The sequence below is a fragment of the Pseudonocardia ailaonensis genome, from assembly GCF_039531635.1.
GTDB classification, from domain to species: domain Bacteria; phylum Actinomycetota; class Actinomycetes; order Mycobacteriales; family Pseudonocardiaceae; genus Pseudonocardia; species Pseudonocardia ailaonensis.
Genome location: NZ_BAAAQK010000028.1, coordinates 169596 through 282688, shown reverse-complemented (window position 1 = coordinate 282688; position 113093 = coordinate 169596). Strand labels below are relative to the sequence as shown.

At 73.9% G+C, this 113093-nt stretch carries 113 protein-coding genes and 1 pseudogene (1 of these 114 only partly in view); 66 read left to right on the top strand and 48 right to left on the bottom strand.

Features of this window, described 5'->3' with window-relative positions; all coding sequences use genetic code 11:
- On the bottom strand, positions 1–1419 hold the 5' portion of the coding sequence (locus ABD324_RS33750) for an FAD-dependent oxidoreductase (protein WP_344426721.1). 204 nt of this gene lie to the left of the window's left edge; 1419 of the gene's 1623 nt are visible here — the first part of the coding sequence; the start codon lies at positions 1417–1419; its stop codon lies off the left edge, out of view.
- 374 nt (positions 1420–1793) lie between these two features.
- Here ABD324_RS33750 and ABD324_RS33745 point away from each other — a divergent pair, with 374 nt between their 5' ends.
- The gene (locus tag ABD324_RS33745; RefSeq protein WP_344426719.1) at positions 1794–2138 is read left to right on the top strand and encodes a hypothetical protein; all 345 of its coding nucleotides are present in this window, start codon (positions 1794–1796) and stop codon (positions 2136–2138) included.
- Positions 2139–2200: 62 nt separating this feature from the next.
- Here ABD324_RS33745 and ABD324_RS33740 read toward each other — a convergent pair whose 3' ends face one another.
- The 11 genes from ABD324_RS33740 to ABD324_RS33690 all read right to left on the bottom strand — a co-directional run bounded on the left by ABD324_RS33740 (position 2201) and on the right by ABD324_RS33690 (position 11763).
- The gene (locus ABD324_RS33740) at positions 2201–2710 is read right to left on the bottom strand and encodes a hypothetical protein (protein ID WP_344426717.1); all 510 of its coding nucleotides are present in this window, start codon (positions 2708–2710) and stop codon (positions 2201–2203) included.
- 286 nt (positions 2711–2996) lie between these two features.
- Positions 2997–4769: an acetyl/propionyl/methylcrotonyl-CoA carboxylase subunit alpha gene (locus tag ABD324_RS33735; RefSeq protein WP_344426714.1), complete on the bottom strand. Its 1773-nt coding sequence runs from the start codon at positions 4767–4769 to the stop codon at positions 2997–2999.
- Positions 4770–5090: 321 nt separating this feature from the next.
- Entirely contained in the window at positions 5091–5567 is a 477-nt protein-coding gene (locus ABD324_RS33730; protein ID WP_344426711.1) for an SCO6045 C-terminal-like domain-containing protein, read from the bottom strand.
- 24 nt (positions 5568–5591) lie between these two features.
- Positions 5592–6488, bottom strand: a complete 897-nt coding sequence (locus ABD324_RS33725) for an MbnB/TglH/ChrH family RiPP precursor modification enzyme (protein ID WP_344426709.1) — start codon at positions 6486–6488, stop codon at positions 5592–5594.
- Positions 6472–7410 carry a TIGR04222 domain-containing membrane protein gene (locus tag ABD324_RS33720; RefSeq protein ID WP_344426707.1) on the bottom strand — a complete coding sequence of 313 codons (939 nt, stop codon included), beginning with the start codon at positions 7408–7410 and terminating at the stop codon, positions 6472–6474. The genes ABD324_RS33725 and ABD324_RS33720 overlap by 17 nt, the downstream gene beginning before the upstream one ends.
- A gap of 90 nt (positions 7411–7500) precedes the next feature.
- Positions 7501–7941: a SufE family protein gene (locus ABD324_RS33715; protein WP_344426704.1), complete on the bottom strand. Its 441-nt coding sequence runs from the start codon at positions 7939–7941 to the stop codon at positions 7501–7503.
- Positions 7938–8825 (bottom strand): sulfurtransferase, encoded by an 888-nt coding sequence (locus ABD324_RS33710; RefSeq protein ID WP_344426701.1) that lies wholly within the window; start codon positions 8823–8825, stop codon positions 7938–7940. The genes ABD324_RS33715 and ABD324_RS33710 overlap by 4 nt, the downstream gene beginning before the upstream one ends.
- 47 nt (positions 8826–8872) lie before the next feature.
- On the bottom strand, positions 8873–9493 hold the full coding sequence (locus ABD324_RS33705) for a Maf family protein (protein WP_344426698.1): 621 nt from the start codon (positions 9491–9493) through the stop codon (positions 8873–8875).
- A 10-nt stretch (positions 9494–9503) separates the two neighbouring features.
- Positions 9504–10184, bottom strand: a complete 681-nt coding sequence (locus ABD324_RS33700; protein ID WP_344426695.1) for a response regulator — start codon at positions 10182–10184, stop codon at positions 9504–9506.
- A complete protein-coding gene (locus tag ABD324_RS33695; protein ID WP_344426692.1) occupies positions 10157–11260 on the bottom strand; it encodes a sensor histidine kinase in 1104 nt (367 codons plus the stop codon). The genes ABD324_RS33700 and ABD324_RS33695 overlap by 28 nt, the downstream gene beginning before the upstream one ends.
- A complete protein-coding gene (locus ABD324_RS33690; protein WP_344426689.1) occupies positions 11257–11763 on the bottom strand; it encodes a hypothetical protein in 507 nt (168 codons plus the stop codon). The genes ABD324_RS33695 and ABD324_RS33690 overlap by 4 nt, the downstream gene beginning before the upstream one ends.
- 372 nt (positions 11764–12135) lie before the next feature.
- Between ABD324_RS33690 and ABD324_RS33685 the strand changes: the two genes are divergently transcribed.
- The 4 genes from ABD324_RS33685 to ABD324_RS33670 all read left to right on the top strand — a co-directional run bounded on the left by ABD324_RS33685 (position 12136) and on the right by ABD324_RS33670 (position 16656).
- Complete coding sequence (locus ABD324_RS33685) at positions 12136–13770, top strand: sensor histidine kinase (RefSeq protein ID WP_344426686.1); 1635 nt, start codon at positions 12136–12138, stop codon at positions 13768–13770.
- 200 nt (positions 13771–13970) lie between these two features.
- Complete coding sequence (locus tag ABD324_RS33680; protein WP_344426684.1) at positions 13971–14501, top strand: DUF742 domain-containing protein; 531 nt, start codon at positions 13971–13973, stop codon at positions 14499–14501.
- Positions 14502–14779: 278 nt separating this feature from the next.
- Positions 14780–15307 (top strand): globin domain-containing protein, encoded by a 528-nt coding sequence (locus ABD324_RS33675; protein WP_344426681.1) that lies wholly within the window; start codon positions 14780–14782, stop codon positions 15305–15307.
- Between the two features lie 272 nt (positions 15308–15579).
- Positions 15580–16656, top strand: a complete 1077-nt coding sequence (locus ABD324_RS33670) for a nitric oxide synthase oxygenase (protein ID WP_344426678.1) — start codon at positions 15580–15582, stop codon at positions 16654–16656.
- A gap of 27 nt (positions 16657–16683) precedes the next feature.
- On the opposite strand, the gene ABD324_RS33665 is transcribed toward ABD324_RS33670, so the two are convergent.
- On the bottom strand, positions 16684–17622 hold the full coding sequence (locus ABD324_RS33665) for a LysR family transcriptional regulator (protein WP_344426676.1): 939 nt from the start codon (positions 17620–17622) through the stop codon (positions 16684–16686).
- Positions 17623–17739: 117 nt separating this feature from the next.
- Here ABD324_RS33665 and ABD324_RS33660 point away from each other — a divergent pair, with 117 nt between their 5' ends.
- The 10 genes from ABD324_RS33660 (at position 17740) to ABD324_RS33615 (ending at position 28855) form a co-directional block, all read left to right on the top strand.
- Positions 17740–18615: an FAD binding domain-containing protein gene (locus ABD324_RS33660; RefSeq protein ID WP_344426673.1), complete on the top strand. Its 876-nt coding sequence runs from the start codon at positions 17740–17742 to the stop codon at positions 18613–18615.
- A complete protein-coding gene (locus tag ABD324_RS33655; RefSeq protein ID WP_344426670.1) occupies positions 18615–19088 on the top strand; it encodes a (2Fe-2S)-binding protein in 474 nt (157 codons plus the stop codon). The genes ABD324_RS33660 and ABD324_RS33655 overlap by 1 nt, the downstream gene beginning before the upstream one ends.
- The gene (locus tag ABD324_RS33650; RefSeq protein WP_344426668.1) at positions 19085–21484 is read left to right on the top strand and encodes an aerobic carbon-monoxide dehydrogenase large subunit; all 2400 of its coding nucleotides are present in this window, start codon (positions 19085–19087) and stop codon (positions 21482–21484) included. Before ABD324_RS33655 ends, ABD324_RS33650 begins: the two co-directional genes overlap by 4 nt.
- Positions 21481–22524, top strand: a complete 1044-nt coding sequence (locus tag ABD324_RS33645) for an XdhC family protein (RefSeq protein WP_344426665.1) — start codon at positions 21481–21483, stop codon at positions 22522–22524. Before ABD324_RS33650 ends, ABD324_RS33645 begins: the two co-directional genes overlap by 4 nt.
- Complete coding sequence (locus ABD324_RS33640; protein ID WP_344426662.1) at positions 22521–23399, top strand: AAA family ATPase; 879 nt, start codon at positions 22521–22523, stop codon at positions 23397–23399. Before ABD324_RS33645 ends, ABD324_RS33640 begins: the two co-directional genes overlap by 4 nt.
- Positions 23392–24627, top strand: coding sequence for a vWA domain-containing protein (locus tag ABD324_RS33635; RefSeq protein WP_344426659.1), 1236 nt, complete (start codon positions 23392–23394; stop codon positions 24625–24627). The genes ABD324_RS33640 and ABD324_RS33635 overlap by 8 nt, the downstream gene beginning before the upstream one ends.
- A gap of 334 nt (positions 24628–24961) precedes the next feature.
- Positions 24962–27523 carry a sensor histidine kinase gene (locus ABD324_RS33630; protein ID WP_344426656.1) on the top strand — a complete coding sequence of 854 codons (2562 nt, stop codon included), beginning with the start codon at positions 24962–24964 and terminating at the stop codon, positions 27521–27523.
- A complete protein-coding gene (locus ABD324_RS33625; RefSeq protein ID WP_344426653.1) occupies positions 27520–27921 on the top strand; it encodes a roadblock/LC7 domain-containing protein in 402 nt (133 codons plus the stop codon). The genes ABD324_RS33630 and ABD324_RS33625 overlap by 4 nt, the downstream gene beginning before the upstream one ends.
- 3 nt (positions 27922–27924) lie before the next feature.
- A complete protein-coding gene (locus tag ABD324_RS33620) occupies positions 27925–28305 on the top strand; it encodes a DUF742 domain-containing protein (protein WP_344426651.1) in 381 nt (126 codons plus the stop codon).
- Positions 28289–28855, top strand: coding sequence for a GTP-binding protein (locus ABD324_RS33615; protein ID WP_344426648.1), 567 nt, complete (start codon positions 28289–28291; stop codon positions 28853–28855). The genes ABD324_RS33620 and ABD324_RS33615 overlap by 17 nt, the downstream gene beginning before the upstream one ends.
- A gap of 107 nt (positions 28856–28962) precedes the next feature.
- On the opposite strand, the gene ABD324_RS33610 is transcribed toward ABD324_RS33615, so the two are convergent.
- Entirely contained in the window at positions 28963–29193 is a 231-nt protein-coding gene (locus ABD324_RS33610; RefSeq protein WP_344426646.1) for an acyl-CoA carboxylase subunit epsilon, read from the bottom strand.
- 55 nt (positions 29194–29248) lie between these two features.
- A complete protein-coding gene (locus tag ABD324_RS33605) occupies positions 29249–30901 on the bottom strand; it encodes an acyl-CoA carboxylase subunit beta (RefSeq protein ID WP_344426644.1) in 1653 nt (550 codons plus the stop codon).
- A 215-nt stretch (positions 30902–31116) separates the two neighbouring features.
- On the opposite strand from ABD324_RS33605, the gene ABD324_RS33600 reads away from it, so the two are divergent.
- The 4 genes from ABD324_RS33600 to ABD324_RS33585 are packed head-to-tail and all read left to right on the top strand — an operon-like array spanning position 31117 to position 34027.
- Positions 31117–31965 carry a biotin--[acetyl-CoA-carboxylase] ligase gene (locus ABD324_RS33600; protein ID WP_344426641.1) on the top strand — a complete coding sequence of 283 codons (849 nt, stop codon included), beginning with the start codon at positions 31117–31119 and terminating at the stop codon, positions 31963–31965.
- A gap of 29 nt (positions 31966–31994) precedes the next feature.
- On the top strand, positions 31995–32480 hold the full coding sequence (locus ABD324_RS33595; RefSeq protein WP_344426638.1) for a PH domain-containing protein: 486 nt from the start codon (positions 31995–31997) through the stop codon (positions 32478–32480).
- Entirely contained in the window at positions 32473–33414 is a 942-nt protein-coding gene (locus ABD324_RS33590; RefSeq protein WP_344426635.1) for a hydroxymethylglutaryl-CoA lyase, read from the top strand. The genes ABD324_RS33595 and ABD324_RS33590 overlap by 8 nt, the downstream gene beginning before the upstream one ends.
- A 58-nt stretch (positions 33415–33472) precedes the next feature.
- Positions 33473–34027, top strand: coding sequence for a Uma2 family endonuclease (locus ABD324_RS33585; RefSeq protein ID WP_344426633.1), 555 nt, complete (start codon positions 33473–33475; stop codon positions 34025–34027).
- Here ABD324_RS33585 and ABD324_RS33580 read toward each other — a convergent pair.
- Together ABD324_RS33580 and hisN are read right to left on the bottom strand one after the other, a co-directional pair.
- Complete coding sequence (locus tag ABD324_RS33580) at positions 34024–34500, bottom strand: MaoC family dehydratase (protein ID WP_344426631.1); 477 nt, start codon at positions 34498–34500, stop codon at positions 34024–34026. The genes ABD324_RS33585 and ABD324_RS33580 overlap by 4 nt on opposite strands.
- Complete coding sequence (hisN, locus tag ABD324_RS33575) at positions 34497–35297, bottom strand: histidinol-phosphatase (RefSeq protein ID WP_344426628.1); 801 nt, start codon at positions 35295–35297, stop codon at positions 34497–34499. The genes ABD324_RS33580 and hisN overlap by 4 nt, the downstream gene beginning before the upstream one ends.
- Before the next feature lie 46 nt (positions 35298–35343).
- Between hisN and ABD324_RS33570 the strand changes: the two genes are divergently transcribed.
- From ABD324_RS33570 to ABD324_RS33560, 3 genes are read left to right on the top strand one after another with little or no spacing between them, the layout of a single operon-like run.
- The gene (locus ABD324_RS33570) at positions 35344–36000 is read left to right on the top strand and encodes a response regulator transcription factor (protein ID WP_344426625.1); all 657 of its coding nucleotides are present in this window, start codon (positions 35344–35346) and stop codon (positions 35998–36000) included.
- A gap of 7 nt (positions 36001–36007) precedes the next feature.
- Complete coding sequence (locus ABD324_RS33565; RefSeq protein ID WP_344426623.1) at positions 36008–37282, top strand: ATP-binding protein; 1275 nt, start codon at positions 36008–36010, stop codon at positions 37280–37282.
- Positions 37279–38217 carry an alpha/beta fold hydrolase gene (locus ABD324_RS33560; protein WP_344426621.1) on the top strand — a complete coding sequence of 313 codons (939 nt, stop codon included), beginning with the start codon at positions 37279–37281 and terminating at the stop codon, positions 38215–38217. Before ABD324_RS33565 ends, ABD324_RS33560 begins: the two co-directional genes overlap by 4 nt.
- A 6-nt stretch (positions 38218–38223) precedes the next feature.
- On the opposite strand, the gene ABD324_RS33555 is transcribed toward ABD324_RS33560, so the two are convergent.
- Entirely contained in the window at positions 38224–38736 is a 513-nt protein-coding gene (locus ABD324_RS33555; RefSeq protein WP_344426618.1) for a GtrA family protein, read from the bottom strand.
- Positions 38737–38855: 119 nt separating this feature from the next.
- Between ABD324_RS33555 and ABD324_RS33550 the strand changes: the two genes are divergently transcribed.
- Complete coding sequence (locus ABD324_RS33550) at positions 38856–40094, top strand: 5-(carboxyamino)imidazole ribonucleotide synthase (protein WP_425565972.1); 1239 nt, start codon at positions 38856–38858, stop codon at positions 40092–40094.
- Between the two features lie 85 nt (positions 40095–40179).
- Entirely contained in the window at positions 40180–40707 is a 528-nt protein-coding gene (purE, locus tag ABD324_RS33545; RefSeq protein ID WP_344426612.1) for a 5-(carboxyamino)imidazole ribonucleotide mutase, read from the top strand.
- Positions 40708–40948: 241 nt separating this feature from the next.
- Here the strand turns inward: purE and ABD324_RS33540 are convergent, their stop codons facing one another.
- Both ABD324_RS33540 and ABD324_RS33535 read right to left on the bottom strand, forming a co-directional pair.
- Positions 40949–41350 carry a DUF1801 domain-containing protein gene (locus tag ABD324_RS33540; protein WP_344426609.1) on the bottom strand — a complete coding sequence of 134 codons (402 nt, stop codon included), beginning with the start codon at positions 41348–41350 and terminating at the stop codon, positions 40949–40951.
- Between the two features lie 49 nt (positions 41351–41399).
- Positions 41400–42068: a TetR family transcriptional regulator gene (locus ABD324_RS33535; protein ID WP_344426606.1), complete on the bottom strand. Its 669-nt coding sequence runs from the start codon at positions 42066–42068 to the stop codon at positions 41400–41402.
- An 88-nt stretch (positions 42069–42156) separates the two neighbouring features.
- On the opposite strand from ABD324_RS33535, the gene ABD324_RS33530 reads away from it, so the two are divergent.
- The gene (locus ABD324_RS33530; RefSeq protein WP_344426603.1) at positions 42157–43314 is read left to right on the top strand and encodes an acyl-CoA dehydrogenase; all 1158 of its coding nucleotides are present in this window, start codon (positions 42157–42159) and stop codon (positions 43312–43314) included.
- Between the two features lie 34 nt (positions 43315–43348).
- Here the strand turns inward: ABD324_RS33530 and ABD324_RS33525 are convergent, their stop codons facing one another.
- The 4 genes from ABD324_RS33525 to ABD324_RS33510 all read right to left on the bottom strand — a co-directional run bounded on the left by ABD324_RS33525 (position 43349) and on the right by ABD324_RS33510 (position 48405).
- Complete coding sequence (locus ABD324_RS33525) at positions 43349–43477, bottom strand: hypothetical protein (protein WP_344426600.1); 129 nt, start codon at positions 43475–43477, stop codon at positions 43349–43351.
- Between the two features lie 60 nt (positions 43478–43537).
- Positions 43538–44773: a threonine ammonia-lyase IlvA gene (gene ilvA / locus ABD324_RS33520; RefSeq protein ID WP_344427557.1), complete on the bottom strand. Its 1236-nt coding sequence runs from the start codon at positions 44771–44773 to the stop codon at positions 43538–43540.
- A gap of 367 nt (positions 44774–45140) precedes the next feature.
- Entirely contained in the window at positions 45141–45857 is a 717-nt protein-coding gene (locus ABD324_RS33515; RefSeq protein ID WP_344426598.1) for a TIGR03089 family protein, read from the bottom strand.
- Positions 45858–45894: 37 nt separating this feature from the next.
- The gene (locus ABD324_RS33510) at positions 45895–48405 is read right to left on the bottom strand and encodes an LCP family protein (protein ID WP_344426595.1); all 2511 of its coding nucleotides are present in this window, start codon (positions 48403–48405) and stop codon (positions 45895–45897) included.
- 227 nt (positions 48406–48632) lie between these two features.
- Here ABD324_RS33510 and ABD324_RS33505 point away from each other — a divergent pair, with 227 nt between their 5' ends.
- The 8 genes from ABD324_RS33505 (at position 48633) to ABD324_RS33470 (ending at position 56099) form a co-directional block, all read left to right on the top strand.
- Entirely contained in the window at positions 48633–49475 is an 843-nt protein-coding gene (locus ABD324_RS33505; protein ID WP_344426592.1) for a tetratricopeptide repeat protein, read from the top strand.
- A 25-nt stretch (positions 49476–49500) separates the two neighbouring features.
- A complete protein-coding gene (locus ABD324_RS33500) occupies positions 49501–50376 on the top strand; it encodes a glycosyltransferase family 2 protein (protein WP_344426589.1) in 876 nt (291 codons plus the stop codon).
- Between the two features lie 43 nt (positions 50377–50419).
- Positions 50420–51490 (top strand): mannose-1-phosphate guanylyltransferase, encoded by a 1071-nt coding sequence (gene manB, locus ABD324_RS33495; RefSeq protein ID WP_344427555.1) that lies wholly within the window; start codon positions 50420–50422, stop codon positions 51488–51490.
- A gap of 111 nt (positions 51491–51601) precedes the next feature.
- A complete protein-coding gene (locus tag ABD324_RS33490; protein WP_344427552.1) occupies positions 51602–52459 on the top strand; it encodes a DNA-3-methyladenine glycosylase family protein in 858 nt (285 codons plus the stop codon).
- A gap of 10 nt (positions 52460–52469) precedes the next feature.
- Entirely contained in the window at positions 52470–52952 is a 483-nt protein-coding gene (locus ABD324_RS33485) for a glutathione peroxidase (RefSeq protein ID WP_344426586.1), read from the top strand.
- A 9-nt stretch (positions 52953–52961) separates the two neighbouring features.
- Complete coding sequence (cofD, locus tag ABD324_RS33480) at positions 52962–53948, top strand: 2-phospho-L-lactate transferase (RefSeq protein ID WP_344426583.1); 987 nt, start codon at positions 52962–52964, stop codon at positions 53946–53948.
- Positions 53945–55420, top strand: a complete 1476-nt coding sequence (locus ABD324_RS33475) for a coenzyme F420-0:L-glutamate ligase (RefSeq protein WP_344426580.1) — start codon at positions 53945–53947, stop codon at positions 55418–55420. The genes cofD and ABD324_RS33475 overlap by 4 nt, the downstream gene beginning before the upstream one ends.
- Before the next feature lie 130 nt (positions 55421–55550).
- On the top strand, positions 55551–56099 hold the full coding sequence (locus tag ABD324_RS33470; protein ID WP_344426577.1) for an NUDIX hydrolase: 549 nt from the start codon (positions 55551–55553) through the stop codon (positions 56097–56099).
- On the opposite strand, the gene ABD324_RS33465 is transcribed toward ABD324_RS33470, so the two are convergent.
- Positions 56072–56845 (bottom strand): site-2 protease family protein, encoded by a 774-nt coding sequence (locus ABD324_RS33465; RefSeq protein ID WP_344426576.1) that lies wholly within the window; start codon positions 56843–56845, stop codon positions 56072–56074. The genes ABD324_RS33470 and ABD324_RS33465 overlap by 28 nt on opposite strands.
- Positions 56846–57114: 269 nt before the next feature.
- Here ABD324_RS33465 and ABD324_RS33460 point away from each other — a divergent pair, with 269 nt between their 5' ends.
- Positions 57115–57372 carry a WhiB family transcriptional regulator gene (locus ABD324_RS33460; protein WP_344427548.1) on the top strand — a complete coding sequence of 86 codons (258 nt, stop codon included), beginning with the start codon at positions 57115–57117 and terminating at the stop codon, positions 57370–57372.
- 238 nt (positions 57373–57610) lie between these two features.
- On the opposite strand, the gene ABD324_RS33455 is transcribed toward ABD324_RS33460, so the two are convergent.
- The gene (locus ABD324_RS33455; RefSeq protein WP_425565960.1) at positions 57611–58090 is read right to left on the bottom strand and encodes a metallopeptidase family protein; all 480 of its coding nucleotides are present in this window, start codon (positions 58088–58090) and stop codon (positions 57611–57613) included.
- Positions 58091–58168: 78 nt separating this feature from the next.
- On the opposite strand from ABD324_RS33455, the gene ABD324_RS33450 reads away from it, so the two are divergent.
- The 6 genes from ABD324_RS33450 (at position 58169) to ABD324_RS33425 (ending at position 63691) form a co-directional block, all read left to right on the top strand.
- On the top strand, positions 58169–58549 hold the full coding sequence (locus tag ABD324_RS33450) for a DUF3499 domain-containing protein (RefSeq protein WP_344426571.1): 381 nt from the start codon (positions 58169–58171) through the stop codon (positions 58547–58549).
- A 97-nt stretch (positions 58550–58646) separates the two neighbouring features.
- The gene (locus ABD324_RS33445) at positions 58647–60011 is read left to right on the top strand and encodes a phosphomannomutase/phosphoglucomutase (protein ID WP_344426568.1); all 1365 of its coding nucleotides are present in this window, start codon (positions 58647–58649) and stop codon (positions 60009–60011) included.
- A 79-nt stretch (positions 60012–60090) separates the two neighbouring features.
- Positions 60091–60357: a Trm112 family protein gene (locus ABD324_RS33440; RefSeq protein WP_344426565.1), complete on the top strand. Its 267-nt coding sequence runs from the start codon at positions 60091–60093 to the stop codon at positions 60355–60357.
- The gene (locus ABD324_RS33435; RefSeq protein WP_344426562.1) at positions 60354–61451 is read left to right on the top strand and encodes an SIS domain-containing protein; all 1098 of its coding nucleotides are present in this window, start codon (positions 60354–60356) and stop codon (positions 61449–61451) included. Before ABD324_RS33440 ends, ABD324_RS33435 begins: the two co-directional genes overlap by 4 nt.
- Positions 61452–61496: 45 nt before the next feature.
- Positions 61497–62708, top strand: coding sequence for a mannose-6-phosphate isomerase, class I (manA, locus tag ABD324_RS33430; protein ID WP_344426559.1), 1212 nt, complete (start codon positions 61497–61499; stop codon positions 62706–62708).
- Between the two features lie 44 nt (positions 62709–62752).
- On the top strand, positions 62753–63691 hold the full coding sequence (locus tag ABD324_RS33425) for a cation diffusion facilitator family transporter (RefSeq protein ID WP_344426556.1): 939 nt from the start codon (positions 62753–62755) through the stop codon (positions 63689–63691).
- Here ABD324_RS33425 and ABD324_RS33420 read toward each other — a convergent pair.
- Positions 63675–64103: an Lrp/AsnC family transcriptional regulator gene (locus ABD324_RS33420; protein ID WP_344426554.1), complete on the bottom strand. Its 429-nt coding sequence runs from the start codon at positions 64101–64103 to the stop codon at positions 63675–63677. The genes ABD324_RS33425 and ABD324_RS33420 overlap by 17 nt on opposite strands.
- A gap of 169 nt (positions 64104–64272) precedes the next feature.
- Between ABD324_RS33420 and ald the strand changes: the two genes are divergently transcribed.
- Entirely contained in the window at positions 64273–65373 is a 1101-nt protein-coding gene (ald, locus tag ABD324_RS33415) for an alanine dehydrogenase (protein WP_344426552.1), read from the top strand.
- A gap of 181 nt (positions 65374–65554) precedes the next feature.
- On the top strand, positions 65555–66382 hold the full coding sequence (locus tag ABD324_RS33410) for a carbon-nitrogen hydrolase family protein (protein ID WP_344426549.1): 828 nt from the start codon (positions 65555–65557) through the stop codon (positions 66380–66382).
- A gap of 73 nt (positions 66383–66455) precedes the next feature.
- Here the strand turns inward: ABD324_RS33410 and ABD324_RS33405 are convergent, their stop codons facing one another.
- Positions 66456–67091 (bottom strand): TetR/AcrR family transcriptional regulator, encoded by a 636-nt coding sequence (locus ABD324_RS33405; protein ID WP_344426546.1) that lies wholly within the window; start codon positions 67089–67091, stop codon positions 66456–66458.
- A gap of 54 nt (positions 67092–67145) precedes the next feature.
- Between ABD324_RS33405 and ABD324_RS33400 the strand changes: the two genes are divergently transcribed.
- Positions 67146–67589, top strand: a complete 444-nt coding sequence (locus ABD324_RS33400; protein WP_344426544.1) for a VOC family protein — start codon at positions 67146–67148, stop codon at positions 67587–67589.
- Here the strand turns inward: ABD324_RS33400 and ABD324_RS33395 are convergent.
- Positions 67571–69196, bottom strand: a complete 1626-nt coding sequence (locus ABD324_RS33395) for a long-chain fatty acid--CoA ligase (protein ID WP_344426541.1) — start codon at positions 69194–69196, stop codon at positions 67571–67573. The two genes, ABD324_RS33400 and ABD324_RS33395, sit on opposite strands and share 19 nt — an antisense overlap.
- A gap of 121 nt (positions 69197–69317) precedes the next feature.
- Here ABD324_RS33395 and ABD324_RS33390 point away from each other — a divergent pair, with 121 nt between their 5' ends.
- The 3 genes from ABD324_RS33390 (at position 69318) to ABD324_RS33380 (ending at position 72913) form a co-directional block, all read left to right on the top strand.
- Positions 69318–70595, top strand: coding sequence for a glutamate mutase L (locus ABD324_RS33390; protein WP_344426538.1), 1278 nt, complete (start codon positions 69318–69320; stop codon positions 70593–70595).
- Between the two features lie 259 nt (positions 70596–70854).
- Positions 70855–72357 carry an adenosylhomocysteinase gene (gene ahcY / locus ABD324_RS33385; protein ID WP_344426535.1) on the top strand — a complete coding sequence of 501 codons (1503 nt, stop codon included), beginning with the start codon at positions 70855–70857 and terminating at the stop codon, positions 72355–72357.
- An 85-nt stretch (positions 72358–72442) separates the two neighbouring features.
- Positions 72443–72913 carry an NUDIX domain-containing protein gene (locus tag ABD324_RS33380; protein ID WP_344426532.1) on the top strand — a complete coding sequence of 157 codons (471 nt, stop codon included), beginning with the start codon at positions 72443–72445 and terminating at the stop codon, positions 72911–72913.
- Positions 72914–73059: 146 nt separating this feature from the next.
- On the opposite strand, the gene ABD324_RS33375 is transcribed toward ABD324_RS33380, so the two are convergent.
- Together ABD324_RS33375 and ABD324_RS33370 are read right to left on the bottom strand one after the other, a co-directional pair.
- Positions 73060–74223: an LLM class flavin-dependent oxidoreductase gene (locus tag ABD324_RS33375; RefSeq protein WP_344426530.1), complete on the bottom strand. Its 1164-nt coding sequence runs from the start codon at positions 74221–74223 to the stop codon at positions 73060–73062.
- An 83-nt stretch (positions 74224–74306) separates the two neighbouring features.
- The gene (locus ABD324_RS33370) at positions 74307–76433 is read right to left on the bottom strand and encodes an acetate--CoA ligase family protein (RefSeq protein ID WP_344426527.1); all 2127 of its coding nucleotides are present in this window, start codon (positions 76431–76433) and stop codon (positions 74307–74309) included.
- A 281-nt stretch (positions 76434–76714) separates the two neighbouring features.
- Between ABD324_RS33370 and ABD324_RS33365 the strand changes: the two genes are divergently transcribed.
- Positions 76715–77350 carry a TetR/AcrR family transcriptional regulator gene (locus tag ABD324_RS33365; protein ID WP_344426524.1) on the top strand — a complete coding sequence of 212 codons (636 nt, stop codon included), beginning with the start codon at positions 76715–76717 and terminating at the stop codon, positions 77348–77350.
- Between the two features lie 154 nt (positions 77351–77504).
- Here the strand turns inward: ABD324_RS33365 and ABD324_RS33360 are convergent, their stop codons facing one another.
- Positions 77505–78140 carry a dTMP kinase gene (locus tag ABD324_RS33360; RefSeq protein WP_344426522.1) on the bottom strand — a complete coding sequence of 212 codons (636 nt, stop codon included), beginning with the start codon at positions 78138–78140 and terminating at the stop codon, positions 77505–77507.
- A gap of 113 nt (positions 78141–78253) precedes the next feature.
- Here ABD324_RS33360 and ABD324_RS33355 point away from each other — a divergent pair, with 113 nt between their 5' ends.
- A complete protein-coding gene (locus ABD324_RS33355) occupies positions 78254–81304 on the top strand; it encodes a DEAD/DEAH box helicase (RefSeq protein WP_344426520.1) in 3051 nt (1016 codons plus the stop codon).
- Between the two features lie 264 nt (positions 81305–81568).
- Here ABD324_RS33355 and ABD324_RS33350 read toward each other — a convergent pair whose 3' ends face one another.
- Positions 81569–81718, bottom strand: coding sequence for a hypothetical protein (locus ABD324_RS33350; protein WP_344426517.1), 150 nt, complete (start codon positions 81716–81718; stop codon positions 81569–81571).
- Positions 81719–81779: 61 nt separating this feature from the next.
- Here ABD324_RS33350 and mtrA point away from each other — a divergent pair, with 61 nt between their 5' ends.
- The 6 genes from mtrA to secA all read left to right on the top strand — a co-directional run bounded on the left by mtrA (position 81780) and on the right by secA (position 90804).
- Entirely contained in the window at positions 81780–82457 is a 678-nt protein-coding gene (gene mtrA / locus ABD324_RS33345) for an MtrAB system response regulator MtrA (protein ID WP_344426515.1), read from the top strand.
- A gap of 7 nt (positions 82458–82464) precedes the next feature.
- Entirely contained in the window at positions 82465–84165 is a 1701-nt protein-coding gene (mtrB, locus tag ABD324_RS33340; protein ID WP_425565959.1) for an MtrAB system histidine kinase MtrB, read from the top strand.
- Positions 84162–85880 (top strand): LpqB family beta-propeller domain-containing protein, encoded by a 1719-nt coding sequence (locus ABD324_RS33335; protein WP_344426513.1) that lies wholly within the window; start codon positions 84162–84164, stop codon positions 85878–85880. Before mtrB ends, ABD324_RS33335 begins: the two co-directional genes overlap by 4 nt.
- A 76-nt stretch (positions 85881–85956) precedes the next feature.
- Positions 85957–86724 (top strand): ComF family protein, encoded by a 768-nt coding sequence (locus ABD324_RS33330; protein WP_344426511.1) that lies wholly within the window; start codon positions 85957–85959, stop codon positions 86722–86724.
- Between the two features lie 172 nt (positions 86725–86896).
- Entirely contained in the window at positions 86897–87568 is a 672-nt protein-coding gene (gene hpf, locus ABD324_RS33325; protein WP_344426509.1) for a ribosome hibernation-promoting factor, HPF/YfiA family, read from the top strand.
- A gap of 248 nt (positions 87569–87816) precedes the next feature.
- Complete coding sequence (gene secA, locus ABD324_RS33320; RefSeq protein ID WP_425565958.1) at positions 87817–90804, top strand: preprotein translocase subunit SecA; 2988 nt, start codon at positions 87817–87819, stop codon at positions 90802–90804.
- Between the two features lie 129 nt (positions 90805–90933).
- On the opposite strand, the gene ABD324_RS33315 is transcribed toward secA, so the two are convergent.
- Entirely contained in the window at positions 90934–91752 is an 819-nt protein-coding gene (locus tag ABD324_RS33315) for an Rv3235 family protein (RefSeq protein ID WP_344426507.1), read from the bottom strand.
- Positions 91753–91867: 115 nt separating this feature from the next.
- Between ABD324_RS33315 and ABD324_RS33310 the strand changes: the two genes are divergently transcribed.
- Entirely contained in the window at positions 91868–92323 is a 456-nt protein-coding gene (locus ABD324_RS33310) for a MarR family winged helix-turn-helix transcriptional regulator (protein WP_344426505.1), read from the top strand.
- A 112-nt stretch (positions 92324–92435) separates the two neighbouring features.
- Positions 92436–92816, top strand: a complete 381-nt coding sequence (locus ABD324_RS33305; RefSeq protein ID WP_344426503.1) for an HAD-IA family hydrolase — start codon at positions 92436–92438, stop codon at positions 92814–92816.
- Positions 92817–92941: 125 nt separating this feature from the next.
- Here ABD324_RS33305 and ABD324_RS33300 read toward each other — a convergent pair whose 3' ends face one another.
- From ABD324_RS33300 to ABD324_RS33290, 3 genes are all read right to left on the bottom strand, one after another.
- The gene (locus ABD324_RS33300; RefSeq protein ID WP_344426501.1) at positions 92942–93166 is read right to left on the bottom strand and encodes an antitoxin; all 225 of its coding nucleotides are present in this window, start codon (positions 93164–93166) and stop codon (positions 92942–92944) included.
- 44 nt (positions 93167–93210) lie between these two features.
- Positions 93211–94431: an alpha-hydroxy acid oxidase gene (locus tag ABD324_RS33295; RefSeq protein WP_344426499.1), complete on the bottom strand. Its 1221-nt coding sequence runs from the start codon at positions 94429–94431 to the stop codon at positions 93211–93213.
- A gap of 115 nt (positions 94432–94546) precedes the next feature.
- Positions 94547–95329, bottom strand: coding sequence for a TrmH family RNA methyltransferase (locus tag ABD324_RS33290; protein ID WP_344426497.1), 783 nt, complete (start codon positions 95327–95329; stop codon positions 94547–94549).
- Here ABD324_RS33290 and ABD324_RS33285 point away from each other — a divergent pair.
- The 3 genes from ABD324_RS33285 to ABD324_RS33275 all read left to right on the top strand — a co-directional run bounded on the left by ABD324_RS33285 (position 95328) and on the right by ABD324_RS33275 (position 98390).
- Positions 95328–96731 carry a WS/DGAT/MGAT family O-acyltransferase gene (locus tag ABD324_RS33285; protein ID WP_344426494.1) on the top strand — a complete coding sequence of 468 codons (1404 nt, stop codon included), beginning with the start codon at positions 95328–95330 and terminating at the stop codon, positions 96729–96731. The two genes, ABD324_RS33290 and ABD324_RS33285, sit on opposite strands and share 2 nt — an antisense overlap.
- 23 nt (positions 96732–96754) lie before the next feature.
- Positions 96755–97267, top strand: coding sequence for a DUF6912 family protein (locus ABD324_RS33280; protein WP_344426492.1), 513 nt, complete (start codon positions 96755–96757; stop codon positions 97265–97267).
- Between the two features lie 106 nt (positions 97268–97373).
- The gene (locus ABD324_RS33275) at positions 97374–98390 is read left to right on the top strand and encodes a phosphotransferase (RefSeq protein ID WP_344426490.1); all 1017 of its coding nucleotides are present in this window, start codon (positions 97374–97376) and stop codon (positions 98388–98390) included.
- A gap of 67 nt (positions 98391–98457) precedes the next feature.
- On the opposite strand, the pseudogene ABD324_RS33270 reads toward ABD324_RS33275, so the two are convergent.
- Positions 98458–99243, bottom strand: a pseudogene (locus ABD324_RS33270) (crotonase/enoyl-CoA hydratase family protein).
- A 100-nt stretch (positions 99244–99343) separates the two neighbouring features.
- The gene (locus ABD324_RS33265; protein WP_344426488.1) at positions 99344–99958 is read right to left on the bottom strand and encodes a TetR-type transcription factor C-terminal domain-containing protein; all 615 of its coding nucleotides are present in this window, start codon (positions 99956–99958) and stop codon (positions 99344–99346) included.
- Positions 99959–100042: 84 nt separating this feature from the next.
- Here ABD324_RS33265 and ABD324_RS33260 point away from each other — a divergent pair, with 84 nt between their 5' ends.
- From ABD324_RS33260 to ABD324_RS33245, 4 genes are read left to right on the top strand one after another with little or no spacing between them, the layout of a single operon-like run.
- Positions 100043–101236 (top strand): acyl-CoA dehydrogenase family protein, encoded by a 1194-nt coding sequence (locus tag ABD324_RS33260; protein ID WP_344426486.1) that lies wholly within the window; start codon positions 100043–100045, stop codon positions 101234–101236.
- Positions 101233–102405: an acyl-CoA dehydrogenase family protein gene (locus tag ABD324_RS33255; RefSeq protein ID WP_344426484.1), complete on the top strand. Its 1173-nt coding sequence runs from the start codon at positions 101233–101235 to the stop codon at positions 102403–102405. Before ABD324_RS33260 ends, ABD324_RS33255 begins: the two co-directional genes overlap by 4 nt.
- Positions 102406–102427: 22 nt before the next feature.
- Complete coding sequence (locus tag ABD324_RS33250; RefSeq protein ID WP_344426481.1) at positions 102428–103222, top strand: enoyl-CoA hydratase/isomerase family protein; 795 nt, start codon at positions 102428–102430, stop codon at positions 103220–103222.
- Positions 103219–104106, top strand: coding sequence for an enoyl-CoA hydratase-related protein (locus tag ABD324_RS33245; protein ID WP_344426478.1), 888 nt, complete (start codon positions 103219–103221; stop codon positions 104104–104106). The genes ABD324_RS33250 and ABD324_RS33245 overlap by 4 nt, the downstream gene beginning before the upstream one ends.
- A 7-nt stretch (positions 104107–104113) precedes the next feature.
- Here the strand turns inward: ABD324_RS33245 and ABD324_RS33240 are convergent, their stop codons facing one another.
- From ABD324_RS33240 to aroA, 8 genes are all read right to left on the bottom strand, one after another.
- On the bottom strand, positions 104114–104701 hold the full coding sequence (locus ABD324_RS33240) for a nitrile hydratase subunit alpha (RefSeq protein WP_344426475.1): 588 nt from the start codon (positions 104699–104701) through the stop codon (positions 104114–104116).
- Entirely contained in the window at positions 104698–104970 is a 273-nt protein-coding gene (locus ABD324_RS33235; RefSeq protein WP_344426472.1) for an SH3-like domain-containing protein, read from the bottom strand. Before ABD324_RS33235 ends, ABD324_RS33240 begins: the two co-directional genes overlap by 4 nt.
- Entirely contained in the window at positions 104963–105244 is a 282-nt protein-coding gene (locus tag ABD324_RS33230; protein ID WP_344426469.1) for a hypothetical protein, read from the bottom strand. The genes ABD324_RS33235 and ABD324_RS33230 overlap by 8 nt, the downstream gene beginning before the upstream one ends.
- Positions 105241–105738, bottom strand: coding sequence for a DUF1707 SHOCT-like domain-containing protein (locus tag ABD324_RS33225; RefSeq protein ID WP_344426466.1), 498 nt, complete (start codon positions 105736–105738; stop codon positions 105241–105243). Before ABD324_RS33225 ends, ABD324_RS33230 begins: the two co-directional genes overlap by 4 nt.
- A 55-nt stretch (positions 105739–105793) precedes the next feature.
- Positions 105794–107212 (bottom strand): protein kinase domain-containing protein, encoded by a 1419-nt coding sequence (locus ABD324_RS33220; RefSeq protein WP_344426463.1) that lies wholly within the window; start codon positions 107210–107212, stop codon positions 105794–105796.
- Positions 107213–107215: 3 nt separating this feature from the next.
- Positions 107216–108019: an SCO4651 family lipoprotein gene (locus ABD324_RS33215; protein WP_344426460.1), complete on the bottom strand. Its 804-nt coding sequence runs from the start codon at positions 108017–108019 to the stop codon at positions 107216–107218.
- A 62-nt stretch (positions 108020–108081) separates the two neighbouring features.
- Positions 108082–109095 carry a ribosome small subunit-dependent GTPase A gene (gene rsgA / locus ABD324_RS33210; protein WP_344426457.1) on the bottom strand — a complete coding sequence of 338 codons (1014 nt, stop codon included), beginning with the start codon at positions 109093–109095 and terminating at the stop codon, positions 108082–108084.
- Positions 109088–110353 carry a 3-phosphoshikimate 1-carboxyvinyltransferase gene (gene aroA, locus ABD324_RS33205; protein ID WP_344426455.1) on the bottom strand — a complete coding sequence of 422 codons (1266 nt, stop codon included), beginning with the start codon at positions 110351–110353 and terminating at the stop codon, positions 109088–109090. The genes rsgA and aroA overlap by 8 nt, the downstream gene beginning before the upstream one ends.
- Before the next feature lie 106 nt (positions 110354–110459).
- Between aroA and ABD324_RS33200 the strand changes: the two genes are divergently transcribed.
- A complete protein-coding gene (locus tag ABD324_RS33200; RefSeq protein WP_344426452.1) occupies positions 110460–111272 on the top strand; it encodes an SOS response-associated peptidase in 813 nt (270 codons plus the stop codon).
- A 72-nt stretch (positions 111273–111344) separates the two neighbouring features.
- Complete coding sequence (locus tag ABD324_RS33195) at positions 111345–111950, top strand: alpha/beta hydrolase family protein (protein WP_344426450.1); 606 nt, start codon at positions 111345–111347, stop codon at positions 111948–111950.
- Between the two features lie 195 nt (positions 111951–112145).
- Here the strand turns inward: ABD324_RS33195 and ABD324_RS33190 are convergent, their stop codons facing one another.
- Positions 112146–112604, bottom strand: a complete 459-nt coding sequence (locus ABD324_RS33190; RefSeq protein WP_344426448.1) for a MarR family winged helix-turn-helix transcriptional regulator — start codon at positions 112602–112604, stop codon at positions 112146–112148.
- Positions 112605–112665: 61 nt separating this feature from the next.
- Here ABD324_RS33190 and ABD324_RS33185 point away from each other — a divergent pair, with 61 nt between their 5' ends.
- Complete coding sequence (locus ABD324_RS33185) at positions 112666–113034, top strand: cupin domain-containing protein (RefSeq protein ID WP_344426445.1); 369 nt, start codon at positions 112666–112668, stop codon at positions 113032–113034.
- Positions 113035–113093 lie beyond the last annotated feature (59 nt).

Here is a 113093-nt window from a genome sequence, read left to right as displayed (position 1 = left end):
GGCCTCGCGGGCGTGCACGACGTCCTCGGGGGTCCAGCGCAGGTCCTCGCCGACCGCCCGCCACGTCCGGTCCAGCGTGGCGAGGGACTCCCGCAGCTGCGCGCCGGCACGGAAGTAGTTCTTCCGGTAGGGCAGGACCTCGTCCTGGACGGCCGTCGCGACCTCCCGCCACTGCAGCGACCCGGCGCCCGGGGCCGCGGACCCGAACACGGAGCGGCGACCGGACGGGCCGGAGACCGGGCCGAGCGCACCGGTGCGGGTGAGCGCGTGGCGCGCCGCCCCGGCGCCGGCGATGGTGCCCGACGAGACGGCCCACGCGCCGTTGTGGCTGGCCCCGCCGGTGAACCCGCCGCAGATGAGCTCGCGGGTGGCGACGTCGCCGGCCGCGAACAGGCCCGTCACGTCCGTGCGGCACTCGTCGTCCGCGACGTGCAGGCCGCCGGTGCCGCGCATGGTCGCCTCGGACCGCAGCGTGACCGGGAACCGCTGGGTGAACGGGTCGATCCCGCGCCGGTCGAACGGGGCGAAGAAGTTGGGCTGGCCCCTGCGCAGCCGGTCGTGGATCTCGGCCGGGGCCTGGTCGAGCACGGCGTAGACCGGGCCCTCGTCGAGCGCCCGGGCGATGGGCGAGCGGCTGTGCCAGCCGGCCCCCTCGACGATCGAGCCGTCCTCGTGGGTGAAGGTCGCGTACTGGTAGTACGCGGTCTTGGTGACCGCGCTGAACGCGGGTGCGATCGCGTACGCGCTGGAGAACTCCATGCCGGAGAAGTGCGCGCCGACCTCGGCCGCCATCAGGCTGCCCTCCCCGGTGAGGACGTTGCAGCCGAGCCCGCCGGACAGGAACGTGCAGCCGCCGGTCGCGAGGACGACGGCCTTCGCCCGGACCTCCCAGCTGCCGCCCTTCTGCCGCCGGACGCCGCGGGCGCCGGACACCTGGCCGGCCCCGTCGGTCAGCAGTTCCAGCGCCGGGCTGTGGTCCAGGATCCGGACCCGGGCGCTGGTCACGCGGCGGCGCATCAGCCGCATGTACGCCGGGCCCTGCAGGCCCCGCCCGTAGTTGACGTGCCCGTCCTTGCCGACCTTGCGGGCCGGCTCGTCCGCGGGGAACGGGTAGCCCCACTCGCCGAGCCGGTTGACCTGCCGGTACGCGGTGTCGATCACACGCGACGACCAGGTCCGGTCGGCGAGATGGCCCCCGAGGGCCTCACGGCTGGCCATCGCCTCCTCGCGCATCGCGGGATCCGGCGGCACGTACCAGACGCCGTGTCCGGCGGACGCCGCCGCACCGCTCGTCCCGCAGTAGCCCTTGTCGGCGAGGACGACCCGGGCGCCGGCCTCGGCTGCGGAGAGGGCGGCCCAGCAGCCGGCGGGTCCACCGCCCAGGACGAGGACGTCGGCATCGACAAGCATTTCGGACATGACAGAAATCCCCTCGGAGGGCACGACGAATGGCCGCGCCGGGAGCGGGAATCGTCGTCCCGGGGCGGGTGGGCTCAGCGGATCACGAAGAGATCAACGACAGAGGGAACCGTGCAGGACCATGAGATCGACGTAGCGGCGCGCTACGAGGGGGACGGTCGGCACGCTTTCACGGTGCAAGACGGCCCGGTCTTTGTCAATGCTGATGATGTCGGTCAATTGCTGTGCTTCGGCTCACTCGACCGGGCCCGACAATTGTCCGAACGCCAATCCATTTCTGGCGGGAATGTCCGGACGTCTCGGGCGGTGCGGCTCAGGGTGGCCTCCGGGTCATCCCCGATCCGTGGTGTCGGGCGCGGGTCGACCCTGGACGCATGACCACTCCCGTGCGCACCAGCGTCCCGGTCGTCCCGGTGCTCGTCGCCGGCGCCGCCGGCCAGCTCGCCGACAACCTCCTGCTCGCCGTCGTCCCCTCGTTCCCGGGGATGGCCGCGATCCTCGCCCTGCTGTTCACCGCCGGCGCCGCCCGGATCGTCACCCGCCGGATGGCCGGGTCCGCCGTGCCGCGCGCCGGCCTGGCGATCGGCGTGGTGTCCGCGGGCGTCGGGCTCGCGATCAGCGGGCTCGGGCTCGTCGCCCTCCTGATCGCCGGGCTGACCGTGCTGGCCGGTGTGGCCGGCGCGGTGATCGGGCGGCCCGAGGTGCGTCCCGGCCGGTAGGGATCGGGGCTGACGCGGGAGAGCCCCGGTGGGCGGTGACCACCGGGGCTCTCCGGGCGTGTTTAGCCGGTGTGCGCGAGCACCGTCCGGCAGGTGGCGAGGACGCAGACGTCCGCGGCCGTCGTGACCCGGTGGGGGACGGTCGCGGCGGAGACACTCCGCGCGAACGGCCACTCACCGGCAAAGCGCTGCAGGTACCAGAACACGAACAGGTGGTCCGGTGCCTCGGGATCCGCGACGAACACGGCCGCCCCGGGCAGCTGGGCCACCCAGCGGGCGTACGCGATCGTCGCGAGGGCCGGGGGACGTGAGGATCTCCGGGTGGAGAGCCAGTCCTCGGCCCGGGTGCGCCAGTCCCGCAGGGAAGCCGGGTGCAGGGTGGCGCCGGGGAGCTCCCGCAGGTTCACGGTGAACGTCCCGATCGGGGTCCCGTCGGCGCGGTGCGCCGCCGAGGCCAGGGTGAGCAGGGAGTGCGGGCCGGGGATCGGCCCGTCGGTGTGGACGTGGGTCGTGACGTACAGGGCCTGTGTCGGGGCCGGGCACGCCGGGGCGGACGGGGATTCGGGGGGCATGACGGATCCTGGTGCTCGAGTGGTCGAGGACGTGTCCGCGACGAGCGGTGCTCGTGTCGGACGGATCCGCGGCGCGGTCTTCTGCCGCGTGGCGGAAGGACCGGGCCCCGTGGATGTGGACACACGGGTGCGTCTCGGGTCGCTATGCACTTGTGCAGCACGGCGCGGCCTTGGACGGTCGAACCTGGCACCGGCGATTCAACCCGACGTGCCCTACCAGGTCAACGAAATGTGAAAGGGCCCGGCGTCGATCACGCCGGGCCCTTTTCCACAGGTGTTGCCGGTGTCAGTCCTTGATCTCGCAGATCACCGTGTTCTGCGTGATGGTGGAGCCGGCCTCGGCGGAGAGGCCGGTCACGGTGCCGTCCTTGTGCGCGGTGACCGGGTTCTCCATCTTCATGGCCTCGAGGACCACGATCAGGTCGCCCGCGGAGACGGTGGCGCCCTCCTCGACCGCGACCTTGATGATCGTGCCCTGCATCGGGGCGGTCACCGCGTCGCCGGAGACCTTCGCGCCCCCGTCGCCACCGGTGCGCTTGCGCGGCTTCGCCTTGGCGGCCTGGCCGCCGCCCCCGCCGCCGAACGAGATGTCGCCGGGCAGCGAGACCTCGAGGCGCTTGCCGCCGACCTCGACCACGACGTTCTGCCGCGGCGCGGACTCCTCGTCCGCCTCGGCACCGCCGGTGAACGGGGGGACGGTGTTGTCCCACTCCGTCTCGATCCAGCGGGTGTGGACGGTGAAGCCCTCCTCGGTGGGGGAGGTGAAGGCCGGGTCCTCGACCACGAGGCGGTGGAACTCCAGCACCGTCGCCATGCCGCCGACCTGGAACTCCGCCAGCGCGCGGCGCGAGCGCTCGATCGCCTGCGCGCGGTCCGAGCCGGTGACGATCAGCTTGGCCAGCAGCGAGTCGAACTGGCCGCCGATGACCGAGCCGGCCTCGACACCGGCGTCGACCCGGACGCCCGGGCCGGACGGGTACGCGATCGTCTCGACGGTGCCGGGGGCGGGCAGGAAGCCGCGGCCCGCGTCCTCGCCGTTGATCCGGAACTCGATGGAGTGCCCGCGCGGGGTGGGGTCCTCGAGGACGTTGAGCTCCTGGCCCTCGGCGATGCGGAACATCTCGCGCACCAGGTCGAGCCCGGAGGTCTCCTCGGAGACCGGGTGCTCGACCTGCAGCCGGGTGTTGACCTCGAGGAACGTGATCAGGCCGTCCTGCCCGACGAGGAACTCGACGGTGCCGGCGCCGTAGTAGCCGGCCTCCTTCACGATCGCCTTCGACGCGTCGTACAGGGTCTTGGTCTGGGCCTCGGTGAGGAACGGCGCGGGGGCCTCCTCGACGAGCTTCTGGAAGCGGCGCTGCAGCGAGCAGTCCCGGGTGCCGACGACGATCACGTTGCCGTGCTGGTCGGCCAGGATCTGGGTCTCGACGTGGCGCGGCTTGTCCAGGTAGCGCTCGACGAAGCACTCGCCGCGGCCGAACGCCGCCGTGGCCTCGCGGACCGCCGACTCGTACAGCTCGGCGATGTCCTTCTCCTCGCGGGCGACCTTCATCCCGCGGCCGCCACCACCGAACGCCGCCTTGATCGCGACGGGCAGCCCGTGCTCCTTGGCGAAGGCGATCACCTCGTCCGCGCCCGACACCGGGTCGTTCGTGCCGGGGACGAGCGGGGCACCCGCCCGGGTGGCGATGTGCCGGGCGGTGACCTTGTCGCCGAGGTCGCGGATGGACTGCGGCGACGGGCCGATCCAGGTGATGCCGGCGTCGATCACGGCCTGGGCGAAGTCCGCGTTCTCGGACAGGAAGCCGTAGCCGGGGTGGATGCCGTCCGCCCCCGCCTGCTTCGCGGCGTCGATCACCTTGTCGAAGTTCAGGTACGACTCCGCGGCGGTGTTCCCGCCCAGGGCGAACGCCTCGTCGGCCAGCCGGACGAACAGCGCGTCCCGGTCCGGCTCCGCGTAGACGGCGACACTGTGCAGGCCCGCGTCCTTGGCGGCCCGGATCACCCGTACGGCGATCTCTCCGCGGTTGGCGACGAGAACTTTGCGCAGTGCTGGCACCTTCGGTCTCCTCGTGGTCCGCCTCGCCGGAGGCGAGAACTCTGCGGCGCCAGGCATACGTCGCTCCGGCGCGCTGATTACCGGGGAGTCTAGGAGTTCGAAGGCCGAACACCACCCGGCGAGAGCTGTGGCCTCCGTCATCATCCGGTCACGGCTGACTGTCACCACCCCTCCCCACCCCGCGAGTCGGCATCGTCGGTAGGCCGAAACACACATCTCGGTAGGCGGGGCCGACGGTGGTGGGCCCGTGCGGACGGCACCGGTCGGGGGCGGCCCGGAGCCGGTCGGCAGGGAGAAGGTCGGGACGGGAGAAGAGCGGCCTCAGCGACCTCGGCGGCGGAGGGCGGAGGCGAGCCGGGTGCGCAGGCGCGGGCGCGGCGCGGAGGCTCCGTCGTAGCGCAGGGCCTGCTCCCGCTCCGCGAGCTCGCGGAGGGCGCCCTCGCCCAACCGGTCACGGGCGGCGCGGGCGACGTCCCAGCCGTCCCGCAGCCCGCCGGCGACCGGGCGCCCGGCCAGGACCTCCGAGGCGAACGGGACCCAGTCCCGTCCCAGGGCGGAGGCGAGCAGGGGCCAGTGCCTCGCGGCCTCGCCGGCCCGCTTGCGCAGCAGGGCCGAGCGGGTCGCCGCCAGCCGGGCGGGGTCGAGGCCCTCGGGGTCCGGGCCGGCCCCCAGGAGCGAGTCGACGAGGGCGGCCTGGCGCGCCGCCAGGTTCGTCGCCGCTGTGTGTTTCGGCCTACCGGCTCCGCTGAACGGCGGGCTGTCGCCCGACGCGCCGACTCGCGGGGTGGGATCGGTCATGTCGGCGCGGTCATGTCGGCGCGGTCATGTCGGGGGCGGGAGGTGGGCGGCGGTGGCGAGGGCGTCGAGCTCGGCGCGGAGCTCGGCGGCGGGCGGGTAGCGGCCGTCGCGTTCGAGCATGACGGCGGGGGCGGCGGACCGTTCGCGGACCTCGGCGAGCAGGGTCAGGACCTCGTCCGGGACCGGGTTCTGGTGGGTGTCGTGGTAGAGCCCGGTCGGATCGTCGGGGTGCACCGCCCCGCCGGCCATGTGCACGTAGGCGACGCGGTCCAGGGGCATCCGGTCGAGGACGGCGGACGGGTCCTGGCCGCGGTTGCGGGCGTTGGCGTAGAGGTTGGCGACGTCGAGCAGCAGCAGGGTGCCGGTGCGGTCCAGGAGCTCGGTGAGGAAGTCGCCCTCGGTGTACTCGTCGTCGGGCCAGTCGAACAGGGCGGCGATCGGTTCCAGGGCGAGCGGCACCCCGAGCTCCGCGGTGGTGCGGCGGACGTTCTCGGTGAGCACGTCGAGGGCCTCGCGGGTGCGGGGGAGCGGCAGCAGGTGCCCCGCCTCGCGCCCGGCCGCGCGCACGAACGCGACGTGCTCGCTGACCAGCGGCGAGCCGAACATCCGGGCGCAGGCAGCCAGGTGCGCGACCCGTTCCGGGGCGACCCCGTCGGCGTCCCCCAGCCCGAGCCGGACACCGTGCGGCACGACCGCGACGCCGGCGGCGAGCCCGCGCAGCGCGCCCGGACGTTCCCGCAGCTCCGTCACCCCACGAGACGGAGCTGCGGGCACTGCCTCCGCGACGACCTCGCAGAACCCCAGCCCGGGCAGCCCCTCGACCACCCCGGCGATCTCCGGCCGCCAGCCGATCCCCACCCCGCAGAGGGGGACGCCGGCCGGGGCCCCGGCCGCCGGGCCGCGCTCAGCCGCCGCAGCCACCGCCGCCTCCGCAACCCCCGCCACCACCGCAGCCGCTGCTCCCGCCGCTGTCACCGCCGCCGGACCAGCCCCCGCCGTCGGAGGAGGAGTACGAGCCGCCGCCGTACGCCGCGGCCGCCTTCTGGGCCGCCAGCTCGTCGGCGAAGGCCGGGTCGGAGGCCCAGAGCGCACTCACGCCGAACACCCCCACGCCGAGCGCGGCGGCGCCGGCGCCGTGCGCCACCCAGTCCGGCTTGAGCGCCGGGGCGAGAGCACTGTGCTTGTCGCGCAGGAAGACCAGCGCCCGCTCGCCCGAGCGGGAACGCCGCGGGGCCCGCACCGCGAGCACCACGCCGATGATCGTCACCAGGATCGTCGCGGCCACGAGCAGACCGACCGAGTGGGCGTTCGCCACCCCGGCCACGATCCGGACCAGCCCCAGCGCCGCCACGGCCAGCATCCACCAGCCGGTCCCGCGGACCCGGCGCCGCTGCGCCTCGGTCAGCAGCAGGCCCTCGGCCGCGAGCCGCTCGTGGATCGCCCGCAGCGCGGCGGCCACGGAGCCGTGGAACGGCAGCCGGCGCTGCGCGGTCGGCGCGCCGGCGGTGAAGTGGATCGCGCGCTCGAGGTCCGTCGCGCCGGCCGCGGGACGCCCGGTGGCCTGCACCGCGCCCTTCCCGGCGGTCACGATGGTCCCCGAGAGGTGCATGGCCGACAGGGCCGAGTAGACGGCGAGCTCCGGCCCGCCGTTGAGGTACGCGACCTCCTGCGGCCGGTCCGCCATGTCGCGGGTCTGCCGCGACCGCCGCCCGGCCGGGTCGGCCAGCCGCCGGCGGAGGCGGAGGACGGCGACCAGCACCACCACCGCCAGCACGGCGTAGAGGAAGAGGAACGTGGGTCCGTCGATGCCCCAGGTGTCGCCCGGCGCCGCGAGTACCTTCACTACGACCACCCCCGGATATCCGTCCTGGTGGGACGCCAGATGTCAGGATGGGGCCGTCGCGGCGCCGGGCGGAACGATTTTGACGAAACCTTAGGGTTGTCCGGTTGCGGCCCGGACCTGCCGCTTGATCCGGGCCAGCATGGCCGCCATGCCGCGGATGCGGAGCGGCGACACCGCCTGGGTGAGCCCGAGCGCGGTGTAGAAGTCGTCCGGCACCCCGAGCACGGTCTCGGCGGGTTCGCCGTCGAGCCCGGTGTACATGATCGACGCGAAGCCCCGGGTGGTCGGGGCCTCCGGCGGCGCGGAGAAGAAGAGGTGCACGCGCCGCTCGGCGTCCTCGTCGACCTCCACGGCGAGGAACAGCGGCGACTGGCACTCGTGCACCTGCTCCATCGAGTCCGCCGCGTGCGCGTACCGCTCCGGGAGCTCCGGCAGCTCCTGGCTGAGCTCGAGGAGGAGCTGGAGCCTGTCCTTCGTGCCGACGGCGCCGAAGTCCTCGACCAGCTCCTCCAGCGCCGGGGTCAGGCTCACACGGAGCCCTTCTCGGACCCCTGGGCCACCGGGACGCGCACCGAGTTGCCCCACTCGGTCCAGCTGCCGTCGTAGTTGCGCACGCCCTCGAACCCGAGCAGGTAGGAGAGCACGAACCAGGTGTGGCTCGAGCGCTCGCCGATCCGGCAGTACGCGATGGTCGGCTGGTCGGACTGCAGCCCCTGCTCGTCCTCGTAGATCGAGGACAGCTCCGCGCGGGACCTGAACGTGCCGTCCTCGTTCGCCGCCCGCGCCCACGGCACGCTCGACGCGCCGGGCACGTGCCCGCCGCGGACCGCGCCCTCCTGCGGGTAGTCCGGCATGTGCAGCAGCTCCCCGGAGTACTCGCCCGGCGACCGGACGTCGACCAGCTGGCCGCCGAGGTGGGCGAGCACGTCGTCCTTGAAGGCGCGGATCGCGATGTCGTCCCGCTCCACGATCGGGTACTCCACCGGCGCCGGCTTCGGCTGCTCGGTGGTGATCTCGCGGCCCTCGGCGATCCACTTCGCACGCCCGCCGTCGAGGATCCGGACGTCCTCGTGGCCGAACAGGCGGAACACCCACAGCGCGTAGGTGGCCCACCAGTTGTTCCGGTCCCCGTAGAACACCACGGTGCTCTCGCGCGAGATGCCGCGCTCGCCGCACAGCACGGCGAACTGCTCGGGATCGACGTAGTCCCTGGTCACGGGGTGGTTGAGCTCGGTGTGCCAGTCGACCTTCACCGCGCCGGGGATGTGGCCGGTGTCGTAGAGCAGCACGTCCTCGTCCGACTCGACGACGACCAGATCGGGGTCGCCGAGGTGCTCGGCGAGCCATGCGGTGGTGACCAGCCGCTCGGGGTGCGCGTACTCCGCCAGCTTGGGGTCCGGGTCCGTGGGAGCCATGGCCGCGACGATAGTCCCGCGAGGGGACCGGACGCGGCCGGATCACCTCACGGACGGGCAGTTGTCCACAGATCCACGGGGGAGATCCCGAGCGCGCCCAGCAGGCGGCGGACCAGCGGCAGCGAGATGCCGATGACGTTGGACGGATCGCCGTCGATGCCGTCGACGAACCAGCCGCCCAGCCCGTCCAGGGTGAAGGAGCCGGCGACGGCCAGCGGCTCCCCGGTGGCGAGGTAGGCCTCGATCTCCGCGGGCGTGGGGTCGCCGAAGCGGACCGTCGTCACGGCGGCGCCCTCCACGGCTCGCGCGATCTCCCCGTCCTCGACCTGCAGCACCGCGTGCCCGGTCACCAGCTCCCCGGTCCGGCCCGCCATGTCCCGCCAGCGGGAGCGGGCCACCTCGGCGGTGTGCGGCTTGCCCACGAGGTCGCCGTCGATGTGCAGCATGGAGTCGCAGCCGATCACCAGGGCCTCGCCCTCGACCGACCTCGCGACGGTGGTCGCCTTCGCGGCGGCCAGCAACGTCACCTTCTCCCCGGCCGCGGCGTCGGGGTGGGCCGCGAGCAGGGCGTCCTCGTCGACGTCGGACACCCGGACCTCGGGTGACCACCCGGCGGAGCGGAGGACGGAGAGACGGGCGGGGGAGGCGGAGGCGAGCACGAGACGCACCCGGGGAACCTTACGAACCCGCCAGCCCGTGCCGGTACGCGTACCGCACCGCCTGCGCCCGGTCCCGCAGCCCGGCCTTCGCGAACAGGTGGTTGACGTGCGTCTTCACCGTCGCCTCGCCCACCACCAGCTTCCGGGCGATCTGCTGGTTCGACAGCCCCTCGGCGATCAGCGCGAGCACCTCGACCTCGCGGGGGGTCAGCCCGTCCGGCGGAGCCGGAGCCTGCGGAGCCGACCACCGGCCCGGCGCGGAGGGCCCCGGCGCGGCGACGAGCCGGGCCGCGGCGGCCGGATCGAGGACCGTCTGGCCGTCGGCCGCCGCGTGCAGCGCCCGCCCGATGGCCTCGGCGTCCGCGTCCTTGGAGAGCCAGCCCGCGGCTCCGGCCTGCAGGGCGGGGACGACCGCCTCGTCGTCCACATAGGTGGTGAGGACGACGACCGCGGTGCCGGGATGCTCGGTGCGGACGCGCCGGGTGGCCTCGACCCCGTCCAGCCCGGGCATCCGCAGGTCCGTGAGCAGCACGTCCGGGGCCAGCTCGGCGACGAGCCGCACCGCCTCGGCGCCGTCCGGGGCGGCGCCGACGACCTCGATCCCGGGCAGCAGCCCGAGCAGCGTGACCAGCCCGTCCCGGACGATCCGCTGGTCGTCGGCGAGGACGACCCTCAGGGAATCGTGAGGCTGACCCGCCATCCGTCCTCCGTCGGTCCCGCGTCGAGCCGGGCGCCGACCAGCGCCGCGCGTTCGGCCATCCCGACCAGACCGTAGCCCCCGGTGCCCGGCTCGGGACGCGCCCCGGTGACGTCCGTGACCTCGAGCCGGGCGCCCTCCCCGGCGCGGGCCAGGCGGATGCGCACCGGTGCCCCCGGGGCGTGCTTGCGCGCGTTGGAGAGGGCCTCCTGCGCGGTGCGGACGACCGTCTCCCGCGCCTCGGGGGTCAGCTCCGGCAGGTCCGCGGCCACGTCGAGGGTCGCGCCGGGGTGGTCGGCGGCGAGCGCGGCGAGCCCGGAGGGCAGGTCGATCGGGCCGCTGCGCAGCGCGTGGATCGCCCGGCGGGCCTCGGCGAGCCCCTCGGTGGCGAGCCGCTGGGCCCGCTCGACCTGGGCGATGGTGTCCGCCGCCGCCCCGTCGCGCTGCAGCATCAGCCGTGCCCCCTGCAGCTGCACGGCGAGCGCGGAGAGGGAGTGGGCGAGGACGTCGTGCACGTCGCGGGCGATCCGGGCGCGCTCGGCGAGGGCGGCGGCGCGGGCGTGCTCCTCGGTCGCGCGGGTCTCGCTGGCCTCGGCGAGCTCGCGCTCCTCGGCGCGGCGGAAGCGGTCCCGGCGGGCCATCCCGAGCATCAGCACGGTGACCATCGCCAGGCCCAGGAGCAGCGCACCGGAGGGCTCTCGCGGCGCGACCGCGGGGATCAGCGCGGCGATGGTGGCGAGGGTCAGCGCGAGGGCCCAGGTCCAGCGCAGCCGCGTGCCGGCCGTGACGACGGCGACGAAGCAGAACGCGATCGGCGTGACCCACTCCCGCGCCTGGGCGACCATCAGGCAGCCGCCCGCGGAGAGCGTGACCAGCCCGGCGGGCAGCAGCCACCCGGGCCGCTCGGGCTTGGCGGACAGGACGACCCAGCCCAGCGACGCGAGGACCGCGCCCCCGATCACCAGGACGGTGAACGGGAGGCGCGGCTGGGACAGGAAGGAGGCGACCAGGATGACCGGCAGCCAGGCCAGCGTCGCCGCACTGCGCAGCGGGGTGGGCCGGCCGGGCTCGAGGATCACCCGTCGATCCTCGCGCGGACGGGGGCCGGGGTGCCAGCGAGAGCCGCGGCCCGGCGGCCGATGACGAAGGCCTGGGCCAGCAGGCTCAGCCCGAACGACAGGGTGAGGGTGGCCGTGGTCAGCGCGCCGACCCCCAGCGACGAGGCGAGGACGCCCAGCCCGATCCGGACGCCGATGGTGAGCAGCCAGAGCACCAGCGTGGGGACGCCGCCGCGCTGCATCAGCACACCGCCGCGCTCGTAGAGCCGGACCGAGTTGCCCCGGACCAGGCCGAACGCCGCGGTGGCCAGCAGCTCGACGGCGGTGAGCAGCAGCCCCAGCGAGGTGACGGGCGGGTGCGCCAGCACGAGCGTGTAGAGCCCGACGGCGGTGAGGACCAGGGGCAGGACCGCCTGCCGCCCGCCGGACACGGGGCGTTCGCGGAACTGGCGCGCCACGACCCAGAGGAGGACGAGTGCGCCGACGAGGACGGTGGTGGCGGTGTGCCCGGAGCCGATTTCCATGTCTCGAAGCCTGCTGCGCGGGGCCGCGGGAGTCGTCGGCCCGCGGGCCGATCCCGGGTGGATCCGGGGCCTCCACCCGGAGGTGGAGACGCCCGTCGGCGAGCGGCCGGACGGGGTCGCCGAAGGGACGGGTGTCTTCGCCCCTGAGCCAGTCCGTCGCTCTGGGTCGACCTGGTCTGACCGATCGTGACAGATCGCTCACGACTCGCGCACGGATGATCACACCAGGTCGCCGACAGGACCTTCCACCAGCGCTTTCCGCCGGAACCGTCGGGGGTGCTGCCTATGCTCCCGACCCGACGGTCGCTCCCCGCACCCCCGTCCCGTCCGACGTGGTGCCGTGGGGGGCCAGGTCTCGCGAGGGGAACGCGGATGAGGCGCCTGCTGGACCTGCTGCCGCGGGGCAACACGCTCGACGACGCCGCCTACCGGCGCCGGCACCGCCTGCTCGTGTGGGTGCTCGTGGCCCACCTGCCCGTGCTGTTCGGGATCGGGCTCTGGTTCGGCGCGGGTGCCGGCCGTACCGCGCTGGTACTGCTGGTCCCCCTGGCCCTCGCCGCGGCGGGCCACCTCACCGTCGCGCGCCGCCGGGTCGCCGCCTCGTTCGTCACGGCCGGGCTGGTCTCCTGCTCGGTGATCCTCGTGGGTCTCACGCACGGGACCACCGAGTCGCACTTCCACTTCTTCATCATCATCGGCTTCATCGCGCTCTACCAGGACTGGGTCCCGTTCCTGTGGAACGTGGTGCTCACCGTGCTCAGCCACGGCATCGGCACGCTGGTCGCGAGCAACCTGATCTTCGACCATCCCGACGCCCAGGAGAACCCGTGGCTCTGGTCGGCGGTGCACGGCATCGCCGTCCTGTTCGCCTGCGCGGCCCTGGTGATCTTCTGGCGGATCACCGAGGACGAGCAGGTCGCGCGGGCCGAGCTCGGCCGCGAGCTGCTGCAGTCCGAGGTGCGGCACCGCAAGTTCACCTCGGACATGCTGGTGAACCTGGCCCGGCGCAACCAGTCCATGCTGGAGCGTCAGCTGGAGATCATCGGCCAGCTGGAGGAGTCCGAACAGGACGAAGGCGCGCTCGCCGACCTCTTCGCCCTGGACCATCTCGCCACGCGCGTGCGCCGCAACGCGGAGAGCCTGCTGGTGCTCTCCGGCGAGCAGCCGCCCCGGCTGTACTCCGCGCCGGTCCCGTTCTCCGACGTGGTGCGTGCCGCGATCGCCGAGATCGAGGACCTGGACCGGGTGCAGTTCGCGGTCGACGACCGGATCTCGGTCGGCGGGGGCTGCGTCGCGGACCTGACCCATCTGCTGGCGGAGCTGATCGAGAACGCCGTGCACTTCTCGCCGCCCGGCACCTCGGTCACGGTCCGGTCCCGGCCCAACCCGCAGGCCGAGGGCGGGCAGGTGCTCACGATCGAGGACTGGGGCCCCGGCATGTCCGAGCGCGGGCTCGCCGAGGCGAACGCGATGCTCGCCGCGCCCCGGGAGGTCGACGTCGCCGCCTCGCAGCGGCTCGGCTTCCACGTGGTCGGACGGCTGGCGGCCCGGCACGCGGTCGGGGTCTCGCTGGTGTCGACGCCCGGATCCGGCGTCACGGCCGTCGTCGTGGTGCCGGGGGTGCTCTTCACCTCGGACCGGGACCTGGTCGCCTCCCCGGCCGCCCTGGTGACGACGACCGTGCGGGGCATGGCGCCCCCGGGTGGCACGGCGCCCGCCGCGTCGGCGCCGGGTGGCTTCGGCCCCAGCGGCGGAGTCGGCGTCGGGAGCGGGCTGTTCGCCGCGGGTCCCGAGGCCGAGCGTTGGGCGGGCTGGTGGGACGGGCCGGGCCCGCGGGGCGCCCCGGACACCGGGCGCATCCCGGTGCGTGCCGCCGGGGCGGACGCCGGAACGGGGACCAGCGGCCTCCGTCGCCGGGTCCCCCAGGCGAACCTCGCGCCCGCGCTGCGGCGCACCGACGGATCCGCCCCGCGCCCGCCGGCCGGCGTGCCCCGCGACCTCCAGTGAGCGATCCGGCCGAGCCCCCTGCGCCGGCGGGCTGGTTCGACGAGCCCGCGCGGCCGACCGGCCGTCAGCCACCCCCGGCAGCCGCCGGCGGATACCCGCCCCCGACCGATCAGCCGCCCCAGGGCTACCGCCCGGCGCTGGAGCAAGATCGGGATCCCCTATCACCCGGCCGGAGCAGTTCCGCCGATCGTTCACGCTCCGTGGCGCACTCGGTCAGCCACGAAAGGACCAACTCGCCCGAAAGGCTCACGCGGCCCGGCGCCGTCGACGGACGGGGTGCCGCCGAGAGGCCCGCCGCGCCGCGCCGCGTCGTCCCCGCCTACGCCGTGACCGGGAAGCGGACCCGCGGCGGGACCGCGGACCTGCCCCTCGAGACGCTGGTGACGGCCACCCTCGCGGGCCGCCGCGCCCCGGGCGTCCAGCTCGAGTACCGGCGGATCATCGAGGTCACGGCGGAGCCGAGGTCGGTCCTGGAGATCGCCGGCCTGCTCCAGGTCCCGCTCGGCGTGGCCAGGGTGCTCGTCGGGGACCTCGCCGAGGCCGGTTACGTCGCCCTGTACCGCCCCTCACCTGCGCAGACGCCCCCGCCGGAGGTGCTCGGCCAGCTCCTGGACGGGCTCCGCGCACGCGCGGTAGTCGCCGAGCAGCGTGGTTACGCCCCGGACACGAACGGCCACGGCGTGTCGCCTCGGCGTGTCGTGACCCCGACCCCGAGACCCCGCCGGGGCTGAGTGGCGGAGAGCACTCAGAGGGCTGGACCGAACGCCCCAATGGGTGCAAGGCCGAAAGGCCGTTCTTCTGCCGTCGGTCTGCGTAAGCCTCCCCAGCGCGTTGTGAAACGACGCGCGGTCGCGGTTCGATAGCCCTCGCATGCGACGTCACTCTGAGTCGCCTGCCAGTAGCCGCGTGAAGGGAAGTCAGTCCGTTGGTCGCTCGTTCCGGGTCGGACCCGCTCCAGCAGACGAACCGTCCCGAGGCATGGCAGGCGGGCCGTCCGTCGCGCGAGGTGATGGATGCCGTCGTGTACTCGTGCCAGGCCGTGGCCGACCGGCCCGCCCGGCTCGCCGAGGTCTTCTACGCGCACCTCTTCGAGATGGCGCCCTGGCTGCGGCCGATGTTCAAGGCCGACATGTCCGAGCAGATGCAGAAGATGTCGGACACCCTGATGGCCGCCGTCACGCACCTCGGCACCACGGACACCGCGGATCTCGAGGTCCTGCTCTACCGCATGGGCGGTGAGCACTACGAGCGCTACGGCGTCGAGCCGCCGCACTACATGTACGTCGCGCACGCGCTGACCCGTGCCGTCCGCGAGGTGTCGGGCTGGGAGTACAGCAGCTTCCTCAGCTCGTCCTGGATCTCGGTGTGCCAGTGGGTCACCGGTCACATGTGCGCGGGCGCCCGCGCCGCGATGGCCGAGCGGCCCGTCCCGCCGGCGGCGGCCCCGGCGGCCCCGGTGCCGGTCCAACGCGCCACCGAGACGATCCGTCACGGCCGACGGGCCGAGGCCGCGCGCGGAGGACGCACCCGCACGTAGCACGTTCCACAACACACCGAAGGCACCGACGCCGGGACAGGCCTCGTCACCCGGCGGTCCCAGCCTGCGGTAGAGCAGCCTGCCGTCTTCCCCACGACAGCTGGAGGACCGAAGTGTCAGCCACGGCCGACGCCCTCGTGCACGGGGAGACCCCTGTCCTCACTGATCCCGTGCCGACACCGCCGATGCCGATGCCGGCGACCTGTCCGGTGGCCGGGCACGGCTCCCCGGTCCGGGAGGTCCCGGCGCCGCGGAGCGGGCACCCCGGACGGGTGGACGTCGGTGAGGCCGAGGCGTTCCTGCGCCTGTTCCACGCCGAGATGGAGGCCCCGGTTCCGTTCGAGGTGCGGATGGCCGCGATCCGGGCGGAGATCGAGGCCACCGGCACGTACGAGCACACCGTGGACGAGCTGACCTTCGGCGCCCGCGTGGCCTGGCGGAACTCGGCGCGGTGCATCGGCCGGCTGTACTGGAACGGTCTGCACGTGCGCGACCGGCGCGGGATCTCCGATCCCGGTGAGGTCGCGCGCGAGAGCGTCCGGCATCTCGAGGCGGCGACCCGGGCGGGTCGCGTCCGGTCCACCATCACCGTCTTCGCCCCCGACCGGCCCGGCCGGCCCGGTCCGCGGATCGTCAACGAGCAGCTGATCCGCTACGCGGGATACCGCGAGCCGGACGGCCGGGTGCTCGGCGACCCCCGCACCGCGGACCTGACCTCGGCGATCGTGGCGGCGGGCTGGCAGCCCCCCGCGCAGCGCGGCCGGTTCGACGTCCTGCCGCTGCTCGTGGCGGGCGACGGCCGGGTCGAGGTGCACGAGGTGCCGCGCGAGGCGGTGCTCGAGGTCCCGATCACCCATCCCGAGCTCGGCTGGTTCGCCGACCTGGGTCTGCGCTGGTACGCGGTGCCCGCGATCAGCAACATGCCGCTGGAGATCGGCGGGGTCCGCTATCCGGGGGCGCCGTTCAACGGCTACTACCTCGGCACCGAGATCGGGGCCCGCAACTTCGCCGACGCCGATCGCTACGACCAGCTCCCCGTCGTCGCCACCCGGATGGGCCTGGACACGAGCACGCCGCGATCCCTGTGGAAGGACCGGGCGCTCGTCGAGCTGATGCGCGCGGTGCACCACTCGTTCGACGCCGCCGGGGTCAGCCTGGCCGATCACCACACGGAGTCCGAGCGCTTCCTCTCGCACCTGGCGAAGGAGGAGCGCGCGGGCCGGAGCTGCCCCACGGACTGGTCGTGGATCGTGCCGCCGATGTCCGGCGCGACGCTGCCGGTCTTCCACCGGTACTACGACGAGCCGGACCTCGCCGCCCGGCCCGCCTTCCTGCTGCCCGGCTCCTGATCCCCGGGTCCAGATCCCCGATCGGGATCAGGACCAGATGGTGACGTAGACGGGCGGCCGGAAGCGCGAGGGCGGGACCCCCGCGCCGGGCGTGCGCAGGAGGTGCATCGCGTCCGGGGTGTCGAGGAAGCGGCGCAGCGAGCCCGCGGCGACCGAGCGGCGGTCGGGCGCCAGCGTCGTGGCGTACCAGCAGGTGTCCACCGGCGTGCCCGGGACGTCGACGATCTGCAGCTCGCCGCGGCGCAGCTGGTGCGCCGCCAGGTGCTGGACGCCGGGTGCCGCGCCGCCGCCCCGCGCGGCCGCCTCCCACGCCGCGGTCTGGTTGGGGTAGACGGACAGCCGCGACTCCGGGACGCCGAGGCGGCGCAGCAGCGCCCCCACCTCGCCGTCCGGGTCCGCGCCCGAGGGATCCACGAGCCAGGGCCACGAGCTCGGCGCACCCCGCAGCGGCGCGGCCGCCAGCACCACCAGCCGGCAGCGGAAGATCGGCTCGCTGACGATCCCGAGCGCCCGGTCGGTGAGCGCGGGCCCGAGCGCGATGTCCGCCAGCCGCTGGGACAGCAGCGCGGCCATCTCCGCGATCCCGGCGACGCCCGAGGACATCTCGATCCGCCCGCCGGCGCGCTCCCCGAACGCCTCGGCGAGCGGACCCGCCACGAACTCGACGAGCCCGCTCGGCGCGATGAGCCTCAGCTGCTCGGGGGCGCCCTGGGCCGAACGGACGGCGGACTCGGCCTCCGCGCCCAGCCCGACCATCTGCGCGGCGATCCCGACGAGTCGGTGCCCTCCTGCGGTGAGCACCATGCCGTTCTCGCCGCGGATGAGGAGCTGATCGCCGAAATGCTTCCGGAGTGCGGAGATCGCCTGTGACACCGCGGGCTCGCTGACCCCGAGGGTCGTGGCGGCCGCCCGGACCGATCCCAGCCTCGCCACCAGCACGAATGCGCTCAGCTGGGTCAAGGTCACGCCCTCCAGCGTGGCCCGCGGGCCCGCTTAAGTGAAGGGTTATCGCGCTCTTGTCGCACCCGGTGGGCCCGGCCACGATCGCCTCGACCACCACGAAGCCCGACCCCGGGAGCGCCAGTGCAGGTGCCTGCCCAGTTCGAGTACGAGCGCGCCACGAGCGTGGCCCACGCCCTCGACCTCCTCACCCGGTACGGCCCGGAGTCGCGGCTCGTCGCCGGCGGCCACAGCCTGCTGCCGATGATGAAGCTGCGGATCGCGAACCCCGAGACCCTGATCGACATCAACGACCTCGACGAGCTCGGCGGCATCCGGATCGAAGGGGGTGAACTGCGTATCGGGGCGATGACCCGCCACGCCGACGTGCTCGCGTCGCCGGTCGTCGCGGAGCACACGGCGATCCTCCGGGACGCCGAGCGGGTGATCGCCGATCCGATCGTCCGCAACCGCGGGACGGTCGGCGGGTCGCTGTGCCAGGCCGACCCGTCCGAGGACCTGTCCGCGGCGTTCGCCGCCCTGCGCGCGACCGTCGTGATCGCCGGTGTGGACGGGGAGCGCACCGTGGACGTGCGCGACTTCCACACCGGACCGTACGAGACGGCGGTCGGGGACGCGGAGATCCTCCTCGAGGTCCGGATCCCGGTCCGGCCCGGGGGCGGCAGCGCCTACACCAAGGTCGAACGGCGGGTGGGGGACTGGGCGGTCGCCGCGGCCGGCGCCGTGATCCGGCTCGCCGGGGACACGGTCGCCGACGTCGGGATCGGGCTCACCGCCGTCGGTGCCGAGCACTTCGCCGCCGCCGAGGCCGAGGAGTTCCTGCGCGGAGCCCCGGCGACGGACGCGTCGTTCGCCGAGGCCGGCCGGATCGCCGCCGAGCACTGCCGGCCCACCGCGGACCAGCGCGGGCCGGAGGACTACAAGCGTCACCTCGCCGGTGAGCTGACCACGAGGGCGCTGCGCACCGCCGCGGCGCGATCCAGGGGAGAACAGGGCTGATGCAGGTCACGGTCACCGTCAACGGCACCGAGTACGTCCGCGAGATCGAGCCGCGGCTGCTGCTGGTGCACTTCCTGCGCGACACCCTGGGCCTCACCGGGACCCACTGGGGCTGCGACACCTCCAACTGCGGCACGTGCGTGGCCTGGATGGGCGGGGTGCCGGTGAAGACCTGCACCGTCCTCGCCGCGATGGCCGACGGGCGGGAGGTCCGGACCGTCGAGGGGCTCGCGTCCGGGGGCACGCTCGACCCCGTCCAGCAGGCCTTCTCCGACAAGCACGGCCTGCAGTGCGGCTTCTGCACCCCGGGGATGCTCATGACCAGCCGCTGGCTGCTCGACCACGACCCGGACCCCTCCGAGGAGACGATCCGGGAGGCGATCTCCGGGCAGATCTGCCGGTGCACCGGCTACGAGAACATCGTCCGCTCCGTGAAGGCGGCGGCCGAGCTGCAGCGGGAGGGTGCGAAATGAGTGCCGAGATCGCGGAGACGGCACTGACGACGACGCCCACCGGCTACGGATCGATGCGCCGCAAGGAGGACGCCCGCTTCATCCGCGGCAAGGGCCGCTACCTCGACGACATCGTGCTGCCCGGGATGCTGCACTCGGCGATCCTGCGCAGCCCCTACGCCCACGCCAGGATCGTGTCGGTCGACACCTCCGCCGCCGAGGCGCACCCCAAGGTCCGCGCGGTGATCACCGGCGAGACGCTGAAGGGCCTCGGCCTGGCGTGGATGCCGACCCTGTCGCACGACGTCCAGGCGGTGCTGGCCACGGACAAGGTCCGCTTCCAGGGCCAGGAGGTCGCCTTCGTCGTCGCCGAGGACCGCTACGCCGCGCGCGACGCGCTGGGCCTGATCGAGGTCGAGTACGAGCCGCTCGAGCCCGTGATCGACGCGACGCACGCGCTGGACCCGGACGCCCCGGTGATCCGCGACGATCTCGAGGGCCGCACGGACAACCACATCTTCGACTGGGAGGCGGGCGACTCCGCCGCGTGCGACGAGGTGTTCGCCCGCGCCGACGTCGTCAGCAGCTGCGACATGCTCTACCCGCGGTCGCACCCCGCACCGATGGAGACGTGCGGCTCGATCGCGAGCATGGACCCCGTCACCGGCAAGCTGACGATCTACACCACCACGCAGGCCCCGCACGCCCACCGGACCATCTACGCGCTCGTCGCGGGCCTGCCCGAGCACAAGATCCAGATCATCTCGCCGGACATCGGTGGCGGCTTCGGCAACAAGGTCGGGATCTACCCGGGCTACGTGTGCGCGGTCGTCGGCTCGATCGTCACCGGGGCGCCGGTCAAGTGGGTCGAGGACCGCTCCGAGAACCTGATGAGCACGTCCTTCGCCCGCGACTACCACATGCACGGCGAGATGGCGGCCACGAAGGACGGCAGGATCCTCGGGCTGCGCGTGAAGGTGCTCGCGGACCACGGCGCCTTCAACGGCACCGCGCAGATGTCGAAGATGCCGGCCGGGCTGTTCCACGTGTTCTCCGGCTCCTACGACATGCCGGCGGCGCACTGTTCGGTCACCGGCGTGTACACGAACAAGGCGCCCGGCGGCGTCGCGTACGCCTGCTCGTTCCGCATCACCGAGGCCGTCTACCTGGTGGAACGCATGGTCGACGTGCTCGCGAAGGACAACGGCTGGGACCCGGTCGAGCTGCGGACCAAGAACCTGCTGCGGCCCGAGCAGTTCCCGTACACCACCCCGCTGGGCTGGGAGTACGACTCCGGCGACTACCCGAGGACGCTGCAGACGGCGCTGGACATCGCCGGGTACGACGAGCTGCGGCGGGAGCAGGCGGCGAAGCGCGCCGCCTACGAGCGCGACGGCACCGGCACCCTGATGGGCGTCGGGCTGAGCTTCTTCACCGAGGCCGTCGGCGCGGGCCCGCGGCGCACGATGGACATCCTCGGCCTCGGCATGGCCGACGGGGCGGAGCTGCGGATCCACCCCACCGGCAAGGCGGTGCTGCGCCTGTCGTGCAAGAGCCAGGGTCAGGGGCACGAGACGACGTTCGCCCAGATCGTCGCCGAGGAGCTGGGCATCTCGCCGGACGACATCGAGGTCGTCCAGGGCGACACCGACCAGACCCCGTTCGGGCTCGGCACCTACGGCTCCCGGTCCACACCGGTCTCCGGGGCGGCGACGGCGATGGTGGCGCGAAAGGTGCGGGAGCGGGCGAAGATCGTGGCCGCGGCGATGCTCGAGTGCTCGGCCGAGGACCTGGAGTGGGAGAAGGGGAACTTCCACGTCAAGGGCGACCCGGCGGCGTCGAGGTCCATGGCGGAGATCGCCATGGCGGCGCACTCCGACCTGGAGCTGCCCGAGGGCGTGGAGGGGCATCTCGACGCCACGGTCGTCTACAACCCGCCGAACCTGACCTACCCGTGCGGCGCCTACCTCTGCGTGGTCGACGTCGACCCGGGCACCGGGCACGTGACGGTGCGGCGGTTCGTCGCGGTGGACGACTGCGGCGTGCGGATCAACCCGATGATCGTGGAGGGGCAGGTCCACGGCGGACTCGCCGACGGCATCGGGATGGCGCTGATGGAGGTCATGGCGTTCGACCCGGACGGCAACCACCTCGGCGCGTCCTTCATGGACTACCTGCTGCCCACGGCCATGGAGTGCCCGTCGTGGGAGCTCGGCGAGACCGTGACGCCCTCGCCGCACCATCCGATCGGCGCCAAGGGGGTCGGGGAGTCGGCGACGGTCGGGTCACCGCCCGCCGTCGTCAACGCGGTGCTCGACGCCATCGGGGTCCGGCACGCGGACATGCCGCTCACCCCGGCCGCGGTGTGGAAGGCGATGCGGGGCGAGCCCCTCCGGACGGATCTGGCGATCGAATGACGGACGCGCACCTGCTCACCCGGGCCGGGGAGCTGCGGGGGCGGCGGACGCCGTTCGTGCTGGCCACCGTCGTCCGCGCCGAGGCCCCGACCAGCGCCAAGCCCGGCGACACCGCGCTGCTGCTGCCCGACGGGACCCTCGAGGGGTTCGTCGGCGGGGTGTGCGCGGAGACGACGATGCGCACCGAGGGGCTGCGGATGCTCGCCGCGGGGGAGTCCGGGCTGCTGCGGATCGCGGCCGACCCCGCGGAGGGCCCGACCGCCGACGGGCGGGTCACCGTGGCCAACCCGTGCCTGTCCGGGGGGACGCTGGAGATCTTCCTGGAGTCCGTGGTGCCGCCGCTGCTGGTCGGGGTGGTGGGGGACGGGCCCGTCGCCCGGGCGCTCGTGCGGCTGGGGGAGGCCCTCGACCACGAGATCCGGATCCTCGGTGCGGACGACCGGGACGGGGGTTCGCGGCGACCGGCTCCGCCCACCGGTCGGTCCCCGGCCGACGGGCCGACCCACGGGGACTCCGACGAGGTTCCGGCGGACGCGGCGGCGGTGGTCGTCGCGTCCCACGGCCGGGACGAGGTCGCGGTGCTCACCGCCGCCCTGCGGGCCGGGGTGCCGTACGTGGCGCTGGTGGCGAGCAGGCGGCGGCCCGCCGCCGTGCTCGCCGGGCTGGACGTGACGGACGAGCAGCGGGCCCGGGTGCACGCCCCCGCCGGGCTGGACATCGGGGCCCGGTCGGCGGGGGAGATCGCGCTGTCGATCTACGCCGATCTGGTGGCGACGCGGCGGGCGGGCCCCGCTGCCGTCGACGTCCTGGACGTCCTGGCCGGTACCCGTGCCGCCGGTGGCTCCGCGGCCGGACCGCCACCCCCCGTCGGACCGCCACCCCCCGTCGGACCGGTGCGCGCCGTCGATCCGGTGTGCGGGATGACCGTCGCCGCCGTGCCCGCCAGCCTGTCGGTCGAGCACCGCGGCGCGGCCGTGTACTTCTGCGGCCCCGGCTGCCGGGCGGCCTTCGCCGCCGATCCGGGGAGGTACGGCGGGTGAGCCTCCCGACCACCGTGGACGGTCTCGCCGACGGGCTCGCCGCCACCGGCTACCTGCCCGACGACGAGCTGGCGACCGCCCTGTTCCTCGCCGTCCGGCTCGGGCAGCCGGTGCTGCTGGAGGGGGAGCCGGGCGTCGGGAAGACCCAGGCGGCCGTCGCGCTCGCGGCCACGCTCGACACCCCGCTGCTGCGCCTGCAGTGCTACGAGGGGATCGGCGCGGCCGAGGCGCTCTACGAGTGGAACCACGCCCGGCAGCTGCTCGCGATCCGGCTCGCCGAGGCCCGGGGCGACCGGCTCGCCGAGGACGACCTGTTCACGGCGGACTTCCTGCTCGACCGCCCGTTGCTGGCCGCGGTCCGCCATCCCGGGCCGCGGCCGGCGATCCTGCTCGTCGACGAGATCGACCGCGCGGACGACGAGTTCGAGGCGTTCCTGTTCGAGATGCTCGGCGAGGGCGCGGTGACGGTCCCCGAGCTGGGCACCCTGCGCGCGACCGTCCCGCCGGTCGCGGTGCTGACCTCCAACCGCACCCGCGACCTGCACGACGCGCTGAAGCGGCGCTGCCTCTACCACTGGATCGGCTATCCCGGGACGGGCCGGGTCGAGGAGATCGTGCGGCGCCGGGTGCCCGAGGCCGGGCCGTGGCTGGCCGGGCAGATCGCCCGGGCCGTACACCGGCTGCGGGGCCTGGAGCTGCTGAAACCGCCCGGCGTGGCCGAGGCGGTGAACTGGGCGCGGGCCCTGCACGCGCTCGGCCTCGACGACCTCTCGGCGGCCGCGGCGGAGCGGACGTCCGGCGCGGTGCTGAAGTACGAGGAGGACCGGGAGGCGGTGCGGGCCGCGGGATACGCGGGCCTGCTCGGCCGTGCCTGACCGGGGCCCCGACCTGCCCGCGCTCGCCGCCCGGTTCGTGGCGGCCTGCCACGCCGCCGGGCTGCCCGGCGGCCCGGAGCGGGCCGAGCGGTTCGCGCGGGCGGTCGTGGCGGTCGCGCCCACGAGCACCGGCCGGCTGCGGGCCTGCGCCCGCGCCACCCTCGTCTCCGATCCCGCCGACCTGCCGGTGCTCGACCGGGTCTTCGCGACGGTCTTCGGGCACGACCTCGACGACGTCTCGCCGGACGTCGAGCGCGGCGATCCCGGTCCGCCCCCGATCGACGAGCCCGCCCCCGGCGGCCGCCCCGAGCCGGCCGACCGGACGGAGCCCGTTCCCGGCGGTGGCCTCCGGGACGCGGCCGCCTCCGCCGGCACCGGCGACGACGGGCGCGAGCAGGTCGTGCCGGTGGTGGCGTCCGCGGCCGAGCGGCTCGCCGCCCGGGACTTCGCCGATCTCACCCCGGCCGAGCTGGCCGAGCTGGCCGCGCTCATGCGCCGGATGCGGATCGTGCTGCCGCGCCGCCGCTCCCGCCGTACCCGGCGGGCCGCCACGGGCGCCCGGGTGGACCTGCGCCGCACGCTGGCCGCGGCCCGGCGCACCGGCGGGGAGGCGGTCGTCCTCGCGCGGCGGCGGCCGACGACGGTGCCGCGCCGGCTCGTGGTCCTCTGCGACATCTCCGGGTCCATGGAGCCCTACGCCCGGGCCGTCCTGCAGCTGCTCGGCAGCGCCGCGGGCACCGAGCGCGCCGAGGTGTTCACCTTCGCCACCCGGCTGACCCGGCTCACCCCCGCGCTGCGCCGCGGCGCCGCGACGGGCCGGGGCGGGGTGGCGGCCGCCCTGCGCCGGGCCGCCGCGCTCGCCCCGGACTGGTCCGGCGGCACCCGGATCGCCGAGGCGCTCGCCGGGCTGCAGCGGTTCCACGGCGGGGCGGCGGTGCGCGGCGCGGTCGTGCTGATCGTCAGCGACGGGTGGGAGACGGGTGACCCGGCGGCCCTCGGGAGGCAGATGGCGGTGCTCCGGCGGCGCGCGTACCGGATCGTCTGGGCCAATCCGCGGACCGCGGACGAGCGGTACCGGCCCCTCGTCGGCGGCATGGCCGCGGCGTGGCCCCATTGCGACGAGATCGTCAGTGCCCACAGAGGATTCGCGCTGGTCCGACTGGTCGAGGCCCTCGCCACCGACCGCGCCCGGGGGACCCCGGCGGGCACCACTCGTCGCGACCCGTGAGCGGCGGGTAACGGTGATCATGGCCACCGGTAGCCCAGCGACGATCTGCCGGCGCTGAGCGGCCCTGCCGGGGGTCCGCGCTCCGCTCCGCCGACGTCGGTCGAGGTCCGCGGCCCGGCCACGTCGTGCAACGGTCCGAACGCTCACGGTGAGTGGTATGTCTCGTGCGCTGAGAGGCTTTGACCGATCGGTGGCGACGCACCCGTCACACCGAAGAGTGAAGCGACGACTCCTCCCCGTGTACTTTCCGGGCTCCGTGCGGCGATACGCCGGGCAGGGATATCGCCGCGGCAGGACGGCTCGGTGGACCCGAGTGCAGAAGGGGTGTGGCCGAGTGCTGACGAAGGTGAGGGCGTGGCTGCCGAAGGGGGAGATGCTCGACGACTCCTCCTGGGCCCGCCGGCATCGATGGCTGACGTGGCTGCTGGCCGTGCACGTGCCGCTGCTCGTCGCCGTCGGTCTGGCGTTGGGGCGGCCGGTGTGGGCGTCGGTCACCTTCCCGCTGCTGATCGGGCTCTTCGTCGGGGTCCAGCAGGTCCTCCCCGGCCGCAGGCTCCGGGCGTCCGTGGTCGCGGCCGGGCTGTCCTACTCGTCGATCGTGCTCGTCGGCCTGACCGGCGGGATGATCGAGTCGCACTTCCACTTCTTCATCGTCATCGGGTTCATCTCGCTGTACCTGGACTGGGTGCCGCTCGGGCTGAACGTCCTGATCACGGTGGTGAGCCACGGCGTCGGGGCCACCTTCTTCCCGAACCTGATCTTCAACTACGCCGCTGCCCAGAACGACCCCTGGCTGTGGGCCGGCATCCACGGCGGGGCCGTGCTGGCGGCCAGCGTCGGGACCGTGCTGCTCGCCCGGATCACCGAGGACGAGCAGGTCGCCAAGGAGGAGCTCGGGCGTGAGCTCTCGCTGGCGGACAACGAGATCGGCCGCCGCCGGTTCACCTCGGACATGCTGGTCAACCTCGCCCGGCGCAACCAGTCGATGCTCTACCGGCAGCTGGACATCATCAACCAGCTCGAGGAGAAGGAGCGGGACCCGGACGCGCTGGCCGAGCTGTTCAAACTCGACCACCTCGCCACCCGGGTCCGCCGCAACGCAGAGTCGCTGCTCGTCCTCTCCGGGGAGCAGCCGCCGCGGGTCTGGTCCGCGCCCGTCTCCATGCGGGACGTCGTGCGCGCCGCGATCGCCGAGACCGAGGACCTGGACCGGGTCGAGTTCTCCGTCGACGACCGGATCGCGGTCGCCGGGCACAGCGTCGCCGACCTCACCCACCTGCTGGCCGAGCTGACCGAGAACGCCGTGCGCTTCTCGCCGCCGGACAGCATCGTGACCATCCGCAGCCGGCCCAACCGGGTCGAGATGGGCGGCCAGGTCCTCACCATCGAGGACTGGGGCGTCGGCATGCCCGAGCGGGAGCTCGAGGCGGCCAACGACCTGCTCGCCCGGCCCAAGGACGTCGACCTGTCGGTGTCGCAGCGGCTCGGCTTCCACGTGGTCGCCCGCCTCGCGGTGCGCCACGACATCGAGGTCTCCCTGAGCCTGACGCCCGGGTCCGGGCTCACCGCGGTCGCGGTCCTGCCGGCCACGCTGTTCGTCGCCGACCCGCAGGCCGGCCCGCACGCCGGGATCGGCGCGGGCCCCGAGCAGACCCGACGGGCCTCGGCGGTGCACGAGCGCCGCGAGTCGCGCCCGGCCGCGGTGGCGTCGCTGCCGTCCGGACCGAGCTCCGTCCCGACCACGGCCCTGCCGGGCCTGGCCGCGGCCACCGGGCAGGCCGGCTCGGACACCGCGGTCTGGTCGACGCCGCAGCAGCGCACGCCGCGGCCCGCCCCGGCGCCCGCGCCGCCGCCCGAACGGGTCGTGACGGGCTTCGGCTCGGTCACGGACCTGTTCGCGCAGAACGGGAACTGGTCCGGCTGGTGGGACCCGGCGGCGGACCGCGCCAACGGGTACGCGAACGGTGCCTCCCACGACGCGGGGACGAACGGCAGCGGCGCGCCCGCGGCCGATCCCGCCGCCACGATCGCCTTCCCCGTGACCCCGGCGAACGGCGCGTCCGGATCCACCACGTCCGGCCTGTCCGGCGACGGGACCACCGCTTCCGGACACGGGACCGGGGGCAGCGGATCCGGTGTCAACGGGTTCGGTGTCAACGGGTCCGGCACGAACGGGTCCGGCACGAACGGCTCCGGCACGAACGGGTCCGGCACGAACGGGTCCGGCACGAACCGGGCCGGTGTCGACGGGGCCGGTGCGAACGGGGCCGCTGCCCACCGGGCCGACGTCGACCGGGCCGACGTCAACGGAGCCGCCGGGGACGGGGCTGCCGACGGTGGGGCCGCCGACGACGGGGCTCCGTCCAGGGCCGCGCTGCCGAAGCGCACCCCCGCCGCGCCGGAGACCCCGAAGATCGCTCCGGGCGCTGCGCAGGCCCGGACCACGACCCCCGCGAACGGAACGCCCGTGGCGCAGGCCGCCGACACCGACGCTGCCTCCCCGTCGTCGCCCCAGCCGCCCTCGGCGCTCCCCGTGCCCGCACAGGTCGCAGGGCCGCACGCCTCGACATCGCACGCCACGACATCGCACGACGCGGCTCCGCAGTTCACGCCGGAGGCCAGGCCGTCGGATCCCGCCCCGATCCCCACGCAGCGTCCCGCGCCCGCCCCCACGGCGGACGCCGGGACCGGGACGAGCGGGCTGCGCCGCCGGGTCCCGCAGGCCTCGCTGGCGCCCGAGCTGCGCAGCGTCCCCGACCGGCCGGATCCCGCGCCGCCGGTCCGTACCGCCGAGGCCGCGGACGCCCTGTCCCGGTACCAGGCCAGCAGGCGGGCGGCCCAGGCCGTCGCCGCCGAGAACGCGCAGTCCGACAGCGACAGGAGGAGCAACAGGTGAGAACCTCGACCGGCCAGCTCGACTGGCTCCTGGTGGAGTTCGCCCGCGACGTCCCCGGCGTCGTGCACGCCCTCGTCGTGTCCGGGGACGGACTGCGGCTCGCCGCCTCCCCGTCCGTCGGTGACGCGCTCGCGGACCAGCTGTCCGCGGCCGCGTCCGGGCTGGTGAGCCTGGCGACCGGCACCGCGCACCTGCTCGGGTCCGGTGCCGTGAGCCAGACGATCCTGGAGATGGAGGGTGGCTACCTGTTCGTCACCGCCATCAGCCAGGGCGCCACGCTCGCCGTGCACGCGCAGCGCACCTGCGACATCGGCATGGTCGGCTACGAGATGACGCTGCTGGCGTCGCGGGTCGGGCACGCGCTGACCCCGGCGCCGCGAACGCCAGCCGGCAGGTAGTCGGTGGCCGTCGGGGGGCAGTTCGGGCACGGCCGGGCCGGTGGCCGGGTCGTGCCGGTGTTCGCCGTCACCGGTGGCCGCACCCGGTCGGCGGGTGAGGAGTTCCCGGTCGAGTCCCTGGTGACCGTGACCGCGGCCGGTCGCCACGCCGCCGAGCTGCAGCTGGAGTACCGCACGATCCTGGGCCTCGCCGCGGCGCCCGTCTCGCTCGTCGAGATCGGCGCCACGCTGGCCGTCCCGGTCGGTGTGGCCCGCGTTCTGGTCGGGGACCTGGCGGACGCCGGGTACGTCTCCGTCCACCTCCCGCAGGTGGACCGCGACGGCAGCCCCGGCCCCGAGATCCTGGAGCGACTGTTGGAGGGACTGCGTGCGCGGTCAGGGTGAGCTCTACCCGCTGAAGATCCTCGTGGCCGGCGGCTTCGGGGTGGGCAAGACGACGTTCGTGCGCTCGCTCTCGGAGATCCCGCCGCTGCTCACCGAAGCCTCGATGACGTCGGCGTCCATCGGCGTCGACGAGACGGCGCTGGTACCGAACAAGACGACCACCACGGTCGCGATGGACTTCGGCCGGATCACGGTCGACGAGTCGCTGATCCTCTACCTGTTCGGCACGCCCGGGCAGTCCCGCTTCTGGTTCATGTGGGACGAGCTGGCGCGCGGCGCGGTGGGCGCGGTGGTGCTGGTCGACCTGCGCCGGGTCGACGAGTGCTTCCCGGCGATCGACTACTTCGAGGACCGCCGGATCCCGTACGTGGTGGCGGTCAACGGGTTCCCCGGCTCCGGGATCCACACCGAGGACGACGTCCGGGACGCGCTCGCGCTGGCCGGCAGCACCCCGGTGGTCTGGATGGACGCCCGCGAGGCCGACTCGAGCCTGCACTCGCTCGTGGCGCTGGTCGAGCACGCGCTGTCGCGCACGGCCGCCGTGGGCTGACCCGCGCGAGTCCCGTCGACGAGCGAACGGCACTCTCGCTCACACCTAGTGAGCGAGAGTGCCGCTCGCTCATCCGGCTGCGGGACCGGCGAACGGCTGCTCCGGTCTCAGCGGGGGAGGGCGGCGGCGCGCCAGGCGCCAGGGCCGACCTCGAGCGGGCGGCGCATCGCGGCCGAGGGGTGCCCCCACAGGGTGCGGGGCTTCGGGGCGGGCTCGCCGCCCCCGCTCGCCGCCGCCGCGAGGACGACCGTGAGGGCGGCCAGCTCCTCGGGCGACGGGTCGCCCTTCACCACCCGGAAGAGCGCGCGACGCTCCTCCGGGGTCTGCTCGTCGCTCATCCCCGCACCTCCGTACCTCGTGAGTGGCGATAGTCGCCATGGCGACCATTGCCACTCACAGTGGGATGTTCCCGTGCTTGCGGGCCGGGCCCTGGTCCTGCTTGGTGGCCAGCATCCGCAGCGACCGCCCGACGTACCCGCGGGTGTGCGACGGCGGCACGACCGCGTCGATGTACCCGCGGTCCGCGGCGATGTACGGGTTGCAGAGGGTGTCCTCGTAGTCCTGCTGCAGCTCCGCGCGCTTGGCGGCGAGCTCGTCGCCCTCCAGGCCCTTGAGCTCCTTGCGGTACAGGATGTTCACCGCGCCCTGCGCGCCGGTGACGGCGATCTGCGCGGTCGGCCACGCGACGTTGACGTCCGCGCCGAGGTGCTTGGAACCCATGACGTCGTACGCGCCGCCGTAGGCCTTGCGCGTGATCACGGTGACCTTCGGGACGGTGGCCTCGGCGTAGGCGTAGATCAGCTTCGCGCCGCGGCGGATGATGCCGTTCCACTCCTGCTCGGTGCCCGGGAGGAAGCCCGGCACATCGACGAAGGTGAGGATCGGGATGTTGAACGCGTCGCAGGTCCGCACGAAGCGGGCGGCCTTCTCGGAGGCGTCGATGTCCAGGCAGCCCGCGAACTGGGTGGGCTGGTTGGCGACGATCCCCACCGAGTGGCCCTCGACGCGGGCGTAGCCGGTCACGATGTTCGGCGCCCACAGGGCCTGGACCTCGAGGAACTCGCCCTCGTCGACGACCCGGGTGATGACGTCCCGGATGTCGTAGGGGGTGTTCGCCGAGTCCGGGATCAGCGTGTCGAGCTCGCGGTCGGTGTCGGTGATGCCGTCCTCGATGGACCCCGCGGTGGGCTCCGGCGCCGGGAACGACGGCGGCTCCGACAGGTTGTTCGACGGCAGGTAGGAGAGCAGCTCCTTGACGTAGTCGATCGCGTCCTGCTCGTCGGAGCCGAGGTAGTGCGCCACACCGGACTTGGAGTTGTGGGTGCGGCCGCCGCCCAGCTCCTCCATGTCCACCTCCTCGCCGGTGACCGTCTTGATGACGTCCGGTCCGGTGATGAACATGTGGCTGGTCTCGTCGACCATCACGGTGAAGTCGGTGAGCGCGGGGGAGTACACCGCGCCGCCGGCCGACGGGCCCATGATCAGCGAGATCTGCGGGATGACGCCGGAGGCGCGCACGTTGCGCTGGAAGATCTCGCCGTAGAGGCCGAGCGCGACGACACCCTCCTGGATGCGCGCGCCGCCGCCGTCGTTGATCCCGACGACCGGGCAGCCGATCTTGGCGGCCACGTCCATGACCTTGACGATCTTCTCGCCGTAGACCTCGCCGAGCGACCCGCCGAACACGGTGGCGTCCTGGGAGAACACGGCGACCGGGCGGCCGTCGACGGTCCCGGTGCCGGTGACCACGCCGTCGCCGAACGGGCGCTTGGCGTCCATCCCGAAGTTCGTGGAGCGGTGCCGGGTCAGCGCGTCGAGCTCGACGAACGAGCCCGGGTCCAGCAGCAGGTCGATCCGCTCGCGGGCGGTCTTGCGGCCCTTCGCGTGCTGCCGCTCGGCAGCCGCGTCGGACGGCAGCGCCTCGGCGAACCGCCGGTAGAGGTCGGCCAGCTTGCCGGCCGTCGTGTGGATGTCCGGCTCGGCGCTCAGGTCGACCGGCACTGTGGCGTTGGCCGGGTCCCCCATCGGCTCGGTCGCAGCACTCATGACCGGGACTCTAACCGGCGCGACGGCTCCGGTGGACGCGGTTTCCGTCACGTCTGACTGTTGTTCCCGCGGCCGTCCGTCGGTCGGTCGTTCCCGACCGTCCGGCGCAGGGCCGGCACCCTCCGCCGTGCACCGGCCGATCCCGCGACGCCGCCGGGCGCGTTCACCGCCGACACCGTCCGGATCACCGGGTGCGGCGGAGATAGGTTCCGCGCGTGAGCTCCCCCTCGTCCGATCCCGTCCCCTACGACGTCCACGCCCTGCGGCACGCCCTCCTCGGCCCGGCCGGCCGCTGGACGCAGCTCGACGTCGTCGACGAGACGGGCTCCACCAACGCCGACCTCACCGCCGCCGCGCTCGCGGGCGCCCCGGACGGGAGCGTGCTGGTCACCGAGCACCAGACCTCCGGGCGTGGACGGCTGGACCGCGGCTGGGAGTCCCCGCGCGGCTCGGGCATCGCGGTGAGCGTGCTGTGGCGGCCCGAGGGCGTCCCCGCCGAGCGGCTCGGCTGGCTGCCGATGCTCGCGGGCGTCGCGCTGCTCGACGCGGTGCACGAGGTCGCGCCGGGCCTCGAGGCCGGCCTGAAATGGCCGAACGACCTGCTCCTGGGCGCGCAGCGGCGCAAGGGCGCGGGGATCCTGGCCGAGATGACCCCGGTGTCCGGCGGTGGACCGGGGGTCGTCGTCGGGCTGGGGGTCAACGTGGGCGCGCCGGAGGGCACGCTGCCCCCGACCGCGACCTCGCCGGCCGCGGAGGGGTACCCGGTCGACCGGACCGCCCTGCTGATCGCGCTCGTGCGCAACCTCGGTGAGCGGGAGGCCGCCTGGCGGGCCGCCGCGGGGGACGCGGACGAGTCCGGGCTGCGCGGCGACTACCGCGCCGGCTGCCTGTCGCTGGGCTCGGAGGTCCGCGTCGAGCTGCCCGGCGGCAGCGCGATCGTCGGCATCGCCGAGGACGTGGACACCTCGGGCCAGCTGCTCGTCCTCGAGCCCGACGGCCGGCGCCGCTCGGTCGCGGCCGGCGACATCGTGCACCTGCGCCCGGCCGACCGCCCCGAGTCCTGACACCGGGCCCGACGTCCGATACTGGGCGCGTGGCCTATCCGGACGAACTGCTGGTCGAGGGCGAGCAGGTGGTGCTCCACCGGCACCCCCACTGGAAGATGCTCCTGCTGCCCGTCCTCGTGTTCCTGGTCGTCGTCGGGCTGGCGGCCTTCCTCGCCGCCCTGGTGAGCGCGCAGTCCTGGGCGGCGATCGCGTGGATCGCCCTCGCGGTCGTCGCGGTGCTGGTCGTGGGCCGGTTCACCCTGGTGCCGTTCGTGCGCTGGCGGACCACGCACTTCGTCGTCACCACCCGGCGGGTGCTGGTGCGGGAGGGGCTGATCTCGCGCAGCGGCATGGACATCCCGATGTCCCGGATCAACTCCGTCCAGTTCCGTCACACCATCCTCGAGCGGATGCTCGGCTGTGGCACGCTCGTGGTCGAGTCCGCCTCGGACGAGCCGCTCGAGTTCGGCGACATCCCGGACGTCGAGCGCGTGCATTCGCTGCTGTACCAGGAGGTCGCCGACGATGACTGACGCTCTCGGGCTCCCGATGACCGTGCCCGCGCCCGGCCTGCCCGCGCACGTCACGATCTACGAGGTCGGCGCGCGGGACGGGCTGCAGAACGAGAAGGGCGTCGTGCCCGTCGAGGTCAAGGCCGAGTTCCTCGGCCGGCTCGCCGACGCCGGGCTCACCACGCTCGAGGCCACCAGCTTCGTGCACCCGAAATGGGTCCCGCAGCTGGCGGACGCGGCCGAGCTGGTGAAGCTCCTCGACCGGCGGCCCGGCGTCGACTATCCCGTCCTGGTGCCGAACGACCGCGGGCTGGACCGCGCGATCGAGGCCGGCCTGGACCACGTCGCGGTGTTCGCGAGCGCCACCGAGACCTTCGCGGGCAAGAACCTCAACCGCACCCTGGACTCGCAGTTCGCAATGTTCGAGCCGGTGGTCAAGCGGGCCCTGGACGAGGGCATGAGCGTGCGCGCCTACGTGTCCATGGCGTTCGGGGACCCGTGGGAGGGCGCCGTCGATCCCGCGCAGGTCGCGGCCGTCGGGCGCCGGCTGGTGGAGATGGGCTGCTGGCAGCTCTCGCTCGGCGACACGATCGGCACCGGCACCCCGGGCCACGCCGAGGCCGTGATCGACGCGTGCGTCGCCGCCGCCGTGCCCGTCGACCAGCTCGCGGTGCACTTCCACGACACCTACGGTCAGGCCCTGGCCAACACCCTCGCCGCCCTGCGCCGCGGGGTCACCACGGTCGACGCCTCCACCGGCGGCCTCGGCGGCTGCCCGTACGCCAAGTCCGCCACCGGCAACCTCGCCACCGAGGACCTCGTCTGGATGCTCGACGGACTGGGTATCGAACACGGGGCAAACCTCGAGGCCCTGGTGGGGACCAGCGTGTGGATGGCGGAGCAGCTCGGCCGCCCCTCGCCCTCCCGCGTGGTGAAGGCCCTGTCCGGAGGCTGAGCCTGCCAGAATTGTCGGTGGTGCCTGCAAGGCTCGTCGCGGTCACGAGGGAGGTCCGATGGCGCAACCGATGTCCGGGGCAATGACCCTGGCGAACTTCGACGCGCTCCCGGAAGACAACTCGGTCCGCTACGAGTTGCAGGATGGGGTGGTGGTCATGTCGGCTCGCCCGAACCGGCCCCACCAGCGGGCGTTGCACCGGCTCATCAGCCGCATCGAGGACCGGCTCCCGGCCGGCTGGGAGGTCCTCGGGGAGTTCGAGGTCCTGGTACTCGACGGCAGCCCGGCGACGGTCCGGGTTCCCGACATCGTCGTCACCCGGACGACGGGGAACGAGAACCGCGCGGACGCGGCGGACGTCGCCCTCGCCGTGGAGATCATCTCTCCGGGCAGTCGGAACATCGACCTGCACCTCAAGCCGTTCGAGTACGGCGAGGCGGGGATTCCGCAGTACTGGGTGGTCGATCTCGACCCGCCCGCGCCCTCGATCACCGTCTTCACCCTCGACGGGGAGGGATATCGCGAGCAGCCGGCAGTGGCCGGGGAGCTGCGGGCGACGCTTGAGCTCGACGGGCCCGTCGACCTCGTGATCGACGTCGCCGCCCTGGTTTAGGGGCGGGGCTGCTCGCGGGAGCCGTACATGCCGGTGAAGCGGGCGCGGTAGACCACGTCGTCGGAGTCCGTGCCGTCGGAGTCCGGGGCGCCGCGGCGCATCCAGGCCCGCAGGGTCACCAGGCCCATCCACGGCTTGCTCGCCGAGCGCCGGGTCTCGATGACCTCCATCGAGGCGAACAGCTCGTCGCCCGCGAAGACCGGTGCGGGCCAGGCGATCTCGTCGCCGCCGGGGGAGCCCAGGGCGTCCGAGCGCAGCAGGATCGCGTCCGTGTAGAGGCGCATCCAGAGCCCGGCGGTGAACCAGCCGGAGGCGGCGAGCCGCCCGAAGATCGAGGCCTTGCCGGCCTCCTCGTCGAGGTGGAAGGGCTGCGGGTCGAAGCGGCGGGCGAAGGTCACCATCTCGTCCCGGTCGACCACGACCGAGCCCAGCTGCCGGACCTGACCGGGGGCGAAGTCCTCGAAGGAGATCACGCGGTCACCCCCAGCGCGGCGAGCGCCTCGGCGTGCAGCAGGCCGTTGGAGGCCAGCCCGTTCCCGCCCGTGAAGCCCGGCACCCCGCGCAGGTCCGTGAGCCGCCCGCCGGCCTCCTCGACGATCACCTGCACCGCCGCGAGGTCCCACGGGTTGGCCGCGGGCTCCACCGCGAGATCGACGACGCCCTCGGCGACCAGGCAGTGCTGCCAGAAGTCGCCGAACGCGCGGGTCTCCCAGCAGCGGTCGGTCAGGGCCAGCCAGCCGTCGAGGATCCCCTCCTCGCGGAAGGTGTTGAGGTTCGTGGTGGACACGTAGCAGTCCGCGAGCGTCGCCACGCCCGTCACCGCGATCCGCCGTGCCTCGCCGCCGGGTCGGTCGCTCGTCCAGGCGCCCTGTCCGGCGGCCGCCCACCAGCGGCGGCCCAACGCGGGGGCGCTCGCGACGCCGACCGTCGGCACGCCGTCCTCGCAGAGCGCGATCAGCGAGGCCCAGGCCGGCATGCCGCGGGAGAAGTTCTTGGTGCCGTCGATCGGGTCGAGCACCCAGCCCCGGCCCTGCTCGGACACCGTGCCGCCGCCCTCCTCGCCGAGGATCGCGTCCGCGGGGCGCTGCCCGGTGATCGCGGCGCGCAGGGCGTCCTCGGCCGCGGTGTCCGCATCCGTGACGGGCGTGCGGTCCGGTTTGGCCGTGACGCGAAGATCGGCGGCGCGGAAGCGCGGGAGCGTGATCGCGTCGGCGATGTCGGCGAGCTGCAGGGCGAGCGCGAGATCCGCCCGGCGTTCGGTGGGGGTCACGGCGGGCCAGCATGCCAGGAGCCGCCGTAGGCCTAAGCTCGCGGTCGTGACCACCGTCCTTTTGGCGGAGGACGACACCGCGATCGCGGAGCCGCTCTCCCGTGCCCTCCAGCGCGAGGGATACGAGGTGGACGTCGCCTCCGACGGCACCTCGGCGCTCCAGCTCGTCCGGCAGGGGCACGTCGACCTGCTGGTCCTCGATCTCGGCCTGCCCGGGATGGACGGTCTGGAGGTCTGCCGGCGTCTGCGCCCGGACTTCCCCGACCTGCCCGTCCTCATGCTGACCGCCCGCACGGACGAGGTGGACTTCGTCGTTGGCCTCGACGCCGGCGCGGACGACTACGTCGGCAAGCCCTTCCGCCTCGCCGAGCTGCTCGCCCGCGTCCGCGCCCTGCTGCGCCGGCTCACCCCGGAGACCGTCGAGGTCGGCGGGGTGCGGATGGAGCTCTCCGGGCGCCGCGTGCTGGTCGACGGCGAGGAGGTCGGCCTCGCGAACAAGGAGTTCGAGCTGCTCCGCGTGCTGCTGCTGCGCGCCGGCCAGGTCGTGACCAGGGAGGAGATCCTGCGCGAGGTCTGGAACGACCCGGACATGAAGACGTCGAAGACGCTGGACATGCACATGTCCTGGCTGCGCCGCAAGATCGGCGGCGAGCAGCGGATCGCGACGGTCCGCGGCGTGGGGTTCCGCTTCAACCACGCATGAGCCTCCGTTGAGAAGAAGGATCCTCCTCTCGACGCTCTTCGTCGTCGCGGTGACGGCGCTGGTGCTGGGCGGCCCGCTGGCCTTCACCACCTGGCGCCTCGTCGACGACTTCACCCGCGCCGAGCTGATCCAGCGGCTCGAGCAGATCGCCGGGCGGCTGGACGACAAGCCCGTCGGCGACCCGATCGACCAGGCGGCGATCGCGCTGGCCATCCCCTCGGGCGGGCAGCTGCGGGTCGCGCTGCCCGGGGCCCCGACGCAGCTCGTCGGTGATCCCAGCGACGAGGTCGACACGCTGTCCGAGTCGCTGCCGTTCGGGCAGGGCGGCACCATCACGCTGTCCGAGCCGATCTCGGTGATGCGCACCCAGCAGGTGCAGGTGACGGTGATCGTGGTGCTGCTGGTGGTGCTGTCGGTGGGTACCGGCGCGGTCGTCGCGACCGTCACCGCCCGGCGGCTGGCCGAGCCGCTGCTCGACGTGGCCGACCGGGCCGCGCGGCTCGGCGCCGGGGACTTCCGGCGCGCCCCGCACCGGCACGGCATCCCCGAGCTGGACCGGGTGTCCGACGTGCTCGACACCTCCGCCGGCGCCCTGTCGGACCTGGTGCAGCGCGAGCGGTCGCTGGTCGGCGACGTCTCCCACCAGCTGCGCAGCCGGATCACCGCGCTGACGCTGCGCCTCGACGAGCTCTCCACCCACCCGGATCCGAGCGCCCGCCGCGAGGCGCTCGCCGCGATCGAGCAGACCGAGAAGCTCTCCGAGGTGCTCGACGAGCTGCTCCAGGCCGCCCGCGCGGCCCGGGCCGCCGGCGCGGAACCGATGGACCTGCGGGAGGGGCTGGCCGAGGTGGCGGACGAGTGGCGCCCGGCGCTGGAGTCCGCGGGCCGCCGGCTCAAGCTCCGGGTGCCCGACGGGCTGCTCGCCCGGGTCACCCCGGCCCGGTTGCGCGAGGCGGTGGGGGCTCTGGTGGACAACGCGATCCAGCACGGCGGCGGCGTCGTGACGATCTCGGCCCGCGAGGGCGCGAACACCCTGGTCATCGAGGTGAGCGACGGCGGCTCGGGGATCCCCGAGGAGCTGGTGCCGCACGTGTTCGACCGGGGGGTCTCGGTGCAGTCGTCGACGGGCCTGGGGCTCGCGCTCGCCCGCGCGCTCGTCGAGGCGGACGGCGGGCGCCTCGAGCTCTCCCGGGCCCGCCCCCCGACCTTCACGATCTTCCTGCCCGCCGCCCGTGCCGACGACGTCGTCAGCGCGCCCCGGCCGTCGAGGACCCCCCGGTGAGGCTCGCCGCGACCGAGCAGGGCACCGGGTTCCCGGTGCTGCTCCTGCACGGCTTCCCCGAGCTGGGCTACTCGTGGCGGCACCAGCTGCCCGCGCTGGCCGCCGCCGGGTACCGGGCGATCGCGCCGGACATGCGCGGCTACGGCGGCTCACCGGGTCCGGAGCGGATCGAGGACTACGACGTCCATCACCTGTCCGCGGACGTCGTCGAGCTGATGGACGATCTCGGCCTGGAGCGGGCCGCGGTCGTCGGGCACGACTGGGGCGCGGTCGTCGCGTGGCACCTGGCGCTCACGCGTCCGGACCGGGTGGCGGGCGTGTGCGGGATGAGCGTGCCGTTCACCCCGCGGGCGAGCCGCCGGCCCACGGAGATCTGGCGGGAACGCTTCGCCGGCCGGTTCTTCTACATCCTGCACTTCCAGGAGCTCGGGATCGCCGACGCGGAGCTCGCCGCCGATCCGGCCCGGACGATGCGCGGGATGCTCTGCGGGCTGACGACCGGGGACGGCACCGCGCTGATCGGGGCGGAGGAGGAGCTCGCGGATCCGACCATGAGCGGAGGCGATGGGCGAGGCGTGGTCGAGCGGCTCCCGCAGCCCGCCGAGCTCCCGGCCTGGCTCACGCAGGCCGAGCTCGATCACTACGTGGCGGAGTTCACCCGGACCGGCTTCACCGGCGGCGTGAACTGGTACCGCAACTTCGACCGCAACTGGGAGACGACGCCGGAGCTGGCGGGCGCGCACGTCACGATCCCGAGCCTGTTCGTGGCCGGCGACCGCGATCCGGTGCTGCTCATGAGCCCGCCGGGCCGGCAGGCGGAGTACCTCGACGACCTGCGCGGTCAGGTGCTCGTGCCCGGCGCGGGGCACTGGGTGCAGCAGGAGCGGCCGGACGAGGTGAACGCCGCCCTGCTGGCCTTCCTGGAAGCCCTCTAGTCCGGGCTAGTCGACGGAGATCTGCTGGCGGCGGACGTTCTCGTCCGGGAACACGAACCGGCGGAAGGCCCACCAGCGGAACGCCATCCCGACCAGCGTGCCGAGGATCTGGCCGCTCACGAAGTCCGCGACCTCCTGGGTGACCAGCGACACCTCGGGGATCTGCAGGTGGAACAGGTAGCGGGAGGCGGCCAGCGGCGCGGTGTAGGCGGCCACGCCGAGCCCGGAGATGATGAAGAACAGCAGGGCTTCGTGGTGGCGCTCCCGGCCGCCGCGGGTCCGGAAGGACCACTCGCGGTTCAGGATGTAGGACACGATGGTGGCCACCAGCACCGCGATGACCTTGGCGGTCAGCGGCTTGGCCTCGAGCACCGTGCTCTTGAGCACCAGGAACACCATGGTGTCGATCACCCAGGTGGCGCCGCCGACCATGCCGAACTTCAACAGCTCGCGATGCTTGATGGCGGTGCTGCGGTAGGGCTCGGGGATGCGCGCCAACGCCGACTCGACCATGGACACCTCATCGATGGTGCCAGACCCCGGTTGCGGACCGGGAATCGGACACCCCCACGACGGCGAAGTAGGGTCTCCACACCGTGGGCACCTCTTCTCCCCGGCGGGACTTCCCGGTCGTCGGCATGGTCGGCGGCGGGCAGCTCGCCCGGATGACGCAGCAGGCGGCGATCGGGCTGGGCCAGACGCTGCGCGTGCTGGCCGTCGCGCCGGACGAGCCGGCACCGCTGGTCACCCCGGACGTCGTGCCGGGGCACGCGGACCTGGCCGGCCTCGAGGCGCTCGCGGTCGGCTGCGACGCGGTCACCTTCGACCACGAGGGCGTGCCCCAGGAGCACCTGCGGGCGCTGGTCGCGAAGGGCGTCGCGGTGCGCCCGCACCCGGACGCGCTGATCCACGCGCAGGACAAGCTCGTCATGCGCCGCAGGCTGGCGGCGATGGGGCTCCCGATCCCGGCCTTCGCCGAGATCACCTCCCCGGAGCAGGTGGCCGAGTTCGGGGAGGCCCACGGCTGGCCGGTCGTCCTCAAGGCGGCTCGTGGCGGGTACGACGGCCGGGGCGTGTGGTTCCTGCGCTCCGCCGACAGCGCCGATGGGACCGACAGCGCCGATGGGACCTCCGCCGGGGCTCCGGTCCGGTCCCTGGTCGCCGAGCTGCTCGCCGCCGGCACACCGCTGCTGGTGGAGGAGGCCGTGGCGATGCGCCGCGAGCTCGCCGCCCAGGTGGCCCGCTCGCCGTTCGGGCAGGCCGCGGCGTGGCCCGTCGTCGAGACGGTGCAGGAGGACGGCCAGTGCGTGCAGGTCCTCGCGCCAGCGCCCGGCCTCGCCGAGGAGCGCGCGCTGGAGGCCCAGGGCATCGCGCTGCGGATCGCGCACGAGCTCGACGTCACCGGGCTGCTCGCCGTCGAGCTCTTCGAGACGGACGCCGGCCTGCTGATCAATGAGCTCGCCATGCGCCCCCACAACTCGGGGCACTGGACGATCGAGGGCGCCCGCACCTCGCAGTTCGAGCAGCACCTGCGCGCGGTCCTCGACTACCCGCTGGGGACGACCACGATGACCGCCCCCGTCGTCGTCATGGCCAACGTGCTGGGCGCGGAGAAGACCCCCGAGATGACCGTGGACGAGCGGATCCACCATCTCTTCGCGCGGTTCCCCGAGGTCAAGGTGCACCTCTACGCCAAGGGCGAGCGGCCGCTGCGCAAGGTCGGGCACGTGACCGTGCTGGGCACGGACGTCGCTGCCCTCGCCGAGGTCCGGCGGAAGGCGGCGCTGGCCGCGGACTGGCTGTCCACCGGCGAGTGGTCGGACGGGTGGTCGGTCCACTCCGGTGCCGACGTCGCAGAGCTGGGAGAACGGGCATGAGCGAGCGTGCGAGCGAGTCGTGGGCACAGCGCCTGCGCACCGCACCGAATCCTTCTGGGCCGACCGAGCGAAGCGAGGGCGAGCGATGAGCGTGCAGGTCGGCGTGATCATGGGCAGCGACTCGGACTGGCCCGTCATGGAGGCCGCCGGGACCGCGCTCGCCGAGTTCGGTGTGGAGTACGAGGTCGGCGTCTACTCCGCCCACCGCACCCCGCAGCGGATGCTCGACTACGCGACCTCCGCCGCGGACCGGGGCATCCGGGTGATCATCGCGGGCGCCGGCGGGGCGGCCCACCTGCCGGGCATGGTCGCCTCGGCCACGCCGCTGCCGGTGATCGGCGTCCCCGTCCCGCTCAAGGTGCTCGACGGCCTGGACTCGCTGCTCTCGATCGTCCAGATGCCGGCCGGGGTGCCGGTGGCGACGGTCGCCGTCGGCAACGCGCGCAACGCGGGGCTGCTCGCGGTGCGCATCCTGGCGGCGTCGGACGCGGCCCTGCGGACCCGGATGGTGGAGTTCCAGGCGTCCCTCGAAGCCATGGTGCTCGACAAGGATGCGGCGCTGCGGAAGACCGTGGCCCAAAAAGAGATGGCAGAGCCTTCTGCGCGTCCGTAGTCTGGTCGTACACAAGAAGGGAGGTGGTCCGACGTTGATTTCCACGTGGACTTGTGAGGTGGCTGCCGCCTAGGCACCACAGGACGAACTCCTGACGGTCGTGGAAGCCGATTGGTGTCGGCGAATCCCCGGCAGTCACCGATGATCCCCGGGCCCGAGCGCAGTCCAGCTCGGCGTGCGTCTCCTCCGGGAGACGGCCCGGGGATCACCCATGTCGCGAGCTGTTCCTCGGCAGTGCGGCTCAGGCCGGACCCGCCGCCTCCTGCGGGCCGCGTGCGGCGGCGTCCGCGATCAGCTCGCGCAGCACAGCCTCGTCGACCTTCGCCAGCGTCGTGAACCGCACGCAGGACTTCCCGACCGACGCGCCGGGAAGCCGGTCCGCGTAGGACTCGGCCAGGTAGCGCCCCTGCGAGGCGCAGGCGACGTAGACGGAGAAGTGCCGCTTCTGCGCGGCCAGCGCGATCAGCGCGGCGTCGCCCTCCCGGCCCGACGCGTAGCGGTAGTGGAACGGGCCGTAGCCCAGCATCGAGCCGTAGAGGAAGCGCGGCAGGTCGGGGGCGCTCTCGCGGATCAGGGCGTCGAGCGCGCGCACGTCGGCCTGGCGCGGCTCGTCGACGGCGGCGAGGTACTCGTCCGGGGTCACCGGCACATCCTGGCGGATCGGGCGAACCGGACACAGCCGCCGTCCGGCGTCAGCCCGCCTCGAGCGTGCGGGCCACCTTCTCCAGCCGGCGGGTCACCTCGTCGATGTCCGGCCCGGCCTGCAGCGGCAGCATCCACGCGACCTTGCGGAAGTGCGCCACGCAGGCCTCGACGCCGTCGGCCGTGCCGCCACCGGCCAGCCAGTGGCGCAGCGCCTGGTTGTGCGCCGCGACGACCGCGGCGGCCGTGACGGCCGCGCGCAGGGCGCCGTCCTCCACGTCGGCGAGCCGTTCGGCCAGCTCGCGGGTGAACAGCCGCCGGTAGTGGTGCACCTGCGCGGCCTCGCGGTCCCGCAGTGCCGGCACGTCGTGGACCAGCGCGAACCGCATGCGCGCCGTCTCCCGGTCGGCCACGTAGAGATCGAACACGGTCTCCCCGGCGCGCATCACGACCGAGCGCAGCGGCTCCGTGGGATGGGCCGTCGCGAACACCTCGGCGATCCGCGCCAGGCCCTGCTCGTGATCGGGGGAGACCGCGTCCTCCTTGCCGCGGAAGTACCGGAAGAAGGTCCGGCGCCCGACCCCGGCGGCGCCCGCGATGTCGTCGACGGTCGTCTCGTCGTACCCGCGTTCGGTGAACAGCCGGACGGCGGCGGCCACGAGCTCCCGCCGCACCTCGGCCCGACCACGCCGCGCCGTGACCGCAGTGACCGCCACCATGGCACGGAGGGTACCAACTGGGGTGGATGTGTGGCACGCAGTGCCGTTAGGCTGGGGGTACCCCCTGTGACCGACATGTGGAGACGAGATGCTGAACGCCGACTTCGAGGCCTACCGGCTGAGCGACGAACACGACGCACTCCGCGACGCCGTGCGTGCGCTGGCGGAGAACGAGATCGCGCCGTACGCCGCCGAGGTCGACGAGCAGGCCCGCTTCCCGCAGGAGGCCCGGGCCGCGCTGGTGAAGTCCGGCTTCCACGCCGTCCACATCCCCGAGCAGTACGGCGGTGAGGGCGCCGACGAGCTGGCCACCTGCATCGTCATCGAGGAGGTCGCGCGGGTCTGCGCCTCGTCGTCCCTGATCCCCGCGGTGAACGGGCTGGGCTCGGTCCCGATCCTCCTGTCGGCGTCGGAGGAGCTGAAGCAGCAGGTCCTGCCGTCGATCGCCGCGGGCGACGCGATGATCAGCTACGCGCTGTCCGAGCGCGAGGCCGGGTCGGACGCCGCCTCGATGAAGACCCGCGCCCGCCGCGACGGCGACGACTGGGTGCTCAACGGCACCAAGTGCTGGATCACCAACGCCGGCGAGTCCACCTGGTACACCGTCATGGCGGTGACCGACCCGGAGCAGAAGTCCCGGGGCATCTCGGCGTTCGTCGTCCACAAGGACGACCCGGGCTTCGAGGTCGGGACCAAGGAGCGCAAGCTCGGCATCACCGGCTCGCCCACCTGCGAGATCCACTTCACGGACTGCCGCATCCCCGGCGACCGGATCATCGGCGCGGAGGGCACCGGCTTCAAGACCGCCCTGGCCACGCTCGACCACACCCGCCCGACGATCGGCGCGCAGGCCGTGGGCATCGCGCAGGGTGCGCTCGACCAGGCGATCGCCTACGTCAAGGAGCGCAAGCAATTCGGCCAGTCCATCGCGGACTTCCAGGGCGTGCAGTTCATGCTCGCGGACATGGCGATGAAGGTCGAGGCCTCCCGCCAGCTCGTCTACGTCGCCGCGTCGCGCGCGGAGCGGGGCGAGAAGAACCTCGGTTTCATCTCCTCCGCCGCCAAGTGCCTGGCCAGCGACACCGCGATGCAGGTGACCACGGACGCGGTCCAGCTGCTGGGCGGCGCGGGCTTCACCAAGGACTTCCCGCTCGAGCGCATGATGCGAGACGCCAAGATCACCCAGATCTACGAGGGCACCAACCAGATCCAGCGGGTGGTCATGGCCCGCAACATCCTGCGCTGACCCACCCTGTGAGTGGCGATCGTCGTTCCGGCGACTATTGCCACTCACGACGGCGGGGGCGGCCGATCCCCGCGTTCGTCCGGCCGCTCAGGGTGCCGACCAGCCGGAAGAAGGCCAGCAGGCCGACGACGACCAGGCCCGTCGTCACAGGGGTGATCTCCACGGTGCTCCTCCCGGTGGGTCGGGGAGGGACTCGATCGAGAGCCGTCGGCGTTTCGTCCCTTTACAGCAGGAAGCGGAAGAGCGGGGAGTCGGGCGGGATCCGCTCGATCTGAGGCGGCGCGGCCTCCATGCGGGCCAGCAGGGCCTCGAGGTCGTCCGGGTCGCCCAGCTCCACGCCGACCAGCGCGGGGCCGGTCTCGCGGTTGCTGCGCTTGGTGTACTCGAAGAGCGTGATGTCGTCGTCCGGGCCGAGGACCTCGTCGAGGAACGAGCGCAGTGCGCCCGGCTCCTGCGGGAACTCCACCAGGAAGTAGTGCTTGCGGCCCTCCCAGACGAGCGCGCGTTCGACGATGTCCGCGTAGCGGCTCACGTCGTTGTTGCCGCCCGAGAGCAGGCAGACGGTCGTGGAGTCGCGGGGGATCTCCAGCTGGCCGAGCGCGGCCGGGGCGAGCGCACCCGCGGGCTCGGCGATGATGCCGTCCGTCTGGTAGAGCGCGAGCATCTCGACGCAGATCCGGCCCTCCTCGACGGAGTGCACGGCGACCCGGCCGTCCCGGACGATCGGGAACGTCGTGTCGCCCACGCGGCGCACCGCGGCGCCGTCGACGAACGGCTCGACCTCGGCCAGCGCCGTCGGGGCACCTGCCGCGAGCGCGGCCGCCATGCTGGCCGCCCCCGCGGGCTCGACGCCGATGATCTCCACCTCGGGATGGCGTTCCCGCAGGTAGGTCACGGTTCCGGCGAGCAGCCCGCCGCCACCGATGGGGACGATGATGCGGTCCGGCGGGTCCGCCAGCTGGCTCAGGATCTCGCGCGCCACGGTGCCCTGGCCGGCGACCGTGCGGGGATCGTCGAAGGCGGGGACGAGGGTGGCGCCGTTCTCGGCGGCGTCCTGCGCGGCGGCCGCGGCGGCGTCGTCGTAGGTGTTGCCGATGACGATCGTCTCGACCACCTTGCCGCCGAGCCGCGCCACCCGGTCCCGCTTCTGCCGGGGCGTGGTGCGGGGGAGGTAGATCCGCGCGGTCACGCCGAGCCGGGCGCACGCGAACGCGACGCCCTGCGCGTGGTTCCCGGCGCTCGCGCACACCACGCCGCGGGCCCGCTCCTCCGCGGAGAGCTGGGCGATGAGGTTGAACGCGCCGCGGATCTTGTAGGAGCGGACGGGCTGGAGGTCCTCGCGCTTGAGCCACACCTCGCCGCCGACGGCGTCCGAGAGCCGGGGTGAGATCTGCAGCGGGCTCGGCCCGATCACCGCCCGCAGTCGCCCCGCAGCGTCGTCGACGTCGGAGGCGGTCACGGTCACGGGAGGCGCGCTGGTCACGGCACTACGGTAGCCGCGCCCGCCACCGGTATCCTCACCGCCGTCCCGCCCCACGCGATCGGCGATCCCGTGCGCTCCCGCAGGTCGAGACCGTCGTGAGCGCACTCCTTCGGCGATCACGACGGCAGGCCGGCCGATCGCCTCCCAGCCGAAGATCGCCGTTTCAGCGCGCTCGCGCAGGATGCAGCTGCGTGGGAGCACTCGAACGGTGATCTGGTGAGGGTGCTGCGGCCCGGCCGCTGCACCCGCCGGCCGGCCGAGGTGGTCGCCGTCGTGGCGGGTTGATCGTCGGTCGAGTGCGCTGGCGCATCTCAGAGGGTGCTTCGCAGCACCGGGGCGGTGATCAGAGGCGGGTGGTGCAGCGCTCCGTCTCGTACTTGCGGTCCAGGCGGGTCTCGTCGGGGTTCGCGACCTGGACCAGCGAGGCGCCGGCGGCGAGGACGGCGAGGAGGCCGTGGGTGAGGTCCTCGCGGGAGCTCCAGGAGCGGGTGGAGAGGGCCCGGGAGGCGGACGAGAGACCCAGCGCCGCGGCGCGCTCGGACGAGCGGGCCGCGAGCTCCTCCGACGGCATCCCGTCGAGCGCGGGAGCGTCCGGGGCGACCGGCTCCCAGGGGACGAACTCGTCACCGTGCAGCCGGACCTCGCTGGCGAAGTCGACCACCCCGGCGGGCAGGCCGTCGAGGCCGCGGCCGAAGGCGTCGAGCGACAGCGCCGCCACGCCGCCCGCCGGCGCGGCGGCCAGGGCCAGGTCGATCCGGTCGGAGTCGCACAGCACCCAGTCCGCGTCGGCGGGCTCGGCGACCACCTCGGCCCCGCAGGACCAGGCCGCCAGCAGCACCGTGGCCGTCTGCCAGTGGGCGGGCAGCAGCAGGGCGACCCGGCCGCCGGGCTCGAGATCGCACTGGTCGCGGAGCAGGTTGGCGGCCTTGGCCACCCAGTTCGCCGTGGTCACGGCGGAGAGCTCGATGCGCTCGCCCGTGGCGTCGTCGTAGAAGGTGACGAGCGGGCGGGCCGGGGCGGCCCGCAGGATCGGGTCGAGCAGGCGGGCGGTCAGCGACACGAGCGTCCTTCGGTCGGTGCAGGTCGGATCGTGCAGGTCAGTTGATGCAGGGGACCCCGCCCGCGTTGACCTCGGGCTGGGCCGGGGCAGCGGCCAGACCGGCCGCCGAGGTGGCGCCGCCGGCCGGCGCGGGCGCCTTGTAGTCCGTCCCGATGAGCACCTGGACGTGGCCGGAGCGCACGCCGTCCGCCTGCTCGACCCCGACGCCGCCGAGCTGCGCGGCGACCGCCTTGGCCGCCGCGTCGCCGTCGGACCGGGCGTAGCGGACCACCGACGTCGCGCGGCTCGCCGAGTTCTCGACGGTCCCCTTGACGAACCCGCCGCCGGCCAGCCGGTCCGCGACCTGGGCGCCGAGCCCGGACCCGCCCGAGCCGTTGCCGACGTCCACCGTCACCGTCTTCGGGTCGACGGCCGGCGGGGGCGCCTCGGTGGTGGTCTCCGGGGCCGGCTCGGTCTTCTGCTCGACGAACTGCTTGACCTGCGTGGGATCGACCAGCACCACGTCGCCGCGCTCGTTGTTCGCGCCGCCCTGCGTCGGGATCGTCATGAAGTCGATGTTGCCCGCGGCGATGTCCGAGGCCTGCCGCGCGAAGCCGAGCAGGTCCCAGCCGGAGTCGATGACCAGCGACTTCTTGGCGACGTCCAGGAGCGCGGACAGCGTGGACGTGTTCGTCAGGGTGCCGCTCGAGAGGATCTTGTCGGCGACGGCGGCGAGGAACACCTGCTGGCGCCGGATCCGGGAGAGGTCGCCCTCGGGCAGGCCGTGCCGCTGCCGGACGAAGGCCAGCGCCGCCGCCCCGGAGATGTTCTGCTCGCCCGCGGGGAAGTCGGCGCCGGAGAAGTCGTCCTTCACCGGCGCCTTCAGGCAGACGTTCACGCCGCCGATGGCCTGGGTGAGGTTGTAGAAGCCGAGCAGGTTGATCTCGGCGTAGTGGTCGATCTGCAGGCCGGTGAGGTTCTGCACCGTGTCGATCAGCGTGGAGCGCCCGGTCGCGGAGGACTGCTGGTCCGCGTCGCGCTGGCTCACCCCCTGCTTGACGAGCTGCTGGGCCTTGAGCGCCTTGGTCGCCGGGTACGCGGCGTTGATCTTGTCCTTGCGGTAGCCGGGGATGTCGACGTAGCTGTCGCGCGGGATGGAGAAGGCCGTCGCGCTGCCGCCGCCCTTGGGCAGGTGCAGCACGATGATCGTGTCCGAGTTGAGGACGCCGGAGTCCTCGCCGCCGTGCAGCGTGTCGAGCACGCTCTGGGGCAGCGGGTTGCCCTGCGCGTCCGTGCGGCTGTCCACGCCGACGAGCAGGATGTTCGTGTCGCCGCCGGCCGAGCCTCCGGTGATGACGTTCGTGGTGGTCAGGCCGGCGGTGAGGTCGCGGTAGAGCCCCCACGCGGTGCCGGTGACGACCAGGACCAGCGCGGACACCACGGACAACACGATCCGCAGCCGGCGCAGCCCGCGCGACGGCGGCCGGGCCGGAGGGCCGGGCGGGCGTCCGCCGGGGGGACGGGTGCGGGCCGGGGGAGCGGCGGCCCGGGCCTTCGCGGAGCCCGGACGGTCCTTCGGACGGGCGGGGAGCCGGTCCGCGGTCCGCTCGGCGATCCGCTCGGTCGGGCGCTCGGCCCGTTCCGGGGGCCGGACCGGGGTGCGGACCCGGCCGTCGGAGGAGCGGGCGGGGGTGCGGTCGGAGCGTGCCGCGGGGCGGCCGTCGGCGGCGCGAACGGGGGTGCGGACGCGGCCGTCGGCCGAGCGGACGCGCTCGGTCGGGGGGCCGTCGGCGGTGCGGCGGGGCCGGCGGGTGCGGGGCGGCTCGTCGCCGGCCGCACGGTCGGTGCGCTCGGTGCCGGACCGCTCGCTGCCGGACCGCTCGCTGCCGGACCGCTCGCTGCCGGACCGCTCGCTGCCGGACCGCTCGCTGCCGGACCGCTCGCTGCCGGACCGCTCCGTACGGGCCCGGTCCGGGTCCGTCGGGCGACGGCGGGGCGGGGTGGCGTCGGCGGGACGGCGGCGCGTGCGCGGCGCGTCGTCCCGCAGGTCGGCGTCCTGCCGGGAGGCGGACCGGGCGCGGTCCGTGGCCTCCGCGGCCTCCGCGCGTGCGGCGGACGATCTCGGGCGCGCGCCGTCGGAGGAGCGGGCGGGCCGACCCGTGGAGCCTCCGCTCGCAGAGCCGTCGGCGGGCCTCCCGGCCTTGCGCGCCGATCCGGTCCCGTCGGTGCGGGCGGGCCGTCGGGCCGGGTTCTCCGGCTCGCTCTCGACGGGCCCTGGGCGTCCGGTGGACCTCGCGGCGTCGGACCGTGCGGCCCCGGACCGGGAGGCGGCCGAGCTCCGGGCCGAACCCGAGCCCCGGGCCGAGCTCGATCCGCGTGCCGAGCCCGATCCGCGTGCCGAGCCGGATCCGCGTGCCGAGCCCGATCCGCGTGCAGCGCCCGATCCCTCCGAGGACGCCCGGGCCGAGCCCCGCGGCGAACCGGTCGCGCGGACCCTCCCGCCGGGCTCGAGCCCGGACCCGTCCCCGGAGGACGCCGGCTCGGAGGCGCGGCCGGACGACGGGTCCATGCCACCTCCCTCAGCCGACGCACCCCCCACCGGTCCGGCGGGCGGTCCCTAGAGGGTGCCGCATCGCCGTCGATGATCGGCGCGGGTCGCCCGGCGTGTCGGCCGCGCGTCGCGTTGCCGCCCGTCCGTGGCCGGTGTTCGCCGAGGTCGGCGCCCCGGACCGCGGTTCGCCCCGGAGAGTGAGACCATTCACCCTTCCGACACCTCCGACCCCCGCGGGAGTGCCGATGCCCGATCCGTCCGATCTCGGTCCGCACTCCCGCGAGGGATTGCGGCTCCTGGAACGGTACGACGCCTACGAGGCGATCGTCCCGTTGCGCCGCGCTGTCGCGTCCGGCGAGCCCGGCGCCGCCGACCTGCTGGTCCGGGCCTATCTCGACAGTGGCAGCTGGTCGGCCGCGATCGAGTGGCTGACCCCGCTCGTCGAGCAGGGGCGCACCGAGTTCGCCGGGCGGCTCGGGATCGCGCTGGCCGAGTGGGGCGACACGGGCCGGGCCGAGGACGTCCTGCGGCTGGCCGTGCGCAGCGGCGAGCGCGCCGCCGCGAACGATCTCGCCCTCCTCCTGCGCGAGGACGGCCGGTTCGCCGAGGCCGTCCAGGTCCTGATAGCTGCGGCGGACGGCGGGGACGCGCAGGCCCCGGACAATCTCGTCTCGCTGCACCTCGAGGCCGAGGACCTCGCCTCCGCCGCCGAGTGCGCGGAGCGCTACGCCGACGAGCGTCGGCCGGACACGGTCGTCGCCCTCGCCGACGTCCGCGCCGCCCAGCACCGCGACCGCGACGCCGAGCAGCTGTACCGCCGCGCCGACGATCTCGGCGCGGTCCGCGCCCACACCGCGTTCGGCGGCTTCCTGCACGCCCGCGGGGACATCGCCGGCGCGGAACGCGAGTACCGCGAGGCCGAGCGGCACAACGAGCCCGGCTGGGCCTGGACGATCGGCCGCTTCCTGCTGGACACGGGCCGCCCGGACGACGCCCGCTGGTACCTGCAGATGGGGGTGCGCTGGGGCGACCGGGCGTGCGTGGAGGCCCTCGCGATCCTCGACGGCGAGGACCCGACGGACGACTAGGACGTGTTCGTTAGGGTTCGGACCCATGGACGCCGCCGGTGACAGCGGAGAGTACGGGGACGACCTCGCCGTCGTCACGGTCACCTACTCGCCGGGCGACACGCTCGAGTCGTTCCTCGACTCGCTCAAGGCCGCCACCGACCGTCCGACCAGGGTGGTGCTCGCGGACAACGGCTCCGTCGACGGGGCCCCCGAGCGTGCCGCCGGACGGGACGGCGTGGAGCTGCTGCGGATCGGCGAGAACGTCGGCTACGGCACGGCCGCGAACCGCGCGGTCGCCGGGCTGGGGCGCGAGGTGGGCTGGGTCGTCGTCGCCAATCCGGACCTGGTGTGGGGCGAGGGGGCGATCGACACCCTGCTCGACGCGGGCCGCCGCTGGCCGCGCGCCGCCGCGCTCGGCCCGCTGATCCGGGACGAGGCGGGCGAGGTCTATCCCTCTGCGCGGCTGGTCCCCTCCCTCACCCAGGGCGCCGGGCACGCCGTGCTGGGCCGGGTGTGGCCGGAGAACCCCTGGTCCACGGCCTACCGACAGGCGAACACCGAGATCCGGGAGCGCACGGCCGGCTGGCTGTCGGGCTCGTGCCTGCTGCTGCGCCGGTCGGCGTTCGAGTCCGTCGACGGGTTCGACCCGCGCTACTTCATGTACTTCGAGGACGTCGACCTCGGCGACCGGCTCGGCCGCGCCGGCTGGCTCAACGTCTACGTGCCCACGGCCGAGGTCGTGCACACCGGTGGCGTCTCGACGTCGCGGCCCGACGTCTCGGCGCGGATGCACGCGGCGCACCACGAGAGCGCCTACCGCTACCTCGCCGACCGCAACCCCGGTCCCGCGCGCGCCCCGCTGCGTGCCGCGATCAAGGCCGGACTCACGTTTCGTGCTCGCGCGACGAGTAGACACTGATCGACCTCCCACTGACACCGCCCACCGAGAGGACACCGTCGTGCTGGACGACGTCGAGGCCGTCGTGCTGGTCGGGGGCAAGGGCACGCGTCTGCGGCCCCTGACCCTGTCGGCGCCCAAGCCCATGCTGCCCACCGCGGGCGTGCCGTTCCTGGCGCACCTGCTGTCCCGGATCCGCGCCGCGGGCGTCCGCCGCGTGGTGCTCGGCACCTCCTACCTCGCCGAGACCTTCGAGGAGCACTTCGGCGACGGCGGCAAGCTCGGCCTGGACCTGACCTACGTCGTGGAGACGGAGCCGCTGGGCACCGGCGGCGGCATCGCGAACGTCGCCGAGTACCTGACCACGGACGACGTCCTGATCTTCAACGGCGACGTGCTCTGCGGCACGGACCTGGGCGCCGTCGTGGAGACCCACCGGCGCACCGCCGCGGACGTCACGCTGCACCTCGTCCGCGTGCAGGACCCGCGGGCCTACGGCTGCGTCCCCACCGACCCGGACGGTCGCGTCACCGCGTTCCTCGAGAAGACCGAGGACCCGCCGACGGACCAGATCAACGCCGGTTGCTACGTCTTCAAGCGCTCCGTGATCGACTCGATCCCCCGGGGACGGGTGGTCTCGGTCGAGCGCGAGACCTTCCCCGAGCTGCTCGAGTCGGGGGCGCGGGTCTCGGGGCACGTCGACAACGCCTACTGGCGGGACATGGGCACCCCCGGCGACCTGGTGCACGGCTCCGCGGACCTGGTCCGCGGCGTGGCACCCTCCGCGGCGCTGCCCGGCCCGACCGGCGAGTCCATCGTGATGGAGGGCGCCACCGTGGCCCCGGACGCCTTCGTGTTCGGCGGCAGCACCATCGGCCGCGGCGTGACGATCGGTGCGGGCGCGAAGATCGAGAGCTCCATGATCTTCGACGGCGCCGTGATCGCCCCGGGCGCGATCGTGGAGGAGTCCGTGGTCGGCGCCGGCGCGCGCATCGAGGAGGCCGCCCACATCCGCGACACCGTGATCGGCGACCGCGCCGTCGTCGGCGCCCACTGCGAGCTCAAGGGCGGCGCGCGGGTCTGGCCCGACGTCGTCCTCCCCCCGCACGGCGTCCGCTTCTCCGCCGACGTGTAGACCCTGTGAGTGGCAATCGTTGCCCGGGCGACCATTGCCACTCACGAGGAGGATGCCGTGATCGAGCGGGAGTGGAAGCCGGATTTCCGGCTTGATCTCGCGGGCGTCCTGATGCCCCTGCGCCGCGGGCGGGGTGATCCGAGCTGGCGCTCCGCCGGCCCCGTCGACAGCGGCATCTGGCGCGTCTCCACCACCCCCGACGGCCCGGCGACCGTCCACCTGTCCCGCCGCACGGACGGGACGGTCGTCGCCCGGGCCTGGGGGCCGGGGGCGCACTGGGAGCTCGACGGGCTGCCCAGCCTGCTCGGCGCCGACGACGACCCGGACTCCTTCGTGTCCCACCATCCGCTCATCGCCGACGCCGCCCGCCGGATGCAGGGCATGCGGCTCGGCTCGACCCGGCGCGTGTGGGACCAGCTCGTGCCCGCGGTGCTGGAGCAGAAGGTCACCGGCACCGAGGCCCGGCGCTCGTGGCGGGAGCTGGCCTGGCGCTTCTCCGATCCGGCTCCCGGGCCCGCGCCGCGGGGGATGCGGGTGCCGCCCAGCCCGGCCCAGATCCGCGCGGTCCCGGACTGGGAGTGGCACCGCGCCGGCGTCGACTCGGCGCGGCGCCGCGCGATCCTGGCCGCCGCGGCCGTCGCGCACCGGCTGGAGAAGGCCGTGGAGCTGGGTGGTGAGGAGGGCCGGATCCTGCTCCGGAGGATCCCCGGGATCGGGGTCTGGACCGCCGCGGAGATCGCGCAGCGCGCCTGGGGCGATCCCGACGCCGTCAGCTTCGGGGACTTCCACATCCCCACGGTGGTCGGCTGGGCGCTGGTCGGCCGCCCCCTCGACGACGCCGGGATGCTCGAGGTCCTGGAGCCCTACCGCCCGCAGCGGCACCGGGCCGTGAAGTACGTCGAGGTGTCGGGTTTCCGCCGCCCGAGGTTCGGCCCACGGTTCAGCCCGCGGGACTACCGGGAGATGTAGTTTCGAGACCGTGGATCTCTCTTCGCTCTCCGCCCTCTCCGCTCTCGATGGCTCCCCGCTCCCCGACCTGTCCGGCAAGGCCGTGCTGGTCGTCAACGTCGCCTCCAAGTGCGGCCTCACCCCCCAGTACACCGGCCTCGAGAAGCTCCAGGCGGAGTACGCCGACCGCGGCTTCACGGTGCTCGGCGTGCCCTGCAACCAGTTCGGCGGCCAGGAGCCCGGCACCGCGGACGAGATCGCGACCTTCTGCTCCGCCACCTACGGCGTCAGCTTCCCGATGACCGAGAAGATCGAGGTCAACGGCCCGGGCCGGCACCCGCTCTACACCGAGCTCACCTCGGTCGAGGACGCGAACGGTGAGGCCGGCGACGTCGCATGGAACTTCGAGAAGTTCCTCGTCGCGCCGGACGGGAAGGTCACCCGCTTCCGCCCGCGCACCGAGCCCGAGGACGCGACCGTGGTGGCCGCGATCACCGGGGTGCTGCCGGGCTAGCCTGCATTCGTGAAGGTCACGGTCCTGGTCGGCGGCGTCGGCGGCGCCCGGTTCCTGCTCGGTGTGAAGGCGGCCCTCGGGCTACCCGGCTCCACCGACCACGAGGTCACCGCGGTGGTCAACGTCGGGGACGACGTGTGGATGCACGGCCTGCGGATCTGTCCGGATCTCGACACCTGCATGTACACCCTCGGCGGCGGCATCGACACCGAGCGCGGCTGGGGGCACGCGGGGGAGACCTGGACGGTCAAGGAGGAGCTGGCGGCCTACGGCGCCGAGCCCAGCTGGTTCGGGCTCGGCGACAAGGACATCGCCACCCACCTGGTCCGCTCTCGGATGCTCCGCGCCGGCTTCCCGTTGTCCCAGGTCACCGAGGCCCTGTGCGACCGGTGGCAGCCGGGCGTGCGGCTGCTGCCGGCGTCGGACGACCGGGTGGAGACCCACGTCGTGATCGACAACCCCGATCCCGACGGCCCCGACGCCCCGCCGCAGGTCGCGATCCACTTCCAGGAGTGGTGGGTGCGCCACCAGGCGAAGTACCCCGCGCACCGCTTCGCGTCGGTCGGCGCGGAGGAGGCGAAGGCGCTGCCCGCCGCCACCGAGGCGATCACGGAGGCGGACATCGTGCTGATCGCACCGTCGAACCCCGTGGTCAGCATCGGCACCATGATCCAGATCCCCGGCATGCCGCAGGCCCTGGTCGGGACGAAGGCGAAGATCGTCGGGCTGTCACCGATCGTCGGGGGCAAGCCGCTGCGCGGGATGGCGGACGCGTGCCTCTCCGCGATCGGCGTGGAGTCCAGCGCCGAGGGCGTCGGGCGGCACTACGGCGGCCGGGGCAAGGGCGGGCTGCTCGACGGCTGGCTGGTCCACACCGGCGACACGGCCGAGATCGAGGGGGCCGAGACCCGGGCGGTGCCGCTGCTCATGACCTCCCCGGAGGCCACCGCGGACATGGTGCGGGCGGCGTTCGACCTGGCGGGAGTTCGGCCGTGAGCGGTGCCCGTGGTCCGGACGCGGTCGCCGAGCCGGACCCGGCCACCTCCGGGCGGCCGGCGAGCGGGCCGCAGCCGACCGGGCCGGACGCCGCCGGGGCCACGGTCCCGGGAGATCCCACGGTCCCGGGAGATCACCGCGCCGACGGCGGCCTCGAGATCCTCCCGGTCCCCGGGCTGCCCGAGTTCCGCCCCGGCGACGACGTCACGGCCGCGATCGCCGGAGCCGCGCCCTGGCTCCGCGACGGCGACGTCCTCGTCGTCACCAGCAAGATCTTCTCCAAGGCCGAGGGCCGGCTGGTCGCCGCGCCGACGGACCCCGAGGAGCGGGACGCCCTGCGGCGGCGGCTGATCCTCGGCGAGACCGAGCGCATCCTCGCCCGCCGCGGCAAGACCCTGATCGTCGCGTCGAAGCTGGGGATCGTGCAGGCCGCGGCCGGTGTCGACGGCTCCAACGTCCGCACCGACGAGCTCGCCCTGCTCCCCGTCGACCCGGACGGCAGCGCGGCCCGGCTCCGCAGCGGGCTGCGCGAGCGGCTCGGCGTCGACGTCGCCGTGGTCGTCACGGACACCATGGGACGGTCGTGGCGGGTCGGGCAGACGGACGTCGCGATCGGGTCCGCGGGGCTCACGGTGATCCACCGCTACGCGGGCGCGTTCGATGCCGAGGGCAACGAGCTGTTCGTCACCGAGGTGGCGGTCGCCGACGAGGTCGCCGGCGCCGCGGACCTGGTCAAGGGCAAGCTCGGCGGGCTGCCGGTCGCGGTGGTCCGCGGCCTCGGCAGCCGCGACGACGGCTCCACGGCCCGCGAGCTCGTCCGCCCGGTGGAGGACGACCTCTTCCGCCTCGGCGCCGACGAGGCGATCGCCCAGGGCCGCGAGCAGGGGCGGAGGGAGGCCGTCCTGCTGCGCCGCAGCAGCCGTGCCTTCGCCGACGAGCCCGTGGACGCCGACGCGCTGCGCCGGGCCGTCGGAGTGGCGCTCACGGCCCCGGCGCCGCACCACAGCACCCCGTTCCGCTTCGTGTGGCTGCGGGAGAAGCGGGCAGCGGTGCTCGACGCGCTGCGCGAGCGCTGGCAGGCGGACCTCGCCGCGGACGGCCGCCCGGCGGACGAGATCGAGCGCCGCCTCGCGCGCGGCGACCTGCTACGCCGCGCCCCGGAGGTCGTCCTGGCCTTCCGCACCGGCGACGGGGCCCACGCCTACGGGGACACCGCCCGTGACGCGGCCGAACGGGACATGTTCACCGTCGCCGGTGGTGCGGCGGTGCAGTCCCTGCTGGTGGCGCTGGCCGCCGAGGGCCTGGCATCCTGCTGGGTCGGCTCCACGATCTTCGCCGCCGACACGACCCGCGAGGCCCTCGACCTCCCCGCCGACTGGCAGCCCCTCGGTGCGATCGCGGTCGGCACCCCGGCCGCCCCCCTCACCCCCCGAGCTCCCCACGACCCGTCGGAAGGCCTCCTCGAACGATGAACCACCCGCGAGTCGGCACGTCGGGCGCCAGCCCGCCATCGGGCGGAGCCGGGAGGCCGAAACACACGCTGACGACGTCTCGTGAACGTCACACACGACCTACGGGAAGTGCCGACTCGCGGGGGCCGGGGTGGTGAAGCCTGCCGTGGCGGTCGAGGAGCTGCGGGCCTGGGAGCCGCCGGACGCCGCGCAGGCGGCGTTGCGGGAGGCGTTGGTGGCCTTCTGTCTCGCCCGGCCCGACGACGCCTGCCTGCGCGAGTGCGAGCCCGGGCACCTCACCGCGTCCGCGCTGGTGGTCGACGCGGCGGGCGAGAACGTGCTGCTCACCCTGCACGGCCGCTTCCACCGCTGGGTGCAGCTCGGCGGGCACTGCGAGCCGGACGACGCCTCGCTGCGCGCCGCGGCGCTGCGGGAGGCCACCGAGGAGTCCGGGATCGCGGGGCTGGAGATCGGGGAGCATCCGCTGCACATCGACGTCCATCCCGTCACGTGCTCGCTCGGGCTGCCCAGCCGGCACCTCGACGTCCGCTACCTGGTGCGGGCGCCGGAGGGGGCCCGGCCGGTGATCAGCGACGAGTCCGCGGACCTCGCCTGGTGGCCCCTCGACGACCTGCCGCCGGACGCGGACACGGTGCCGGAGATGGTGGCGCTCTACCGCCAGAACAGCAGCAGGTCGTAGCCGAGCGAGGCGTAGCTCCCGTTGCCTCCGACAGCCGTGAACAGGAACGAGCCGACGCCGAACAGCACCCGCGACACCGCGGGCACGCCCAGGACCAGCAGGAACAGCACGAGTGGCGCCCACGGGCGCACCTTCTGCCCGAACTGCTGCGCCGCGGGGGAGAGGTAGGGCTCGATCACGCCGTACCCGTCCAGCCCGGGCACCGGCAGGATGTTGATCACGAACGCCAGGATCTGGATCAGGGCGAGGACGGACAGCCCGACCGCGAGCCCGCCGGGCATCGGCACGAAGATCACGACGATGCTCAGCACGATGCCGATCAGCAGGTTCGTGCCCGGCCCGGCGAAGGACATGAGGCTGCGCAGGCCCTTGCGGCGCCAGAACGCCCCCTGGTCCACCCAGACCGCCCCGCCGGGGAGCGGGATGCCCCCGAGCAGCAGGAACACCACCGGCAGCACGAAGGACAGGCCGACGTTGGCGTAGCGGCGGATGTCGAGGGTGAGGTAGCCGCGGTTCTCGATGCTGAGGTCACCGGCCCGGTGCGCGACGTAGGCGTGCCCGAACTCGTGCAGGCACAGCGACACGCACCAGCCGCCCAGCACGAGGAGGACGACGCCGGCCGTCAGCAGGAACTCGGAACCCTGGGTGTACGGCTGGGTACCGACCACGCAGAGGACCGCGCCCACCACGGCGACGCCGACCAGCAGGTAGAACCACGGGCTGACCCGAGACGACACTCCGCGCACCCGGCCATTCTGCCGAACGGGCGACCGAAGGGGTGGAACCCGTCACCCGGTTGGAAGGTCCGGCTTGCGTCGGAGGGGCTTTCACCGCTGTACTTACGTCGGTGTCATTCGCCGCGGCGCGGGGAGGTGGGCGAGTGGACGGATTCACGGACACCGTGTTCGTCACGGGGACGAACACGATCGGCGGTCCGGTGGGGCTGCCGGGATTCACGACGGGGACGCCCGAGAACTTCGGGATCGGCCCGTCCGAGGGCCTTCGACTGATCGACATGGTCGACGGCTCGGTCACCGGTACGGACACCGGTGAAGAGCAGGAATGGCAGGAACGCGCACTCTGCGCGCAGACGGACCCGGAGGCGTTCTTCCCCGAGAAGGGCGGTTCCACTCGCGAGGCCAAGCGCATCTGCGCGGGGTGCGAGGTCCGCGCGGAGTGCCTGGAGTACGCCCTGGCGCAGGACGAGCGCTTCGGCATCTGGGGTGGGCTCTCCGAGAGGGAACGCCGCAGGCTCCGCCGCGCCGCCGTCTGACGGCGGACACCGACCCGACGTCCGCAGCGCGCCGGGTCGGCCTTCACGGGGGACGGGCGACGGCGCCCGGATCCCGGTTCAGGACCCGGATCCCGTCCGGCTGCGTGCCCGCAGTCGGTCGTGAGCCCGGGTTCTCGCGTATCCGGGGCACGTTGCAGAGGTGCGTTTCGGCCTCCGAAATGTGCCGACTCGCGGGTGGTTCCCGACTCGCGGGGGCACACCCGCGGAGCGCGGAGGGTTACTCCGCCCCGCCCTCGACGGCGTCCGGTTCGATGTTGAGGTACTCCGCGACCTGCTCCACCAGCACCTCGTGCAGCAGCTCGCCCAGGTCGGCGCCGCCCTTGGCGCGCGCCTCCAGCGGCCGGCGGTAGAGCACGATCCGCGCCCGCGACGGCAGCCCCGCCTGGTCCACGCCCGCGGGCACCAGCTGCGCCAGCGGCACCCCCGCGTCCGCGAGCACCCCGGAGCCCCACACCACCTCGTCGGGCGACGTGCGGTCCACCTCGGGCACCTCGTCGACCGCCAGGTCGAGATCGGCGAGCTCCGGGCCCCAGCGCAGCTCGATCGGCTCGAGGGCCTCCAGCACCCGCGCGTCGAAGCGCTCGGCGCGGCTGCGGAACGACGGCGTGCTCACCGGGTACAGCAGTCCGCGCAGGCCACGGCCCCGCCGGTCCCGCCGGCGGGGGGAGCGGCGCAGGGTGCGGCGTGCGGTCGTCACCACGGGCATATTACGGGGGGAGAATGCGCCGCGCGTCGCAGCCGCGAACTGCTCGCCCGGGGGGCTATCGTCGGGGGCGTGCTGAGTGTCCGGAGGTGTTCGCGGAGCGGCTGCACCGAGCTCGCGGTGGCCACTCTCACCTACGTCTACGCCGATTCGACGGCGGTCGTGGGTCCGCTGGCCACGCAGGCCGAGCCGCACACGTACGACCTGTGCACCCACCACGCGCACGGGCTCACCGCCCCGCGGGGCTGGGAGGTCGTGCGGTTCGAGGGGGAGTTCGCGCCCCCGCAGCACACGGGCGACGACCTGACCGCGCTCGCCGAGGCCGTCCGCGAGGCGGGCCGCGTGGACCGGGCGATCGAGGCCGTGGGTGGGGTGACGGTGACCGCGGGTCCCGGCGTCGAGACGGGCCGTCGCGGTCATCTGCGCGTCCTGCCCACCCCGGCGGACGACTAGCCGACCACCGGGGGATCGCCCAGCGGCGCCCCGGCGAGGGTCACCGGAGCGGAACCGGCGCCCACCGGTGGGGTGGCGCCCGCTAGGGTTCCCTCCCGTGTCGGACTCCACACGCGAGCGTGATCTCTCCGCGGTGATCAAGGCCTACGACGTTCGCGGGGTCGTGGGCGAGCAGATCGACGCCGCGCTCGTGCGCGAGATCGGGGCCGCGTTCGCCCAGCTGCTCCGCGGCGAGGGTGAGGTCTCGACCGTCGCCGTCGGCTACGACATGCGGGACTCGAGCCCCGGCCTGGCCGCCGCGTTCGCCGAGGGGGTCACCGGCGAGGGGATCGACGTCGTCGACATCGGCCTGGCCAGCACGGACATGCTCTACTTCGCCGCGGGCCGCCTCGACGTCCCGGGCGCGATGTTCACCGCGAGCCACAACCCGGCGAAGTACAACGGCATCAAGCTCTGCCGCGCCGGTGCCACCCCGATCGGGCAGGACACCGGGCTCTCGGCGATCCGCGAGGCCGTCGAGAAGGGCGTGACGGTGGGTTCCGGCACCGGGGCCGTGCGGCAGCAGGCGATGGTCGAGGAGTACGCCGCCTACCTGCGCCGGCTCGTCGACCTCACCGGGATCCGGCCGCTCAAGGTCGTGGTCGACGCCGGCAACGGCATGGGCGGCTACACCGTCCCCGTGGTGCTCGCCGACCTGGTCACCGCGGTGCCGCTGTTCTTCGAGCTCGACGGCACCTTCCCCAACCACGAGGCCAACCCCCTCGATCCGGCGAACCTCGTCGACCTGCAAAAGGCCGTCGTCGCGGAGGGCGCGGACCTCGGCCTGGCGTTCGACGGCGACGCGGACCGTTGCTTCGTCGTCGACGAGCGGGGCGAGCCCGTCAGCCCCAGCGCGATCACCGGGCTGGTCGCCGTCCGTGAGCTGGCCAAGTCGCCCGGCGGCACGATCATCCACAACCTGATCACGTCGAAGGCCGTGCCGGAGATCGTCCGGGAGCACGGCGGCGAGCCGGTGCGCACCCGGGTGGGGCACTCGTTCATCAAGCAGACGATGGCCGACACGGGCGCGGTCTTCGGCGGCGAGCACTCCGCGCACTACTACTTCAAGGACTTCTGGAAGGCCGACTCCGGCATGCTCGCGGCGCTGCACGTGCTGGCCGCGCTCGGCGAGCAGGAGCGTCCGCTGTCGGAGCTGATGGAGGCCTACGAGCGGTACTCGGCGAGCGGGGAGATCAACTCGACGGTTGCCGACCAGGCGGAGCGGGTGGCCGCGGTGAGGGCCGCCTACCCGCAGGCCGAGTTCGACGAGCTCGACGGCCTGACCGTCTCGCTGCCGGACGGATCGTGGTTCAACCTGCGCGCCTCCAACACCGAACCGCTGCTGCGGCTCAACGTGGAGGCCGCGAGCGCCGCGGCCGTCGCCACTCTGCGCGACGACGTCCTGGCGATCGTGCGGGCCTGACGTCCGCCGGGTAGCCCGGACGGACCCGGCGCCCGGGCGCGGACCCTGGCAGCATCGATACGGCGAGATGAGGAGAACCGTGCCCGCACCGCTCGACCCCCAGTTGCTCGAGATCCTGGCCTGCCCGTCGGAGGACCACGCTCCTCTGCGGACCGAGGGTGACGAGCTGGTCTGCACCTCCTGCGGACGGGCGTACCCGCTCGTGGACGGCATCCCGGTGCTGCTGCTGGACGAGGCACGGGTCCCCGGCAGCTCGGAGGCGGGCCTCCCCGGCGGCTCGGAGGCGGGCCTCCCCGGCGGCTCGGAGGCGGGCCTCCCCGACGACCCGGCACCCGCGAGCCGGTGAACGCGGTGCTCGACGACACCCTCCTGGCCGATCCCGCCGCGCTCGCGGCGGTGGACACCGCCGGCGTGCTGCGCTCGGCGGCGACGGCCGGCGCCCAGGTCCGCTCGGCCGCGCAGGCGGCCACCGAGGCGGGCGTGGCGCGGCTCGAGGGCCAGCGCCCCCGGGCCCTGGTGTTCGTCCGCCGTCCGGGATCGTCGGGCGCCGCCGCCGAGATCGTCTCCGCCCTGCTCGGGCCCCTGTGCCCGGTCCCGATCGTCGTCGCGGACCTGGTGCCGGGCTGGATCGGGCCGCTCGACGTCGTCGTGGCCCACACCGCGGACCAGGCGGACGTCGAGCTGGCCGAGTCCCTGGCCCGCGCGGTCGCGCGCGGCGCCGAGCTGGTCCTCTCGGCCCCCTCGGACGGGCCGGTGGCCTCCGCCGGCGCCGGTCGCGCGCTGCTCGTGGAGCCGCGGATCCCCGTCCCGCCCGCACTCGACCTGCCGCGCGCGCTCGCGGTCGGTCTCCGCGTCGTCTCCGCGCTCGGCCTGTGGCCCGGCGGCCTGGACCCCGCCCTGGACCCGCTGGCCGACGCGCTCGACGCCGAGGCCGAGCGCAACCAGCCCGGCCACGAGCCGTTCATGAACCCGGCCAAGACCCTCGCCCTGCGCCTGGCCGAGCACACCCCGCTGCTGTGGGGCGCCGACCGCCCGGCCACCGCCGTCGCCGGGCACGGGGCCACGGCCCTGGCCACGCACGCCGGGGTCGTCGCGCACGCCGCGGACATCGCGCAGGCCGCCACCGCGCTGGGGCTGCGCCGCGCGATCGACCAGGCCGACCGGCCGGACGACATCTTCCGGGACCCGTTCGACGATCCGGCCGGTGCCGAGGCGCCGCCGCCGCGCGTCGTGCTGCTGGCGACCGCCGAGGAGGATCCCGGGCAGGTCGCCGTGCGCCGGACCGGCCGCGGGTGGCCCGCGGACCTGGCGCACCCGGTCGACGAGATCGCCCGCGGCACCCGGGACGCACCGTTGCTGCGCGCGGCGCTGCTGGTGAACCGGCTCGACGCCGCCGCGATCTACCTGGGTCTGGCGACCCGCACCATCGAACCCGCCTAGCGGGTCCAGCCCCGCGGGGGAGCGGGGCGTAGGGAAGGACGTGGGTTGGAGCTGCTGGAGAACCCGGTGCGCCCGTACGCGTGGGGGTCGCGCACGGTCATCGCGGAGCTGCTCGGCCAGCCGGTGCCGTCACCGCACCCGCAGGCCGAGATGTGGCTCGGCGCCCATCCCGGCGATCCCTCCCGGCTCGTCCGGGAGGACGGTAGCCGGACGTCGCTGCTCGAGGCGCTGTCCGGTGATCCGGCGTTGCTCGGGGAGGAGCGCCGCACCCGTTGGTCGGGCACCCTGCCGTTCCTGCTGAAGGTGCTGGCGGCCGACGAGCCGCTGAGCCTGCAGGCCCATCCGAGCCTGGAGCAGGCGCAGGCCGGCTTCGCCCGGGAGAACGCCACCGGCATCCCGGTCGACGCCTCGGACCGCAACTACCGCGACGCCAACCACAAGCCCGAGCTGATCTGCGCGCTCACCGAGTTCCACGCGCTCGTCGGGTTCCGGGACCCGGTGGAGACGATCGCGCTGCTGCGTGCCCTGGACGTCCCCGAGCTGGCCCCTTACGTCGAGCTGCTCGCCGCCCAGCCCGGTCCGGACGGGCTGCGCGCGCTGTTCACCACGTGGATCACGCTGCCGCAGTCGCTGCTCGACGGGCTGGTGCCGGCCGTGCAGCGCGGCGCGATCAGCCTGGCGGGGACGGACGGCGAGTGGGCGCGCGAGGCCCGCACGGCGCTCGAGCTCTCCGAGCGCTATCCCGGCGACGCCGGTGTGCTGGCCGCGCTGCTGCTCAACCGGGTCGTCCTCGCGCCCGGCGAGGCCCTCTACCTCTCCGCCGGCAACCTGCACGCCTACCTCGCCGGCGCCGGCGTCGAGCTGATGGCGAACTCGGACAACGTGCTGCGCGGCGGGCTCACGCCCAAGCACGTCGACGTCCCGGAGCTGCTGCGGGTCCTGGACTTCACCGCGGGCCCGCCGCCGGTGCACGCCGGCCGGCCCGAGGGCGGGTGGCTGCGCTACGACACCCCGGCGTCGGAGTTCCTGCTGCGCAGCTGGTCCGCGCCGGACGGGCTGACGGGCCGGCTCCCGGTCCCGGACGGCGGCCCGCGGATCCTCCTGTCGACCGGCGGCAAGTCCTGCGTCCGCGCGGGGGAGCGCGTGCTGGAGCTGCCGAAGGGCGCCTCGCTGTTCCTCGGGGCCACCGACACCGGCGTCGAGGTGGAGAGCGCGGCCCCCGGGACGACCCTGCACCTCGCCAGCGACGGGTTGTAGATACTCTTCCGCCGGTAAACCGAATCGGACTTTTCGGGGGCGGCGTGTCGGCAGGCGGCGGTACCAGGGCGATCATCGCGGCGCTCGCCGCGAATGCGGGGATCGCGGTCGCGAAGTTCGTGGGCTTCCTCGTGACCGGCTCGTCGTCGATGCTGGCCGAGGCGGTGCACTCGGTGGCCGACACCGCGAACCAGGGCCTGCTGCTGCTCGGCGGGCGCACCGCCAAGCGCCAGGCCACCGCGGAGCACCCGTTCGGCTACGGGCGGGACCGCTACTTCTACTCGTTCGTCGTGGCGCTGCTGCTGTTCACCCTCGGCTCGGTGTTCGCCCTCTACGAGGGCATCCACAAGGTGCAGCATCCCGAGGCCCTGTCCTCGCCGCTGGTCGCGGTGATCATCCTCGTGGTCGCGATCCTGCTGGAGGGCTACTCGTTCCGCACGGCGATCCACGAGTCCCGCCCGCTCAAGGGCAACGGCACGTGGTGGCAGTTCATCCGCCAGGCGAAGGTGCCCGAGCTGCCGGTCGTGCTGCTGGAGGACTCGGGGGCGCTGCTCGGCCTGGTCCTCGCCCTGGCCGGCGTCGGGCTGACCGTGCTCACCGGCAACCCGGTCTGGGACGGCGTGGGCACCATCTGCATCGGCGCGCTGCTCGGCGTCATCGCGATCATCCTGATCGTCGAGATGAAGAGCCTGCTGATCGGCGAGGGCGCCACCGCCCCGGTCCTGTCGACGATCGTCGCGAAGCTCGAGGAGGGCGCGCAGATCCAGCGCGTCATCCACATCAAGACGCAGTACCTCGGCCCCGAGGAGCTCCTCGTGGCCGCCAAGCTGGCGCTGACGCCGGGCTCGCCGGTGGAGGTCGTGGCCACCGCGATCGACGAGGCCGAGGCGCGGGTGCGTGCCGCCGTGCCGGACGCCCGGGTGATCTACCTGGAGCCGGACTTCGACCGCAGCGTGGACGGATCGGTCACGCCTGCCTCCTGACCTGCTCGAAGATGAGGCTGGTCTGGGTGTTGGCCACCTCGTCGCGCGAGTTGAGCGCCACCACGAAGTCCCGCAGGGCCGCGGAGTCCGCCGTGGCCACGTGCAGCAGGTAGTCGTCCACCCCGGCCAGGAAGAAGCAGTCCCGCACCTCGGGCAGCCGGGTCACCACCGCCTCGAACTCCCGCATCCGCCGCCGCGCCGCGGCCTGCAGCCGGATGGACACCATCGCCTGCAGCGGCCGCCCGGTGGCGGCGGGATCGACGTCGGCGTGGAAGCCGCGGATCACGCCGCGCTGCACGAGCGCGCGGACCCGGGTGAGGCACGTGGACGGGGCGACGCCGACGCGGTCGGCGAGCGCGTTGTTGGGTATCCGGGCGTCCCGTTCGAGCTCCGCGAGGATCTTGCGGTCCACCCCGTCCAGCGGGGTCCGTGGATCGTTCGGCCGATCGGCCCGAACGGGGGAGCTTGACGACGAATCTGCGCTCACACGGGCAGGGTACAGAATATTGTGCGGAACGATGGCAGCACGAGCGCTGTTTCTTCGATACTGGTGGCACCACAGTCGAGGAAGAGGACGTTCGATGCGTATTGCGGTCCCGCGCGAGGTCAAGGACAACGAGTTCCGGGTCGCGCTGACCCCGGCGGGGGTGCACGAGCTGGTCCGCCACGGTCACGACGTGATCGTCGAGCAGGGCGCCGGTCTCGGGTCGTCCATCACCGACCAGGAGTTCAAGGCCGCCGGCGCCGAGCTGCTCGGCACGGCGGACGAGGTCTGGGCCGCCGGCGAGATGGTGCTCAAGGTCAAGGAGCCCGTCGAGTCCGAGTACCACCGGCTGCGCGGCGACCTCACGCTCTTCACCTACCTGCACCTCGCCGCCTCCCGCGCCTGCACCGACGCGCTGCTGGCCGCGGGCACCACCGCGATCGCGTACGAGACCGTCCGCACGGCCGACGGCCGGCTGCCCCTGCTCGCCCCGATGAGCGAGGTCGCGGGCCGGCTCGCGCCCCAGGTCGGCGCGTACCACCTGATGAGCGCCGGTGGCGGGCGCGGAGTGCTGATGGGCGGCGTCCCCGGGGCGCCCCGCGCGCACGTCGTCGTGCTGGGCGCCGGTGTCTCCGGCTCGCACGCCGTGCAGATCGCGGTCGGCATGGGCGCGCGGGTGACCGTGCTGGACCTCAACGTGGACGCCCTGCGCCGGATCGACGCGCAGTACCAGGGCCGCGTCGGGACCGTGCACTCCACCGCGTTCGCCGTGGAGCAGGCCGTGCTCGACGCCGATCTCGTCATCGGCGCCGTCCTGGTGCCGGGGGCCAAGGCCCCGACGCTGGTCTCGAACGAGCTCGTGGGACGCATGAAGCCGGGCGCCGTGCTCGTCGACATCGCGGTGGACCAGGGCGGCTGCTTCGCCGACACCCACCCGACCACCCACGCCGACCCGACCTTCCGGGTCCACGACACGGTGTTCTACTGCGTGGCCAACATGCCCGGCGCGGTCCCGCACACCTCCACCCATGCCCTCACCAGCGTGACCCTCCCGTACGCGCTGAAGCTGGCGGACCTGGGCTGGTCCGACGCCGTGGCGGCGGACCCGGCCCTGGCCGGTGGCCTCTCCACGGTCGCCGGCGAGCTGACCAACGCCGAGGTCGCCGCGGCCCACGCCCTGCCCTTCCGCCGGCTCTGACCCCTGTGGGCCCCGGTGTCCCCGCTGGGGTCACCGGGGCCCACACCCGGCTCTGACCTGCGGAGACGACCGGAGGGCGCCTCACGCGGAGCCGTCGCGCCGGGGACGGGTCGCCGGGAGAAATCCGGCGGAAACCGGCCCGTCGTAGGCTGCCCGGTGTTCGTGGACGACGGGAGGGCCGGTGGGGGCGATCAGGATCGGCGCCGTCGCCGCCGCGTTCGGCCGGGACCTCGAGGCCTCGCTCGCCCGCGTCGGCACGCTGGTCGAGCACGCCCGCCGGGAGTCGGTGAACCTGCTCGTGCTGCCGCACGCCGCACTCGGCGGGTACCTCACGGACTTCACCGATCTCGACCCGGCCGAGCTCCCGCCCGCGCTGGAGACGGACGGCCCGGAGCTGCGGAAGCTGGCCGACCTGGCCGGGGACATGGTCGTCTGCGTGGGGTTCTGCGAGGCGGGCCCGGCGGGGGAGCGGTACAACACCGCGGCCTGCGTGAGCGGGTCCGGCCTGCTGGGCCTGCACCGCAAGGTCCACCTGCCCGCCGGCGAGGACCGGGTCTACGGAGCCGGGAACGCGTTCGGGGCGTTCGACACCCCGCTCGGCCGGCTGGGCATGCTCGTCGACTACGACAAGACCTTCCCCGAGTCCGCCCGCACCCTCGCGCTCGACGGCGCCACCGTGATCGCCTGCCTGTCCGCCTGGCCCACCAGCATCACCAACCGCGCCCCGCGGATGGCGGAGGACCGCCAGTCCAAGCTCTTCGACCTCTACGACCGCTCGCGCGCGGCCGAGAACCAGGTGGTGCTGGTGTCGTCGAACCAGACGGGGTCGATGGGCCGGATGCGCTTCCTCGGCCAGGCCAAGGTGGTCGGCCCGGACGGCGAGATCCTGGCCCGGACCTGGGCCAAGGCGGGCCTGGCGGTGGCCGAGGTGGACGTCGAGGCGAGCCTGGGCACGGTCCGCCGCCGCCTCTCCCACCTCACCGAACGCCGCCCCGACGCCTACCGCTGACGGGGCCGCTCCCACCGCCCCCGGCCGAGATGAACGTCAGGCACATTTCGGGGGTCGGAAACAGCCCTGAGGTTCATCTCGGCGTGAGGAGGAGGCGCAGAGCGCGGGCGAGCCAGGTCTCGTAGCGCTCCGCGGTCCAGGAGCGGCGGCCCACCAGCAGGTCGTGGAGCATCGGGCTGCACAGCGCGAACAGGACGTCCGCGGCCTCGTCGACCGGGACGGCGAGCAGGCCGTGCCCGTCGAGGGCCTCGGCCACCCGTCGCATGTCCGCGGCCATGGTGCGGGCGCCGAGCTCGTTCAGCTCCGCCATCTCCGGGTCCGCCCCGGCCGAGCCGACGCAGGCCGCGAGCAGCGGTCCCGCCCGCCCGAGCAGCGCCGTGCCGTGCCGCGCCAGGTCCGCGATCAGGCGGTCCGGGTCGGCGAGGGACTCCCGGACCTCCGGTCGGTCGATCACGGCGATCGCCGCCTCGTCGCCCGCCGTGGCCACGTCGAGCGCCTCGTGGAAGATCTCGATCTTGCCGCCGGGATAGGCGGTGTGCACCGTGCGCAGTGCGACCCCGGCCGCGGCGGCGATCTCCTTGACCGTGGTGCGGACATACCCCTGCGCGACGAAGAGCGCGGTGGCCGCCTCGCGGACGGAGGCCCGGGTGCGCCGGGCCGACTCCGCGCGCAGCGGTGACCGATATGCCCTCTTGACCTCGCCCGTCACCTGCTGCACTCTCCACGCATTCGATGCACTATAGATGCTGCACAAAGGAGTGTCATGCCGGAGCTGACGAGGGTCCGCGGGTTCAAGCTGCCGGTGGCGGACCTGCCGAAGAGTCTGGACTGGTACCGGCGCGTGTTCGGGTTCGAGTCCGAGCTCGAGTTCCCGGACGCCGACGGCGTGGTCCGCGGCGTGGCCGGCGCCCTGCCGGGCTGCGGTGGGGTGGGCATCGCGCTGCGCGAGACGGAGGAGGCGCACAGTCAGCCCGGCCTGGAGCTGCTGCTCGGTGTGGCCGACCGCGCCGGCATCGAGGAGTGGGCCGCGCACCTCGACGCCCTGGGCGTGCCGCACTCACCGGTCATCGACGCGACCGTCGGCTGGCTCGTGGTGCTCCACGACGCCGACGGCCACGAGATCCACCTCTACACCGACGAGCGGCACGGCCTCGACCAGGCGGGCCGCGAGGGCTACGGGCGCATCGCTCAGGACGGCAGCGTGTAGTCCCCGAACTTCTCCCGCAGGGTCCGCTTCGAGAACTTGCCGACGCTCGTCTTCGGCACCTCGTCGATGAACTCCACCGCGTCCGGGAGCCACCACTTCGCCACCCGCGGGGTCAGGAACTCGATCAGCTCCTCACCCGTGAGCGACCGTCCCTCCTTCACCACCACGCAGGCCAGCGGCCGTTCGGTCCACTTCTCGTGCGGGATCGCGATCACCGCGGCCTCCTCGACCGCGGGGTGGGCCATGATCTCGTTCTCCAGGTCGACCGAGCTGATCCACTCGCCGCCGGACTTGACCAGGTCCTTCGTCCGGTCGACCAGGCGCACGTACCCCCAGCGGTCGACGGCGGCCACGTCGCCGGTCCGCAGCCAGCCGTCCTCGGTGAACTGGGTGCCGCCGCCCTCGCCGCGGTAGTACTCCCGCGCGATCCACGGGCCCGCGGCCTGCAGCTCGCCGGTGGCCTCGTCGTCCCACGGCAGCTCCTGTCCCGACTCGGGATCGGCGATCCGCAGGTCGACGAGGGGGGCGGGCTGGCCCTGGCGGGCGCGGGCGTCGGCCCGCTCGTCCTCGGTCCAGGCGTCCTGGTGCGAGCGCCCCGAGGAGATCGAGGCGATCGGCGAGGTCTCGGTCATGCCCCAGGCGTGCAGCATCGGGATCCCGATGGCCTCGCGGTAGGCCTCCGAGAGCGCCCGCGGCACGGCGGAGCCACCGCAGAGGATCGCGCGCAGCGCCGAGAGGTCGTGCTGGGCCAGCAGCGGGCGCATCCCCATCCAGATGGTGGGGACTCCTCCGGTGACCGTGACCCGGTGTCGTGCGAGCTGCTCGGCGATCGCCGCCGGGGTCATGTTCGGCCCGGGGAAGACGAGCTCGGCGCCGGCGAGCAGCGCGCCGTAGGGCAGCCCCCAGGCGTTCGCGTGGAACATCGGGACGACCGGGAGCACGATGTCGCGCTCGGCGAGGCCGAACGCGTCCGCGGTCAGGGTGACCAGCGAGTGCAGCACCGCCGAGCGGTGGCTGTAGACCACGCCCTTCGGGTTGCCCGTGGTCCCGGACGTGTAGCACATGGCGGCGGCGCTGTTCTCGTCGTCGATGTGAAAAGTCCCGGCGAAGGGTTCGGCCGCCGCGAGCAGCTCCTCGTAGTCTCGGATCCGGGGGTCGTCGGGGATCGCGGCGTCGGCGCCGTCGTCGATCACGACGACCGTCCGCACCGTCGTCATCTGGTCCACCAGCGGCCAGAGCAGCGGCAGCAGGGACCGGTCCACGAAGACGATCTCGTCCTCGGCGTGGTTCGCGATGTAGACGAGCTGCTCGGGGAACAGCCGGATGTTCAGCGTGTGCAGCACCCGGCCGGTGCAGGGCGCCGCCAGGTAGAGCTCCAGGTGGCGGTCGGTGTTCCAGCAGAACGTGCCGACCCGCGCGTCCGCCGACAGGCCGAGGGTGTCGAACACGGTGGCGAGGCGGCGCACCCGCACCGCCCAGTCCGCGATCGTCGTCTCCCGCTCACCGCCGGCCTGTCCCGTGACGATCCGCTTGTGGCCGAAGAGCCGCTCCGCACGGTGGAACACGTGGGTGAGGGACAGGGGACGGTCCTGCATGAGTCCGAGCATCGTTGCTCCCGAGGCGCGTGGTCCGGATCACTCCGGAACCTACCGGCCGGGAGCGGAACCGGACAGATCGTCGGTGCGAACCCGCGACTGCGCAGCGTCACCGCCGGTAGGCTCCGCGTTCATGACGGGAGCCGCGGTCTGCCTCGACGTGGGCTCCACGTGGACCAAGGCCGTCCTGATCGCCCCGGACGGCGGGCTGGCCGGGTTCGCCGAGCACCCGACGACCCCCGAGGACGTGCTCGCGGGGGTCGACGCCGCGGTGCGCGCCGTGACCGCCGCGTCCGGCACCGCGGACCCCCCGGACGTGCTGGCCTGTTCGTCGGCCGGGGGCGGGCTGCGGCTCGCGGTGGTCGGCACCGAGCGGCTGGCGGCCACCGAGGCCGGCTACGGGGTCGCCCGTTCGGCGGGCGCGCACGTGGTGCACGTGCACGCCGGCCCGCTCGAACCGCCGGACGTGCGGGTGCTGCGCGGGCACCGCCCCGGCGCGGTGCTGCTCACCGGGGGCGCCGACGGCGACGATCCCACCGTCCTGCTGCACAACGCCGGCAAGCTCGCCCGGGCCCGCGTGCGCTCGCCGATCGTGCTGGCGGGCAACTCGGCCGCCCGGCAGGACGCGCTCGCCCTGCTCCGCGCCACCGGCCGCACGGTCGTGGCCTGCGACAACGTCTCCCCGGCCACGGGGGTGCTGGTCCCGGGCGCCGCCCGGGCGGCGCTCGCGGAGGTGTTCGCCCGGCACGTCGTGGGCGGCCGGGGACCCGGCGGGCCGCTCGTGGCGCCCCGCTTCCGCCGGATGGCCCGGGTGATGACGCCCGAGGCCGTCCACCGCGGCACCGCGGAGCTCGCCCGGATCTGCGGCACCGGCGTCCTGCTGGTCGACGTCGGCTGCGCCACCACCGACGTCCACTCGGCCGGGCCGGGGGTGCGGGCGCGCCGCACCGTCGAGGGCGACCTCGGGATGCGCGCCGCCGCCGAGGGCGTGCTGGTCGAGGCCCAGGCCGAGGAGATCGTCGATCCCGTCGAGGCGGACCTGCTCAGCGCGACGGTGCAGCGCATGGTCACCGAGGTCGGGTTCGTGCCGAAGGACGCGGGGAGCGCGGCGGAGGACCGCCGGGTGGCCGCGCTCGCCGCCGTCGTCGCGGCCCGCCGCCACCTGCGGGACGAGGGGGTGGGGCCGCTCGGGCTGGTCGTGCTCGCCGGCGGGGTGTTCCGCCAGCGGGACGCCGCCGGGATCGGCGCCCTGGTCGGGACGTTGCGGGGGGATCCGGTGCTGGCCCCGGTGCTGCAGGACTCCACGGTGCTGGTGGACTCGGACTTCGTCGTGGCCCCCGCGGGCCTGCTGGCCGCCCACGACCGTGCCGCCGCGGCCGAGTCGCTCCTCAAGGACCACCTGCTGGGATAGGAGCCGTGCCGTCCGGGGCGCAGCCCACGTTGATGGCGGGCCCCGACCCGTGCCATCCTGGACCCGCACGACCGCCGGATCCGAGAGGCGCTGCAGCGGACGTTCCCGTCCGCCACGCTCGGTCCCCGGCCACCACGACGAGAAGGGCGCCTCCATCCCATCGGGAGGAGGTATCCGTGTCGCGCGATCACACCCTCGTACCGGATGCCCCGGCGCCCGCCGATCCCGGTTCCGTCCAGTACAGGGAGTTCTGACCGCAATGACCGCCAGCATCACCGACCCCACGGGCAAGCTGCAGGAGCGCAACGGGATCGACTTCGCCGTGGCCGACCTGGGCCTGCACGAGTTCGGCCGCAAGGAGATCCGGCTCGCCGAGAACGAGATGCCGGGTCTGATGGAGCTGCGCCGCGAGTACGCCGAGGCCCGGCCGCTGCACGGCGCCCGCGTCGCCGGCTCGCTGCACATGACCGTGCAGACCGCGGTGCTCATCGAGACCCTGGTGTCCCTCGGCGCGGACGTGCGCTGGGTGTCCTGCAACATCTTCTCCACCCAGGACCACGCCGCCGCCGCGATCGTCGTCGGCCCGCACGGCACCCCCGAGGAGCCCCGGGGCGTCCCCGTCTTCGCCTGGAAGGGCGAGACGCTGGAGGAGTACTGGTGGGCCACCGAGCGGCTGTTCGACTTCCGTGACGAGGCCGGCAACACGGTCGGCCCCAACATGATCCTCGACGACGGCGGCGACGCCACCCTGCTCGTGCACAAGGGCAAGGAGTTCGAGGCGGCGGGCGCGGTCCCGACCGTCGACGACGACGACCTCACCGTCGCCGACGAGTACCGGATCATCCTCGACACCCTGCGCCGCAGCCTGGCCGCCAGCCCGCAGAAGTGGACGGGCATCGCCGACGGCATCCTCGGCGTCACCGAGGAGACCACCACCGGCGTCCACCGCCTCTACCAGCTGGCCGAGCAGGGCGAGCTGCTGTTCCCGGCGATCAACGTCAACGACTCGGTCACCAAGAGCAAGTTCGACAACGTCTACGGCATCCGGCACTCGCTGGTCGACGGCATCAACCGGGCGACGGACGTGCTGATCGGCGGCAAGGTCGCGGTCGTCGCCGGCTTCGGCGACGTCGGCAAGGGCTCGGCCGAGGCCCTCAAGGGCCAGGGCGCCCGCGTCATCGTGGCCGAGGTGGACCCGATCTGCGCGCTGCAGGCGCTGCTGCAGGGCTACCAGGTCGCCCGCATCGAGGACGTCATCCAGACCGCCGACATCGTCATCACGACGACCGGCAACAAGGACATCATCACCACCGACCTGATGAAGCGGATGAAGCACCAGGCGATCCTGGGCAACGTCGGCCACTTCGACAACGAGATCGACATGGCCGGGCTGGGCCGCATCCCGGGCATCATCAAGATCAACATCAAGCCGCAGGTCGACGAGTGGGTGTTCCCGGACGGGCACACCATCATCGTGCTGTCCGAGGGGCGCCTGATGAACCTCGGCAACGCGACGGGCCACCCGTCCTTCGTGATGAGCAACAGCTTCTCGAACCAGGTGATCGCGCAGGTCGAGCTGTTCACCAAGCACGAGGAGTACAACAACGACGTCTACCGCCTGCCGAAGATCCTCGACGAGAAGGTCGCGAAGATCCACGTGCTGGCGCTGGGCGGCGAGCTGACGAAGCTCACGAAGGACCAGGCCGAGTACATCGGCGTGGACGTCGAGGGCCCGTTCAAGCCGGAGCACTACCGCTACTGAGCTCCGGCCCGAGCTTCGGCACCGCGTTCCGGTGCTCGGTCTCATTCCCTGGTAGGAGCGGCGGTCGTCGGGCTAATCTCGCCTGATGACCGCCGCCCCGCTCCCGGACTCCGCGAGCGGTGACGGCTGGCAGTACTGCGCCCAGGGGCACAAGCACTGGGGCGTCTACGGGGCGGCCGGCCTCCTGGTGCGCTCGGGGGATCTGGTGCTGCTGCAGCACCGGGCCCTGTGGAGCCACCACGGCGGCACCTGGGGCGTCCCCGGCGGCGCCCGGCACCACGGCGAGTCCGCCGAGGAGGCGGCGCGCCGCGAGGCGACCGAGGAGTCCGTCCTCGACGTCGCCCCCCTGGTCGAGACGGCCCGGTTCGTCGACGACCACGGCGGCTGGAGCTACACCACCGTCGTGGTCGAGGCCGCCGAGGCCCTTCCCGTCGCGATCCGCGGCGGCGAGAGCGTGGAGTTCCGCTGGTTCCCCGCGGCCCTGCTGGGCACCGCCGAGGGACCCACCCTGCACCCCGGCTTCGCCCACACGTGGCCGATCGTCGAGGCCCTCTGACCGGTCGGGTGCCCCGACCGGTCTCGGCCGTCGCCCCGTTCGCTCCGGGCACGGATCCGGCCTGACCCACGCCGCGCCGTGCGCGATCCGACTCCACGGCCATTGTGTTCCCGGCCGCGGTGACGGTGGACGCCAGCGTCGAGCGCTCAGCCTTCCTTCTCGGCCTCGTACTTGGCCGTCATGGTGGCGATGGCGTCGAGCTGGGTCTTCGAGAGGTCGTCCCGGACCTCGCTCGCCCGGCGTGCCGCGGTGAGGGTCGGTTCGGCCTGCCCCTGGAAGTGCGGAGCGACGTCGGACGCGAACAGCTCGAACGACCGCTTCGTCGCCTCCGGGGACGCCCAGTCGTGCCCCATCAGCAGCAGCGTGCCGAAGCCGCCGCGGGACTGGTCCACGAGCCGCTGCACCTGCGCGCGAGCCTGCTCCGGCGTCCCGATCACGCCGGCGCCGGAGGTGTTGATGAACTCGATCATCTCGGCGAGGTCGTTGCCGGACACCGACATCTGCGGGAACGCCGCGACCTCCTGGAAGTACGAGAACCAGTGCTCGATCCCGTGCTCGACCTCGCGCCGCGCCTGCTCCTCGGTCTCCGCGAGGTGGAACGGGCTCACCAGCCGCCAGGACGAGCGGTCGACCTCGGTGCCGGCGGCCGCGGCGCAGTCGGTGAGGACCTTCCAGTGATGGGCGAGGACGTCGAACCCGCGGGCGCCCACGGTGGCGCCGATGCTGAGCAGGCCCAGCCCGTGCCGGCCCGCGAGCCGTGCGCCGGTCGGCGAGGCGACGGCGGCGACGGCGATGTCGAACAGCGGGTCGGAGTAGGGGCGCAGCTGCAGCCGCGCGTCGAACAGCTCGTGGGTCCTGGTCGTCGCCGTCACCGTCTCGCCCCGGAAGAGGCGCAGGATGATGTCGAGGTTCTCCTCGAGGAGCTCGCGGGTCTCGGTGGGGTTCAGCCCGATCATCGCCGAGTCGGTGGGCAGCGACCCCGGTCCGACGCCGAACATGGTCCGGCCGCGGGTCAGGTGGTCCAGCAGGACCATGCGGTCGGCCACCCACAGAGGGTTGTGGTAGGAGATGGACGTCACACCGGTCCCGAGCTTGATCCGCCGGGTCCGCTGGGCGGCGGCGGCGATCATGATCTCCGGGGAGGCGTAGATCTCCGAGCCGGCCGAGTGGTGCTCGCCGAACCACGCCTCGTCGTAGTCCAGGCGGTCCAGGTGCTCGACGAGTTCCAGGTCGCGTTCGAGCAGGACCGTCGGGTTCCTGCCCGGCGCGTGGACCGGTGCGAGGAAGGTGCCGAACCGAAGCCTGGCCATCGTGGTGATCTCCGATCTGGGTGCTGCACCGGTGTGCGCCCGCCGCCGGGGGCGCGAGCTGCGGCAGGGCGGGAGACCGGCCGTCAGCCGGTGGGGGCGCGCAGGGTCAGCAGGACGTCGAGGGCCTCGATCCGGTCCGCGTCGACGACGAGCGGGTTGACCTCGACCTCGTCGACCTCGCTCCCGATCCGGGCCACGGCCGCGATGACGTCCACCAGCGCGTCGAGGTCGACCGCCGGACGGCCCCGGAACCCGGTGAGCAGCTCGTAGCCCCGCAGCTCCGCGAGCATGCCCCGGATGTCGTCGGCACCGACGGGCAGCAGGCGGACCGCGGTGTCCCGCAGCATCTCGACCAGCACGCCGCCGAACCCCACCGCGAGAACGGGACCCCACTGGGGGTCCCGGACCACGCCGACCACGAGCTCGGTCCCGCCGGACCGCATCGGCGAGACCACCACGCCCTGGACCCGGGCATCGGGCAGCGCCTTGCCGACGGACTCCACGATCTCGGTGTACGCCTCCTTCGCCCGCGCCTCGTCCCCGATGCCGAGCAGGACGCCGCCGACCTCCGTCTTGTGCGCGATGTCGGGGGACACGACCTTCATGGCCACCGGGAAGCCGAGCCGGTCGGCGATCCGCGCCGCCTCCTCGGCCGAACCGGCGACCTCCGAGGGGACGTAGGGCACGCCGTGGGCGCGCAGCAGGGCGGCCGCCTCGACCTCCGAGAGCTCACCGGCCCCGGGCAGGGCGACGGGAACGGGCTGCGGGTCCTCGCACCCGAGGAGCTCCGCGCGGCGCCTCGCCCACCAGGCCGAGCGCCCCAGGGCGGCCAGGCCGCGCTCGAACGAGTCGGGGACGTGCGGGTGCCCCGTCTCCTCCTGCCACTGCCGCCCGAAGGGTGTGGTGTCCGCCGGGAGGAACCGCATCGGCACCAACGGGGTGGTGTGCTCCGTGCGCAGCCGCAGGATCGACCTGGACAGCCACTCCACCCGCGGGAGGTCGGACTCCGCCGCCGGGACGTCACCCAGCACGACGACCGAGTCGTACCGCGGGTCGTCGAGGAACTGCGCGATCGCCGCCGGCAGGATCTGGGGGTCGTCCATGACGTGGCCGGTCACGTCCAGTGGATTGTCGATCGCCGCGTGGGCCGGGAGGTTGGCCGCCCGGATGCCGGCCACCGTCTCCGGCGACGGCACCGGGAGCTCCAGGCCGGCCTGCTCGGCACGGTCGGCCAGCACCGCGCACATCGCGCCCGAGGCCATCACGAAGCCGGTCCGCGGACCGGGGACGCCCCCGTAGGAGTCGAGCAGCCCGGCCGTGGTCACGAGGTCCTCGATGGTGTCCACCCGGATCACGCCGTACTGGGCGCACACCGCGCTCACCACGCGGTCGTCGCCGACGAGCGAGCCGGTGTGCGCCGCCGCGACCCGGGCCGAGACCTCGGTGCGGCCGGCCTTGTAGAGCACGATCGGTTTGCCGAGCTCGGTCGCCCGCCGGGCGATGCGCAGGAACCGCTCCGGGTCCCCGACCTGCTCCAGGTAGAGGGCCACGACCCGGGTGCCGGGGTCCTCGACGAGGTGCTCCAGCACGTCGGTGCCCGAGATCATCGCCTCGTTGCCGACCGTGACGCACATGCTCGCCCCGATCCCGCGGGACACCATGTACTTGAGCACGTAGATGCCGAGCGCACCGCTCTGGCTGACGATCCCGACGCCGCCGGGGAGCAGCGGGAGCGGGATCGGCTGGCCGAAGGCCACCACCCGCTCGTGCGCGTTGACGAATCCGAGGTTGTTGGGGCCGAGGATCAGCTGCCCGTTCGCCCGTGCGCTCGCGACCAGGCGCTCCTGGAGCGCCACGCCCTCGGCCCCGGCCTCTCCCAACCCGGCGGCGAAGACGAGGAGATGCCGGATGCCCTTCGCCCGGGTCTCCTCGAGCACCCCCTCCAGCGCCGAGCTGCCGGTGAGCACGACGGCCAGGTCCGGGACGAGGTCGAGCTCGGCGACCGAGCGGACACTCGGGAGGCCGTGGCAGGTCTCGCCCCGCCGGTTGACCAGGTGGAGCGAGCCGGGGAAACCGGCCCCGCCCAGGTTCTGCACCACCGACCTCGACCACACCGACCGCTCGGACGCGCCGATGACCGCGACGCTGCGCGGGTTCAGCAGGCTCGCGAGAGACGCCGGCCCCGCATCCGGGGCGATGTGATCGGACACCGTTGTACCTCCACCCACTTACAGACTCACATTGTCTGTAATCGGGCATCTTAGGGAGGGTGCAGCCCGGTCGTCAACCGTCCGGCTGCCCGTCGGCAGCCTGTGGTGCCGTCACGGGGAGAAGGGGTCACCCGGCCGTCGGCCAGGCACGAATAAGAGACGAACCGTTGACGAAACTCCCGCCACGGGGAGGCCCGGGCCCGCGCGGGGCCCGCTGTCGTCGCGGCGGCGGGCCGCCTAGAGTTGGCGGCGACAGAGCCGAGCCCGTGGAGGAGTCCCTGGTGTCCGACCGCGAGGCACCGCCGCCCCGACGCGGTGTCGGTCGCCCTGTCGACCCCGACATCGAGGAGCGCGTCTTCGCCGCCGTGCGCGAGGTCTACTCCGAGACCGGCTGGGCCGGGTTCACCATCCACGCCGTGGCCACGCGGGCCAAGGTGGGCAAGGCCGCGATCTACCGGCGCTGGGAGTCCAAGGAGGAGCTGATCGTCGACAGCATCACGTCGACGCTCTCCGCCCAGATGACGCACCGCGGGTCGCTGCGCGAGGACCTGATCGCGATCGTCCAGGGCGAGCTCGCCCACTACCTCCGGCCGGTCGACGGGCTGGTCCGGCTCCGCGCCCAGGTCGAGGCCAAGGCCTATCCGGAGCTGTTCGGCACCGCGATGGAGCGGTACCGGCGGCGGCGCACCGACGTCGCCCGCAGGATCATCGCGGGCGCGGTCGACCGCGGCGAGCTCCCTCCCGACGTCGACGGCCTGCTCATGCTCGACGCCCTCGGCGGCATGACCCTCAACCGGTACCTCGCCACCCCCAGCTACGCGTTGCGGGCCCTCGAGCGGGACTCACGGCGGTTCGCCGAGTCGGTCGTCGACTTCGTCCTCCACGCGGCCCACGCCGTCGAGCGTCCGCCCGGCTGACCGCGTCGCCGGCTCGGCGGTCTCCGCGTTTGCAGACCAGATCTGTCCGTAATGAGCGGGCGAGGGGATCGGTGTTCCGCCGGCGTCGACGTGGTGGGTCCGCAGCGCTGGTGCTCCATCGGGACCGCCCGCTCGGACCGGGAGCGGGCGCGCCTCACCGGCCCAGCTGACCTGCGAGAACCCTCGTCTCGGTGTTCGGCTGCAGGACGGTCCACGGGCTGAGCCAGCTCCGCGCCGCGAGCTCGCGGTAGACGGCGTCGGTGCGCTCCTGCAGGGAGTCGTCGGACTCGTAGGCGTCGCGTTCCCGGCCGGGGTCCGCCTCGGCGCGGCTGCGCGCCCGCTCGGCCGCCAGCTCCCGCGGCGTGCCCAGCAGCAGCTGGTGGTCCGGCACCGGGATGCCGAAGCGCTCGATCTCCAGCTCGCGCACCCACCGCACGACCTCGCCCGCCGCGTCCTGCCCCAGCCGGGCCGCGTTGTACGCCGCGTTGCTGGCGACGTACCGGTCCACGAGCACGACGTCGTGGCTGCTCACGAGCCCGCGCAGCTCCGGCGCCGCAGCGCGGCGGTCCAGCGCGAACAGCACCGCCATCCCGTGCACGGAGTCCGCGAGATCCCCGAGCCGCCCGTAGAGCGCGTCCCTGGCCAGCTCGGCGTGGACGTCGGCCTCGTAGCGGGGGAAGGCGACGGTGGCGACCGACGCGCCGCCCGCCTCGAGGTCCGCCACCAGGGCCCTCGTGAGCGTGGCCTTCCCCGAGCCGTCCAGCCCCTCGATCACGATCAGCCGTCCCACGCGCGGCAGCCTAGAGCGTGCCGCCCGGTGGCGGGCCGGCGAACCCGGCTCGGCCGCGGTGCGCGAGACGAGGGCGACGTCGGGGGCCCGGCACCCGGCTACTGTGGCCGGCGATGTTGAACGAGGGCGTGTACGAGCGGCTGCGGACCACCGCGCTGGAGGCCGAGCTCGCCCACGTCGCGGAGCTGACCGGGCACTTCTCCTCCGTCGAGGAGGCGGACCAGCCTTCGGTGCTGGCGCGCCACGTGGCAGCGGCCGTGGAGCGGGCGCTGCTGGCGACGCCCGCCGAGGCGGACCGCGTGCGGCTGGTCAACGCGCTGCTCGACCGCCTCGACCAGCACGACCAGGGGCTCGCCGAGGCCGTCGAGCAGCTGACGCTGCTGACCCGCCCGCTGGCACCCGGTGTGCGGCAGCTGATCCGGCCCGTCACCCCGCTCTCGTCCGCCGCCCTGCTGACCAACGCGCGCAACGAACCGTCGCTCTCGGGCGCCCTGAAGTCCGAGCTCGGCTCCGTGGACCACGTGGACCTGTTGTGCGCCTTCGTGAAATGGCACGGGGTGCGGATCCTGGGGGACCAGCTCGCGCAGCTGGCCGAGCGCGGGATCCCGTTCCGGGTCATCACCACGACGTACATGGGCGCGACCGAGCAGCGGGCGCTCGACGAGCTGGTGCGCCGCTACGGCGCGCAGGTCCGCGTCAACTACGCCAGCGCCTCGACCCGCCTGCACGCCAAGGCCTGGCTGCTGCGGCGCAACACCGGCTACGACACCGCCTTCGTCGGATCCAGCAACCTCTCCCGCTCCGCGCTCGTCGACGGGCTGGAGTGGAACGTCCGGCTCTCCGCGGTCGCCACCGGCCACCTGATCGACAAGTTCGCCGCGACCTTCGACAGCTACTGGGACGATCCGGCGTTCGTGCCGTACGACCCGGAGGATCCCGAGGACGTCGACCGGCTCGCGAAGGCGCTGGGGCGCAACCGGAACGACACCACGCCGCTGGCCGGCCTGGAGGTTCGGCCGTACCCCCACCAGGCCCAGATCCTGGAAGCGCTGTCCACCGAGCGGGACGTGCACGACCGGCACCGCAACCTCGTCGTGGCCGCCACGGGTACCGGCAAGACGGTCGTCGCCGCGCTGGACCACGCGCGGTTGCGCGGGCGGCTGCTGTTCGTCGCGCACCGCAAGGAGATCCTGCAGCAGTCCCGGCGGACGTACCGCGCCGTGCTGGGCGACGGCGCGTTCGGCGAGCTCTACGTCGACGGCGAGCGGCCCGAGCGCTGGCAGCACGTGTTCGCGAGCGTCCAGTCGCTCACCGCGTACGGCGTCGAGAACATCCCGGCCTCGCACTTCGACGTCGTGGTCGTCGACGAGTTCCACCATGCCGAGGCGGCGACCTACCGGCGGCTGCTGGCCCACCTGCGGCCGCGGGAGCTGCTGGGGCTCACCGCGACCCCGGAGCGCACCGACGGCACGGACGTCCGGGACTTCTTCGGTGGTCGCAGCGCCTTCGAGCTCCGGTTGTGGGACGCGCTCGACGCGGACCTGCTGGTGCCGTTCCACTACTTCGGGATCGCCGACGACGTCGACCTGTCCGGTGTGGAGTGGAAGCGCGGCAGCTACGACATCGCCGCCCTGGAGAAGGTCTACACCGGCAACGAGGCCCGCGCCCGCACGGTCGTCGCGCAGAGCCGCGACAAGGTCACGGACGTGCACGCCATGCGCGCCTTGGGTTTCTGCGTCTCGGTGGCCCACGCGGAGTACATGGCGGCGTACTTCACGCAGGCGGGCATCCCGAGCCTCGCCGTCTCCGGCGCCACCCCGCGCCCGATGCGCGAGGAGGCACTGCGCCGGCTGCGCTCGCAGGAGATCAACTGCCTGTTCGCCGTCGACCTCTTCAACGAGGGCCTCGACATCCCCGAGATCGACACGGTCCTGCTCCTGCGGCCCACCCAGAGCGCCAAGATCTTCCTGCAGCAGCTCGGCCGCGGCCTCCGCCGCGCACCGGGCAAGGCCGTGCTGACCGTGCTGGACTTCATCGGCCAGCAGCGCCGCGAGTTCCGCTTCGACCAGCGCTACCGGGCGCTCACCGGGGTGTCCCGGGAGCGGCTGGTCCGCGATGTCGAGGACGGGTTCCCCTATCTCCCCGCGGGATCGGCGCTGGTCCTCGACCGGGTCGCGCGGCAGACGGTCCTGGCGAACGTCCGGGCCCAGCTCGCGGTGAGCCGCAAGGACCTGGTCGCCGACCTCCGCTCCTACGGCGACCCGTCGCTGGCCCGCTACCTGCACGATGCCGGCCGCGAGCTCGCGGACGTCTACCGCAAGGGCGGCTCCTGGACGGGCCTGCGCCGCGCGGCCGGGCTGCCCGCCGCGACCGCAGGGCCCGGCGAGGACGCGCTGCTCAAGCGGCTGTCGCTGCTCACCCACATCGACGACCCGGAGCGGGCCGCCGTCTACACCGCGCTCGCCGAGGGCGCCCGCTACGACGGGCTCACCGAGCGGGAGCAGCGGCTCGCCCGGATGCTGTTCTTCCTCCTCTGGCCGGACCGGGGCGGTTTCGCGAGCTACGACGCCGGGTTCACGCATCTGCAGGCCCATCCGGCGGTGTGCGCCGAGCTGCGGGAGCTGGTGGCGCTGACCCTCGACCAGGCCCGGCACCTGCCACGGGCGCTCGCCGGGCTGCAGCACGTCCCGTTGCAGAGCCACGCGCACTACCGGCGCGAGGAGGTCCTCGCCGCGCTCGACTGGGCCTCGCTGCGCCGCAAGGCCCACGGGCACGCGGCCGGCGTGGTCTGGGCGGCGGAGGAGCGGACGGACGCGTTCTTCGTCAACCTCCGCAAGACCGAGCGGGACTTCTCGCCGACCACGATGTACCGCGACTACGCGCAGACCCCGGCGCTGTTCCACTGGGAGTCGCAGAACGCGACCTCGCTCGCCTCGGCGACCGGGCAGCGGTACGTCCACCATGGGGAGCGCGGCACGCACGTCGCGCTGTTCGTGCGGGAGAACAAGAACGACGACATCGGTGCGGCCCCCTTCCTCTGCCTCGGCCTCGCCGACCACGTCTCCCACTCCGGCGAGCGCCCCATCTCCTTCGTGTGGAAGCTGCGCCGGGAGATGCCGGGCGACATGTTCACCGCGGCGAGCGTGGTGGCGGGATTGAGTTAGTCAGGTCTGGTCAGACCGAGGTATTCCGACCTGTGGCTCGCGCCCGACTTCGACGCGCCCGACGACTCGGTCCCGGGTGCTTTCGACGTGTCCCCGATCGAGCCTGCGTGAACCTGCTCGTCGACAGCCGCGTCCTGCTCTGGTGGCTCGCGGACGACCCGCGACTGGGCACCGACGCCCGGGCAGAGCTCGCCCGGGGTGAGAACGACGTCGTGCTGTCCGCCGCGACGGCGTGGGAAGTCGAGATCAAGACAGCAGCGGTGCTCATCTCATCGGGAGATCGGGCTCTGCGGCGCGTTTCTCGAGCTCGCGCTCCAGGTAGTCCGACAGGGACAGACCCTCGCTCGCCGCGCGGGCCGAGAGGACCTCGTCGGTCCGGTCGTCGACATCCGGAACGGTGATCGTGACGGGCACGGCCGGGGGGTATCCGCGGGTCGGAGCGGGACTGTCGGGGGAGAGTGGGATGCTTCTCCGCATGAAGTCGCGCGTTCTCGTGGTCGACGACGACCCGGCCCTGGCCGAGATGCTGACGATCGTCCTGCGGGGCGAGGGCTTCGACACGGCCGTCGTCGGCGACGGGACCCGCGCCCTGCCCGCCGTGCGGGACATGCGGCCGGACGTCGTGCTGCTCGACCTGATGCTCCCCGGGATGAACGGCATCGACGTGTGCCGGGCGATCCGGGCGGAGTCGGGCGTGCCGATCGTCATGCTCACCGCGAAGAGCGACACCGTGGACATCGTGCTGGGGCTCGAGTCCGGCGCGGACGACTACGTCGTCAAGCCGTTCAAGCCGAAGGAGCTGGTGGCGCGGATCCGGGCCCGGGTGCGGCGCACCGAGGCCGAGCCCGCCGAGCAGCTGACCATCTCCGACGTCGACATCGACGTGCCGGCCCACCAGGTCACCCGCCAGGGCGAGCGGATCGCGCTCACGCCCCTGGAGTTCGACCTGCTCGTGGCGCTGGCCCGCAAGCCGCGCCAGGTGTTCACCCGCGAGGTGCTGCTCGAGCAGGTGTGGGGCTACCGGCACGCGGCGGACACCCGGCTGGTGAACGTGCACGTCCAGCGGCTGCGCTCCAAGGTCGAGAAGGACCCGGAGCACCCCGAGGTCGTGCTGACCGTCCGCGGCGTCGGCTACAAGGCGGGTCCGCCGTGACGGGCCGGTGAGAGAGGCGCTCGCCCGCCGCATCGGCGGGGCACGGTTGCTCTTCTCCGAGATCCGGGCCGCCACGCTGTCGGCCTGGCGGCGGTCGCTGCAGCTGCGCGTCGTCGTCAGCACCCTCGCGTTGTCGACCGCGGTCGTCCTCGTGCTGGGCCTCGTGCTGCAGACGCAGATCGCGGACCGGCTCATCCAGGGCAAGTTCGAGGCGGCCGTGGCCCAGGCCGAGGCCGCGCGGGCGGTGTCCGAACGGGACCTGTCGGGCGTCGACCCGGACCGTGAGGGCGCCCAGGGCACGCTGAACAACGCCCTGGACCGGCTCACGAACCAGTCCAGCTCGGCGGCGGGCAGCGGCCCGACGGCGGGGGAGTTCCGGGCCGCCCTGACCACGGGGACCGGCAGCGGCCCCGAGATCTCCGCCGGCAACGTCGGGGACGTCTCGCCCGAGCAGCGCCAGACCGTGGCCGACGGGGCGCTGTCGAGCCAGTACACGACCGTCGACGGGGTGCCGACGCTGATCGTCGGCCAGCCGGTGCGCACCGCGGGCCGCGAGCTGCAGCTCTACCTGATGTTCCCGCTCGACGCCGAGCAGCGGACGCTGGGCCTGGTCCAGAGCACGCTGATCGTCGGCGGGCTGGTGCTGATCCTGCTGCTGGCGGGCATCGCGAGCCTCGTCACGCGGCAGGTCGTGCGGCCCGTGCGGCAGGCCGCGGAGGTCGCCGAACGGTTCGCCGAGGGCCACCTCGACGAGCGCATGCCGGTGCACGGCGAGGACGAGGTCGCGCGGCTGTTCGAGTCGTACAACGACATGGCCGGCAGCATCCAGAGCCAGATCCGCCAGCTCGAGGAGTTCGGCGCGCTGCAGCGCCGCTTCACCAGCGACGTCAGCCACGAGCTGCGCACCCCGCTGACCACGGTCCGGATGGCCGCGGACATCCTCTACGCCTCCCGCGACGAGCTGCTCCCGGCGCTGCGCCGCAGCTCGGAGCTGCTGGTCAACGAGCTGGACCGGTTCGAGACCCTGCTCGGGGACCTGCTGGAGATCTCCCGCCTGGACGCGGGCGTGGCCGAGCTGGGCGCCGACCGCCTGGACATGCGGCACGTGGTGTCCCGGGCGGTCGAGGCGGTGCGCGGGCTGGCCGAGGAGTCGGGAACGCCGCTGGTCCTGGACCTGCCGGGGGACGTGCACGCCGAGATCGACTCGCGGCGCGTCGAACGGATCGTCCGCAACCTGGTGGCCAACGCGATCGACCACGGCGAGGGCCGGCCGGTGCACGTCACGCTCGCCGGCGACGAGCACTCGGTGGCCGTCGTGGTGCGCGACCACGGCGTCGGCCTGCGGCCGGGCGAGGCGGGGCTGGTGTTCAACCGGTTCTGGCGGGCCGAGGAGTCGCGGGCCCGGCGGTCCGGCGGCAGCGGGCTCGGGCTGTCGATCTCGCTGGAGGACGCGCGGCTGCACGGCGGCTGGCTGCAGGCCTGGGGCGAACCCGGCCGCGGCTCGGCCTTCCGGCTCACGCTGCCCCGCGAGGAGGGCGGGCTGCTGGAGCGCAGCCCGCTGCCGCTGCAGCCCGAGGGGGACGACCCGGAGGCCGGCCACCCGATGCCGGCCTCGGTGCCGACCCCGCCGTGGGGCACCCCGATCCCGACCGAGCTCACGGACCGGGCGGCCGAACCCGCCGTCCTCGACCCGGGGGGCGACCGGTGAGAAGACTCCTGCTGCTGCTGGTGGCGGTGCTGCTGACGGCCGGCTGCGCGAGCGTGCCCGGGAGCTCGTCGGTGCAGGTCCTGCGCAAGGTCACCGAGGGGGACGCGCCCGAGATCCCGGCCGGCCCGGCGGACGGGACGGACCCGCTCAGCCTGGTGCGGACCTTCATCTACGCCAACGGCAGCACCGTGGACCGGCACAGCGCGGCGCGGCGCTTCCTCACCCCCGCGGCCTCGCAGGGCTGGGACGACGGTGAGTCGCTCACGGTGCTCGACGAGCAGTTCGACACCGTCTACCCGCCCACCAGCGGCACGGACCCGAACGTCGCGACGGTGCGGATCCGCGGCGAGCAGATCGGCACCCTGGACTCGGTGGGCGCGTTCGAGCCGGCCGAGTCGCCGGTGGAGATCGACGTGACGGTGCGCCGCGACGGCGGGCAGTGGCGGATCGACCGGCTGCCCGGCGGGGTGCTCGTGCGGCTGTCGGACTTCCGCACGAACTTCCGCACGCTGAAGGCACGGTTCGTCGACCCGGTGCGCCGCGCGACCGTCACGGACCTGCGGTACCTGCCCGCGGTCCCGGCCCAGGCACTGCCGTCCCGGGTCGTGGACATGCTGCTCACCGGCCCGTCGCCGGCGTTGCAGGGCGCGGCGCAGACCGCGGTGCCCGCCACCGCCCGGCTGCGCACGAACGTCACGGAGTCCCCGGACGGCGCGCTCGTCGTCGACCTGACCCAGCTCGGGGACGTCGACGAGGCCCGGCGCAGGCTGATCGCCGCCCAGTTCGTGCTGACCCTCGCCGAGATCAACGTGCCGAGGGTGCGGCTCCTGGCCGACGGTGCGCCGCTGCTCGACGGCCCGACGGACCTCACCGCGGACGCCCTGTCCTCGACGAACGCCACCGTGCAGCCCGGCGCGGACGTCCCCGGCCTGGTCGTCACGGGCGGGCGCGTGCGACGGCTGCCGGGTGGGGACCCGCTGCTCGGGCAGGCCGGCAACGGGGCCTTCGACGTCGTGTCGGCCGCGACCACCGCGGACGGCGCCCGGCTGGCCGCGGTGGCCCGGGACTCCGGTCGGCAGAAACTGCTGGTCGGGGCCACGGACGGGCTCCTGGCCGCGGTGTCGCTTACCGCGGACGCGATGTCGCGGCCCACCTGGACACCCACCGGCAGCGAGGTGTGGACGGTGCTGGGGCCCGGACCGCGCGCGGTCGTCGCCCGGGTCGCGGTGGACCCGAACGGCGCGACCCGCACCGGGCAGGTGAACGTCAGCGCGCTGACCGCGCTCGGTCCGCTCACGGACCTGCGGCTGTCCCGCGACGGGATGCGGGTGGCCGCGATCGTCGGCGGTGGCCTGGTGACCGGTGCCGTGGTTCGGGGGGACGACGGGGACGTCGTGGTGCGCAACGTGCGGCGGCTCTGGCCGACCGACCTGACCCAGGTCGTGGGCCTGGACTGGCGGGCGGACGAGTCGCTGATCGTGGTCACGGCCCCGTCGGACCGGCCGGTGTCCCTGGTGTCCTCGGACGGGCTGACCCTGCAGCTGGTCCCCAGCGCCAACCTGACCCCGCCGCTGCGGGCGGTGACGGCCGCGTCGAGCCGGCCGTTCCTGGTCGCGGACCAGGGCGGCATCTGGAGCTACGACGGCGGCGAGCTGGACAGCTGGCGGCAGGTGCTCGGCGCGAGCCCGGACGGGATCCCGCTCTACCCCGGCTGAGCCCGCCTGTGGACAACTCCCGGCCACCGGCACCGGGAACCCCGGGACGGTCGGGGGGAGGCGCTTCCCTGGGTCCATGACGACCCGTGAGCTCGCCGCCGCCCTGCTCGATCTCGTGCTGCCCACCTCGTGCGGCGGGTGCGGGCTCGGCGGGATCGGATGGTGCCCGGAGTGCGCGGCGCGGGTCGACGGGCCCGTGACGGCGTCGGTGCCGGGCGTCGGGACGGTGTGGGCGGCGGGCCGCTACCGCGGACCGTTGCGCACCGCGCTGCTCGGGTACAAGGAGCGCGGCCGCCGCGATCTCGCCGGCCCGCTGGCGGGGGTGCTGGCGCCGCTGGTGCCCGCGGGCGCCCTGCTGGTCCCCGTGCCGTCGCGGGCGGCGGCGGCGCGGGCGCGCGGGGGAGACCACGTGCTGCGGCTGTGCCGGGAGCTCGCCCCGGCGGAGGTGTGGCCGCTGCTGGCGATCACTCGCCGTGCACGGGACTCGGTGGGGCTGGACGCGGCGGCACGGGCCGCGAACCTGGCGGGCCGGATCCGCGTCCGCTCGCCCGTGAACCCGCCGCGCGGGGTGCTGCTGGTCGACGACGTGGTGACGACCGGGGCGACCCTGCGCGCGTGCCGCGCGGCCCTCGTGGAGGTGGGAATCCGGGTGGACGGCGCACTCGTGCTCTGCACCGCGCTCCGGCGACCCCGTCGCCTGCCGGGCTCGCTGCCAACCCCTCCAAAGTACGGGTTGTCGCAGGTCAGGGGAAGGGAAATCCGTGAATACGACCGAATCGGCGTCACTCGCCGCTCAGGACTGTTGCCCGACCGTGATGCGCACTACCGTGCCTGGCACACGTAACCCACGCCACAACGGGAGGGGAACACCGATCATCTGCTTCGGGTCCCCACGGGGGTCTCTCGACCACCTGTCGCGCGTTCGGCGCCGCCACGGCGCACATCCGGAACGCACCCGAAGTCACCGCCCCGACTAGAGCTCAGAGCCTCAGAGCACGGAGAGCGAGGGAAGTCGAGTGGAGATCGTCGTCACTGGCCGCAACGTGGAGGTCCCGGACCATTTCCGGGTTCACGTCGAGGACAAGCTCACCAGGCTGGAACGCTACGACCACAAGATCATCGGTATGGAGGTCGAGCTCTTCCACGAGCCGAACCCCCGGCAGTCGAAGAACTGCCAGCGGGTGGAGATCACCGGGAGAGGTCGTGGGCCCGTCGCCCGCGCCGAGGCCTGTGCGCAGGACTTCTACGCGGCGCTCGACTGCGCCATCGCCAAGCTGGAGAGCCGCCTGCGCCGCAGCCACGACCGCCGCCGGGTGACCGGCCGCCGCTCGCGGGTCATGGCCGGACGCGGCGGCGTGGGCGCCGTCGCGGTGCTCGAGGAGCTGGCGGAGGTCGACATCGAGGCCGACGTCATGATCCCCTCGCCGCGGGGCCACTCGGACGACTTCATGGACGGGCCCGAGTCCTTCGCCGAGCCGCTCGACGAGCGCACCGAGGACGACCTGCCCGGCCGCATCGTGCGCCGCAAGCTGCACTCGGGCGAGCCGATCAGCATCGACGAGGCGCTCTCGCGCATGGAGCTCGTGGGTCACGACTTCTACCTGTTCGCCGACTCCGCCTGCGGCACCCCGTCGGTCGTGTATCGACGCAAGGGATACGACTACGGCGTGATCAGGCTCGGCGGCTGAGCCGCCCGCGTCGATGGAGCGGCTGAGCCGCCTGCGTCGGCGGAGCGGCTGAGCCCACCGGAACGCCCGTCCAGCGCACGACCCCGGAACCCTCGCGGCTCCGGGGTCGTTGCGCGGAGGGGGGCCTGACGGACGGTGGCTACCATGGTCGCGGGTGTGTGCCGTGCGCCGGCGTCCGCCCGGGTCCGCCGCCCACTGTGAGGGTGACGGGCGCAGCCCGAACCGCGATGAGCGAATGAGGTCGACCAGTGCCGTTGTTCACACGCCTGCTGCGCGCCGGCGAGACGAAGCTGGTGAAGCGGCTGGGCCGGATCGCCGCGGAAGTCGAGTCGTGGGAGCCGGAGATTCAGCCGCTCTCCGACGAGGCGCTGCGGAGCAAGACCGAGGAGTTCCGCAAGCGCTACGACGACGGCAACGGCGAGTCGCTCGACGAGCTGCTGCCCGAGGCGTTCGCGGTGGTCCGCGAGGCCGCCCGCCGGACCCTCGGCCAGCGTCCCTTCCCCGTGCAGCTCATGGGTGGCGCGGCGCTGCACCTGGGCAACGTCGCGGAGATGCGCACCGGTGAGGGCAAAACCCTGACCTGTGTGCTGCCCTCCTACCTCAACGCGATCGCCGGCAAGGGCGTCCACGTCGTCACCGTCAACGACTACCTGGCCAAGCGCGACGCGGAGAACATGGGCCGGATCCACCGGTTCCTCGGCCTCGAGGTCGGCGTCATCCTCTCGGAGATGACGCCGTCGCAGCGGCGCCAGCAGTACGCGGCGGACATCACCTACGGCACGAACAACGAGTTCGGCTTCGACTACCTGCGCGACAACATGGCGTGGAACTCCGCGGACATGGTGCAGCGCGGTCACCACTTCGCCATCGTCGACGAGGCGGACTCGATCCTCATCGACGAGGCCCGCACCCCGCTGATCATCTCCGGCCCGGCCGAGCAGAGCGCGCGCTGGTACCAGGAGTTCGCGCGGATGGCCCCGCTGATGAAGCCGGAGCTGCACTACGAGGTGGACGAGCGCAAGCGCACCGTCGGTGTCACCGAGGAGGGCGTCGCGTTCGTCGAGGACCAGCTCGGCATCGACAACCTCTACGAGGCCGCCAACACCCCGCTCGTCGGCTACCTGAACAACGCCCTCAAGGCGAAGGAGCTGTTCAAGAAGGACAAGGACTACATCGTCCGCGAGGGCGAGGTCCTGATCGTCGACGAGTTCACCGGCCGCGTGCTGGCCGGCCGGCGCTACAACGAGGGCATGCACCAGGCCATCGAGGCCAAGGAGAAGGTGGAGATCCAGGCCGAGAACCAGACCCTGGCCACCATCACCCTGCAGAACTTCTTCCGGCTCTACGAGACGCTCTCGGGCATGACCGGTACCGCCGAGACCGAGGCGGCGGAGCTGCACCAGACCTACGGCATGCACGTCGTGGTCATCCCCACCAACCGCGACATGGTCCGCATGGACCAGGCGGACCTGATCTACAAGACCGAGGCGGCGAAGTTCGACGCCGTGGCGGACGACATCGCGGAGAAGCACCAGAAGGGGCAGCCGGTCCTGATCGGCACCACGAGCGTCGAGAAGTCCGAGTACCTGTCGACGCTGCTGACCCAGCGCCAGGTGCCCCACGAGGTGCTCAACGCGAAGCAGCACGAGCGCGAGTCGATGATCATCGCGCAGGCCGGGCACGTCGGCGCCGTCACCGTCGCCACGAACATGGCGGGCCGCGGTACGGACATCATGCTGGGCGGCAACCCGGACTTCCTCGCCGATCTCGAGCTGCGCGGCCGCGGGCTGGACCCGGTCGAGCACCGCGAGGAGTACGAGGCGGGCTGGGACGCGGCCGTCGAGCGGATGAAGAAGCAGGTCGCGGCCGAGGCCGAGGAGGTCCGCGAGGCCGGCGGGCTGTACGTGCTGGGCACCGAGCGACACGAGTCCCGCCGCATCGACAACCAGCTGCGCGGCCGCTCGGGCCGGCAGGGCGACCCGGGCGAGTCCCGCTTCTACCTGTCGCTGGGCGACGAGCTGATGCGCCGCTTCAACGGCGCCGTGGTCGAGTCGATCATGAACCGGTTCAACCTGCCCGAGGACGTCCCGATCGAGGCCAAGATGGTCACCCGGGCGATCCGCAGCGCGCAGACGCAGGTCGAGCAGCAGAACTTCGAGATCCGCAAGAACGTCCTGAAGTACGACGAGGTGCTCAACCAGCAGCGCAAGGTCATCTACGACGAGCGCCGCCGGGTGCTCGCCGGGGAGGACGTCCAGGAGCAGACGCAGCACATGCTCCACGACGTGGTCGACGCCTACATCGACGGCGCCACCGCCGAGGGCTACGCCGAGGACTGGGACCTCGACAAGCTGTGGACGGCGCTGGGGCAGCTCTACCCCGTCAGGATCCGCTGGCAGGACCTCGTCGACGGGGACCCCGAGGACGGCGCCATCGACGACCTGAGCAAGGAGTCGCTGCGCGCGGCGATCATCGCGGACGCCGAGCGCGCCTACGCCGACCGCGAGGCGGAGATGGACTCGCTGATCGGCCCGCAGGGCGGCATGCGCGAGCTCGAGCGCCAGGTGCTGATGCAGGTCATCGACCGCAAGTGGCGCGAGCACCTCTACGAGATGGACTACCTCAAGGAGGGCATCGGGCTGCGCGCGATGGCCCAGCGGGACCCGGTCATCGAGTACCAGCGCGAGGGCTTCGACATGTTCGCCGCGATGCTCGACGGCATCAAGGAGGAGACGGTCGGGCACCTGTTCAACGTCGCGGTGCAGGTCCAGGAGGTGCCGGAGCCCGGTACCGAGGCCGCCGCGGCAGCGGCCGCCGCTGCCGCCGCCCAGAACGCGGCGGCCCAGAACGGGGCGGCCCAGAACGGGGCGGCCCAGAACGGCTCTGCCCAGAACGGGGGCGCCCAGAACGGGGCCGTGGCGAACGCCGCCCCGGCACCCCAGGTCGTCCAGGAGCCGGAGACCCGGCCCGTCCCGCGGGTGCCCGCGGCGATGTCGGACGACGACACCCCGACCTCGGTCCTGCCGGCCGCGTTCCGCGGTGGCCCGCAGCAGAACCTGCGCTACAGCGGCCCGAGCGAGGAGGGCGAGATCGTCACCCGTGGCGGGCAGCAGCGCCAGCAGCCCCGCCAGCAGCCGCGGCAGCCGCAGCGCCAGCAGCAGGGCGGGCCGGACCAGGGCGGGAACCGGGCGGAGCGCCGTCGCCAGGAGCGGGCGTCGCGCAAGCAGGGGCAGTAGGCGGCAGCAGCCGCCCGCACGATCGACCGGGGACGCCCCCGATGATCGACGACCGTGACCGCCGGCCCGCCGGGATCGTCGTTTCCCGGTGAGGGACGGTGATCCTGGTTCGGGGTCGGCGCGAGCCGGTCAGAGGATCCGCAGGGCGGTGCAGTGCCAGTCCCCGGTCGACGTGCGTTCGAGGTGCGCGGCGACCGCGCGGACCCGGCCGGCGATCCGACAGACCGCCGCGACCTCCGCGTCCGCGCGCCCGGGCAGGCTGACGTGCAGGGACCGCATCCCGGTGCCCTGCCCGGCGGCGCGCGGCGTGCGCGGCCGCAGCTGGCGGGGTGCGCCGGCGGCCAGGTAGCGCAGGACGGCCGGGGTGACGTGCGGGGCGAGATGGGGGAGGGGCCGCCGCCCGTCGAGGATCTCCAGCGCGGTCCGCACCACGACCGCCGCGCACCGCCGCGCGGCCTCGGCCTGCTGCCGCTCCCGAACCGCTGAGGGCTCGATCCGGCGCGGGACCAGCGTGCCGTCGCGTCTCGCTCCGAGCGGACGGGGTGTGGGAGGGCGGCGGTCGGCGCGGACCGGCGGGCGCCTCGACTCGACGGCGGGGGTGGTCGGGCTGATGGCCGCTGGGTGGACGGCGGTCCCGGGGTGCGGGGCCCCGGGGTGCGGGGTCCTGGTGGGGCCGCCGGTGGCGGCCGACGCCCTCGGGGCCGGGTCGGCCGGGACGGGATTCACCGGTATCCCCGCGTCGGGGATGGGTGGTTCGTAGCGGGCCAGGCGCAGGAGCGGGCGGGCTCCCGGGGCGGGCACGGCGGGGGCGGGTACAGCAGGAGCGGGTACAGCAGGAGCGGGTGCTGCGGGGGCGGGCACGGCGGGGACGGGCACGGCGGGGACGGGCACGGCGGGGACGGGCACGGCGGGGGCGGGCACGGCGGGGGCGACGAGCGCGGCTGTCATGGGGCAACGGTGTCGCCGTCGCCGGTTCCGTGACGCGGATCTCGGCGGTTCGTCGCCACAGCATCAGAAGCCTGATCGTCTGTCGGCTGATCGTTCGGGGCTGTAGCATCCGGCGATGGTCACCGAGCCGGTCCCGCTCACCGAGCTCCTGGTACGGGCCGGGGAGGCGGTCACCCGGTTCCGGCGCCGCGTCACGGCGGAGCACGGCCTCAGCGGCACCGCGCTGGGCGTACTCGAGTCCCTCGCCCGCACCGGGGGCCTGTCGCACCGCGAGCTCGCGGGCACCCTCGGCGTCACCCCGGCCACCCTCACCCCGGTCGTCGACGAGCTGGAACGGGTGGGCGAGGTGCGCCGGGAACGGGACCGCGACGACCGCCGGATCGTCCGGGTGTGGATCACCGACGCCGGAGCGCGCCGGGCGGAGTCCGCGGGCGCGGACGTGGGCGAGACGATGAGGGCGGCGCTCCCGGAACCGAGCAGCGCGGAGGCCGAGACCGTCCGCCGCCACCTCCACGCCGTCCTCGCCGCGATGAGCGACGACCCCACCCCCGCGAGTCGGCACATCCGGTAGCCCGAAACACACATCTGCGACGTGGCCGGTCCTCGCCGGCACCGTGCCCGCGGCCGGCCGGGCCCGGATCGTCCGGCCCCGACGCTGCCGGACGACGCACTAGCGTGGAGTCGTGCGCGGGCTCATCCTCGACTACGGCGGCGTCCTGACCGACGGGCCGGAGATGCTCGCGCTGCCCGCCCGTGCGCGGGCCGCCGGGCTGCGCACCGCGCTGCTCTCCGACGCCCATGCGGTGCCGGACGAGTATCGCGGCCTCTTCGACGCCGTGGTGCTCGGGGGCTCCACGGGCGCCCGCAAGCCGGATCCGGAGGCCTTCCGCCGTACGGCGGAGCGGCTCGGACTCGCGCCGCAGGAGTGCGTGGTGGTCGACGACTCACCGGTCAACGTGCGGGGCGCCGCCGCCGCGGGAGCCGTCGGCGTCCGGCACACGGATCCGGTGTCCACGCTGCGCGAGCTCGCGATCCTGTTCGACTGGCCACCCACCGACGGCTGACCCGCCGACGGCTGACCCGTCGACGGCTGAAACACCGGCTGACACACCGACGGCGCCGCCCCGAGTGGGGCGACGCCGCAGGGTGGGACAGGAGATGCCCCGGAAGGGACATTCCCGTCACGGGGTCACGCGGGCGGGGGCGGAGGCTGCTCGCCCTCGGGCGCGGGGGGCGGCGGGGCGGTGGTGTCACCCTCCCCGGTCTTCTCCTGCGCGAAGTCGACGGCCTTGTCGATGTGCTCGTCGTGGCCGGCGAACTTGCCCTTGGCGAACTCACCGGCCTTGTCGAGGCCCTGGTCGACCTTGTCGTCGTGCTGGCCGATCAGCTCTTTTGCCTTGTCCAGGAATCCCATGTGCGTCACTGTGGACTCTCGGCCGCCGCGGCGCCACCCCGGGCTCACCCGTTCGGGCGAAGGCGCGCGTGCTCCGGGCGGAGGTCGTCGACGGCCGTCACGCCGATGAGCTGCAGGGTCCGCGTGACCTCGCCGGTGAGGATCTCCACCGCCTTGGCGACGCCCGCGCGTCCCCCCGCCATCAGCCCGTACAGGTAGGCGCGCCCCACCAGCGCGGCCCGCGCACCCAGCGCGATCGCCGCGACGACGTCGGCGCCGTGCATGATCCCGGTGTCCACCAGGACCTCCGCGGAGTCGCCGATCTCCTGCACCGTCGGCTCGATCAGCTCCGCGGGCACCGGGGCGCGGTCGAGCTGGCGCCCGCCGTGGTTGGACAGGAGCACCCCGTCCGCACCGGCGTCGACGACCCGGCGGGTGTCCGCGACGTTCTGGATCCCCTTGATCACCAGCTTGCCGGGCCAGACACCGCGCAGCCAGTCGACGTCGTCCATGGTCAGGGCCGGATCGAAGACCCGGTTGATCAGCTCGGCGACGGTGCCCTCGGTCGACTCGAGGGTGGCGAAGGTGAGCGGTGCGGTGGTGAGCAGGTCGAACCACCAGTTCGGGTGGCGGGCGCCGTCGAGGAAGGTGCGCAGGGTCAGGGCCGGCGGGATGGACAGGCCGTTGTGGACGTCCCGGCGGCGGTTCCCGCCGACGGGGGTGTCGACCGTCAGCATCAGGGTGTCGTAGCCGGCGGCCTGGGCGCGCTGCACGAGGTCCTTGGCGAACGAGCGGTCGCGCCAGAGGTAGAGCTGGAACCAGTTCCGGCCGGTGGGGGCCGCCGCGGCGACCTCCTCGATCGTGGTGGTTCCCATGGTGGACAACGTGTACGGGATGCCGACCTCCGCCGCGACGGACGCGACGGCGGGCTCGCCCTCGGTGCCCATCATGCGGGTGAACCCGGTGGGCGCGAAGGCGAACGGCAGCGCGGAGCGGGCGCCGAGGATGTCCCGGCCGAGGTCGACGGTGCTGACGTCGCGCAGCACCGTCGGCGAGAACTCGACGCGCGACCAGGCTCCCCGCGCGCGGCTCAGCGAGAGCTCGCCGTCCGCGGCGCCGTCGGTGTAGTCGAAGACGGCGCGGGGGGTGCGGCGCCGGGCGATGGCCCGCAGGTCGGCGATCGACGCGGCCCGCCGCAGCCGCCGCTCGACCCCGTCCCGCACGAAGGGCGCGGGCTGCAGCAGGGGTCGGAGCTCACTGATCCGGGGCAACCGACGATCGACCATCCCCGGAGGTTAACCCCCGCTCACTCACCCCGTCGGCGTTATGGAGCCACAACTGTCGTTCAGCCTGCCCGAAACGACAGTTGTGGCTCCATAATGCGGAAATGGGGGCGGAAAGTCAGCGGCGGCGGTGGAGTTCGTACGCGGCGACCGCTGCGGCGGACGCGACGTTGAGGGACTCGACGCCGCCCATGAGTGGGATCGCCAGGGTGCCGTCGAGGAGTGGGCGGACCTCGGGGGAGAGGCCGTCCGTCTCGTTGCCCAGGACGAGCGCGACCCGGGGTGGCAGCTCCGCGTCGAGCAGCGAGGACCCGCCCATGTCGAGGCCGTAGATCCCGAAGCCGGCCCCCTTGAGCGCGGCCAGACCCTCCTCGGCCGTCCCGGAGCGCAGCACCGGCGCCGAGAACGCGACTCCGGCGGAGGCCTTGATCACCAGCGGGTCGATCGCGGGGACCCCGCGCCGCGGCAGGAGGACGCCGTCGAGGCCGGCACCCGTGGCCGTCCGCAGGATCATCCCGACGTTCGACGGGTTGGTCACGCGGTCGAGCACCAGCACCGCGGCCGGCCGCCGGCTCCCCAGATCGGACACGAACACCGACACGGGTGCCATCCGCGGGGCGACCACGTCCGCGAGAACGCCCTGGTCGTGCCGCCCGTTGCCGGCCAGCACCTTCACCCGGTGGGCGCTCGCCCGCTGCACCGGCACGCCCCGGCGGCGCGCGGCCTGCTCGATCTCGCGCACCGAGTCCCCGCGGGTGCCCTCGGCGACGATCACCTTGTCGACCTCGAGGGACTCGTCGTCGAGCGCCTCCAGCACGGGTTTGCGCCCGTAGACGGTGATGAAGGCGTCCTTGGGTGAGACAGTCACGCCCGGAAGCCTCGCACGTAGGATCTGACGCATGCCGCCCCGGCTCTCCGCGCTCGACGCGTCCTTCCTGTATCTCGAACAGGCCACGACGCCCATGCACGTCGGCGGGGTGGCCGTCGTCGAGCGCCGGCCCGAGGGCCTGGACTACGAGCGGCTCGTCGAGCTCGTGGACCAGCGGATCTCGCTGGTGCCGCGCTACCGGCAGAAGGTCCGGTACGTGCCCGGCAACCTCGCCCGCCCGGTGTGGGTGGACGACACGGACTTCGACACCGCCTACCACGTGCGCCGCTCCGCGCTCCCGCGCCCGGGGACGGACGAGCAGCTGTGCGAGCTGGTCGCCCGGCTGATGTCGCGCCCGCTCGACCACACCCGCCCGCTGTGGGAGATGTACCTGGTCGAGGGGCTGTCGGGGGACCGGATCGCCGTCGTCACCAAGACGCACCAGGCGATGATCGACGGGATCTCCGCGATCGACCTGTCCCAGGTGATCCTCGACGTCTCGCCCGAGGGCCGGCCCGGCTCGGACGAGGTCTGGATGCCGCGGCCCGAGCCGTCGGACGCCCGGCTCGTGGTCGAGGCGATCGGCGAGACCATCTCCCGGCCCGGCGAGATCGCGGACAACGTGCGCGTCGCCGCGGGGGACGCGATGGCGATCGCGACCAAGATGGCGGGCGTCGCCGGCAAGCTGTTCACCATGGCGCGCACGGCGTCCCGGCCCGCGCCGGGCACCCCGCTCAACGTCGACATCTCCACCCAGCGCCGGTTCGCGATCGCGCGCTCGGACCTGGAGGACTACCGGCGGATCCGCGCGGCGCACGGCTGCTCGGTCAACGACGTCGTCCTCTCCGTGGTGTCCGGCGCCCTGCGGAACTGGCTGCTCAGCCGCGGCGAACCGGTGACGTCCGGGGCGTCGGTGCGCGCGATGGTGCCGATGTCCGTGCGCGGCGAGGCGGACGTGCCGAGCTCGGTCGGGTCGCTCGGCAACCGGGTGTCGTCGTTCCTGGTGGACCTGCCGGTGGGGGAGCCGAGCCCGCTCGTGCGGCTGCACCACGTGACGCACGCCATGCGCGAGCACACCTCGTCCGGGCAGAACGTCGGCGCGGACACCCTGGTCCGGATCGGCGGCTTCGCCCCGCCGACCCTGCACGCGCTGGGCGCGCGGGCCGCGAGCGGGATGTCGCGGCGGATCTTCAACCTCGTGGTGACGAACGTCCCCGGCCCGCAGTTCCCCCTCTACGCCGCCGGTGCGCGCATGCTGGAGATGTTCCCGGTCGTCCCGCTGGCGAAGGGCCAGGCGCTCGCCATCGGCCTGACCAGCTACGACGGCGGGGTGTACTACGGCTTCAACGGCGACCGGGACGGCATGCCGGACGTCGACGTCCTCGCCGGCCTGGTCGACGAAGCGCTGGACGAACTGCTGGCCGCGGGCCGGTAGGAAACGGCAGAGAGGGAAGAGCGATGCGTATCTACCTCCCCGGGACCTGGCCGATGCTGCGGCGGCTGGTCAAGACGGGCAAGTTCGACCCGATCGGCGGCACGGCGTTCGCGCTGACCCCGAAACTGCGCGAGTCCTACGTCACCGGGGACGACGAGGAGCTCGAGTACGCGGCGATGAGCGAGGCGGCCCGGGCGTCGCTGCGGCTGCTCGCCGTCGAGTTCGGGCTCGGCGAGGACCAGGTGCCGGCGCGGCGGGTGGTGGTGGCGGCGGACCTCGAGGACGTCAAGCTCCGCCCGGATCTCGACGACGGCGCGGTCCGGATCACGGGCCCGGTCCCGATGAGCGCGATCGCGGCGGTGCACGTGGACACCGAGGAGGCCGAACACGCCGTCCGCGAGGCGGCGGGCGCGGTGGACAAGGCCGACCTCGGCGACCTCGACGCGGAGTTCCTGGTCGGGGAGGCGGAGGACCAGGAGCTGTCCTGGTACTCCCCCGAGGAGGTCTCCTTCCTGGTCGACCTCGGCGACCTGTAACCCCACCCCCGCGAGTCGCAGGGCCTCGGCCCCCAGCCGGGCCCTCGGTGGTCCGAGTCGACCATTCCGGTCGACGACGTCCGGCTACCCGCGGGAGGCTGGACCGGTGTTCGCGCGGATCCGGGCCGAGGGGCTCGCGGCGGCCGTCGAGGTCGCCGGACGGCTGGGCCTGGCCGGAGAGCCGGAGGTCCTCTCCGAACGGGGCAACCTGCTCGTGCGCTTCGGTGCCGTGGTGGCGCGCGTCGCGACCCTGACGGCACACACCCGGCGCCATCCCGAGGAGTGGCTGGCGCGGGAGCTCGCCGTCGCGACACGGGTGGCGCGGCGGGGTGGGCCCGTCGTCGCCCCGCTGGCCGAGGCCGGCCCCCACCGGGCCGGCGGCTACGTGCTCACGCTGTGGGAGTACGTCGAGATCCTGCCCGACCGGCCCGATCCCGAGACGGCCGGGCGCGCGCTGGCCCGGCTCCACGCCGCGGCGGCGGGGGTCCCCGGCCTGCCCTGGCTCGCCGCGGCGGACCGGCAGACCGCCGAGGCCCTCGAGCGTGTGCCGGGGGCGCCGGCCTGGCTGCGGGAGGAACACGCCGCGGTGCTGGCCGAGCTCCGGGGCTCCGAACCCGTTGTCCTGCACGGCGACGCCCACGCCGGCAACCTGCTGCTCACGCCGAGGGGTCCGTTGTGGACGGACCTGGAGGAGACCTCCCTGGGTCCGCCGGAGTGGGACCTCGCGACCCTCGCGGGCAGCCGGTTCGGTCCGGATCGGACCGGCCGGAACCCCGCACCGGATCGGGACCCACCCGGACCCCCTGCCGACCGGACGCCTGCCGACCGGACGTCTGCCGAGCGGGAACCCGCCGATCGGAGGCCCGACGAGCGCACGCCTGTCGAGCCCCCTGTCGTCGGGACCCCTGTCGTCGGGACCCCCGCCCGACGGGCCCTCGCCGCCTGGGCCGCGGAGTCCGGCCGTCCCCTCCCCACCCCCGAGCAGTTCGCCCCCTTCCGCCGGGCGCGGGAGCTCGAGGGGCTCGCCTGGCTCCTCGCGATGGCGGAGGTCCATCCCGACCGCTACCGACCCCTGGCCGACCGGGCCCTCGCCGAGCGGGAGCCCCCGCCCCGGCCCCGGTGACCGCGGAGCAGCGCTGCGGCCCTGCTCCACGCTCCCACCCGGGGTCGTGGCTGCCCCTTCCGTCCTGCTACGGGGTACTGCCGCCCACCGGGTCGGTATAGGCAGGGGTGCGGTGCTCGAGGCCCGCGCGGACGGCTTCGGACTGGTTCGGGGTGCCGATGAGGGCACCGATCTCCTGCTGTTCGGCGGCGAGACCCTCGGCCAGGGCGACGGTGCCGGCCCGGTCGAGGAGACGCTTGGCGGCGCGGATCGCGTCGGGGCTGCGGGTGGCGATCTCGTGGGCCAGGGCGAGGGCGGCGGTGCGGGGGTCGTCGGCGGTGCGGGTGGCCAGGCCGAGGGCGACGGCCTCGGTGCCGGAGAGCACGCGGCCGGTGAAGGTCAGCTCCTTGGCATGGTCGCGGCCGACCAGGCCGGGGAGGAGCTGGGTGCCGGTCATGTCCGGGATCAGCCCCCAGTGGATCTCCCGGACGCTGAGCCGGGCGTCCGGCGCCACGATCCGGATGTCCGCGCCGAGCGCGATCTACAGGCCGCCGCCCAGCGCGTTGCCCGTGATCGCGGCGATCACCGGGACCGGCAGCTCGGCCCAGACGTGGGCGGCGCGCTGCCCGGTGGCCTGCGCCGGACCGTCGGTCGGTGGCAGGCCGACCCAGGCGGACGGACGCTCGCCGCCGGCCAGCGCGGCCATGGCGCCCAGGTCGAGGCCGGCGCAGAAGTCCGGGCCCTCCCCGGACAGCACCACCGCCCGCAGGCCCGGTTCGGTGCGCAGCGCCTCGCCGGTGCGGACCAGGGCCTCGAACATCGCCGGATCCAGGGCGTTGCGCTTCTCCGGCCGGGCCAGGCGGACGTCCGCCACCCCGTCCGCGATCCCGACCGTGACCCGCACGCGGCTTCCTCCCGTCGACAGGACACCACCGTGTCGAACGATCGTTCAGGACGCAAGGAGGCGGCGTCGGCTACGCGGGCTCGGCGTCGACGATCCGCATGACGATCAGGGTGTAGCGCTCGACGAGGTCCTCGGCGGAGAGCGTGCCGTCCGGCCGGTACCACTGCGCGATCGCGTTGCAGGCGGCCTGGGCGGCCCGCCGCGCGTCCGCCGGGTGCGGGCAGCGGAACGTCCCGAGCCGCACCCCCTCGTCGACGATGTCCGCCCAGATCGTGCTGGCCTTCGTGCGCAGGCCCTCGAGCCGCTCGCCCTGCCCGGCCTCGAGGTTGCGCCACTCGCGGGCCGAGATGTTGCTCTCGACCTGCTGTTCCACCCGGTACACGACGGTGGCCCTGACCAGCGCCGCCAGCCGTGCGGTCGAGTCGGTCAGCGGGATGTCCGCCAGCGCCTCGTCGCAGCGCCGGAAGTACTCGAGGGTGTGCTCCTCGATCAGTGCGGCGAGCAGGTCCTGCTTGCTGGGGTGCCAGTAGTAGAGCGCGGAGAGCGACAGCCCGGCGCGGCCGGCGATGTCCCGGATGGACGCGCCGTGGTAGCCGCGCTCGTGGAACACCTCGCGCGCCGCGGCCGCGATCGCCTCCCGACCCCCGCCCCGCGGGATCGCTCCACCGTCCACAGCCGTGCTCACGCACGTCAGCGTAGTGCCCGCGTGGCCGGCCGTGCCCGGTGCTAACTTAACGATTGATCGTTCGCGGCGAGCACGGAGGTGGCGATGAGCGGGACCACGGGCTTCCGTGACGAGCTGCGGGCCTGGTTGCGGGAGCACGCGCCGGCGCCCGGAGCGGACCTCGACGCGGCGAAGTCCTTCCAGGCCGCCCTCCACGACGCCGGGTACGCCGGCCTGACCTGGCCGAAGGAGGCCGGCGGGCAGGGCCTCGGGCCCGAGTACCAGCAGGTCTTCGACTCCGAGGCCGCCGAGTACGAGCTGCCCACCTACCCCTTCCTGATCGGGACGGGCATGTGCGGGCCCACGCTCGTCGACCTGGGGACGGACGAGCAGCGCGCCCGCTACCTGCCGCCGCTGCTGCGCGGCGAGGAGATCTGGTGCCAGCTGTTCTCCGAGCCGGGCGCGGGATCGGACGTCGCCGGGCTGCAGACGCGTGCGGTCCTCGCGGGAGACGAGTGGATCGTCGACGGCCAGAAGGTGTGGACGACGAACGCCCAGTGGGCCGCCTACGGCGCCCTGCTCGCCCGCACCGATCCCGACCGGCCGAAGCACGCCGGGCTGACGATGTTCGTGCTCGACATGCACGCCCCGGGCGTCACCGTCCGGCCGCTGCGGGACATGTCCGGCCGCAGCCCCTTCAACGAGATCTTCTTCGACGGCGTCCGGATCCCCGCCGACGCCGTGATCGGCCAGGTCAACGGCGGGTGGCACGCCGCCGTCACGATGCTGGGGCACGAGCGCGTGACGATCGGGGCGCGCCGCCGCGCGAAGAGCAACCCGCTCGACTTCACCGCCGCCGTGGCCACCGCGCAGCGGCTCGGGCGGGCCGGCGATCCCGGCGTGCGAGAGCGGCTCGCCGAGCTCTACGTGCACGAACGCGCGCTGGAGCTGTTCAACGCCCGGCTGCGCGAGGAGGCCGCCGCGGGCCGGTCGCCCGGGGCGCGCGGCTCCGTGGGCAAGCTCGCCGGCGCGATGCTCGCCCGCCTCGCGATCGAGACGGTCGGGGAGATCGCGGGCACCGGCACGGTCGCGTGGGCGCCGGACGACGCCCGCGGCGACGAGGTCGCGCTGGGTATCACCTCCGCGCCGTCGGCGAGCATCGCCGGCGGCACCAACGAGATCCAGCGCGGGATCATCGGCGAGCGGATCCTCGGGCTGCCCAAGGAGCCCTCGGTGGACCGCGATGTGCCGTTCCGCGAGCTGAGGGTCGGGACCCAGGGGAAGGCGGCTCAGCAGTGAGGCTCGTGCTCACCGAGGAGCAGGAGGCGCTGCGCGCCGCCGTCCGTGACCTGCTCGACGACCACTCCCGCGTCCGCGACCACCTGGGCGCGGTCGACGGCGATCGCTGGCGGCGGCTCGCCGCCCTGGACGTGCTGGGTCTCGTCGTGCCCGAGGAGTACGGCGGCGCCGGGGCGGGGCACGTCGAGCGGGCCGTCGTCGCCGAGGAGATCGGCCGGTCCCTCGCCCCGGTGCCCTTCCTCGGCTCGGCGGTGCTGGCCACGGACGCCCTGCTGGCGCTCGACGACGAGGCCGCGCGCCGCGAGCTGCTCCCGGCACTGGTGTCCGGGGAGCGGACGGCGGGCGTCGCGGTGGCCGAGCCCGGCAGCCCGTGGGGCCCGGGAGCCACCAGAGCCACCCGCGACGGCGACACCTGGACCCTGCACGGCCGCAAGATCCCGGTGCTCCCGGCCGACGTGTACCTCGTGGTCGCCACCACCCCGGACGGCCCGGGATGGTTCCGCGTCGACTCCGCGACCGCCCCGACCGCGACCGCCCCGACCGCGACCGCCCCGACCGCGACCGCCCCGACCGCGACCGCCCCGACCACGCTGACCACGACCACGCTGACCACGACCACGCTGACCACGACCACGCTGACCACGCTCGATCCCACGCGCGGTCTGGTCGCGCTCACCTTCGACGGAACCCCGGCCGTCCGGCTGGAGTCCGCCGATCCGGTCGCGGCCCTGGCCCGCGTCGCGGATCTGGCGACGGTCGCGCTCGCGGCCGAGCAGCTGGGCGGGCTCGGCCGCGTCCTCGAGATGGCGACGGAGTACGCGAAGGTCCGGATGCAGTTCGGCCGCGTGATCGGCTCCTACCAGGCGGTCAAGCACGGACTGGCGGACGTGCACTCGGAGTGGGAGATGGCCCTGTCCGTGGTGCGGTACGCGGCCTGGGCCGCCGACGAGGAGCCGGGCGAGCTCCCGGTCGCCTCCGCGCTGGCGGCCGCCCTCCTCGGCCCGGCGTACTTCCGGGCCGCGACGGCCTGTGTCCAGTATCACGGGGGCATCGGCTACACCTGGGAGCACGACGCGCACCTGTACTACAAACGTGCCAAGAGCACGGAGCTGCTGTTCGGCTCGCCGGCGCGGGACCGCGCGCGGCTGGCCGACCGGCTGGGCATCTGACTCGCGACGACGAGAGGCAGGCATGACCGACGACCCCGAGGAGCCCGTCCTCACCGACGTGGCGGACGGCGTCCTCACGGTGACGATCAACCGACCCGACCGCAAGAACGCCGCGAACGCGGAGGTCTGGACGGGCCTGCGGGAGGCGTTCCGTGCCGCCGACCACGACCGCGAGGTCCGCACCGTCGTCGTGCAGGGGGCGGGCGGCGACTTCTGCGCCGGTGCCGACCTGTCCGGCGGCCTGCTCGGCGAGCATCCGCTGCCCGGCATGCGTATGATCAACGAGGCCGCCTTCGCGCTGCACGACCTGTCCGTGCCGACCGTCGCGAAGGTGCGGGGGGTCGCGGTCGGCGCGGGCTGGAACCTGGCGCTGGGCTGCGATCTGGTGATCGCCGAGCGGGACGCGCGGTTCTCCCAGATCTTCGCCCGGCGCGGTCTCTCGCTGGACTTCGGCGGCTCGTGGCTGCTGCCCCGGCTCGTCGGCATGCAGCAGGCGAAGCGGCTGGCGCTGCTCGCCGAGATCATCGGGGCGGAGGAGGCCGAGCGCCTCGGGCTGGTGACGACCGTCGTCGAGCCCGGGACGATCGACGCCCACGTCGCCGAGCTGACGAAGACCCTCGCCGCGGGCGCGCCGGTGGCGATGGCGCAGACCAAGGCGCTGCTCCACGAGAACGCCGGACGCAGCTTCCGCGAGGCGCTGGAGAGCGAGGCGCGGGCACAGTCGGTCAACTTCGCGGGATCCGACGCGCCGGCGGCGTTCGAGGCCTTCCTGGAGAAGCGCGATCCGGAGTTCACGGGCGGGTGGAACGTCGGATGAGCGAGACCTTCACGGAGATCGCCTACGAGGTCGCCGACGGCGTCGCGACGATCACCCTGGACCGGCCGGACCGGCTCAACGCCTTCACGTCGGTGATGATGCGCGAGCTGGTGGCCGCCTACGGGGCCGCCGACGCGGACGACGCGGTGCGCGCCGTCGTCGTGACGGGTCGGGGGCGCGGGTTCTGCGCGGGCGCGGACCTGCAGCGCGGCGCGTCGACCTTCGACCTCGACGATCCGGTGCGGAAGGCCGAGCGTGCCGAGATCGGGACGGTCGGCGGTGCGCCGCGGGACGGCGGCGGCGTGGCGTCGCTGGCCACGGCCTCGTGCCGCAAGCCCGTGATCGGGGCGATCAACGGTCCGGCGGTGGGCGTCGGTGCCACGATGACCCTGCCCATGGACATCCGGCTGGCCTCGGAGACGGCCCGGTTCGGGTTCGTGTTCGCGCGGCGCGGGCTGGTGCCGGAGGCGGCGTCGAGCTGGTTCCTGCCGCGGATCGTGGGTATCGCGCAGGCGATGGAGTGGGTCGCCACCGGTCGGGTGTTCGACGCGGCCGAGGCGCTCGCGGGCCGGCTCGTGTCGCGGGTCCTCCCGCCGGACGAGCTGCTCCCCGCGGCCTACGCGCTCGCCCGGGAGATCGCGGACAACACCTCCGCGGTGTCGGTGGCGCTGAGCAAACAGATGCTGTGGTCGATGCTCGGCGCGGACTCCCCGTGGGAGGCGCACCGGGTGGACTCGGCGCTCATCGACCGGCTCGGCCGGGGCGCCGACGCGGCCGAGGGCGTGACGTCGTTCCTGGAGAAGCGCCCGCCGGCCTTCCCGAACACCGTCTCGGCGGACTACCCGGACGTCGTCGATCCCTGGCCCGGCACCAAGGCCGACTAGACGGCCCTCAGACCGAGGCGGTGCCGATCAGGCCCTTGCGCGTGACCAGTGCCGCCAGCTCCGCCTCCGCCAGCCCCGCGGTCCCCGCGGGGCGGCGGGGGAGGACCAGGTAGCGGGACTCGGCGCTGGCGTCCCACACCGAGATCGCGGTCGTCTCCGGCAGTTCGAGCCCGAACTCGCGCAGCACGCCGCGCGGGTCCCGGACCACCCGCGAGCGGTAGGCCTCGCTCTTGTACCAGGTGGGGGAGGGCCCGAGCAGCGCCACGGGATAGCACGAGCACAACGTGCAGACGACGACGTGGTGCTCGCTCTCGGAGTTCGCGACGACCTTGAGCCGCTGCTCCTGGATCCCGCCGGCCATCGAGAGCCCGACCTCGCGGATCGCCTCGTTCGCGTCGGCGAGCAGGCGCTCGGTGAAGCCCGCGTCGGCCCAGGCGTGGGCGACGATCCGGGCCCCGTTGGCCGGGGTGCCACCGGCCGCGAACTCGTCGATCCGGGCGTCGATCTCGCCGGGGTCGAGCAGGCCGCGGGCCTCCAGGAGGGACTCGACGTGCCGCACGTCGGCCGAGATCCGCGAGCTCGCGTGGCCGGTCACGAGGCCTCCTCCAGGTAGTCCTCCCACAGCTCCACCACGACGCTGTGCTCCCCGCTGCCGAACAGCTCGCTCGCGGCGAACCGCACGTGGTACACGGTCCGGGGCTCGCAGGCCCGGCCGCGGGCCCGCTCGTCGGCCAGGGGATGGCGGCCCGCGGGCTCCACGATCACCCCGACGGCGCCGCGGGCGTAGCGGGGCAGGCGGGTGTGGCCGTCGACGTCGGTCGTGCGGGTGCGGACGCGGTCGCCCGGCGCGTAGCGGTCAGGCACGGAGCTCCTCCGGCCGCGCGACGCCCTTCTCCACCAGCAGCATCCGGATCGCGGCGAACCAGCGCTCGTAGTACGAGGCGGCCAGGTACTCGCCGACCCCGAGACGCTCCTGGGCGTCGCGGAACTCGTCCAGGTTGTACACCCCGTGCTTGATCAACGCGCCGTTCAGCGCGAAGACGTGCGCCTCCCAGTCCTCGTGGAAGCGGGGTTCGTCCGGCTCCTCGTCGATGGGTGGGAACCCCGTCATCCCCCCGACGTCGTTGATGCGACTCATCGCTCTCTGCGGTCCCGGTCGCGCAGGATCCGGCGCTGCTCGCGCTCCCGCTCCCGGGCCTCCTGCCGCTCCCGCGAGAACCCCATCGCGCCGACCAGCGGGATCAGCAGGAACGCCAGCCAGGCGTAGGGGAAGTGCACGCTGTTGAGCGCGACGAACAGCACCAGGGCGAGGATCGGGCTGGAGGCGGCGATCCGCGTGCCCCAGCCCGAGAACCGGGCGGGCGCGGCGGTCTCGGTGACGGACGGCTGCGTGTTCGCGGCGGTCGCGAGGGTGGCCGTGTTGCGCGACCCGGGCAGCGACGGGTGCGGCGCCGGCAGGTCCGTGAACAGCTCGGTCAGCTCGGCGGCCGTGGTCGCGACGGCCGCCTTCGCGGAGCGGTCCGCGTACTCCTCGACCCCGAGCCGCCCCTCCTCGAGATGCGTGTTCAGCGCTCTCGACGCGGACTCCCGCTCGGCGGTCCCGATCCGAAGCTGCCCGTCTCCCACCGTCATAGGAGGCATTATGCGACCCGGTCCGGCCGCTGCGGGCGCGGAAGGGCCCCGAGGGCTAGAAGAACTGGTACGTAGTGCGCGAGAGGGAGAAACCGTGCCCGCTCGCGCCCACCCGGCACTCGACGCCGGTCTGCCGGCTGGCGCAGGTCACGTCGCCGACGCGCAGCGAGCGGCCGTAGTCGAGGATCGGGCCGGTGCCGAACACGGTGTCGCCGTGGCACACGAAGTCCGGCCGGTCCGATCCGGTGACCTCCAGCGCGTCCCCCCACACGCCCTGGCAGCCCGCCGGGCGGTTCGGCACCGTGCTCGGGTCCCAGGTGGCCTGGGCGATGTCGCAGCGCACGGAGTTGGGCGACAGGTAGCAGGCGATGTTGCCGCTGGGGCTGGAGAAGCCGGTGGCCTCGGTGGCGACCTGGACGTCGGAGGTCGTGGGAGGCGCGGTGGTGGTCGTGGTGGTCGTGGTGGGCGGCGCGGTGGTGGCCGAGGTGACCGGGGGCGCCGCCGTCGGTGTGGGGTCCGGGCTGCTCGTGGGCCGCAACGCGAGGTAGCTCACCCCGCCCGCCAGCGCGAGCACGACCAGGACGCCGACGGCCGCGGCGAGCACCCGCCAGCGCGGTTCGCGGACCACCGGCCGCGTGGGGGTGGGTGTGAGGGTCGCGGGCAGCCAGCCGGCGCCCGGGCGGTCCTCGGGCCCGGCCGAGAGGGCCGCCCGCACCTCCGCGGTCGACGGGCGGCGCTCGGGATCCCGGTCGAGGCAGCGGCGGACGATCCCGGCGAGCGGTTCCGGGACGCCCGCGAGGTCCGGTTCGGCGTGCACGGTCCGGTAGAGCAGGGCGTTGACGTCCCCGGTGCCGAAGGGCGGGCGCCCCGTCGCCGCGTAGGCGAGCACCCCACCGAGGGCGAAGACGTCGCCCGGCGGGGCCGAGCGGGCGTGGGTGATCTGCTCGGGCGCGATGAACCCCGGCGTCCCGACGACGGCGCCGGTGCGGGTCAGCATCGTCGCGTCGGCCGCGCGGGCGATCCCGAAGTCGATCACCCGCGGCCCGTCCGGGCCGAGCAGGACGTTGGCGGGCTTGAGGTCGCGGTGCACGATCCCGGCCGCGTGGATCGCGGCCAGCGCGTCCGCCAGCCCGACGCCGAGCAGCCGCACCTGCTCGGGCGGCATCGGCCCGTGCAGCGACACCGCGTCCCGCAGCGACGGCGCGGGCACGTACTCGGTGGCCATCCAGGGCGGGTCGGCCGCGGCGTCGGCGGCGAGCAGGGCCGCGGTGTACGGGCTGCGGACGCGGGTGGCGGCCTCGATCTCGTGGCCGAACCGGGCCCGGAACTCGGGATCGCCCGCGAGGTCCGCGCGCACCACCTTGACGGCGGCCTGGACGCCGGCGCGGTTGCGGCCCAGGTAGACCCGGCCCATCCCGCCCTCGCCGAGCAACCGGGTCAGCGTGAAGCCGCCGAGGGTGCGGGGATCGGGCACGGGCTACAGACTAGGTGCCGCGATCGAGACGGGTGCTCCCCAGTCCCGGTAGTCCGCGGTGAGCGTGAGCGTCCCGATGCCCGGCAGGGCCTGGCGGTTCTCGCTGCGCAGCGGGCGGTTCGCCGCGTCCACCCACAGGGTCGAGGAGATCCGGGTGAGCCCGCCGTCGACCTGGCTGCGCAGCTCGGCCTTGATGATCGGGTCCGTCTGCAGGTCGGCGGCCCGCACCAGGTCGACGACCACGAGGTACCGCACCGCGGCCACCCCGTCGACGGGCTGGTCCACCGCGTCCGCGATCAGGGCCGCGTCGGAGTACCGGGCGAGGTTGGCGGTGGGGTCCGCCGTGTCGGCGACGTTCGCCGCGGTGGTCGCGAGGGTCTTGTCCGGGGTGCCCGTGCTCGCGTGGTCCACCCGGGTCCAGGAACCGCCCGTGTCCCGGAACACCTGGCCGCTGCCCGTCACCACGAACCTCGCGGTCTGCGGGGTGCCCCCGGGCGCGGTGAGGGTCTGCGTGAACTGCGCCGAGACGCCGCCGGTGGGCTCGATCCGCAGGCTGCCGTCGCCGCCCAGGGTGGTGGGCCCCGAAGGCCCGTCGACCCGCCCGGACAGCCGCAGCACCGCGGTGCGGTCGGCCCGCTGCCGGGCGGCGACCACGGTGAGCAGGTCCGCGGCCGAGTAGTACTTGGGCAGGCCGGGGCTCGCGGCGCCGGCGCCCTCCGAGTTGCCCCGGGCGCACCCGGAGACGACCAGGACGACACCCAGGACGGCGACCAGGACCGCGATCGGTCCACGCCCGGCTGCGGACACGGTGACTCCCTCGTGAGCCGCCCGCCGCCCGTCTCCGGGACCCTGCGGGCGAAGCGCCGAGGCTAGCGCTCGGCGGGCGCCGCGCCGGGGGCTGCGGCGCGCAGTGCGACGAGCACGCGGCGTAGTGCGGCGAGCCGTTCCGACCGCAGCTGACCCGCGGTGACGAGCGCGTCGAGCGCGCATTCCGGGTCGGCGGGCGGCCCGAAGTGCCCGCACCCGCGCGGGCAGTCCTCGATGGCCGCGGCGAGGTCCTCGAAGGCGGCGACGACCTCCGTCGGGGTCACGTGCGCGAGCCCGAACGACCGGACGCCCGGGGTGTCCACGACCCAGCCGCCCTCGATCGGCAGCGCGAGCGCTGCCGTCGTCGTGTGCCGTCCCTTGCCGACCCCCGAGACCCGCCCGATGCGCTGGTCCGCATCCGGTACCAGGGCGTTGACCAGTGTGGACTTGCCGACGCCGGAGTGTCCGACCAGTGCGGACACCTTCCCGCGCAGCAGCGCGGCGAGCTCGCCCGGCTGCCCGTCCCGGGTCACGACGACGGGGAACTCCAGCTCGGCGTAGAGGGCGGCGAAGGGGGCGGGATCGGTGAGGTCGGCCTTGGTCAGGCACAGCACCGGCGTGAGCCCGCCCGCGAACGCGGCGACCAGGCAGCGGTCCACGAAGCCCTCGCGCGGCTCCGGATCGGCCAGCGCCGTGACGATCACCAGCTGGTCCGCGTTGGCGACCACCAGCCGTTCGAAGGGGTCGGTGTCGTCCGCGGTGCGCCGCAGGATGCTGCGCCGCTCCTCGACCCGCACGATCCGGGCGAGGGTGTCCGGCGCGCCCGAGACGTCGCCGGCGAGCCCCACCCGGTCCCCGACGACGATCGGCGTGCGGCCCAGCTCGCGGGCGCGCATGGCGGTGACGGGCGGGAGCTCGGCGTCCGCGTCCGGGGCGCAGGTCCAGCGACCCCGGTCGACCACGGTGACCATGGCCTCCCGGGCGTCGGCGTGGTCCGGGCGGCGCTTGGTGCGCGGCCGGGAACCGCGCCGGCCGGGGCGGATCCGGACGTCGGACTCGTCGTACTCCCTAGGCATCGAGCAGCCGGGCCCACCGGCCGGGGAAGTCGGGGATCGTCTTGGAGGTGCAGGCGATGTCGTCGATCGTCACGCCGCCGACCACGAGCCCGACGATCGCCCCCGCCGTCGCCATCCGGTGGTCGGCGTAGGCGCCCCACGGCCGGTCGGTCGCGGCGAGCGCGGCCGGGCGGATCGCCAGGCCGTCCTCGGTCTCGTCGACCGCCGCACCGACGGCGGCCAGCTCCGTGGCCAGGGCCCGGATCCGGTCCGTCTCGTGGCCGCGGATGTGCGCGACGCCGCGGATCACGCTGGGGGAGTCCGCGAGCGCGGCCAGCGCCGCGACCGTGGGGGTGAGCTCGGACGCCTCGTGGAGGTCGACGTCGAGGCCGTGCAGCCGGGCCGGGCCACGCACCGTCATGCCCTCGGGGCGTGCCTCGACCGTCGCGCCCATCCGGGCCAAGACCTCCAGGATCTCGCTGCCGGGCTGCGTGGACTCCGCCGGCCAGCCCGCGACCGTCACCTCGCCGCCGGTCGCCGCGGCGGCGGCCAGGAACACCGACGCGTTGGAGAGGTCGGGCTCGACCGCCCAGGTCCGGGCGGTGATCGGCCCGGGCTCGACGTGCCAGGTGTCCGGCTCGTGATCGTGGACGACGACGCCCGCCTCGCGCAGCATCGCGACCGTCATGTCGATGTGGGGGAGGCTCGGGACGGGCTTGCCGTCGTGGTGGACCGTGAGGCCCTTGTCGTAGCGCGCCCCGGAGAGCAGCAGACCCGACACGAACTGCGACGACGCCGACGCGTCGATGGTCACCGTGCCGCCGGTGAGACCACCGGTGCCGTGCAGGACGAAGGGGAGCCGGTCGCCGTCGACCACCGCGCCGAGCGCCCGCAGCGCGTCGAGGACCGTGGCCATGGGGCGCTCGCGGGCGTGGGGGTCGCCGTCGAAGATCACCGCACCGTCGGCCAGCGCGGCGGCGGGCGGGACGAACCGCATCACGGTCCCGGCCAGGCCGCAGTCCACGGCGCCGCCGCCGGTCAGGGTGCCGCCCTCGATCCGCACGGTCTCGCCCTCGACCGCCACGGCCACCCCCAGCGAGCGCAGGGCGCCGATCATCAGCGCGGAGTCGCGCGTCGCGGGGACACCGTGGACGGTCGAGCTGCCCGCGGCCAGCGCCGACAGCAGCAGCGCGCGGTTGGTCACGGACTTCGACCCGGGCACGGACACGGTCCCGCGCACGGGCCCGGAGGCGGTGGGTGCGGAGTAGAGGCCGGTCACGGCCCCCATGATTCCCCATCGGGCCCCGGTCCCCGACCCGGCGCCGCCCCCGATCGCCGAAACGCCGATCGTGCTGGCTGTCGGGGGTGCGTGCCACGATGGGGCCATGTGCGGGAGGTATGCCTCGACGAAGGCGCCGACGGACCTGGCCGAGGAGTTCCGGGCCGTCGACGCGGTGACCGAGAAGGCCGGCGAGCCGAAGCAGCCGGACTACAACGTCGCGCCCACGCGGGACGTCATCGCCGTGGTGGCGCGCCATCCGCGAGACGAGGAGGGCACACCGGACCCGGACATCACCGAGCGCAGCCTGCGGCTCGTCCGCTGGGGGCTCGTGCCGAGCTGGGCCAAGGACCCCTCCGCCGGCGCCCGGATGATCAACGCGCGCAGCGAGACCGCGGGCGAGAAGCCCGCCTTCCGCCGCGCCCTGGCCGCCCGCCGCTGCCTGCTCCCCGCCGACGGCTGGTACGAGTGGCAGCGCCGCGCCGCCACCAAGGACCACAAGGCGAGCAAGCAGCCGTACTACACGCATTACCAGGACGGCGCCTCGCTCGCGATGGCCGGTCTCTGGGAGTACTGGCGGCCCAAGGAGGGTGAGCTGCTCGAGAAGTTCCCGAACGGCCTGGTCACGGCCACGGTGCTCACCACGGAGGCCGTCGGCCCGCTCGCCCAGGTGCACGACCGGATGCCGCTCGTCCTGCCGCAGGCGGCGTGGGACGCGTGGCTCGACCCGGACACGGACGGGAAGGACGAGGAGGTCCTGCGCTGGCTCGTGCCGCCCTCGGCGGAGCTCGTGCAGACGATGGAGATCGTCCCGGTGTCGGACAAGGTCAACTCGGTGAAGAACAACAGCGTGGAGCTGCTGGCGCCGATCGATCCCTCGCAGGTCGAGGAGCCGATCCAGCTCGACCTGCTGTCGTGACCAAGCTCCCGCGGACGTCGCAGGCGTGTGTTTCGGGCTCCCGGAAGTGCCGACTCGCGGGAGTGGTGGCGGGTGGGTGAGTCGCGGGAGATCGGGACGCCGCACGGGCCGGCCCGGGTCCACCTCCATCTCGTCGAACACGCCCGAGGGGCGCTGGTCCTCGGGCACGGTGCCGGCGGTGGGGTCGAGGCGCCCGACCTGAAGGCCGCCACCCGGGCGGCGCGCGAGGCCGGTCTGCACGTCGTGCTGTCCGAGCAGCCCTACCGGGTCGCCGGCCGTCGCGCGCCCGCCCCGGCCGGGCAGCTCGACACCGCCTGGCTCGCCGTCGTCGCGGCGCTGCGGGAGGCCGAGCTCGCCGGGCTCCCGCTGTTCTTCGGCGGCCGCAGCTCCGGGGCCCGCGTGGCCTGCCGGTGCGCCGGCGAGGGCGAGGCCGCCGGCGTCGTCTGCCTGGCCTTCCCCGAGCACCCGCCGGGCAGGCCCGAGAAGCACCGGCGGGCGGAGATCGACGGCGTCGCGGTGCCGGTGCTGGTCATCCAGGGCGACCGCGATCCGTTCGGGTGCCCACCGCCCGCGCCCGGCTGCGAGGTCGTGGTGCTGCCGGGTGACCACTCGCTGAAGAAGGACCTCCCCGCCGTCGAGAGGTCGGTGGGGGAGTGGCTCGCCCGGCAGCTGCCCTGATCCGGCCGGGTCAGCGCCGCCACAACAGGTGGTGCGTCACGCCGCTCGCGCTGGGCACCACCACCAGGTGGTAGCGATCCCGTCGCTTCATGATCGCCGTCATCGCGGGATGTCGGCCACCAGCGGCCGCGGATCGGCACTCCTGGCGATCATGAGCGGTCGCCACGGGTACGACCGGCCTGCGGCGCAGCGCGGTCAGCGGGTGAACCAGGACGGGGCGTCGAGGCGGGGTGGGCCGGCGACCCGGGACAGCGCGTCCTCCAGGGTGCGGACGACGTCCTCGCCGAGGTCGGCCGCCCAGCCTGCGCGCAGGGCGTCGAAGATCTCGGCGGAGCGGGTGAGCATGTCGCGGCCACGGTCGGTGGGGCGGACCAGGATCCGGCGGGCGTCCGCGGCGTCCGGGGCCCGTCGCACGTAGCCCGCCGCCTCCAGCCCGGCGATCGTCTTGGCCGCGGCCTGTTTGCTCACGCCCAGGCGCCGGCCCAGCTCGGCGGCCGTGGTGCCGGCGCCGACGGCCTGGAGGGCGAAGCCGTGCATCGGTCGCGCCTCGGGATGGCCCTGCTCGGCGAGCTCGGCGTGCAGTGCGTCGACCAGGCTCTGGAAGCCCGCGAGCAGGAGCAGGGGCAGCGCGTACCCGGGCCGCTCACTCGACATTTTCGACAACCAGGTTTACGGTTTGGACAACCACGTTGTCTAACTTACCCCGGAGGTCCCGATGCCCGTCGTCCGCCGCGCCGCCCGGCGCACCCACGAGACGCCCAACGCCGTGATGACCACCCTCGCCTCGCCCACACTCGGCGGTGCCGCGCACTCGGTCTGGCAGGTCCGGATGCGCCCGGGCCAGGAGGGCCCCGCCCACGTGATGGACGGCGAGCAGGTCTGGACCGTGCTGGAGGGCGGCATGACCGTCGAGCCCCTCGGCACGCTGGGCCCCGGCGACACCGCCGTGCTGCGGGCGGGGGAGGAGCGCCGGATCGTCGCCGACCCCGAGGCCGGGCTGTCCGCGCTGGTCACCGGCCCCGGCACCGCCCGCGCGGTGCTCCCCGACGGCACCGACCGCGGCGTCCCCGACTGGATCGCCTGACCGCCGCGAGCGGTGCGTCCCGGCCGCCGCCCTGCACCACCGGGAGCGGTCACGCCCGC

Coding starts and splice junctions, on each gene's coding strand:
- ABD324_RS33310 (WP_344426505.1), top strand. CDS start 91,868: ATGGTCACCGAGCCGGTCCCGCTCACCGAGCTCCTGGTACGGGCCGGG.
- ABD324_RS33710 (WP_344426701.1), bottom strand. CDS start 8,825: ATGGCTCCCACGGACCCGGACCCCAAGCTGGCGGAGTACGCGCACCCC.
- ABD324_RS33550 (WP_425565972.1), top strand. CDS start 38,856: ATGGTCGGCGGCGGGCAGCTCGCCCGGATGACGCAGCAGGCGGCGATC.
- ABD324_RS33675 (WP_344426681.1), top strand. CDS start 14,780: ATGGATGCCGTCGTGTACTCGTGCCAGGCCGTGGCCGACCGGCCCGCC.
- ABD324_RS33610 (WP_344426646.1), bottom strand. CDS start 29,193: ATGAGCGACGAGCAGACCCCGGAGGAGCGTCGCGCGCTCTTCCGGGTG.
- ABD324_RS33280 (WP_344426492.1), top strand. CDS start 96,755: ATGCGTATCTACCTCCCCGGGACCTGGCCGATGCTGCGGCGGCTGGTC.
- ABD324_RS33185 (WP_344426445.1), top strand. CDS start 112,666: ATGCCCGTCGTCCGCCGCGCCGCCCGGCGCACCCACGAGACGCCCAAC.
- ABD324_RS33260 (WP_344426486.1), top strand. CDS start 100,043: ATGAGCGGGACCACGGGCTTCCGTGACGAGCTGCGGGCCTGGTTGCGG.
- ABD324_RS33375 (WP_344426530.1), bottom strand. CDS start 74,223: ATGGCCAGGCTTCGGTTCGGCACCTTCCTCGCACCGGTCCACGCGCCG.
- ABD324_RS33510 (WP_344426595.1), bottom strand. CDS start 48,405: ATGGACCCGTCGTCCGGCCGCGCCTCCGAGCCGGCGTCCTCCGGGGAC.
- ABD324_RS33685 (WP_344426686.1), top strand. CDS start 12,136: ATGAGGCGCCTGCTGGACCTGCTGCCGCGGGGCAACACGCTCGACGAC.
- ABD324_RS33505 (WP_344426592.1), top strand. CDS start 48,633: ATGCCCGATCCGTCCGATCTCGGTCCGCACTCCCGCGAGGGATTGCGG.
- ABD324_RS33395 (WP_344426541.1), bottom strand. CDS start 69,196: ATGCTCGGACTCATGCAGGACCGTCCCCTGTCCCTCACCCACGTGTTC.
- ABD324_RS33690 (WP_344426689.1), bottom strand. CDS start 11,763: ATGGAAATCGGCTCCGGGCACACCGCCACCACCGTCCTCGTCGGCGCA.
- ABD324_RS33245 (WP_344426478.1), top strand. CDS start 103,219: ATGAGCGAGACCTTCACGGAGATCGCCTACGAGGTCGCCGACGGCGTC.
- ABD324_RS33400 (WP_344426544.1), top strand. CDS start 67,146: ATGCCGGAGCTGACGAGGGTCCGCGGGTTCAAGCTGCCGGTGGCGGAC.
- ABD324_RS33295 (WP_344426499.1), bottom strand. CDS start 94,431: ATGGTCGATCGTCGGTTGCCCCGGATCAGTGAGCTCCGACCCCTGCTG.
- ABD324_RS33655 (WP_344426670.1), top strand. CDS start 18,615: ATGCAGGTCACGGTCACCGTCAACGGCACCGAGTACGTCCGCGAGATC.
- mtrA (WP_344426515.1), top strand. CDS start 81,780: ATGAAGTCGCGCGTTCTCGTGGTCGACGACGACCCGGCCCTGGCCGAG.
- ABD324_RS33530 (WP_344426603.1), top strand. CDS start 42,157: ATGCTGAACGCCGACTTCGAGGCCTACCGGCTGAGCGACGAACACGAC.
- ABD324_RS33285 (WP_344426494.1), top strand. CDS start 95,328: ATGCCGCCCCGGCTCTCCGCGCTCGACGCGTCCTTCCTGTATCTCGAA.
- ABD324_RS33225 (WP_344426466.1), bottom strand. CDS start 105,738: ATGACGGTGGGAGACGGGCAGCTTCGGATCGGGACCGCCGAGCGGGAG.
- ABD324_RS33740 (WP_344426717.1), bottom strand. CDS start 2,710: ATGCCCCCCGAATCCCCGTCCGCCCCGGCGTGCCCGGCCCCGACACAG.
- ABD324_RS33650 (WP_344426668.1), top strand. CDS start 19,085: ATGAGTGCCGAGATCGCGGAGACGGCACTGACGACGACGCCCACCGGC.
- ald (WP_344426552.1), top strand. CDS start 64,273: ATGCGTATTGCGGTCCCGCGCGAGGTCAAGGACAACGAGTTCCGGGTC.
- ABD324_RS33605 (WP_344426644.1), bottom strand. CDS start 30,901: ATGAGTGCTGCGACCGAGCCGATGGGGGACCCGGCCAACGCCACAGTG.
- ABD324_RS33700 (WP_344426695.1), bottom strand. CDS start 10,184: ATGGCGGGTCAGCCTCACGATTCCCTGAGGGTCGTCCTCGCCGACGAC.
- ABD324_RS33585 (WP_344426633.1), top strand. CDS start 33,473: ATGGCGCAACCGATGTCCGGGGCAATGACCCTGGCGAACTTCGACGCG.
- purE (WP_344426612.1), top strand. CDS start 40,180: ATGAGCGTGCAGGTCGGCGTGATCATGGGCAGCGACTCGGACTGGCCC.
- ABD324_RS33730 (WP_344426711.1), bottom strand. CDS start 5,567: ATGACCGATCCCACCCCGCGAGTCGGCGCGTCGGGCGACAGCCCGCCG.
- ABD324_RS33745 (WP_344426719.1), top strand. CDS start 1,794: ATGACCACTCCCGTGCGCACCAGCGTCCCGGTCGTCCCGGTGCTCGTC.
- ABD324_RS33535 (WP_344426606.1), bottom strand. CDS start 42,068: ATGGTGGCGGTCACTGCGGTCACGGCGCGGCGTGGTCGGGCCGAGGTG.
- ABD324_RS33190 (WP_344426448.1), bottom strand. CDS start 112,604: ATGTCGAGTGAGCGGCCCGGGTACGCGCTGCCCCTGCTCCTGCTCGCG.
- ABD324_RS33290 (WP_344426497.1), bottom strand. CDS start 95,329: ATGCGTCAGATCCTACGTGCGAGGCTTCCGGGCGTGACTGTCTCACCC.
- ahcY (WP_344426535.1), top strand. CDS start 70,855: ATGACCGCCAGCATCACCGACCCCACGGGCAAGCTGCAGGAGCGCAAC.
- ABD324_RS33330 (WP_344426511.1), top strand. CDS start 85,957: ATGACGACCCGTGAGCTCGCCGCCGCCCTGCTCGATCTCGTGCTGCCC.
- ABD324_RS33300 (WP_344426501.1), bottom strand. CDS start 93,166: ATGGGATTCCTGGACAAGGCAAAAGAGCTGATCGGCCAGCACGACGAC.
- ABD324_RS33230 (WP_344426469.1), bottom strand. CDS start 105,244: ATGAGTCGCATCAACGACGTCGGGGGGATGACGGGGTTCCCACCCATC.
- ABD324_RS33645 (WP_344426665.1), top strand. CDS start 21,481: ATGACGGACGCGCACCTGCTCACCCGGGCCGGGGAGCTGCGGGGGCGG.
- ABD324_RS33355 (WP_344426520.1), top strand. CDS start 78,254: ATGTTGAACGAGGGCGTGTACGAGCGGCTGCGGACCACCGCGCTGGAG.
- ABD324_RS33460 (WP_344427548.1), top strand. CDS start 57,115: ATGGTCGACGGCTCGGTCACCGGTACGGACACCGGTGAAGAGCAGGAA.
- ABD324_RS33490 (WP_344427552.1), top strand. CDS start 51,602: ATGCCCCTGCGCCGCGGGCGGGGTGATCCGAGCTGGCGCTCCGCCGGC.
- ABD324_RS33380 (WP_344426532.1), top strand. CDS start 72,443: ATGACCGCCGCCCCGCTCCCGGACTCCGCGAGCGGTGACGGCTGGCAG.
- rsgA (WP_344426457.1), bottom strand. CDS start 109,095: ATGCCTAGGGAGTACGACGAGTCCGACGTCCGGATCCGCCCCGGCCGG.
- ABD324_RS33500 (WP_344426589.1), top strand. CDS start 49,501: ATGGACGCCGCCGGTGACAGCGGAGAGTACGGGGACGACCTCGCCGTC.
- ABD324_RS33250 (WP_344426481.1), top strand. CDS start 102,428: ATGACCGACGACCCCGAGGAGCCCGTCCTCACCGACGTGGCGGACGGC.
- ABD324_RS33390 (WP_344426538.1), top strand. CDS start 69,318: ATGACGGGAGCCGCGGTCTGCCTCGACGTGGGCTCCACGTGGACCAAG.
- ABD324_RS33590 (WP_344426635.1), top strand. CDS start 32,473: ATGACTGACGCTCTCGGGCTCCCGATGACCGTGCCCGCGCCCGGCCTG.
- ABD324_RS33315 (WP_344426507.1), bottom strand. CDS start 91,752: ATGACAGCCGCGCTCGTCGCCCCCGCCGTGCCCGCCCCCGCCGTGCCC.
- ABD324_RS33200 (WP_344426452.1), top strand. CDS start 110,460: ATGTGCGGGAGGTATGCCTCGACGAAGGCGCCGACGGACCTGGCCGAG.